90 protein-coding genes and 2 pseudogenes (1 of these 92 running past the window's edge) are annotated in these 115343 nt (G+C 71.9%); 45 read left to right on the top strand and 47 right to left on the bottom strand.

The features are described 5' to 3' along the window. The 3 genes from ACIBCM_RS10355 to lysA form a co-directional block, all read left to right on the top strand. Nucleotides 1-23, top strand: partial view of a LysE family translocator gene (locus ACIBCM_RS10355; RefSeq protein WP_399241572.1) — the end only. 625 nt of this gene lie to the left of the window's left edge; only the last 23 of its 648 coding nucleotides appear in the window; the start codon falls outside the window, past its left edge; its stop codon occupies nucleotides 21-23. A 230-nt stretch (nucleotides 24-253) separates the two neighbouring features. Further along, the gene (locus ACIBCM_RS10350) at nucleotides 254-784 is read left to right on the top strand and encodes an SAV_915 family protein (protein ID WP_399241571.1); all 531 of its coding nucleotides are present in this window, start codon (nucleotides 254-256) and stop codon (nucleotides 782-784) included. A 30-nt stretch (nucleotides 785-814) separates the two neighbouring features. Next, nucleotides 815-2158, top strand: a complete 1344-nt coding sequence (gene lysA, locus ACIBCM_RS10345) for a diaminopimelate decarboxylase (RefSeq protein ID WP_399241569.1) — start codon at nucleotides 815-817, stop codon at nucleotides 2156-2158. A 363-nt stretch (nucleotides 2159-2521) separates the two neighbouring features. On the opposite strand, the gene ACIBCM_RS10340 is transcribed toward lysA, so the two are convergent. From ACIBCM_RS10340 to ACIBCM_RS10295, 10 genes are all read right to left on the bottom strand, one after another. After that, nucleotides 2522-3757 (bottom strand): winged helix DNA-binding domain-containing protein, encoded by a 1236-nt coding sequence (locus ACIBCM_RS10340; RefSeq protein ID WP_399241568.1) that lies wholly within the window; start codon nucleotides 3755-3757, stop codon nucleotides 2522-2524. A 320-nt stretch (nucleotides 3758-4077) separates the two neighbouring features. Next, the gene (locus tag ACIBCM_RS10335; RefSeq protein ID WP_399241567.1) at nucleotides 4078-5118 is read right to left on the bottom strand and encodes an NlpC/P60 family protein; all 1041 of its coding nucleotides are present in this window, start codon (nucleotides 5116-5118) and stop codon (nucleotides 4078-4080) included. A gap of 304 nt (nucleotides 5119-5422) precedes the next feature. Next, the gene (locus tag ACIBCM_RS10330) at nucleotides 5423-5938 is read right to left on the bottom strand and encodes a lytic polysaccharide monooxygenase auxiliary activity family 9 protein (RefSeq protein ID WP_399241566.1); all 516 of its coding nucleotides are present in this window, start codon (nucleotides 5936-5938) and stop codon (nucleotides 5423-5425) included. A gap of 529 nt (nucleotides 5939-6467) precedes the next feature. Continuing rightward, entirely contained in the window at nucleotides 6468-8285 is a 1818-nt protein-coding gene (locus ACIBCM_RS10325) for a protein kinase (protein WP_399241565.1), read from the bottom strand. 440 nt (nucleotides 8286-8725) lie between these two features. Next, a complete protein-coding gene (locus tag ACIBCM_RS10320) occupies nucleotides 8726-9589 on the bottom strand; it encodes a hypothetical protein (RefSeq protein ID WP_399241564.1) in 864 nt (287 codons plus the stop codon). Nucleotides 9590-9594: 5 nt separating this feature from the next. After that, a complete protein-coding gene (locus ACIBCM_RS10315) occupies nucleotides 9595-10047 on the bottom strand; it encodes a hypothetical protein (protein WP_399241562.1) in 453 nt (150 codons plus the stop codon). Further along, the gene (locus tag ACIBCM_RS10310) at nucleotides 10034-11842 is read right to left on the bottom strand and encodes a hypothetical protein (protein ID WP_399241561.1); all 1809 of its coding nucleotides are present in this window, start codon (nucleotides 11840-11842) and stop codon (nucleotides 10034-10036) included. The genes ACIBCM_RS10315 and ACIBCM_RS10310 overlap by 14 nt, the downstream gene beginning before the upstream one ends. Before the next feature lie 550 nt (nucleotides 11843-12392). Then, entirely contained in the window at nucleotides 12393-13865 is a 1473-nt protein-coding gene (locus tag ACIBCM_RS10305) for an FGGY-family carbohydrate kinase (protein ID WP_399241560.1), read from the bottom strand. Between the two features lie 423 nt (nucleotides 13866-14288). Next, nucleotides 14289-15065, bottom strand: a complete 777-nt coding sequence (locus tag ACIBCM_RS10300) for a DeoR/GlpR family DNA-binding transcription regulator (protein ID WP_399241559.1) — start codon at nucleotides 15063-15065, stop codon at nucleotides 14289-14291. A 4-nt stretch (nucleotides 15066-15069) separates the two neighbouring features. Further along, entirely contained in the window at nucleotides 15070-15720 is a 651-nt protein-coding gene (locus tag ACIBCM_RS10295; RefSeq protein ID WP_399241558.1) for a histidine phosphatase family protein, read from the bottom strand. Between the two features lie 139 nt (nucleotides 15721-15859). Between ACIBCM_RS10295 and ACIBCM_RS10290 the strand changes: the two genes are divergently transcribed. The 10 genes and pseudogenes from ACIBCM_RS10290 (at nucleotide 15860) to ACIBCM_RS10245 (ending at nucleotide 29211) form a co-directional block, all read left to right on the top strand. Then, nucleotides 15860-16915, top strand: coding sequence for a 2-hydroxyacid dehydrogenase (locus tag ACIBCM_RS10290; RefSeq protein WP_399241557.1), 1056 nt, complete (start codon nucleotides 15860-15862; stop codon nucleotides 16913-16915). Between the two features lie 48 nt (nucleotides 16916-16963). After that, nucleotides 16964-18457, top strand: coding sequence for an FGGY family carbohydrate kinase (locus ACIBCM_RS10285; RefSeq protein ID WP_399241556.1), 1494 nt, complete (start codon nucleotides 16964-16966; stop codon nucleotides 18455-18457). A gap of 228 nt (nucleotides 18458-18685) precedes the next feature. Next, nucleotides 18686-19765: a substrate-binding domain-containing protein gene (locus ACIBCM_RS10280; protein WP_399241555.1), complete on the top strand. Its 1080-nt coding sequence runs from the start codon at nucleotides 18686-18688 to the stop codon at nucleotides 19763-19765. A 273-nt stretch (nucleotides 19766-20038) separates the two neighbouring features. Then, a pseudogene (locus ACIBCM_RS10275) lies at nucleotides 20039-20830 on the top strand (ATP-binding cassette domain-containing protein); the annotation flags it as partial. A gap of 223 nt (nucleotides 20831-21053) precedes the next feature. Further along, nucleotides 21054-22301 (top strand): sugar ABC transporter permease, encoded by a 1248-nt coding sequence (locus ACIBCM_RS10270; RefSeq protein ID WP_399241553.1) that lies wholly within the window; start codon nucleotides 21054-21056, stop codon nucleotides 22299-22301. A gap of 589 nt (nucleotides 22302-22890) precedes the next feature. Continuing rightward, on the top strand, nucleotides 22891-24081 hold the full coding sequence (locus tag ACIBCM_RS10265) for a hypothetical protein (protein WP_399241552.1): 1191 nt from the start codon (nucleotides 22891-22893) through the stop codon (nucleotides 24079-24081). Between the two features lie 303 nt (nucleotides 24082-24384). Then, nucleotides 24385-25002 (top strand): TetR/AcrR family transcriptional regulator, encoded by a 618-nt coding sequence (locus ACIBCM_RS10260; protein WP_399241551.1) that lies wholly within the window; start codon nucleotides 24385-24387, stop codon nucleotides 25000-25002. Further along, entirely contained in the window at nucleotides 24999-26015 is a 1017-nt protein-coding gene (locus ACIBCM_RS10255) for a crotonase/enoyl-CoA hydratase family protein (RefSeq protein WP_399241550.1), read from the top strand. The genes ACIBCM_RS10260 and ACIBCM_RS10255 overlap by 4 nt, the downstream gene beginning before the upstream one ends. Continuing rightward, the gene (locus ACIBCM_RS10250) at nucleotides 26012-27610 is read left to right on the top strand and encodes a class I adenylate-forming enzyme family protein (protein ID WP_399241549.1); all 1599 of its coding nucleotides are present in this window, start codon (nucleotides 26012-26014) and stop codon (nucleotides 27608-27610) included. The genes ACIBCM_RS10255 and ACIBCM_RS10250 overlap by 4 nt, the downstream gene beginning before the upstream one ends. A 671-nt stretch (nucleotides 27611-28281) precedes the next feature. Continuing rightward, the gene (locus ACIBCM_RS10245; protein ID WP_399241548.1) at nucleotides 28282-29211 is read left to right on the top strand and encodes a serine hydrolase domain-containing protein; all 930 of its coding nucleotides are present in this window, start codon (nucleotides 28282-28284) and stop codon (nucleotides 29209-29211) included. Nucleotides 29212-29373: 162 nt separating this feature from the next. On the opposite strand, the gene bla is transcribed toward ACIBCM_RS10245, so the two are convergent. Next, the gene (bla, locus tag ACIBCM_RS10240) at nucleotides 29374-30330 is read right to left on the bottom strand and encodes a class A beta-lactamase (protein WP_399241547.1); all 957 of its coding nucleotides are present in this window, start codon (nucleotides 30328-30330) and stop codon (nucleotides 29374-29376) included. A gap of 169 nt (nucleotides 30331-30499) precedes the next feature. On the opposite strand from bla, the gene ACIBCM_RS10235 reads away from it, so the two are divergent. Then, entirely contained in the window at nucleotides 30500-31411 is a 912-nt protein-coding gene (locus ACIBCM_RS10235; RefSeq protein ID WP_399241546.1) for a LysR family transcriptional regulator, read from the top strand. Then, on the top strand, nucleotides 31408-32313 hold the full coding sequence (locus ACIBCM_RS10230) for a serine hydrolase (protein WP_399241545.1): 906 nt from the start codon (nucleotides 31408-31410) through the stop codon (nucleotides 32311-32313). The genes ACIBCM_RS10235 and ACIBCM_RS10230 overlap by 4 nt, the downstream gene beginning before the upstream one ends. A gap of 195 nt (nucleotides 32314-32508) precedes the next feature. Here ACIBCM_RS10230 and ACIBCM_RS10225 read toward each other — a convergent pair whose 3' ends face one another. Together ACIBCM_RS10225 and ACIBCM_RS10220 are read right to left on the bottom strand one after the other, a co-directional pair. Continuing rightward, on the bottom strand, nucleotides 32509-33867 hold the full coding sequence (locus tag ACIBCM_RS10225; RefSeq protein ID WP_399241544.1) for a sensor histidine kinase: 1359 nt from the start codon (nucleotides 33865-33867) through the stop codon (nucleotides 32509-32511). Next, a complete protein-coding gene (locus tag ACIBCM_RS10220; protein ID WP_399241543.1) occupies nucleotides 33864-34520 on the bottom strand; it encodes a response regulator transcription factor in 657 nt (218 codons plus the stop codon). The genes ACIBCM_RS10225 and ACIBCM_RS10220 overlap by 4 nt, the downstream gene beginning before the upstream one ends. A gap of 623 nt (nucleotides 34521-35143) precedes the next feature. On the opposite strand from ACIBCM_RS10220, the gene ACIBCM_RS10215 reads away from it, so the two are divergent. Next, nucleotides 35144-35938 carry a DUF3152 domain-containing protein gene (locus tag ACIBCM_RS10215; RefSeq protein WP_399241542.1) on the top strand — a complete coding sequence of 265 codons (795 nt, stop codon included), beginning with the start codon at nucleotides 35144-35146 and terminating at the stop codon, nucleotides 35936-35938. Between the two features lie 409 nt (nucleotides 35939-36347). Here ACIBCM_RS10215 and ACIBCM_RS10210 read toward each other — a convergent pair whose 3' ends face one another. Genes ACIBCM_RS10210 through ACIBCM_RS10195 form a run of 4 tightly spaced genes read right to left on the bottom strand, consistent with a single transcriptional unit; the run spans nucleotide 36348 to nucleotide 39971 of the window. Then, the gene (locus tag ACIBCM_RS10210; RefSeq protein ID WP_399241541.1) at nucleotides 36348-37229 is read right to left on the bottom strand and encodes a type 1 glutamine amidotransferase; all 882 of its coding nucleotides are present in this window, start codon (nucleotides 37227-37229) and stop codon (nucleotides 36348-36350) included. Beyond that, nucleotides 37226-37969, bottom strand: coding sequence for an amino acid ABC transporter ATP-binding protein (locus ACIBCM_RS10205; protein ID WP_399241540.1), 744 nt, complete (start codon nucleotides 37967-37969; stop codon nucleotides 37226-37228). The genes ACIBCM_RS10210 and ACIBCM_RS10205 overlap by 4 nt, the downstream gene beginning before the upstream one ends. Beyond that, complete coding sequence (locus ACIBCM_RS10200; protein ID WP_399241539.1) at nucleotides 37969-39069, bottom strand: amino acid ABC transporter permease; 1101 nt, start codon at nucleotides 39067-39069, stop codon at nucleotides 37969-37971. Before ACIBCM_RS10200 ends, ACIBCM_RS10205 begins: the two co-directional genes overlap by 1 nt. A gap of 8 nt (nucleotides 39070-39077) precedes the next feature. Beyond that, a complete protein-coding gene (locus tag ACIBCM_RS10195; RefSeq protein ID WP_399241538.1) occupies nucleotides 39078-39971 on the bottom strand; it encodes an ABC transporter substrate-binding protein in 894 nt (297 codons plus the stop codon). A gap of 397 nt (nucleotides 39972-40368) precedes the next feature. Between ACIBCM_RS10195 and ACIBCM_RS10190 the strand changes: the two genes are divergently transcribed. Together ACIBCM_RS10190 and ACIBCM_RS10185 are read left to right on the top strand one after the other, a co-directional pair. Then, complete coding sequence (locus ACIBCM_RS10190; protein ID WP_399241537.1) at nucleotides 40369-41355, top strand: LacI family DNA-binding transcriptional regulator; 987 nt, start codon at nucleotides 40369-40371, stop codon at nucleotides 41353-41355. A 735-nt stretch (nucleotides 41356-42090) separates the two neighbouring features. Continuing rightward, nucleotides 42091-43125, top strand: a complete 1035-nt coding sequence (locus ACIBCM_RS10185; RefSeq protein ID WP_399241536.1) for a hypothetical protein — start codon at nucleotides 42091-42093, stop codon at nucleotides 43123-43125. Between the two features lie 90 nt (nucleotides 43126-43215). On the opposite strand, the gene ACIBCM_RS10180 is transcribed toward ACIBCM_RS10185, so the two are convergent. Together ACIBCM_RS10180 and ACIBCM_RS10175 are read right to left on the bottom strand one after the other, a co-directional pair. Further along, on the bottom strand, nucleotides 43216-43881 hold the full coding sequence (locus tag ACIBCM_RS10180; protein WP_399241535.1) for a hypothetical protein: 666 nt from the start codon (nucleotides 43879-43881) through the stop codon (nucleotides 43216-43218). A gap of 753 nt (nucleotides 43882-44634) precedes the next feature. Further along, a complete protein-coding gene (locus tag ACIBCM_RS10175; RefSeq protein WP_399241534.1) occupies nucleotides 44635-46080 on the bottom strand; it encodes a pyridoxal phosphate-dependent aminotransferase in 1446 nt (481 codons plus the stop codon). A gap of 121 nt (nucleotides 46081-46201) precedes the next feature. Here ACIBCM_RS10175 and ACIBCM_RS10170 point away from each other — a divergent pair, with 121 nt between their 5' ends. Continuing rightward, entirely contained in the window at nucleotides 46202-46942 is a 741-nt protein-coding gene (locus tag ACIBCM_RS10170) for a class I SAM-dependent methyltransferase (protein WP_399241533.1), read from the top strand. Between the two features lie 65 nt (nucleotides 46943-47007). Here ACIBCM_RS10170 and ACIBCM_RS10165 read toward each other — a convergent pair whose 3' ends face one another. Beyond that, entirely contained in the window at nucleotides 47008-49356 is a 2349-nt protein-coding gene (locus ACIBCM_RS10165) for a hypothetical protein (RefSeq protein WP_399241532.1), read from the bottom strand. A 121-nt stretch (nucleotides 49357-49477) separates the two neighbouring features. Between ACIBCM_RS10165 and ACIBCM_RS10160 the strand changes: the two genes are divergently transcribed. Then, nucleotides 49478-49819 carry a CU044_2847 family protein gene (locus ACIBCM_RS10160; RefSeq protein WP_399241531.1) on the top strand — a complete coding sequence of 114 codons (342 nt, stop codon included), beginning with the start codon at nucleotides 49478-49480 and terminating at the stop codon, nucleotides 49817-49819. Further along, nucleotides 49803-52301 carry a trypsin-like peptidase domain-containing protein gene (locus ACIBCM_RS10155; protein ID WP_399241530.1) on the top strand — a complete coding sequence of 833 codons (2499 nt, stop codon included), beginning with the start codon at nucleotides 49803-49805 and terminating at the stop codon, nucleotides 52299-52301. The genes ACIBCM_RS10160 and ACIBCM_RS10155 overlap by 17 nt, the downstream gene beginning before the upstream one ends. 54 nt (nucleotides 52302-52355) lie before the next feature. Here the strand turns inward: ACIBCM_RS10155 and ACIBCM_RS10150 are convergent, their stop codons facing one another. From ACIBCM_RS10150 to ACIBCM_RS10130, 5 genes are all read right to left on the bottom strand, one after another. Further along, entirely contained in the window at nucleotides 52356-52730 is a 375-nt protein-coding gene (locus ACIBCM_RS10150) for an RNHCP domain-containing protein (protein ID WP_399241529.1), read from the bottom strand. 190 nt (nucleotides 52731-52920) lie between these two features. Further along, a complete protein-coding gene (locus tag ACIBCM_RS10145; RefSeq protein ID WP_399241528.1) occupies nucleotides 52921-54213 on the bottom strand; it encodes an XdhC family protein in 1293 nt (430 codons plus the stop codon). 211 nt (nucleotides 54214-54424) lie between these two features. After that, a complete protein-coding gene (gene pucD / locus ACIBCM_RS10140) occupies nucleotides 54425-56812 on the bottom strand; it encodes a xanthine dehydrogenase subunit D (protein ID WP_399241527.1) in 2388 nt (795 codons plus the stop codon). Beyond that, on the bottom strand, nucleotides 56812-57588 hold the full coding sequence (locus ACIBCM_RS10135; RefSeq protein WP_399241526.1) for a (2Fe-2S)-binding protein: 777 nt from the start codon (nucleotides 57586-57588) through the stop codon (nucleotides 56812-56814). The genes pucD and ACIBCM_RS10135 overlap by 1 nt, the downstream gene beginning before the upstream one ends. Continuing rightward, nucleotides 57588-58478, bottom strand: coding sequence for an FAD binding domain-containing protein (locus ACIBCM_RS10130; protein WP_399241525.1), 891 nt, complete (start codon nucleotides 58476-58478; stop codon nucleotides 57588-57590). The genes ACIBCM_RS10135 and ACIBCM_RS10130 overlap by 1 nt, the downstream gene beginning before the upstream one ends. A 326-nt stretch (nucleotides 58479-58804) precedes the next feature. Between ACIBCM_RS10130 and ACIBCM_RS10125 the strand changes: the two genes are divergently transcribed. Beyond that, nucleotides 58805-60511 (top strand): PucR family transcriptional regulator, encoded by a 1707-nt coding sequence (locus ACIBCM_RS10125; protein ID WP_399241647.1) that lies wholly within the window; start codon nucleotides 58805-58807, stop codon nucleotides 60509-60511. A 457-nt stretch (nucleotides 60512-60968) separates the two neighbouring features. Here the strand turns inward: ACIBCM_RS10125 and ACIBCM_RS10120 are convergent, their stop codons facing one another. Then, nucleotides 60969-62717, bottom strand: coding sequence for an MFS transporter (locus ACIBCM_RS10120; protein ID WP_399241524.1), 1749 nt, complete (start codon nucleotides 62715-62717; stop codon nucleotides 60969-60971). Nucleotides 62718-62971: 254 nt separating this feature from the next. On the opposite strand from ACIBCM_RS10120, the gene ACIBCM_RS10115 reads away from it, so the two are divergent. From ACIBCM_RS10115 to ACIBCM_RS10105, 3 genes are read left to right on the top strand one after another with little or no spacing between them, the layout of a single operon-like run. Further along, nucleotides 62972-64036 carry an iron ABC transporter substrate-binding protein gene (locus ACIBCM_RS10115; RefSeq protein WP_399241523.1) on the top strand — a complete coding sequence of 355 codons (1065 nt, stop codon included), beginning with the start codon at nucleotides 62972-62974 and terminating at the stop codon, nucleotides 64034-64036. A 35-nt stretch (nucleotides 64037-64071) separates the two neighbouring features. Next, nucleotides 64072-65634, top strand: a complete 1563-nt coding sequence (locus tag ACIBCM_RS10110) for an ABC transporter permease (RefSeq protein WP_399241522.1) — start codon at nucleotides 64072-64074, stop codon at nucleotides 65632-65634. After that, the gene (locus ACIBCM_RS10105; RefSeq protein WP_399241521.1) at nucleotides 65631-66728 is read left to right on the top strand and encodes an ABC transporter ATP-binding protein; all 1098 of its coding nucleotides are present in this window, start codon (nucleotides 65631-65633) and stop codon (nucleotides 66726-66728) included. Before ACIBCM_RS10110 ends, ACIBCM_RS10105 begins: the two co-directional genes overlap by 4 nt. A 601-nt stretch (nucleotides 66729-67329) precedes the next feature. Here the strand turns inward: ACIBCM_RS10105 and ACIBCM_RS10100 are convergent. Continuing rightward, nucleotides 67330-68805: an MFS transporter gene (locus ACIBCM_RS10100; RefSeq protein WP_399241520.1), complete on the bottom strand. Its 1476-nt coding sequence runs from the start codon at nucleotides 68803-68805 to the stop codon at nucleotides 67330-67332. A 114-nt stretch (nucleotides 68806-68919) separates the two neighbouring features. Between ACIBCM_RS10100 and ACIBCM_RS10095 the strand changes: the two genes are divergently transcribed. The 3 genes from ACIBCM_RS10095 to ACIBCM_RS10085 all read left to right on the top strand — a co-directional run bounded on the left by ACIBCM_RS10095 (nucleotide 68920) and on the right by ACIBCM_RS10085 (nucleotide 71961). Further along, nucleotides 68920-69669 carry a TetR/AcrR family transcriptional regulator C-terminal domain-containing protein gene (locus ACIBCM_RS10095; protein WP_399241519.1) on the top strand — a complete coding sequence of 250 codons (750 nt, stop codon included), beginning with the start codon at nucleotides 68920-68922 and terminating at the stop codon, nucleotides 69667-69669. 954 nt (nucleotides 69670-70623) lie between these two features. Beyond that, entirely contained in the window at nucleotides 70624-71415 is a 792-nt protein-coding gene (locus ACIBCM_RS10090; protein ID WP_399241518.1) for a hypothetical protein, read from the top strand. A 27-nt stretch (nucleotides 71416-71442) separates the two neighbouring features. Continuing rightward, entirely contained in the window at nucleotides 71443-71961 is a 519-nt protein-coding gene (locus tag ACIBCM_RS10085) for a dual specificity protein phosphatase family protein (RefSeq protein WP_399241517.1), read from the top strand. A gap of 73 nt (nucleotides 71962-72034) precedes the next feature. Here the strand turns inward: ACIBCM_RS10085 and ACIBCM_RS10080 are convergent, their stop codons facing one another. Beyond that, nucleotides 72035-72910 carry an FCD domain-containing protein gene (locus tag ACIBCM_RS10080; protein ID WP_399241646.1) on the bottom strand — a complete coding sequence of 292 codons (876 nt, stop codon included), beginning with the start codon at nucleotides 72908-72910 and terminating at the stop codon, nucleotides 72035-72037. Nucleotides 72911-73132: 222 nt separating this feature from the next. Here ACIBCM_RS10080 and ACIBCM_RS10075 point away from each other — a divergent pair, with 222 nt between their 5' ends. The 3 genes from ACIBCM_RS10075 to ACIBCM_RS10065 all read left to right on the top strand — a co-directional run bounded on the left by ACIBCM_RS10075 (nucleotide 73133) and on the right by ACIBCM_RS10065 (nucleotide 75960). Then, nucleotides 73133-73978: a (2Fe-2S)-binding protein gene (locus ACIBCM_RS10075; RefSeq protein WP_399241516.1), complete on the top strand. Its 846-nt coding sequence runs from the start codon at nucleotides 73133-73135 to the stop codon at nucleotides 73976-73978. A gap of 237 nt (nucleotides 73979-74215) precedes the next feature. Next, nucleotides 74216-75307, top strand: a complete 1092-nt coding sequence (locus ACIBCM_RS10070; protein ID WP_399241515.1) for a DUF2637 domain-containing protein — start codon at nucleotides 74216-74218, stop codon at nucleotides 75305-75307. Between the two features lie 98 nt (nucleotides 75308-75405). Then, nucleotides 75406-75960: a hypothetical protein gene (locus ACIBCM_RS10065; protein ID WP_399241514.1), complete on the top strand. Its 555-nt coding sequence runs from the start codon at nucleotides 75406-75408 to the stop codon at nucleotides 75958-75960. 261 nt (nucleotides 75961-76221) lie between these two features. Here the strand turns inward: ACIBCM_RS10065 and ACIBCM_RS10060 are convergent, their stop codons facing one another. Then, nucleotides 76222-76569 carry a hypothetical protein gene (locus tag ACIBCM_RS10060; RefSeq protein WP_399241513.1) on the bottom strand — a complete coding sequence of 116 codons (348 nt, stop codon included), beginning with the start codon at nucleotides 76567-76569 and terminating at the stop codon, nucleotides 76222-76224. Nucleotides 76570-76707: 138 nt separating this feature from the next. Next, nucleotides 76708-77907, bottom strand: a complete 1200-nt coding sequence (locus ACIBCM_RS10055; RefSeq protein ID WP_399241512.1) for a toxin C-terminal domain-containing protein — start codon at nucleotides 77905-77907, stop codon at nucleotides 76708-76710. 536 nt (nucleotides 77908-78443) lie between these two features. Between ACIBCM_RS10055 and ACIBCM_RS10050 the strand changes: the two are divergent. Next, nucleotides 78444-78696: pseudogene (locus ACIBCM_RS10050) on the top strand (tyrosine-type recombinase/integrase); the annotation flags it as partial. Between the two features lie 89 nt (nucleotides 78697-78785). Here the strand turns inward: ACIBCM_RS10050 and ACIBCM_RS10045 are convergent. From ACIBCM_RS10045 to ACIBCM_RS10020, 6 genes are all read right to left on the bottom strand, one after another. Continuing rightward, a complete protein-coding gene (locus ACIBCM_RS10045; RefSeq protein WP_399241511.1) occupies nucleotides 78786-79250 on the bottom strand; it encodes a hypothetical protein in 465 nt (154 codons plus the stop codon). Nucleotides 79251-79276: 26 nt separating this feature from the next. Beyond that, entirely contained in the window at nucleotides 79277-81241 is a 1965-nt protein-coding gene (locus ACIBCM_RS10040) for a polymorphic toxin-type HINT domain-containing protein (RefSeq protein ID WP_399241510.1), read from the bottom strand. A 276-nt stretch (nucleotides 81242-81517) separates the two neighbouring features. Then, on the bottom strand, nucleotides 81518-81997 hold the full coding sequence (locus ACIBCM_RS10035; RefSeq protein ID WP_399241645.1) for an ATP-binding protein: 480 nt from the start codon (nucleotides 81995-81997) through the stop codon (nucleotides 81518-81520). A 179-nt stretch (nucleotides 81998-82176) separates the two neighbouring features. Further along, entirely contained in the window at nucleotides 82177-83919 is a 1743-nt protein-coding gene (locus ACIBCM_RS10030; RefSeq protein WP_399241509.1) for a pyruvate dehydrogenase, read from the bottom strand. Between the two features lie 149 nt (nucleotides 83920-84068). After that, a complete protein-coding gene (locus ACIBCM_RS10025; RefSeq protein WP_399241508.1) occupies nucleotides 84069-86390 on the bottom strand; it encodes a protein phosphatase 2C domain-containing protein in 2322 nt (773 codons plus the stop codon). A 147-nt stretch (nucleotides 86391-86537) separates the two neighbouring features. Beyond that, nucleotides 86538-90302 carry a S8 family serine peptidase gene (locus ACIBCM_RS10020; RefSeq protein ID WP_399241507.1) on the bottom strand — a complete coding sequence of 1255 codons (3765 nt, stop codon included), beginning with the start codon at nucleotides 90300-90302 and terminating at the stop codon, nucleotides 86538-86540. Between the two features lie 248 nt (nucleotides 90303-90550). On the opposite strand from ACIBCM_RS10020, the gene ACIBCM_RS10015 reads away from it, so the two are divergent. The 3 genes from ACIBCM_RS10015 to ACIBCM_RS10005 all read left to right on the top strand — a co-directional run bounded on the left by ACIBCM_RS10015 (nucleotide 90551) and on the right by ACIBCM_RS10005 (nucleotide 93198). Beyond that, nucleotides 90551-91552, top strand: coding sequence for a helix-turn-helix domain-containing protein (locus tag ACIBCM_RS10015; protein ID WP_399241506.1), 1002 nt, complete (start codon nucleotides 90551-90553; stop codon nucleotides 91550-91552). A 580-nt stretch (nucleotides 91553-92132) separates the two neighbouring features. Beyond that, nucleotides 92133-92618, top strand: a complete 486-nt coding sequence (locus ACIBCM_RS10010; protein ID WP_399241505.1) for a DUF456 domain-containing protein — start codon at nucleotides 92133-92135, stop codon at nucleotides 92616-92618. Between the two features lie 211 nt (nucleotides 92619-92829). Then, nucleotides 92830-93198: a PPOX class F420-dependent oxidoreductase gene (locus ACIBCM_RS10005; RefSeq protein ID WP_399241504.1), complete on the top strand. Its 369-nt coding sequence runs from the start codon at nucleotides 92830-92832 to the stop codon at nucleotides 93196-93198. Nucleotides 93199-93493: 295 nt separating this feature from the next. On the opposite strand, the gene rsgA is transcribed toward ACIBCM_RS10005, so the two are convergent. From rsgA to ACIBCM_RS09965, 8 genes are all read right to left on the bottom strand, one after another. Next, the gene (gene rsgA / locus ACIBCM_RS10000) at nucleotides 93494-94612 is read right to left on the bottom strand and encodes a ribosome small subunit-dependent GTPase A (RefSeq protein WP_399241503.1); all 1119 of its coding nucleotides are present in this window, start codon (nucleotides 94610-94612) and stop codon (nucleotides 93494-93496) included. A gap of 682 nt (nucleotides 94613-95294) precedes the next feature. Beyond that, nucleotides 95295-96281, bottom strand: coding sequence for a LacI family DNA-binding transcriptional regulator (locus ACIBCM_RS09995; protein ID WP_399241502.1), 987 nt, complete (start codon nucleotides 96279-96281; stop codon nucleotides 95295-95297). Nucleotides 96282-96306: 25 nt separating this feature from the next. After that, nucleotides 96307-97659: an amidohydrolase family protein gene (locus tag ACIBCM_RS09990; protein WP_399241501.1), complete on the bottom strand. Its 1353-nt coding sequence runs from the start codon at nucleotides 97657-97659 to the stop codon at nucleotides 96307-96309. Nucleotides 97660-97668: 9 nt separating this feature from the next. After that, nucleotides 97669-98769 carry an NAD(P)/FAD-dependent oxidoreductase gene (locus ACIBCM_RS09985; RefSeq protein ID WP_399241500.1) on the bottom strand — a complete coding sequence of 367 codons (1101 nt, stop codon included), beginning with the start codon at nucleotides 98767-98769 and terminating at the stop codon, nucleotides 97669-97671. Nucleotides 98770-98837: 68 nt separating this feature from the next. Continuing rightward, on the bottom strand, nucleotides 98838-99983 hold the full coding sequence (locus ACIBCM_RS09980) for an ABC transporter ATP-binding protein (RefSeq protein ID WP_399241499.1): 1146 nt from the start codon (nucleotides 99981-99983) through the stop codon (nucleotides 98838-98840). Next, nucleotides 99980-100786: an ABC transporter permease gene (locus ACIBCM_RS09975; RefSeq protein ID WP_399241498.1), complete on the bottom strand. Its 807-nt coding sequence runs from the start codon at nucleotides 100784-100786 to the stop codon at nucleotides 99980-99982. The genes ACIBCM_RS09980 and ACIBCM_RS09975 overlap by 4 nt, the downstream gene beginning before the upstream one ends. 2 nt (nucleotides 100787-100788) lie before the next feature. Next, nucleotides 100789-101685: an ABC transporter permease gene (locus ACIBCM_RS09970; protein ID WP_399241497.1), complete on the bottom strand. Its 897-nt coding sequence runs from the start codon at nucleotides 101683-101685 to the stop codon at nucleotides 100789-100791. 8 nt (nucleotides 101686-101693) lie between these two features. Further along, a complete protein-coding gene (locus ACIBCM_RS09965; protein WP_399241496.1) occupies nucleotides 101694-102740 on the bottom strand; it encodes a PotD/PotF family extracellular solute-binding protein in 1047 nt (348 codons plus the stop codon). Nucleotides 102741-103751: 1011 nt separating this feature from the next. Between ACIBCM_RS09965 and ACIBCM_RS09960 the strand changes: the two genes are divergently transcribed. After that, nucleotides 103752-104222, top strand: a complete 471-nt coding sequence (locus ACIBCM_RS09960; RefSeq protein ID WP_399241495.1) for an Lrp/AsnC family transcriptional regulator — start codon at nucleotides 103752-103754, stop codon at nucleotides 104220-104222. 79 nt (nucleotides 104223-104301) lie between these two features. Here ACIBCM_RS09960 and ACIBCM_RS09955 read toward each other — a convergent pair whose 3' ends face one another. Continuing rightward, nucleotides 104302-104826 carry an Lrp/AsnC family transcriptional regulator gene (locus ACIBCM_RS09955; RefSeq protein ID WP_399241494.1) on the bottom strand — a complete coding sequence of 175 codons (525 nt, stop codon included), beginning with the start codon at nucleotides 104824-104826 and terminating at the stop codon, nucleotides 104302-104304. A gap of 216 nt (nucleotides 104827-105042) precedes the next feature. On the opposite strand from ACIBCM_RS09955, the gene ACIBCM_RS09950 reads away from it, so the two are divergent. The 7 genes from ACIBCM_RS09950 (at nucleotide 105043) to ACIBCM_RS09920 (ending at nucleotide 111545) form a co-directional block, all read left to right on the top strand. Then, entirely contained in the window at nucleotides 105043-105966 is a 924-nt protein-coding gene (locus ACIBCM_RS09950; protein WP_399241493.1) for an ABC transporter permease, read from the top strand. Further along, nucleotides 105963-106760 (top strand): ABC transporter permease, encoded by a 798-nt coding sequence (locus ACIBCM_RS09945; protein ID WP_399241492.1) that lies wholly within the window; start codon nucleotides 105963-105965, stop codon nucleotides 106758-106760. Before ACIBCM_RS09950 ends, ACIBCM_RS09945 begins: the two co-directional genes overlap by 4 nt. A gap of 128 nt (nucleotides 106761-106888) precedes the next feature. Beyond that, nucleotides 106889-107962, top strand: a complete 1074-nt coding sequence (locus ACIBCM_RS09940; protein ID WP_389267010.1) for a PotD/PotF family extracellular solute-binding protein — start codon at nucleotides 106889-106891, stop codon at nucleotides 107960-107962. After that, on the top strand, nucleotides 107962-109065 hold the full coding sequence (locus ACIBCM_RS09935) for an ABC transporter ATP-binding protein (RefSeq protein WP_399241491.1): 1104 nt from the start codon (nucleotides 107962-107964) through the stop codon (nucleotides 109063-109065). The genes ACIBCM_RS09940 and ACIBCM_RS09935 overlap by 1 nt, the downstream gene beginning before the upstream one ends. A 244-nt stretch (nucleotides 109066-109309) precedes the next feature. Further along, nucleotides 109310-110101: a carbon-nitrogen hydrolase family protein gene (locus tag ACIBCM_RS09930; protein WP_399241490.1), complete on the top strand. Its 792-nt coding sequence runs from the start codon at nucleotides 109310-109312 to the stop codon at nucleotides 110099-110101. A gap of 8 nt (nucleotides 110102-110109) precedes the next feature. Continuing rightward, nucleotides 110110-110775 (top strand): RraA family protein, encoded by a 666-nt coding sequence (locus ACIBCM_RS09925; protein WP_399241489.1) that lies wholly within the window; start codon nucleotides 110110-110112, stop codon nucleotides 110773-110775. Nucleotides 110776-110825: 50 nt separating this feature from the next. Next, nucleotides 110826-111545, top strand: coding sequence for a 3-keto-5-aminohexanoate cleavage protein (locus ACIBCM_RS09920; RefSeq protein ID WP_399241488.1), 720 nt, complete (start codon nucleotides 110826-110828; stop codon nucleotides 111543-111545). A 29-nt stretch (nucleotides 111546-111574) separates the two neighbouring features. On the opposite strand, the gene ACIBCM_RS09915 is transcribed toward ACIBCM_RS09920, so the two are convergent. Both ACIBCM_RS09915 and ACIBCM_RS09910 read right to left on the bottom strand, forming a co-directional pair. Next, nucleotides 111575-111931 (bottom strand): hypothetical protein, encoded by a 357-nt coding sequence (locus ACIBCM_RS09915; protein WP_399241487.1) that lies wholly within the window; start codon nucleotides 111929-111931, stop codon nucleotides 111575-111577. 178 nt (nucleotides 111932-112109) lie between these two features. Further along, nucleotides 112110-112658 (bottom strand): TetR/AcrR family transcriptional regulator, encoded by a 549-nt coding sequence (locus tag ACIBCM_RS09910; protein WP_399241486.1) that lies wholly within the window; start codon nucleotides 112656-112658, stop codon nucleotides 112110-112112. Nucleotides 112659-112873: 215 nt separating this feature from the next. Here ACIBCM_RS09910 and ACIBCM_RS09905 point away from each other — a divergent pair, with 215 nt between their 5' ends. After that, on the top strand, nucleotides 112874-114076 hold the full coding sequence (locus tag ACIBCM_RS09905) for a nitrous oxide reductase family maturation protein NosD (RefSeq protein ID WP_399241485.1): 1203 nt from the start codon (nucleotides 112874-112876) through the stop codon (nucleotides 114074-114076). Then, entirely contained in the window at nucleotides 114077-115135 is a 1059-nt protein-coding gene (locus ACIBCM_RS09900) for a methyltransferase (protein ID WP_399241484.1), read from the top strand. Nucleotides 115136-115343: the final 208 nt, after the last annotated feature.

The raw sequence follows: 115343 nt of genomic DNA, 5'->3' as shown, positions 1-115343 counted from the left end.
CGGCGACCGGCCGCGCGGACTGACCGGGACCGGGACCGGGACCGGGAGCACCGCGCACGGACGCCGGTCCGGGGTACCCCGAAGCCGACCGGAGCCCTCGCACCGGAGCGGGCCGAACGCCGGGAGCACGCTAGGAGGGCGTCAAATACCGGCCCCGGAAGGTCAGCAGTGCGTCATGAACGGGCGTTCGGCCCGCCGTGCGGGCATAGCTTCGATTGCCGGACACAACGCCCGACCACCGGCGGAGGACATCATGGACACACTCACCCGTGAGGACGCGGAGACCGCGGACCCCGACGAACGCCGCCCGGCAGGGCCTCTGTACGTGCCGGTTCGGCTCGGCTCTGCCGGAGGACACCAGCTGCGCTTCATGCGCACACCCCTCGGCGTACGCACCGCCGTCGGATTCACCAGCAGGGAGCGCCTGGCATCGGTCCTCGGCGCGGACCAGCAGTGGATCAGGCTCGCGGCGCCCGCTCTGCGTACGCTCGCCGAACCCCTCGGGGTGACGATGCTGACGGTGAACCCCCAGCTCAGCGCGCCCACCTCGGCCCTCTCCCCCGCCCCGGCCCCGGACACCCTGGTGCATCCGGTGTCCGCGCGGCCCCAGCTCCCCGCCCGGGTGGCCGGGCGGCCGCCCGCGCCTGAGCCCGGCCCGCGACCGGTCCGGCCCTGTGCGCTCCGGAGCGGCTGGGACCCGGACGCCATGGGAGTGCTCCGGGTGACCGGGGCCGCCGCCTTCGTCTGGTCGGCGGTCACCGCGGTGCACGCCTTTCTCGACTGACGCTCACCCGCGATTCATGGAGGTGTACGGATGACGGCTGTACCCGCGGTTCCGGTCCCGGTGTCGATCCCCGAACTCACCGCTCCCTCGGTGTGGCCCGCGTCCGCCGTGCTCGCGCCCGGAGGTGATGTCGCCGTGGGCGGAGTCCCGCTGACGGAGATCGCCGAGCGTTACGGCACCCCGGTCTATGTCCTCGACGAGGAGGAGGTCCGCTCCCGCGCCCGGGCGTGGCGGCGTGCCCTCCCGGACGCGGACATCGTGTACGCGGCCAAGGCGTTCCTGTGCCGGGCCGTCGTGGACTGGATGGAGGAGGAGGGCCTCGGGCTCGACGTCTGCTCGGCGGGCGAACTGGAGCTGGCCGCCTGCCGGGGCTTCCCGGCCGATCGGATCGTGCTGCACGGCAACGCCAAGTCGCCGCGGGATCTGCGGACGGCGCTGCGGTTCGGTGTCGGCAGGATCGTCATCGACTCGGACTGCGAGATCGCCAGGCTCGCCGCGCAGGTGCCGGGGCCGGAGGCCCAGCAGGTGATGGTGCGGGTACTGCCCGGAATCGAGGCGGGCGCCCACGAGAAGATCCGTACCGGAGTGGAGGGGCAGAAGTTCGGCCTCTCCATCGCGGCAGGGGACGCGGAGGACGCCGTGGCCCGGATCCTGGGCCAGCCGCGGCTGGAACTGACCGGGCTGCACTGCCATCTGGGCTCCCAGATCGCGTCCCCGGAACCGTATGCGCACACGGTACGGCGCGTCATCGCGTTCATGGCGAGGATCCGGGACCGCTATGGGATCACCCTGCCGGAACTCGATCTGGGCGGCGGGTTCGCGGTGTCGTATCTGCCCGGCGATCCGGCGCCGGCTCCGGGCGCCTACGGCCGCCGGATCCACGGTGAACTGGTGCGCCGGTGTGCGGAGTTCGACTTCCCGGCCCCCCGGCTCACGGTGGAGCCGGGGCGCTCGATCACGGGCCCGGCCGGGATCGCGCTCTACCGGGTGCTGGCGGTGAAGCGGACGGGCGGACAGGTCTGCGTGGCGGTCGACGGAGGGATGAGCGACAACCCGAGGCCCGCACTGTACGGGGCGCGCTACACCGTCCGGATGGTGGGGCGCTCGTCGTCCGCGCCGATGCGCGCGACGACGGTGGTGGGGCGGCACTGCGAGGCCGGGGATGTGCTCGCCGAGTCGGCGGAGCTGCCGGAGGACGTAGGGCCCGGTGATGTGCTGGCGGTGCCCGCCTCGGGTGCGTACCAGATGTCGATGGCGTCCGGTTACAACATGACGGGACGGCCGCCGGTGGTTGCGGTGGCATCGGGCCGTCCCCGTCTGCTGATGCGCCGCGAGACATTCGACGACCACCGCGCCCGGGATGTGGGCCTGTAGACGGGACGTAACCCGGACCCGGTCCCCGGGCTGCCGGAACCCGGGAGGCGGCCGGTCCGCGCGGACGCTCCCTGCTCCGGACCCGGACGGGTGCCGGTTCGCGATCCGGGCTGCGGGCCCGGCTCGGATCCCCGGCTCCGGGCCAGGCCCGGGCGAACTCCCCGCTGCGGGCCCGGCGCCGATTCCCGGCACCAGGCACCAGGCACCGGCCGGTTCCGGACCCGGGACACATCGACCTCTCGGCCGTACCCGAGTCCAGGGTGGCGCCGGTGACCCCGGGCGCACGCCCCGCGCCGGGCTACGGCCCCGGCGCCGTGCCCGGGCACAGGCGCAGGTCTCGCAGGGCCCGGGCCAGGTACCCGGCTACTCCAGGACCGTGCCGAATCGGATGTCGTACGCGGTGGCCGTGGACAGCGTGGTGAGCGTCAGCTCCGCCTCCGCGGCCACCGCATTGCGCTCCGCCCGGGTGAGGCGCCCAAAGGGCTGCACGGTGAGGGTCGCCGACTCCGCAGACCCCGCGGCCCCCGCAGACGCGTCCGGCTCCGGCTGTGACTCCGGGTCCGACGGGGCCGCCGTCCTCGTGGTGCGCCGTTTGCCGTTCCCCTTTCCCCCGTTCTCGGTCAGCCGCCAGATTCCGGCGAGGAAGCCGTCGAGGAGGAAGACGCAGTACGCCTGGTTGCCCCGCCAGGTGAGGGAGCTGTACTCGGGGTGTGCCACGACTCGGCCGCGGTCCGCGTGGGAGAGCAGCAGATTGTCGAACTCGGGGAGGAAGCGGGGAGGCGCGGGAGTGTTCTCGTCCGGCCGGGGCGCGTCGGGGAGGTCGAAGAGTTCGACGCCCTTGTCGCTGCGGAAGACGGCGAGGCGCGGCCGCAGCCGTTCGAAGACCGCGCGCATCCGGGTCAGCCCGGACCAGGACTGCATGTCCTTGACCGACGCGGGCCCGAAGGCCGCCAGATAGCGCAGCACGGCCGCCTCGGGCGAGGCGGGCTCCACCGGTCCCCGGCCGAACCAGTGCTCGGCGGTGGTGAGCGCCACCTGGCCGCTTCTGCCCCACAGACCCCGCGGGGTGATCTGGACCAGCGGGAGGACACAGCGCGCGGCGACCGACAGCGAGAGCGGGTCGGCGTCCGGCCAGTGCGCCAGCAGCGCCTCCCGGAGCTGCTTCATCGTCCTCGGCTCCTCCTCGACCAGCTCGCGGGTCAGCTCGCGCAGCCGGTCCGGGTCGACCCCGGCCAGTCCGCCCCGGTTCCGGAAGGCCCTCAGCTCACGGTCGGGGGCTCCGGGCTGGAGAAGCGGGCGCAGGGTGAGGCAGTCGTCGGCGGAGTGGGTGTGGATCGTGGAGCGCATGGTGACCAGCCGGGCGACCTCACGGGAGGCCATCAGCGCGGACAACTCCTCGGGACGGAAGCTCTCCAGCCGGGCCGCGAGGGCGTAGTACGGCGGCTTGACGTTCTGGGCCTGGAGGCCGACCAGATGCTCGACGGCCCCTTTCACGGACATCCCGGACCTCGGCACACGGCGCAGCAGAAGCTGGCGGTCGAGGGTGGCGCGGTTGAGGGCGCGGTCGCTCAGTACGGGGTACGTGGTCTTGGTGGCCATGCCCGTACGGTACGGAGGCTTGAGGACCGTTACGGTCCTCAATCACGGCGCGTTGACGCCCATCGGGCATCCGGCGGGGGGCGGCTCGCCGTTCTGGCCGCCGGAAGCCTCACCCGGGCACCGCGCGATGCCCACCCGGCGGGCGGTACCGGGGAGACCGCGTTCGCCGAGGTCCTCCCTGCGCGCGCCGGCGGACCGACCGTACGCGGGCCGGCGGACACGTCGATACCGGCGCCCGGCACGGGCGCCGGTATGGCGACGCGAGATGGAGCGCCCGGAGCGGCCCGCGGTTGCGAGGCGCCCGCACCGGACCGGTCCGGTCAGCTGATGCGCACGCCCCACATGAAGGGCATACCGCTGCGGGCCATCGACTCGTACCGCACCTGGGCGCCGGGCTTGGGGGCGTGCAGGATCTGCCCGTTGCCCGCGTAGAAGCCGACATGGCTCAGGTCGCTGCGCATGATGACGAGGTCACCGGGCTTGAGCGCGCTCATGGAGCTGATCCGGGTGCCCGCGCTCGCCTGTGCCTGGGAGGTCCGCGGGATACCGACTCCGGCCTGGCGGAAGGCCCAGGAGGTCAGTCCGGAGCAGTCGAAGGAGTTCGGCCCGGTGGCGCCCCACACATAGGGCATACCGACCCTGCTCTTGGCGGCGTTGAAGGCGGCCGCGGCACGCTGGGAGGCGCTGGCCTCGTTGCCGAGGTCCGCCCGGGCGCTGGACCGGTTGGCGCGGTCCTCCTCGGCGACCATGGAGGCGCGCTCCTTGGCCGTCATGGTGTTCAGCAGCCTGCGGGCCTCGGCCAGCTTGCCCTGGATCTCCTTCTTCTTCTTGCCCAGTTCGGTGCGGGTGTCCTCAAGGTCCTTGAGCTTGCGCGTCGCCTGGGTGCGCTGCTGCTGGAGCTCGCGCTGCTGCGCCTGGAACTCGTCCAGTTCCTCGGCCTGGCGCGAACTCAGCCGGTCGAGGTCCGATGCCTTCTCCAGATAGGTGTCGGGCTGCGTCGACAGCAACAGCTGGATCGACGGGTCCAGACCGCCCGCACGGTACTGCCCGGCCGCTATCGACCCGAGGCGGTTGCGCATCTCGTTCAGCTCGCCCTGCTTGCGGGCGGCGGCGTCCTGGAGGTCACCGACCTGCTTCTCCAGCCCGTCGGCCTTCTCCTTGGCCCCGTTGTACTTCTCGGTGGCCTGGGTGGCCTCCTCGTACAGCCGGTCGACCTGCGCCTTGACGCCCTTCTTGTTCGGGTCGGGCAGCGGGTCGGCCGAGGCCGACTGGGTCGAGATGGCCACGGCAGCCGCCGCTGTCACGGTGAGCACGCTCGCGTAGCGCGTGTTCGGCTGTTTGGCACGACGGTGGGACGCCACTGAGGCGGGCTCCTTCTTCCTCAGCCGCCTGTCGGGTCAAGGATGCTGACCTCACCCGGACCCGCCCGGACACCGGCGGGAGCGGCGACACCTCCGCCGCCACCCCGGGCGAGCGGCCGACCGTACGAAGGTTCAGTCGCGCATGCTAATCCGTTTAGCTGGTTCGTTCAATACGCGTACGGGTGTGGCGGATGGGGTGACGTTTGCGGCGAACGGGGTGCCGTTCGCCGCAAACCTCGCATTTACCGGGGTGGTACGGGGGCGGGCCGACGGGGCGTACGTACCCGGCCCTTACGCCCCCGGATCAGCGGATATTCACATCCACGCAGGCGTAGAAGGCGTTCGCGGTGTCGGCGATGTTCCACACCGCGAGGACTTTCTGCTTTCCGCTCAGCCCGCCGAAGTTCACCTGGTGCGAGACGGTCGAACCGGGCTGGGCGCCACCGTCGTTGAACTCCGCGATCTTGCGGCCGCCGACGTAGTACTGCCAGGTGCTCGTCGCGTGGCGTGCCGTCAGCCGCCAGCTGAAGCTGGTCGAGCTGCTGACGGGGGTGACGTGCCAGCCCTTGCTGTCGTTGTCCAGCTCCGCGAAGCCGGAGTTGCCCCCGCTACAGCTCCGCAGGCCCTTGGGACCCTCGACGCTCTGCGGTTCGTACTGGATCGCACCACAGGGGACGGTGCGGGCGGCGCACTGCGCCTGGCGGCTCGGGGGTGAGGAGATGTAGCCGTGCGCGTTGGCCGTGCCGGCCGGCAGGCACACCGCGAGGAGCGGGGCGACTCCCGCACCGATGACGATGGCCAGCTTCTTCTTCCCGTGCATGTCAGCTCCTTCACTGCGGAGGTCCGCCGATGGGCGCACGGACCCCGTTGGGGGACAGCGAAGACACGGACGCGAGCACGCCTTGCGGCAACCGGCCGTGGGGGCACCGGCAGTCGGCGAGTTCTCGACGCCCACATCGCTACTTGGTCCAGACCATAGCGCTTGACGGTTCTCGGTCAAGTGGGTCGGAGGCAACCCTTCCGGATATGGCCGAGAACGCAGCGGCGCATGCCCGGGCACGTACGCCGGCGAAGGGAACCCGGTGAGCGCCCGTACTCCGCTCCACCCGGCTCCGGGCTAAGCCGCAGGCAGAGCGGATACGTCGGCCGGGCACGGCGCCGGACCGGCCGGACGGGAGGCCGGGCGCACAGGGCCGCTCCGGCCTTCCGCCACCGCCGTTCCGGCCACTCGGGGCCGTTGGCGGGACGGCCCCGGCCGCGGTCGGGACCTTCGATGTGCCCACCGCCCCCGGAACTCCGGTCGCCGACGGTCTGATTCCGGCCACTGATCCGGACGTTCGGCGGCCCCCTCAGGATTCGGACGGCATCACCCGGGTCACCTTGCCCTTGCGGTCGGCCTCCAGATAGCCGCCGTCGTACTCGTCGGAGAGATAGACGGCGATTCCGGCGGGGTCGTCGAAGATCTCGTTCGGCTGGCGGACCAGCAGATAACGCGAGGTCGGCTTCTTGACGTTGAGGTCCTTCTCGGCCCGTTTCACCAGCGCGGGGACGACATCCCAGTCGAAGGTGTCCAGGCCGACGGGGAGATCGCCGCCCGACAGCGTGCCGCTGCTGGGATCACGGGTGACGCCCCCGTCGACGCGGTAGGTGTAGCTGTCGTACCGCTTCTTGCTGCCCTTGACCATGCCCCACACGGAGGCGTACTCCGGGTACACGGCGAACCGGCCGACCTGGTCGGTGCCCATCTCCGCCTTGAGCGCCTTCACGGCCGTCCGGATGCCGTCGGGTGTCAGCAGGTTCACCGGCTGCTTCTCCCCCGTACCGGTACCGGTGTCCGGATCCGGCCGCGACGGCCCGGAGGAAGTGGTGGGCCCGGCGTCCGGCGCACCCGACCGGGAGGAGCCGGTACCCGGCTGCGCGGACGAGGAGTTGTCGTCCTTGCCGTCCGGACCGGGCAGCAGCGCCCACACCAGCACACCGGTCAGCACCGTGGACAGGATCGAGGTCGAGAAGGCGACCCGGCGGAACATCCGGCGCCGGACCTCGTCCGCCGGGTGCGGCGCGGTGACCGACACCAGCGCGTCCGCGCCGGGGAAGGTAGGGGCGCCCGCGCCCGGCGGCACTCCGCCCGCGGCAAGGGGTGGCCCGAAAGCGCCCCCCGGTGGAACCGTCGCGGCGCCGCCGGGAGGCGTCAGACGGTAGGAGGTCGCGGGTGGCGCACCGGTGGCCTGCGGGCCCGTCGCGACGGGCACCGGACCCACCGCGTTCACCTGCGGACCCACCGGGTTCGCCCGCGGGCCCGCCGCGATCGGCGGCGGCACCGTCGCCCCGTGCGCGGCCTGCGCCAGCATCCGGTCCACGGTCTCCGGATCGGGCCGCGCGGCCGGATCCCTCACCAGCAGGGCGCTCAGCACCCCGGTCATCGCCCCCGCCCGGAGCGGGGGCGGCAGGGGCTCGCTGAGGACGGCGGCGAGCGTGGCGAGGGCCGTACCCCTGCGCAGCGGGTGGTGTCCCTCGACGGCGACGTACAGCATCATCGCCAGTGACCACAGATCGGAGCCGGGGCCGCCGTCGTCCCCGGTGATCCGCTCGGGGGCCATGTAGTCGGGTGTACCGATCATGGATCCGGTCGCGGTCAGGGGCGCCGACTCACGGATGGCGGCGATACCGAAGTCGGTGAGCACGGGGCGGCCGTCCCGCCGCAGCAGGACGTTCGCGGGCTTCACGTCCCGGTGCTGGATACCGACGGCGTGCGCGGCCCGCAGCGCCGCCAGCACCTCCCGGCCGAGCCGGGCGGCCTCGGCGGGCTCCAGCGGCCCCAGGTCCAGCAGGTCCTGGAGCGAACCGCCCGTCACCAGCTCCATCACGAGCCACGGGTAGGTGTCCTCACCGCCGTCCACGACATGGTGGATGGTCACGACATTGGGGTGGTCGACGCGTGCGAGCGCGCGGGCCTCGCGCAGTACCCGGGCGCGCAGAGTGCGCGCGCCCTCGGGGTCGTACTCGGCGAGGGCCGGGTCGGGGGGCCGTACCTCCTTCAGCGCCACGGCCCGGTCCAGAACCAGATCGCGCGCCCGCCACACCGTGCCCATCCCGCCCCCGCCGAGCCGCGCCTCCAGCGCGAACCGCCCGTCGATGACCCGTCTTCCCGTATCCCCGCCGCTCATGGCCGGGAGCTTACGAGATCCGGGTGACAATCCGGCCACCCGGTTCGGCCGCCCCGGCCCGCCCGGCGCTCGAGAACCCGGGTCCCGGGCGGAGCCCCGGAAAACGACCCGCACCGACGGGAGCACCACCCCAGCCCGCCCGGCACTTGAGAACCCGGGCCCGGGGCGGAGCCCCGGGAAGCGACCCGCACCCGTACGCCGGGAAGCCGAACGCACGGCTCAACCCACGTACGCTCAGCAGCACAGGGCACACCGGCAGACTGACGAGATCACACCCGGGCCGCCGCACACAGACAGCCGGACCGGACCAACAACCACCCGTACCAACCGCAGCACGACAAGGCGGCCACCCCAGCCCGCCCGGCACTTGAGAACCCGGGCCCGGGGCGGAGCCCCGGGAAGCGACCCGCACCCACACACCCGGGAACAAGTCGTACGGCTCAGCCGCCCGCCGGCACAAAGTGCTCCAGGGCCGTCGTGAGCACAGTCCTCTGCACACCCTGCTGTTCCTCAGGCGCGCACGCCAGCACGGCGTACTTGGTCCCGTTCGTGGCCGTGAACGCGCGCTCGATGCACTCGCGTACCCCGCCGGCCACCTCGCTCAGATACGCGTAGTGCAGTTCGGCGGCGTCGCCGTCCGGATTCTCGGGGCCACCGATCACCGGGCCCAGACTGATCTCGCGGTAGTCCTCGGTCTGCGCCGCGAGGCCCTCCCCGGCCGCCCGCACCGCCTCCAACGGGGTCATGGAGATCTCGGAGATCACGAATATCTGCAGGAGGCTGCGCTTGTCCGGAGCGGTGTAGAACACCCCGTCCCGGTCCAGGGTGCGTTCCCACTCCTCGGGGGCGGCGATGGTGAAGCCCTCCTCGTCCTCGACGACCCGGAAGCCCGCAGGCAGGGACGCCGAGGGCGTGGCCGTGTCCTCGGCGCCCGGGAACTCCTCCGGGGCGCCGGTACTGCCCGCCGTGTCACCGGAGACATCGGGTTCCTCCGATTCCGAGGGCGTGGGGTCCGTACCGGACGGCGATGCCGGTGCGGCCGACCCCGGCGAGTCGCTCTTCCCGTCGTCCCTCGTGGTGAGCCATACGGCCGTGCCCGCCACCGCGAACACGGCGGTGGCGGCGGCCACGACGACGGGCATACGGCCCAGGGGTAAGCGCGCGGGCGCTCCGGCCGGATGAGCCGTTCCCGGCGCGTGGTCCGGGGGCAGCAGGGGCAGGGGCGGGGGCGCGTACGCCGCCGGACCCTCCCCCTGCTCCCAGCTCTGGGTCTCCGCGTTCCACCGGGCCCTGTCCTGAGCCATCGCCGTCAGCTCCCCAGCAGGGAGGCCACCAGCTCACCGACGGCCAGGCCCGAGCCGAGGGCCGCCACGACCTCGCCGGCCGAGGTCAGGGAGTCCCGGAGCCGTTGCAGCCGGTTGCGGTCGGCCGCGCCGGACGCGGTGATCTCCTCCTCGGTCGCCACCAGTTCGGCGTCCAGGACCTCCATGTCCTCCGTCGCCGTGAAGCGCGCCAGATCCTCCCGCAGCGCCCGGACGGCCTCCAGCAACTCCCGCTGCTGTACGGGTTCGGCCACCGTCTGCGTCACATTCGTGGTGGTCGCGGAGCCGTGGGAACCGAAGTTGACGGCACTCCCGTCCAGGGAACCGATCCGGATGCTCATCCCCTGGGATGCCTGGGGCTGCCCGGGCCCGCGCTCCTGGGAACGCGGCGCCTCCGGCGATCCGCCCTGCCCGCCCGTAGCACCGTCACTTCTTGCCATGACCTGCCCCCTTGGTGGTGTTGCGTGTGGTGTTGCCGCGTGTGGTGATGGAGGTGTTGCGTGTGGTGGCGGAGCTGTGGTCACCGAACCCGAAGGCGCTGTTGTTCGCCGAGTCGATGTAGACACCGCCGCTGACGTTGATGATCCGCTGCTCGAATTCATCGGTCTGCCAGCCCGCTTCATAGAGTGCCCGTTTGACGCCGGCCGTCACCCGGTCCTCGATGCTTTTCAGATAGCGCAGGACGTCCATCTCCTGGAAGAGCGAGCCGTCGGAATCGGCCGCGTACTCCCTGACGGAGAGCGCGGGGCCGTCCGGCAGGGCGTTGCGGTTGCCGCCGGTCAGCCGCTCCCAGCCGCTGACCGCCCAGCGGCCGATCGTCACGATGGACTGGCCCGCGGAGCGGGGGGTGTGGGTGAGCGCCCAGGCGAGCTTGCCGATCGCGCTGTTCTTGGCGTAGCGGTGTGCGGTCCGCTCCGCGTCGCGGAAGCGGCTGTGCACCGGCAGGAGCACATGCGGGGCGACCTCCAGCATCAGCATCCCGCCCTGGGTGTGCACACGGACGAACACGGTGACGACGACCTCCTCGTCCCAGCCGCCTACCCGGATGCGCAGGAAGTGGCGGCGGGCCTCGCCGCCCTCCTCCACGGCTTCCCGGCACTGTTCCGCAAATCCGTCCTGGTCGTACGGAGCGGAGTCACGGGCGGGGATGCCCTCGGCGGGGAGGAAGACGCACTCGTCGATCAGCAGCTCCCGCAACCGGTCCCGGACCGCGTCGGCGGCTTCGGGCGAGCCGTGGGAGGACGGCACCCGAAGGGCTTCGACCAGCGGCCGGATGTGCTCCAGGATGGTGCGGTTGTCGACCGACTCGGGCCTGTGGTCCCTGCGGGGCCGCAGTTCGACGGCGAGTGTCCAGGTCCGGAAGGCGTCTCCGGCGCCGCGGAACGGGTTGGCCGCGTGGTACATCACCAGCGGCGAGTGCTGCTCCCTGCGCACCAGGGCGACCAGCCGCCGCGCCCGGTGGCCGAGCGTCACCTCGGCCGGGTCGGAGGCTGCGTCGGGGAAGTGGGCGCGGGACAGCGGGCCCGCCATCAGCCGGGCGAACTGACCGCGCCGCAGCGCGACCAGAGAGGTGACCAGGAAGAACAGAAAGACCGCCAGCAGGGCCCGGCCGGACTCCGCGGAGCCGCCGGAGGCGGAGAGGGGCTGGAGGAACCCGGCGATGCCGTCCTCGCCCGACGTGGCGGTCTCCGCAGGGTAGTCCCACTCCTCGGCGTACGGGTCGGCGGCGGCTTGCTCCTCGTCGTCGTCGAAGAGCCCGGCGAAACCGGCGGCGAGCATGTACAGCAGCATCGTGCCCAGGGTCAGCCGCAGATACCAGCGCAGCCCGAAGGCGATGGCCCTGATGATCACGGGCGCCCCGCGCAGGCGGACGTGGGCCCAGGAGAAGAGGGAGAGCAGCAGAGAGGGAATCAGCAGATATAAGGACAGTCCGTGGGTGAGCGGAATCGCGAGCACCCACAGCACCAGGGCGCCGAACGCCCATCCGACCTCGTGGCGGCGGGCCAGGAGGGCGTGGGCGAGGACGCGCCCCGCGTCGATGCCGAACGAGGGGGCGGTGAAGCGTTCTTCGTGGACGTACAGCTCGTTGATGACCGCGGTGCGGTAGCGGTCGTCGAGATGGGTCCCGGCGCACAGATACCGGGTGGCCTCGCTGACCGCGGGCCGAACGGGCGGTCTGCCGCGGTGACGATCGGTTTCTCCGGCGGCCTGACCAGGTAAGGGGATCCGGGTCACAGTCTCTCCGTTCCGCGAGGCGAGCGGTGTCGCCGCCTTTGTCGTACGGCCGCGGGCAGGTCGGGCGCTGGGCGGGACCTTCCGCGCGGCTCGGGGGATCGTATGACATGCGCAACGCGCCCGCGCCCGTTTGGACACGCCGACCGGGTTCCCGCGAGCGGGTTCGGGGCGAGTCCCGGTGGGACCGCGCCTTCGGCGGCGCTCCGGTGCCGGGTCCCGGGACCGGCGTACGAGCGGGTCGGGACGGTGGTTGGCCGCGGGGCCACTTCGGTGCCGGGGGACGGAGCCGCAGGGCTCACGGGAGCGGGCCGACGGGCCGGGCCGCAGGGCCCGGGCACGCGCGGCCGGGCCCGGGGCAGCGGCAGGGCCCTGCCCGGCAGGGGAACCCGGCCCGGGCCGGTCACCGGCGTGGAAGGGGGGGCGCCCCGCGGGAAGCACGGCCCGGGGGCGGCCCCGGCGAGGCGCCCGCGGCCCCGCACCGTCGCTCCGGCCGAGGGCCGAGGGCCGAGGGCCGAGGGCCGAGGGGAACGGGGAGCGGGGAGCGGGCCCGTCAGCTCCCGTCGAGCCAGCCCCGGCGCCGGAGTTCGTCGTGGAAGCGCCCGTACGCGTCGTCCATCGCCCGGCGCTGATCGCTGACCGGTTCGACCAGGGTTCCGTCGCCGACCATGGCCCGGGCGCTCGCCGAGAGGTTCTCGTGCAGGGTGCCGGTCGCCGCGAGGACGGCCGCGCCGAACGCGGTCTCCGCCCGCTCGACGACCCGGACCGGGCGGTCCAGGACGGTGGCCCTGATCCCCGTCCACACCGTGCTGCGGCTGCCGCCCCCGGCGGCGTACAGCGGACCGGTGACGGGGATGCCCAGGTGCCGGACCCGGTCGAGGGCCAGGCGTTCGACGAAGGCGACGCCTTCGAGGGTCGCCCGGTGCGCGTCGGCCTCGTCGGCCGGGGTGCCGAGGTCGAAGCCGCGGGCCGCGCCCGAGACGAAGGGGAAGCGCTCGCCCTCCCTGAGCAGCGGATAGCGCACATAGGAGGCGGGGCCCCGGTCCCGCGCGGCGGCGTCGAGCGCGGGCAGTCGCGCGGAGCCGACGGCCGCGAGGGCCTCTCCCCCGGTGTTGGACGCGCCGCCCGGCAGCCACCAGCCCTCCGGATGGCGATGGCTGTAGAGGGCTCCGGCCGGATCGCGTACGAGGTCCTCGGACACGCCTTTGAGGACATACGTCGTGCCGAGCACACCGACGAACTCGCCGGGCGCGACGGCTCCGGTGGCAATCTGGCCCGTACAGCCGTCCGTCATCCCGAGGCGTACGGAGCAGCCGGCGGGCAGCCCCGTCTCGGCCGACGCCCCGGCGCCGACGACACCCGCCTGCGTGCCGGGGGCCGAGACCTCGGGCAGCAGCGCCGTGGGGAGGCCGAGGGCGTCGAAGACCTCCTCGGCCCAGGTGCCGGTACGGGCGTCGTAGCCGGACTTGAGCGCATGGCTCCAGTCGGCTGGGACGGGGTGGCCCGTGAGCATGCGGCCGATGAGGTCCGGGGTGTGCAGGATGTGGTGGAGGCCGGTGCCGTAGGCGCGCCCGCACCAGACCGCGCGGCCGAGCGCCGCGGTCGGGCCGACGGAGAGGCCGAGCGCCTTCCAGCGGGCGGCGCCGAGTTCCTGGGCCTCCGCGTTGAGGGAGGCGGCGCGCCGGTCGTCGTACATCAGGGCGGGGCCGATCGGTTCACCGTCCGCCCCGGCGGGGACGAGGGTGCCCGAGGTGGCGGAGACGGCGACGGCGACCACCTCGCGTCCGCCCAGCGGCAGGGCGGAGGTGGTCCGGCGCAGGACGGACCGCACGGCGGGCCACCACTGCCGGGCGTCCTGTTCGCTGGTGCCTCCGTCGCCGCGCACGGGTGACGGCAGTTCGGCGTGCGCCCCGGCGAGCACCCGGCCCCGCTCGTCGGCACACACCGCCCGGACGGAGGCGGTGGCCACATCGACACCGATCACGGCCGGGCGGTGGGGGGTGGTCCGGGGGGATCCACTGCTCATGGGAGCGGCGTCCTTTCATGTCACCCGTCGGGCACCGGTCGCGCCGGCTGTCCGGGCCGGGACAGGCTTCGCGGGGCCTCGGGGCCGCGGGGCCGTGAGGAAGGAAGAAGGGGAACCGGCGGGCGCGGACACCGCGGAGGCCGGCTCGGACGTCGGGAGGGATCCGGCCGTGACATGGCCTCCAGCCGGACTGTGAACAACCCTGTGAAGTTAACACACCATCCATCAATGCCGTAAGGCCGGGCTTGTACCGCAGCGGACTCGTACCAAAGCGGACTCGTACAGAGGCGGGCTCGCGCAGAAGTGGACTCGTGCACAAGGCGGGAACTCCCACGGCGGCGGTGACCGTGGCGGCCCGGAGGAGACTCGGGCAGCCCGGAGGCGACCCGGCGGTCCGGGCGGAAACCGTGAAGTCCGTCGCGGTCAGCCTCCGGCGGAGGCCACCGTCACCTGTGTCCGCTCCCGCAGCCTGGCGAGCAGATCCGTACCCACACCGTCGTCCACGATGAGATGGTCGAGATCACTGACGGGCCCCACCCGGTGCAACGCGGTACGGGCGAGCTTGGTGTGGTCCATGAGCATGACCTTGCGCGCGGCCGAGGTGAGCATGGCCCGCTTGACCAGGACGACGTCCTGTTCCTGGTGGTACGCCATACGGGAGTCCAGCGCCGAGGTGGAGACCGCCACGAGGTCGACGGAGAGCGCCTCGACGGCCTCGACACAGGGCACTCCGAGGAAGGAGTCATGGGTACGGGAGTACTCGCCGCCGAGGGCGATCAGCCGGACCCCCTCCCGGTCGGTGAAGACGTCCACCACCCGCCGGGCGTTGGTGACCACCGTGAGCGGGGCCATGTCGGCGAGGAGTCCGGCCATCGCCAGGACCGTGGTCGAGTCGTCCAGCATCACCGACATACCGGGCTCGACCAGCTCGGCGGCGGCGCGCGCTATCGCGTTCTTCTCGGCCGTGTTGACTCCGAGCCGGTAGTCGAGGTTCGACTCGAAGACCGTGGACGGCAGGGCTGACGCGCCTCCGCGAAAGCGCCGGAGCACTCCCCGGCGTTCCAGGTCGTCGAGGTCGCGGTGGACGGTCATCAGGCTCACGCCCGTGAGTTGTGCCAGATCCGCGCCGGTCGCCGTGCCGTGCTCCACCACATGGTCGGCGATGAGCCGGCGGCGCGCTTCGGCCGAAGTCTTCGTCATGGGCTCAGTTTCCCGCATGGTGGGCGGCGGGCGCGGGGGCGGGAACGGGGTGCGCGGGAACGTTGAGCGCGCGCAGCGCCGTGTCGTCGCCGGAGATCTCGATCTCGGTGACCGCGCCGTTGTCGAGTCGGGGGAAGATCCGCCGGTAGCGTCCGACGGGCAGGCCGAGCAGTTCGCACAGGGCGATGCGCAGCAGGGTGTTGTGGGCGACGACCAGGACGCGATGCCCCTGGTGGCGCCGGGCCAGGGAGCGCAGCGCCCCGCTCGCCCGGACCGCCGCGGCGGAGGGCGGCTCGGAGCCGGGGAACGCGCCGGCCTCGGCGTCCTCGCGGAAGCGCCGTACGGCATCGGGGTCCTCGCGGTCCATCTCCTCGATGGTGCGGCCCTCGCCCCAGCCGAAGTCCACCTCCCGCAGTTCCTCGACGACCTCCGGCTCCAGTCCGAGGGTCTTCGCCGCCGGACCGGCCGTCAGCCGGGCACGGCTCAGCGGGGAGCAGACGATCGCGTCCACGCCCGAGCCGGCGGCCCAGGAGGCGAGGGCGGCGGCCTGGGCGCGGCCCTTGTCGGTCAGGGCGACGTCCGAGACACCGGCGTACCGGTTCTCCGCGTGCCACTCGGTCTCGCCGTGCCGTACGAGCAGGAGGCGAGCGGTCATGGAGGACCCCCTTTCTCTGTGAAGAACATTGCTCCTTCACGTTCTCGCTGTTAAATTTAACAGACATTCCTCAGCCGAAACCCCTGGAGTACCAGGGGTCCTGGCTCTGTCGGCCTCCCCGCAGAAGGACTCAGTCTTCATGCGCATCCTCGCCGCAGGCGATCACTTCGTCCGTCCCGAACTGCTGCGCGCCGCCCTGGACCGGGAGCTGGCGCACACCGGACGGGAGTCCCCCGACTTCGCCGAACTCACCCTGCCGTGGCCGCATGAGCCCTTCGGTCCCGTCGCCGGGGTACGGGAGGCGAGCGGTACGGAGGACCAGCTCATCGACGCCCTGTCCGGAGCCTCGGTCTGTGTGACGCAGATGGCGCCGTTCACCGAGCGGGTCTTCGCCTCCTCCCCCGAACTCCGTATGGTCGCCGTCTCCCGGGGCGGGCCGGTCAATGTGGACCTGGACGCCGCCACCCGCCACGGGGTGGCGGTGAGTTTCGCCCCCGGGCGCAACGCCCCCGCCGCCGCCGAGTTCGCGGTGGGCCTGATGCTCGCCGCGATGCGGCGTATCAACTCCTCCGACGCGGACCTCAAGCGCGGTGTCTGGCGCGGCGATCTGTACGCGTACGAGGAGGGCGGCATCGAACTCAGCGGTGCCACGGTCGGTCTGATCGGGTACGGGGCCATCGGCCGGATCGTGGCCCGGGTCCTGCTCGCGTTCGGCGCCGAGGTGCTGGTGGCCGACCCCTATACGGATCCGGCCGCGGCGGTCGCCGACGGGGTCCGGCCCGTCGGGGTGGACGACCTGCTGCGCCGGAGCAGCGTGGTGAGCCTGCACGCCCGGCTCACCCCCGAGACCCGTCATCTGCTCGACGCCCGCCGGCTGGCCCTGCTGCCGCACGGCGCGGTGCTCGTCAACTCCGCCCGGGGCGGCCTGCTGGACCACGCCCCGCTGCCGGAGCTGCTCAGGAGCGGCCGGCTCGGCGCGCTCGCGCTCGATGTGTACGACGTGGAGCCGATCCCCGACGACTGGGCGCTGCGGGACGTGCCGAACGTGATCACCACGCCCCATCTGGCTGGCGCTACCAGGGAAACCGCGCACCGGGCCGCGTCGATCACCGCCGCCGAGGTCGGCCGGTTCGTCCGGGGTGAGGCACTCGCCCATCCGGCGAACCCGGACGTCCTGCTGGCCGGACGGCCATGAACGGACCGCGGCCCGGACGGCCCGCGGGGAACAGGGAAGGAACCAGTCGTGGGCACCATCATCGGCGTTGACGTGGGGACATCGGTCACCAAGGCCGTGGCGTTCGACGGGACGGGGGCCGCGCTGGCCTCGGCGTCCCGGCGCTCGCGCCTGGACAGACTGCCCGGCGGACGGGTGGAGCAGGACCTCGACGATGTCGTGGCCAGTGTCGCGGAGGTGGTCCGCGAGATCACCTCGGCGCTCCCGGACACCCCGGACGCGGTGGCGCTCACCGGCCAGGGCGACGGTCTGTGGCTGCGGGACTCCGACGGCCGCTCCGTGCGTCCGGCGATCTCCTGGATGGACGCCCGCGCCTCGGATCTGGTGACGCGCTGGCTGATGGACGGCACGATCCAGAAGGCGTACGCGTACACCGGATCCGGAATGTTCCCCGGCTGCCATGGGCCTCTGCTCGCCTGGTTGCGTGAGCACGAGCCGGAATCGCTGGACCGGGCGGCCGTGGCGGGCTACTGCGTCGACGCCGTCGCCCAGCGGTTCACCGGTGAGGTCTGTCTGGACGCCTCGGACGCCACGCTTCCGTTCCTCGATCCCGTCACCCGTACCTATGCGCCGGAGGCACTCGCCGCGTGCGGGGTCGGTGACCAGGCACGGCTGCTGCCGGCGCCCGCCGCACCCGGCACGGTGCTCGCCCTGGACCGGCTGGGGGCCGGACTGCTGGGCCTGCCCGAGGGGTTGCCGCTGGTGGCGGGCCCGTACGACCTTCCGGCCTGTGCGATCGGCGCCGGAGTACGGGAGCCGGGGGACGGTCTGCTGATCCTCGGGACCACACTGGCCAGTCAGGTGCTGACCGATCGCGTGGAGATCGATCCGCGTGCCGAACCCGCCGGGATGTGGCTGTGCACCCCCGACCCCGGGCAGTGGCTGCGCGCGATGCCCGCCATGGTGGGGACGGCGGCCCTGGAGTGGGTGCTGGGGCTGGTCGGCGCGACCACGGACGAGTTGGACGCCCTGCTGGCCGAGAGCCCGCCGGGGGCGCGGGGGGTCACCGCCTTCCCCTTCCTCTCCGAGGCGGGCGAACGGGCGCCGTTCGTCGAACCGGCCGCGTCCGGGCGGCTGGACGGGCTGTCCCTGGGCACCGGCCGGGCGGACGCGGTCCGGGCGATGTGCGAGGCCATCGGATACGCGGCCCGGCACTGTCTGGACACCGCCGGGCTGAGCGGCACCCTCGCGCTGGGCGGCGGTGGCACCCGCTCGGTGATGTGGGCCCAGCTGATCGCCGACATCCTGGGCCGGCCGGTCCGTATCCCCCTGGAGGAGCAGGTGGGCGCGCTGGGTGTGGCGGCGGTCGCCAGGGCCTCGCTCAACCTCGCGGCTCCCGAGGGGCCGGGGCCTCATCACACGGTCGATCCCCGCCCCGATGTGCATGCCCTCCACGAGGACGGATACGGGCGCTACCGCTCGGAGCTGGCCCGTGCACGCTCCCGGTGGGGCGATGTCACACGCCTCCCCGGGCACCCGGAATCCTCGCACAACGCCAGGTGAGGGAGGCGTTTCCACGCTTCCGCACCTCCGTGTCCGGACCGTATCCGACATGGCCGACGTTAATTCTGACAGAAGTGTTGACAGTACTAACGTGATCGATGTTACGTTTGCCGCGCGGAATCAGGATCGACCGGCTACGGAACGACCTTTCGCATCGCATCTGGTGACAGTCGCTCCACCAGTCGACCGCCCACCCTCGCCCAGGGCGGAACTCCAAGGAGAACCCAAGTGAAGCTCTCTCGCAGAACGCTTGCCGTAGCCGCATCAGCGACGGCCGTACTCGTTTCCGCCACAGCCTGTTCGACGAATGAGTCGTCCAACGGCTCGGGCGGCGGCTCCGCCGAGAACGCGAAGATCGCCTTTCTGATGCCCGATCTCGCGTCGACGCGTTACGAGTTGTACGACGCGCCCCTCTTCAAGGCCAAGATGAAGGAACTCTGCGACGGGTGTTCCGTCCTCTACCAGAACGCCGGCGGTGACGCGTCGAAGCAGCAGCAGCAGGCGAACTCGGCCCTCGCCCAGGGTGCCAAGGTGATCGTGATCGACCCGGTGGACTCCGCCGCCGCGGCGACCACCGTCCGCACGGCGCAGTCGCGCGGTGTCAAGGTCATCGCGTACGACCGCCCGATTCCCGCGGCCAAGGCCGACTACTACGTGTCGTTCGACAACGAGAAGATCGGCAGCATGATCGGCAAGTCGCTGGTGGACCATCTCAAGGCGAGCAAGGCGAAGGGGGGCATCCTCCAGGTCAACGGCTCCCCGACGGACGCGGCGGCCGGTCTGATCAAGAAGGGCATCCACTCCTCCGTCGATTCCAGTGGATTCGATCTCCTGGCCGAATACGACACTCCCGCGTGGGAGCCCAGCAAGGCCCAGGAATGGGTGGGCGGTCAGATCAGAAAATTCCCCGGAGAGATCGCCGGAGTGGTGGCGGCCAATGACGGTACGGGCGGCGGTTCCATCGCGGCGTTCAAGGCCGCCGGCGCCAAGGTGCCGCCGGTGACCGGGAACGACGCGGAACTCGCCGCCGCACAGCGGATCATCAGCGGCGATCAGTACAACACCATCTCGAAGCCCATCAAGACCGTCGCGGAATCGGCGGCCGTGGCGGCATTCGCGTTCGCGGAGGGCAAGAAGCCCAAGGGGAACGCGACCCTCTTCGACACTCCTTCGGAACTCTTCACTCCGACGGTGGTGACGTCGGGGAACATCGCCGAGGTGCTGGTGGGTGACGGAAAGCCCCTCAAGACCGCGGAGGTGTGCACCGCGAAGTACAGGGCCGCCTGCACCACAGTCGGCATCAAGTAGGCGGAGGCGCGGACGGCTCCCCCGCCCTGGAGGAGCCGTCCGGTCACCACGCCGTCATCGTGCCGGGCGCGGCGCCGGGTGAGGGCCCTCCGGCCCGGTCCGGCCCACCCGTGCTCCACGCCGATGGCCGCGGGTCCCCCCGGGCCCGGCCGGCCTCCACCGGCCCTCGCAACAGTCCGCACAAAGTCCGCCCCGCGCCCTCGGCGCTTCCGCCGCCCTCCCCGCCGTACGGCGGGCCGTACGAATCTCCGTCCCCTGCCTCGAAGGTCCCTCATGTCCACTCCGTCCTTCCCGTCACCTCAGCCGGGGCGAGGGGACTCGCTGCTCTCTCTGCGCGGGATCAGCAAGTCCTTCGGCGCGGTCGCCGCGCTCACGGATGTCGCCCTCGACGTCGCCGCCGGCCAGGTCGTCGCCCTGGTGGGTGACAACGGCGCGGGGAAGTCCACCCTGGTCAAGGTTCTGTCCGGGGTACACGCTCCGGACTCCGGGTCCATCAGCTTCGCCTCACGGACCGTCACCGTCCCCTCCCCCGCCGCCGCCCAGCAGCTCGGCATCGCGACCGTGTTCCAGGATCTCGCCCTGTGCGAGAACCTGAATGTGGTGGAGAACCTCTTCCTCGGCCGTGAGCTGCGGGGACTGCGCCTCGACGAGGTGGCCATGGAGGTGCGTTCGCGCGCGCTCCTGGGCGAGTTGTCGGCGAAGATCCCCTCGGTCCGCCTCCCGGTGGCGGCCCTGTCCGGCGGTCAGCGGCAGACGGTCGCCATCGCGCGGTCACTGCTCGGCGACCCGAAGGTGATCATTCTCGACGAGCCCACGGCGGCTCTCGGGGTGGCGCAGACGGCCGAGGTGCTCAATCTGATCGAGCGGCTCCGGGAGCGGGGGCTCGGAGTCATCATGGTCAGCCACAACATGGCCGATGTGAAGGCCGTCGCCGACACCGTGGTCGTGCTCCGCCTCGGCCGCAACAACGGGGTGTTCGACGCGGCCGAGGCGACCGCTTCGGATCTGGTGGCGGCGATCACGGGCGCCACGGACAACGTCGTCAGCCGCCGCGCCGGGCGGAACGGAACGGGCTCCGGGTCCGCGTCCGGGACGGGGGCCGGCTCCGGCTCGGATTCCGGTTCCGGGACTGGCACCGCGTCCGGTCCCGAGGCCGCGCCCGGATCCGGTTCCGCCGCCGGTTCCGGGGCCGAGCCCGGGTCCGCCGTACCGGATCCGCCGGACTCCGGTGGGCCCGCCACGAGCGGGCCGGGCGTCACGACAGCTGTCACCGACAGGGGTACCGATCATGTCTGAACTGGCCACGAAGCCCGATCTCACCAAGAAGGCCCCGCCCGCGCCGGCGGGCCCCGACGGCGGACGGAGCGGCCTGACGGCGATCTCGGACCGGCTGCGCGGGGGTGATCTCGGGATCCTGCCCGTGATCGCCGGGCTCGTCGTGATCTGGACCGTGATGCAGATCCTCAACCCGATCTTCCTCTCCAGCGCCAACCTCACCAATCTGGCGATGGAGAGCGTTCCGGTCGGCATCATCGCCCTGGGCATCGTCTGTGTGCTGCTCGTCGGGCAGATCGATCTGTCGGTCGGCTCGGTCAGCGGACTGAGCGCGGCCGTCCTCGCGGTGCTCTTCGTCGACCGGGGACTGCCCGCCTGGGTCGCCGTCCTCGCGGCCGTGCTGCTGGCCTGTCTGATCGGCTGGTTCTACGCCCAGGTGTACAACCGGCTCGGCGTGCCGAGCTTTGTCATCACCCTCGCCGGGCTGCTCGGCTTCCTCGGCGTCCAGCTGTGGATCCTCGGTTCCAAGGGCTCGATCAACCTCCCCTTCGACTCGGGTCTGGTGACCTTCGCCCAGCTGGACTTCCTCCCGCCATGGCTGGCGTACACCCTGGTCGCACTCGGCGCGGCGGCGCTGTACGCGACGGGGCACACCCGGGCGGCGGAGCGGCGGCGGGCCGGGCTGCCCGCCACCTCGGAGCGGATGCTGGTGGGCCGTAGCCTCGCCCTCCTGGCGGGGCTCGGGATCGCGGTCTGGTACCTCAACCGCGACCGGGGCGTGGGCTGGATGTTCGTGTTCTTCCTCGCGCTGGTGCTCGTCCTGCACTATGTGCTCTCGCGCACGAAGTTCGGCAAGTCGATGTACGCGGTCGGCGGCAATGTCGAGGCCGCCCGGCGCGCGGGTATCAACGTCAAGGCGGTGTTCACCGCCGCGTTCGTCCTGTGCTCCACCCTCGCCGCCGTCGGCGGGATCCTGGCGGCCTCCCGGCTCGCGGCGGCCAACCAGAGCAGCGGTGGCGGGGACGTCAATCTGAACGCCATCGCGGCGGCGGTCATCGGCGGTACGAGTCTGTTCGGCGGCCGGGGCAGCGCGTTCGCGGCGCTGCTCGGTGTGCTGGTCATCCAGTCGATCTCCAGCGGGCTCACCCTGCTGAACCTCGACTCCGCGTACCGCTTCATGGTCACCGGCGGGGTGCTTCTGCTCGCGGTGGCGCTGGACTCGGTGGCACGGCGGTCCAGGGTCGCCCACGGGCGGGCCTGAACCACGATTCCACGGCTCCCGGTGGGGTGTGCGAACCGCACCGGGAGGGCGATGCCGGGGCCGGCCCCCGGAACCGGTCACACGGGGGACCGGTCCCGGGTCCGGCGCCGGCTCTCCCGCGCAACCGCACTGGCGTACGTCAGGCGCCGAACCCCTCACCTCCCGCCTCTCGCTCTGAGGGCCGGCCCCGAAGCCGTACGCCTTCCCGCGACCGTGCCCGCCCCCTCTCCCGGGCGCGCCGAACCCGCCGCCCGGTCACGTAGACCCGCCACTGACACCGGCCACGGACACCCGCCACTGAGACGCGGTCACTGACGCCGGGTCACCGGGCCGACGGGCCATGCCCGTTCATCCGGGGGCGCCGTCGCGCCCGCGACGTATCCCGTTCACCTCGCGCTGAACCCCCGTGCACGCCCTTGTGACGTCGGCCGTGAAATCTCGTACCGCCCCCCCGCTCACGGTCCCACCCGCAACAGCCGTACCCCGTACCCGAACTCGGACCGGCAGCCCAGGAACCACGGCTCAGAACCACGGCTCAGGAACCGCAGCACAGGAACCGCAGAACCGGATCAGGATCTCGGAGGCACCCATGCACAGGCACACACGCGCCCGGCTCAAGGCACTGCTCACGTCCACCGTCGTCGTGGCGGCGGTCCTGGCGGGCGGGGGCACGGCACAGGCCGGCACCCCGTCCGACGACACCTGGGAACCGGCCCGGCACCGGCCGCCCGCGCTGCCGGCGGCCGTCGACGGAGGGGCCTGGCAGTCCGGGCATCTCCAGGGCATGGCCCTGGACCGCCGCAAGGGCCATATGTACTTCTCCTTCACCAACCTCCTGGTGAAGACCGACCTTCAGGGCAAGCCGCTCGGCTCCGTCACCGGATTCACCGGGCACCTCGGGGACCTCGACTTCAACAGAAGTGACGGCCGGGTGTACGGCTCCCTCGAGTACAAGGCCGCGCAGGCCTTCTACATAGCCATCTTCGACGGGGACCGCATCACCCGGATGAACATGGACGCGCAGTCGACCGGGGTGGTCTCCACCGTCCATCTCAGGGAAGTCGTCAAGGACTACACGGCCGATATGAACGGCGACGGCCGCTTCGACGGCAACACCGGCAACACCCCCGACCACCGCTACGGTTGCAGCGGCATCGACGGTGTCGCCTTCGGGCCCTCCTTCGACCGCCGGGGCGGCGACCGGCTCACCGTCGCGTACGGCGTCTACTCCAACACCACCCGCACGGACAACGACCACCAGGTGCTGCTCCAGTACGACGTGCGGTCCTGGAAGAAGTACGAGAAGCCGCTCGTCGAGAGCGCCCCGCACACCAGCGGCCCGGCGTCGCCCGCCGGCAAGTTCTTCGCGTACACCGGCAACACCACCTACGGCGTGCAGAATCTGGAGTACGACGCCCGCAGCGGCAACTGGCTGATGGCCGTGTACAAGGGCAAGAAGACGGCGTTCCCCAACTACTCCCTCTTCGTCGTCGACGGCTCGAAGCGCCCCCGCACGGGTGAGGTCGTCGGACAGAAGGAGAAGGAGTACGGCCGGCTCCTCTCCCTGCTGCCCCAGGGGCTGCACCACGGAGGATCGGGCGTGTACGGGTACGAGTCGGCCGGGCAGTACGGGCTGGTCTCGCTCGACGACGGGCGCCACTACGTCGCCGAGGCGGGCACCGTCCCGTCCGGCGGGGTCACGCTGCAGACCGGCCGCGCGGTGCTGCACCGCTGGACGGGCGGGACCCCGAACCCGTTCGCGCCGCTGCCGTCGGACTGACGGGCCGCCGGGGCCGCGTCCGTGGCTGGGCGTGGTGATCAGGAGCGGGCCCTCCGGCCGGGACCGGGGGGCCCGCTCCTCGTGCGTCGGCCCCGTATGTACGGCCCGGTGCGTGTGCCCCGTACGGATGCACGGCAAGGGTCCCCTCCCGTGCCTGTGCGGATTCCGTCCGGTTCCATCCGCCGTCGGCCCCGGTCGGTCCCCGGCCCGCCTGCGGAATTTCCCTTCGCGAAGACTTCACAGTCAGGGCTGACTGTGACATCGTCGCTTGACAGTCAGCCCTGACTGTCAAGGAGGTGGGCCATGCCACGGGAGGACCAGCGGGAGGCCACGCGCCGCAGGATCGTGGAAGCGGCCGTGGAGTCGCTGATCGAGGCCGGTTACGCGGCCAGCACCACGCTTGAGGTGCAGCGGCGGGCCGGGGTCAGCAGGGGCGCCCTGCTGCACCACTTCCCCTCACGGCACGAGTTGTTCGGCGCGGCCATCACCGAGCTGGTCGCCCGGAACGAGGCCGCGGTGTGGGAACTGCTGGCCGAGACCCCGCCCGGGACGGACCCGCTGTCGCGGGCCCTTCGGGTACTGCGGGCCTCCAACGCCCGGCCCGCGTTCGGCGCGGAACTGGAGCTGTGGGCCGCGGCCCGTTCGGACCGGGAGCTGCGCACCGTGCTGCGGCGGGCCGAGGGCGCGGCCAGACGCGATCTGTACCGGGTCATCGGGGATCTCCTCGGGCCGGAGATCGCCGCGGCCCCCGGCTATCCGCTCGTGGCGGAGCTGACCGTGCAGTTGCTGCGCGGGCTGGCCATCTCGGACGCCCTGTACCGCGACCGGGACGACGAGGCCCTGCTGGAGCAGTGGGCCGCCGTCGCCCGGACGATCCTGGACGCCCCGCCCCCGTACGACCCCTCCGGAGGACCCGCATGACCATCCTGTACGAGACCCGCGACCGCAAGGCGTACATCACGCTGAACCGGCCGGAACGGCTGAACGCCATCACCTTCGAGCTGGCGCGTGATCTGTCGGCGGCGGTCGACCGGGCGAACGACGACCCGGCCGTGCATGTGATCGTGCTCCAGGGCGCGGGCCGGGCGTTCTGCTCGGGCTACGACCTCAAGGACTACGCCGAGGAGGGCGTCGGCACCCAGGACGGGATCTGGGATCCGATCAAGGACTACCGGTCGATGAAGCGCAACACCGACGACTACTTCTCGCTGTGGCGCTCGCTGAAGCCGACCATCGCCAAGGTGCACGGGTACGCGGTCGCGGGCGGCAGTGACATCGCGCTCTCCTGCGATCTGGTGGTGATGGCCGAGGACGCCCGGATCGGGTACATGCCCGCGCGGGTGTGGGGCTGTCCGACCACCGCGATGTGGGTGTACCGCCTGGGCGCCGAGCGGGCCAAGCGGATGCTGCTGACCGGTGACACCATCGACGGCGCGCAGGCCGCCGAGTGGGGGCTGGTGCTGGAGTCCGCGCCGCCCGGCGAGCTGGACGCCCGGGTCGAGGCGCTCGCCGACCGGATGGCGGGGGTACCCGTGAACCAGCTCGCCATGCAGAAGCTCATGATCAACCAGGCGTACGACAACATGGGGCTGCACGGTACGCAGCTCCTGGCGACGCTGTTCGACGGGATCACCCGGCACTCCCCCGAGGGACGCTGGTTCCAGGAGTTCGCCGCCACCCACGGGTTCCACGAGGCGGTGCGGTGGCGGGATTCGGGCCGGTGGATTCCCGAGGGCGGCGGCCCGGCCCCGACCGCCGGCGAACTGCGCGCCGGGGCTCCGGGTGCGGCAGGTACGAGCACGGCCCCGGGCACGGCAGGTCCCGGCGGTGAACATCCCGGCGCGCCCGGCGGCGTGGCCGCTCCGGCCGCCGGTGGCCCGGCCGCGGGTAGCCCGGCCGCCGGATCCGCCGGAGCGAAGGGGGAGAACCGATGACCGCGCTCTCGTACCGGCCCGCCGACACCGGCCGCCCGGTCCTGGAGAACACCTGCGGCGGTGTGCTGCGGGACGCGGCGGCCGCCGCACCGGACACCGTCGCGCTGGCGGAGTTCGTCCCGCCGGGCGAGACGGGACGGCAGTGGACCTACGCCGCTCTGCTGCGGGACGCCGAACGCGCCGCCGCCTGGCTGCTGGAACGTTTCTCCTCGGGTGAGCGCGTGGCCGTATGGTCGCCGAACCTGCCCGAGTGGGTGCTGCTCCAGTACGGGGCGGGCCTGGCCGGCATCGTCCTGGTCACCGCCAATCCGGCTCTGCGCGAGGCGGAGCTGGCGCATCTGCTCCGGCAGTCCGGCGCGGCCGGGGTCGTGTATCTGGAGTCCTTCCGGGGCACGGACATGGCCGCGGTCGTGGACCGCATCGCCCCCGGACTGCCCGCCCTGCGGGAGCGCGTCGGCTTCACCGGGTGGTACGACGGGCTGGGAGACACCCCCCTCCGGCCCCTGCCGGAGGTCGCACCGGGCAGTGCGGCACAGATCCAGTACACCTCCGGAACCACCGGGGCGCCGAAGGGCGCGGTGCTGCACCACCGGGGACTGGTCACCAACGCCGACTTCGTCGCCGCCCGGGTCGGCTTCCCCGAGGGCGGGGTGTGGGTGAGCGCGCTGCCGCTGTTCCACACCGCCGGATGCGGGCTGACGGTCCTGGGCGCGGCGCAGCGGCGCGGCACCCTCGTGCTGCCGCCGTTCTACGAGCCCGGTCTGATCCTCTCCGCGATGCGGCACTGGCGCGCCGACACCTTCGGCGGGGTGCCCGCCATGCTCGGCGGACTGCTGGCCCACCCGGAGTTCGACAGCTACGACCTGTCGGCCTGCGAACGCATCATGTCCGGCGGTGACAGCGTTCCCGCCCCCATGGTCACCGAGGCCGAACGGCGGTTCGGGGCCCGGTTCTCCACGGTGTACGGGCAGACCGAACTGAGCCCGATCGTCGCGCAGACCAGCCCGGACGACACGATCGCCGACAAGACCACCACGACCGGGCAGCCGCTGTGGCAGGCCGAGATGAAGGTGATCGACCCGGCGAGCGGGGACATCGTGCCGGCCGGGGTGCCCGGCGAGATCTGCGCCCGCGGCTACCAGGTGATGCTCGGGTACCACGAGCAGCCCGACGCCACCGCCGCGGCCGTCGACGGTGACGGCTGGCTGCACACGGGCGATCTGGGCACGATGGACGAGCGCGGCTATCTGACCGTCACCGGCCGCCTCAAGGACATGATCATCCGGGGCGGGGAGAACATCTACCCCGCCGAGATCGAGACGGCCCTGCTCCGTCATCCCGCCGTCCGCGCGGCCGTGGTGCTCGGGGTGCCGGACGACGGGTGGGGCGAACAGGTCGCCGCGGTGGTCACCCCCGCGGATCCGGAACGGCCGCCGACGGCGGCCGAACTGCACGAGTATCTGCGCGCGGGCCTGGCTCCCCACAAGACCCCGCGCCACTGGTATCTCGCGGAGGCCGTCCCGGCCAATGCCATGGGCAAGATCCAGAAGTTCCTCCTCCGCGACCGGCTCGCGGATCTGCCGCGCCTGCCCTGAGCCGGTAGCCGGCGAGTGGTCTCCGGCGGGCGCCCGGCCGCCGGGCTCCCGCCGGGGCGCGGGGGTGTAGGGGGGCGCCCCGGCCCGTACGGAGTGCAGAGTTCCGGCACCTCGTACCGAGTCCGGCGCCCGGCAGCGTACGGAGTCCGGCGCCCCGCCCGCGTACAGGGGTCGACGGTGCCGGGCGGGCGGGGTCACCGAGTGCGTGCGATACGCCCGGCGGGGCGCGGGCCACGCCGGGCGCGTGCGGTGCCCCGGTGTGGCACGCGCCGTCGACCGGTCCCGCCCGTCCGGCCGCGAGGCGCGGGCGGGTACGCGGCCGGGCGGCTGTTCGCACAGGTCCCGTCCGCAAGGCACCGGATCGGGCGGGCTACAGGGCCGGTCGCCCCGGGGACCCGGAGATCCCCCTCCCGCCGGATCCCCTGGCTCCGAGGTTCGGTCGCCCGCCGGATCCCGTAGCTCCGGCGTTCCGGAGTTCCTGCGCCCGCCCGGCGCAGGCGGTCGCCGAACCGGTGGATTCCGCCGGGCCCGACGGACGCCGAAGCGGTGGACGACAGGTTCGTCGAGGGGCACCGAACAGGGATGACGGGTTCGTCGTCCCGGCCAAGGTCGCGGTGGAAGGCGCTCCCTACGCTGATTCCACGCTCAGCCGACGACCAAGGACGGTTTCCATGACCGCAGTCGAGCCCGCGCGCTGGAACGGCTTCCTCAGCGCAGTGGCGGCCCAACACGACACGCCGGGCGCGAGCCTGGCCTTCTTCCACGACGGCGCGATGCACGAGTTCGCCACCGGCGTGCTCAACAACGACACCGGCGCGCCCGTCCGCACCGACTCGCTCTTCCAGATCGGCTCGGTCACCAAGGTGTGGACCGCCACCCAGCTCCTGATGCTGGTGGAGGAGGGCAGGTTCACCCTCGACACCCCGTTCGCCGAGATCGTCCCGGACTTCAAGGTCGTCGACCCCGAGCTGACGAAGACGGTCACCTTCCGGCATCTGCTCACCCACACCTCCGGTATCGACGGTGATCTCTTCCTCGACACCGGGCGCGGTGACGACTGTCTGGAGAAGTATGCCGAGGCGTACCGGAAGCTGACCGCGATCCACCCCCTCGGTGCGACCCAGTCGTACTGCAACTCCGGCTTCTCTCTTCTGGGTCCGGCCGTCGAGCGGCTGACCGGCACGTCCTGGGACACGGCCCTGCGTGAGCAGATCATCGAGCCGCTGGGCCTCACCCACACCGTGACCCTCCCGGAGGAAGCCCTCCGCCACAGCGCCGCCATCGGTCATCTGGAGGGCGGCGCCGTCTCCCCGGAGTGGGGCCTGATGCGCTCCGCCGGGCCCGCCGGGCTGATCTGCGCACGGGCGTCCGATGTGGTCCGCTTCGGGCTGGCGCATCTGTCCGACGGGCCGCTGCGGGAGCCGGAGGTCATGTGGGAACCCCATGTGGCGGGAGGTGCGGGCTCCGGGCTGTCGTCCGACATGGCCGGACCTCTCTCTGACGGGCGATGGGCGGAGCGGAGTCCAGGACGGCTCCGAACGGCATCAAGCCACGGAGCCCCGCCACCGTCCCGGGCGGTCGAGATCAAGCCGAGGACGTGAAGCCGGAACGGACATCACTCGGTTCACCTCCGGGCCGCTTGAGCGTGCGTCGCGCCGCCCGCGCGGTGTCACCCGGACCGCCCGCCCCGTCCACGGCCCACGGACCGCCACCCGTACGTCTGTCCCGGCAACCGCCCGCCCGTGCCCGGTGTACGCCTTCCGCTACGACAGTGTCGCGGCCACCACGGACGCCGCTTCCGCGATCAGCTTGTTGTCGTACTCCTCGTCCTCGCCGCTGCGGTTGGTGAGAATCGCCATGACGATGGGGGCGGACCCGGGCGGCCACACCACGGCGATGTCGTTGCGGGCGCCGTAGTTGCTGCCGGTCCCCGTCTTGTCGCCGACCACCCAGCCCTTCGGCATCCCCGCCCTGATGACCTCGTCGCCGGTGGTGTTGGTCCGCAACCACGTCGTGAGCTGGGCGCGTTCGGCCTTGCCGAGGACGTCCCCGAGTACGTACGCGCGCAGATCCCCGGCCAGCGCCCGCGGTGTGCTGGTGTCCCGTGTGTCTCCCGGGGTCCACCGGCTCAGCTCCGGCTCGGTCCGCTCCATCCTGGTGGTGTCGTCACCGAGTTTCTCCAGCGCGGCGTCCAGGGCCTTGGGTCCGCCGAGCTCTTCGAGCAGCAGATTGACGGCCGCGTTGTCGCTGTAGCGGACGGTGGCATCGCACAGCGCGCGCAGGCTCATACCGGTGCCGACGTGCTTCTCCGTCACCGGGGAGTGCGGGACCAGATCCTCCCTGGAGTACTTGATCACCTTGTCCATCCCGCCCAGGGTGTACTTCTCCAGCACGGCGCCGGCGGCCAGCGCCTTGAAGGTGGAGAGGTGGGGAAACCGCTCGCGGTCGTTGTACGCCACTTCGCGCCCGGTGCCGGTGTCGAGGGCGTAGACGCCCAGCCGCGCGTCGAACTTCCGCTCCAGCGCCTTGAACCGGTCGGCGAGCGGCTTCACGGCTCCGGCCGCACCCGGCCCCGCCGACGCCGTGACCGGACGGGTCGCCTCGGCGGTCGGGCCGGGCGAGCGTGCGGACTCGTCCTGCCCACAGGCCGTCAGCGGGACGAGAACGAGCGTGGCGAGCGCCGCACCGAGAACGGCGCGCCTCGCGCGGGTGAGTTGCATGATCCGAACCTCCGGGGCGCCCCGCACCCCGGGGCGCGCAGGGGAGGGAACGGCAGGGCCCCCTCCCGGCGCCGGCGATCAGCGCCGGGACCACCCTCGCTCCCGGGCGGCCATGCGGTCCAATACGCTCACGCGCGGTTCCATGCCGAATTGGCATAGAGTGCGGGCCGTGGATCTTGTAGGAGCGAGTCGCGCGTTCGTCAGCGTCAGCGAGCACGGGGGCTTCACCGTCGGAGCGGCCGCCGCCCGTATGTCCCAGTCGGTGGCCAGCCGCCGGGTCGCGGCCCTGGAGGAACGCTTCGGTGAGCCGTTGTTCGAGCGCACGTCGCGGCGGGCCGTCCTCACCCCCTTCGGCCGGGACATGCTGCCCGCGGCCCGACAGCTCGTCCAGGCTGCCGATGTGCTGCTGCACGAGGCGGAGGCGGTCAAACGCAAGCCGTGGCGGCTCGCGGTGCCCGGCATCTGCTCCACCGCCACCCTCGCCCGGCTGGTCGCCGAGGCACGAGGGCACGGGATCACGCTCGACCTCCGGGTCGCGGCACCCGCGCGGCGCAGGGAGCTCGTCCACGCCCAGCAGGTACGTGCCGCCCTGCTCGCGGTCCCCGCGGACGAGGCGGAGTGGTCCGTACCGCTCGGACTGGCCGGGGCTCACGATCCCGGTGTGCAGCGGGTGTACCTCGAAACGCTGCGGATCGGACGGGCCTCCTCCGGCCCCGCCCGCCGCGTCTGGATCCAGCCGGAGGACGACGTACCGCACATCCGTGACCCGCTGACCCGGCTGCGCGACGCGGTCGGTCTGCGGCCCTCACAGCTGGTCTCCGCGCCCGATCTGACGACCGCCGCGGCGGAAGTCATCAGCACCGGCGATCTGTTGCTGTGCTCCCCGGCCCAGGCCGGGGAACTCGCCCTGGACTGGCGGCCCGTCGGCGGGATCGCGCTCGGCCGCGGGTTCGCCCTCGGCGCCGCCGCAGACGGCAACCCCCGCCATCTCGCGGCTCGACTGGGCGAGGCGATCGCCCGCTGCCTCGGCGCGGGCACCGGGGCCGGTCCCGGTGCCGGTCCCGGGAAAGGGACGGTGTGAGTACCGAGGCCCTGCTGCACGAGCTGCGCGGGGAGCTGAGCGACGGCGGTCTGCGCGGCAGCCTGCTCGTACGGGATCTGCACACGGGAGAGGAACTGGGCATCGAACCGGACACCCAACTGCCCTCCGCCTCCCTGGTCAAGGTCCCCCTCGCGCTCGCGACGGCGGAACGCATCCACAGGGGCGAGCTCGACGGAGCGACGATGCTCGACGTACGGCCCGGGCGGATCACCACACCCGGCCCCACCGGGCTGAGCCGGTTCCGCCACCCCGTCCGGATCGCGATCGAGGACCTGCTCTATCTGAGCACCTGCGTCAGTGACGGAACGGCCGCCGACGTCCTCTTCGACCTCACCCCGCCCGCCGAGGTCGCCGCCGTCCTCCAGCGGCTCGGCGTCCGCGGCATCACCGTCCGGCACCGTATGCGCGAACTGTCCGACACCCCCGTGGAACGGTTCGACGCCGACCAGGCCCATCTCGCGCACGCCCTCGCCATCGACGCCGGCACCAGCGGGCGCGGCCACCGGGTACCGCAGCTCGACACCACCCGTGCCAACACCGGCAGCGCACGCGCCTTCGCCGACCTGCTCCAGGCCCTGTGGACCCCCTCGGCGATCCACCCCGACGTGGCCGGGTGCGTACGAGAGCTCATGGCCCACAATCTGCTCCGGCACCGGCTCACCCCGGACTTCAGCTCCGACGCCACCACCTGGTCCTCCAAGACCGGCACCCTCCTCAACCTCCGCCACGAGGTCGGGGTAGTCGAGCACTCCGACGGCCAGGTGTTCGCCGTCGCCGTCCTGACCGAGTCACTCGTACCGGCCACCAGCCAGCCCGGCGCGGAAGCCCTCATGGCCCAGGTCGCCCGCCGGCTCCGTGACCATCTGCGGCAGCTCGGCTGACGGGGCCGGCGTATCCCCGCCGGCTAGCGCCGTCCCCTGGTCCGGGCGCCCGGCGGCCGGCCTCCGGGACCACGGACACGCGGGGACCGGTGCGAACCTCTGGGACCACACACGCGCAGCCGGATACGAACCTCTGGGACCACGAGCAGGAGACCGGCGCGGATCTCCGGGGCCGCGGGCACGCGGAGCCCGCCCTCAGCCGGAGGTACGGGTTCCGTCCCCCGCCCGGAGCCGTACCGTCGTGTCCGCCCTCTGCGGCTGCCGGTGCGCGCGGACCAGGTTCTCCGCGACCGCGGGGACCGTCGCCATGACCTCCAGACCTCCGCCGGGGCGGGGCACCGCGGTGGCATCGCCGTTGTGGGTACGGGCGACCGCGCGCACGATGGAGAGGCCGAGCCCGCTGCCGCGCGCCGAACCGACCCGGTCGGTGAGACGGCGGAACGGCTCGAAGAGCACGGGAATCTCATGTGCTCCGATGAACGCGCCGGTGTTCGCGACGGTGATCCGGGAGCCCTGTGCGGCACTTCCGGTCTCCACCCGGATCCAGCCGCCCTTGATGTTGTACTTGACGGCGTTGTCGACCAGATTGCGGACGAGCTGCTCCAGCAGTACGGGATCGCCCATCGCCGGCGCGGGACCGAGCACGGCCTCGACGGCGATGCCCCGTGTCTGCGCGGCCGGTGCGGTGTGGGTGACGACGGCCGCCGCGATGTCCGCGAGATCCAGCGGCAGCAGCCCCGTGACGGTGCTCTCCGCCCGCGCCAGGGTCAGCAGCGAGTCGATGAGCCTCTCGTGACGCTCGTTGACGGCGAGAAGGTTCTCCGCGAGCTGTTTGACCTCCGGCGGCGCGCTCCGGCGGGCCACCGCGACCTCCACCAGCGTCCGCCCGACCGCCAGCGGGGTCTTCAGCTCGTGCGCGGCGTTGGCGATGAACCGGTCCTGTCCGGCGAACGCCTCGTCCAGCCGGTCCAGCATGCTGTCGAAGGAGTCGGCGAGCCGTTTGACCTCGCCCGGCGGCTCGTCGAGATCGATGCGCCGGTGCAGCGTACGGCCCGCGATGCGCTCGGCGGTCGAGGTGATCCGGCTGAGCGGACGCAGCAGCCGGCCCGCGACGAGCCAGCCCGTGGTGGTCGCGACGACGCCCACGCACAGTACGGTGAGGCCGCCCTTGGCCATCAGATTGCGCTGCATCGAGTCGAGGATCTGCTCCCGGGACACCGGGTCGATCAGGACGGGTCCGCCGGTCTGCCACGCCGGTGGCTCCTGCTGCACATCGGCGGGGACGCTCTGCCACGGAGCGGGGCTCGACGTCTCGGCGGGGTTCGGCGTCTGCACCGGGTTCGGCGCCTCCTCGGGAAGAGGCGTCTTCATGACCGGCGGCTCGTACGCGGGCTGTGTCGCGGAGGGGAAAGGCAGCTTGAGCGTGTACTCCATGCTGTTGCCGACCAGGATCACGGCACCGCTGAAGATCGCCGCGCCCGCCAGGAAGAACATCAGGCCGAAGACGACCGTGAGCCTGACCCTGAGACTCCCGCCGAGTGCTCGGAGGATCATCGGATACGGTAACCGACGCCGGTCAGCGTCTCTATGACGGGAGCGTCGCCGAGCTTGCGCCGCAAGGAGCGCATCGTGACCCGTACGACGGTGGTGAACGGGTCGACGTTCTGGTCCCACGCCCGCTCCAGCAGGGTCTCCGCGGACACGGGCGCGCCCTCCGCCCGCAGGAGTTCCTCCAGGACCGCGAACTCCTTGCGCGACAGCGCAATGTACTTGCCGTCCCGGGTCGTCTGGCGCAGATGCGGGTCGAGCCGGATGCCGGAGCGCTCCAGCACCGGCGGGACCGCGGGCCGCGAACGGCGGCCGAGGGCGCGGATCCTGGCGACGAGTTCGGCGAAGGCGAACGGCTTGGTCAGATAGTCGTCGGCGCCGAGGCCCAGCCCGGCGACGCGCTCGGCCACGGTGGTGGAGACCGTGAGCATGAGGACGCGGACGTCCGCCCCGGAGGCGACCGTACGCCGGCACACCTCGTCCCCGTGGACCAGCGGGAGATCGCGGTCGAGCACCATGACGTCGTACGTGTGGACCGCGAGGTTCTCCAGGGCCGCCTCGCCGTCGTGGACCACGTCCACCGCGATGCCCTCGTCCCGCAGCCCCTCGGCCATCGCCCCCGCGAGCATCTCCTCGTCCTCGACCACCAGCACGCGCATGCGCCTCACCCGCTCCTCACCCCGATCGAACTGCACCAAGTATCCGGGTCCGATGTGAAGCGGGTGTGAGCGGCTTCGCTCACCGCCGTCCCACGGGCCCTCACGTGCACTGGTACGGCACCGCTCACCCCACGCGCAAAGGCTGGACCCGCATGTCACATCGCCGGCTCACGAACGGCTCGCACCGCCGCGACGGCCGGGACCACCGGCCGGTCCGGGGCCGCCGCCGGAATGACCGGGCCGGGGGTGGCGACGCTGCCCGCCCGCCAGGCGGGGATCGCCCGACCGACTCGGATCGCCCGGTGGGCCGGGGACGCGGGGCGGACTCGGACCGCGGGGCCGGTGGGGGCAGCATGGCGGGCGGGGGCGGCGTGACAGGCGCGGGTGACGTGGCGCGCGAGAACCGCCGGGCTGATACGGGTGGACCGACGAGCCGGGGCCGCCGGACGGAAACGGGCCATGGCTCGGACACGGGCCGCAGGAGGGACGCCGGCCGTCGGACGGGCGGGGCCCGGCGGGCGGGCGCGGGCCGCCGGAGGGAAACGGGCCGTGGCTCGGACACGGGCCGCGGGGCGGGTCGGCGCAAACGACCCTCACGCGGCCGTACGGCATGGCGGGCAGCCGTGGCGCTGCTGTGCGCGGCAGCCGTGTGCTGGGGCGCGCTCGGACTGCTCCCCGACTCCACCGGCGAGTCGGTGGCCACCGGCCGTGACCCCGGGGCGACGTCCGAGCCCCTCACGATCGGCGGCCCGGAGACCGCGGAACATCAGGCCCCGCGGGCGCCACGGCCGGCCCAGGACCCCGACGGGGAGAACTCCGCCGCGCCGGAGACCTCGTACCGCCACACCTACCGCGAAGACGGCCCCGGCACCTACACCTGGGCCCGGGGAACCGGTACCCGGGCGGGCACCGGCGGCCGGCTCATCCGGTACGGGGTGAAACTGGAGGACGGCACCGGCCTGGACGTCGACGACCTCGCCGCCGAGATCGACGGCATCCTGCGCCACCCGCGCGGCTGGACCCGTGGAGGTACGGCCTCGTTCCAGCGGGTGAGCTCACCGCCGTACGACATGCTGGTGCAGGTCGTCTCCCCCGGGACGACCGACCGGCTGTGCGGCGCCTGGGGGCTCGACACCCAGGGGCAGGTCAACTGCGCCAAGGCACCGGACCTCGTGGTGAACGTCCGGCGCTGGGTCGACCTCAGCGAGCAGTACCGGGGGCGCGCCGCCGACTACCACGCGCTGATCATCAATCACGAGGCGGGACACATACTCGGCCACGGTCACCGCGGCTGCCCCGGCCCGGGCCGGCCCGCGCCCGCGATGATGCAGCAGATCAAGGGGTTGAAGGGCTGTACGGCCAACCCCTGGGTGTACGACGACGACGGACGTCTGATCGACGGCCCCCCGGTGCCCTGACACACCGGCTCCCTCACGCCACGAGCCCCACCGGTAACCGGCCGACCGCCACCGGTGGGGCGAGAGAGGGGCGCGGGGCGGGGCGGACGGAGCACTGCTCGCGGAGGAGAGCACCGTTCATGGGGGCACTGCTCACAAGGGAGAGCAGTGCTCACGCGGGCAGTGCTCACATGCGAGAGCGGTGCTCTCGGGGGAGAGCACCGCTCGACGAAGCACTGATCGTAAACGAGAGCACTGCTCACGCAACTGAGCACTGCTCAGGCACACACCGCTCACAAACCGGAGCACTGCTCACACAACAGAGCACCGCCCACATCCCCAGGTCACCGGGGCATGGAAGCGAAGCCCCAGCCCCACTGAAGGCGCGCGCCGCCGGGTACGCCCCTTGCCGAACGGCCCGTCCGCCCGCTCAGGCGTGCGCGTGGACCACAGCCGCCCAGGCGCGGGCCGTGCGGGACCAGATCTCGCGGAGCGCGGGTTCGTTCTCGCGGACCGAGGCGACCGCCCCCAAGGGGTCGGCCCCCGCTCCGGCGACCGAGGGGCCGTCGGACGCCGCCCACTCGGCGACGGCGTCACCGAGGACCTCGGGGTGGAACTGGACGCCCCAGGCGCGTTCACCGATCCGGAACGCCTGGTGGAGGCAGTCGTCACCGGTCAGCAACGGGACCGCTCCCGGCGGGAGTTCGCCGATCTCGTCCCAGTGCCACTGAGCGGCGGGCGCGCCGTCCGGCACCTCCCCGAACACCGGGTCCCCGTCGGCGGCGGGCAGCCTGCGTACGGGTACCGCGCCCACCTCCGGCCCCCGCTTCCGGACCACGACGGAGCCGCCGAGCGCGGAGGCCATGATCTGGCCGCCGAGACAGATGCCGAGGAGCGGGACGCCGGAGCCGACGGCCTCGCGCACCAGGGTCCGTACGGCCGGGAGCCAGGGCGCGGCCTCATCGTCCTCGCAGTTGGGCGCGCCGCCCAGGACGAGCAGCCCGGCGTACCCGGCGAGCGAACCGGGGAGTTCCTCACCCGCCCAGGGATGGACGATCCGCTGCTCCAGGCCGCACTCCACGAGCTGTTCGCCGACCAGTCCGGGTCCGGTCCCGTCCTCGTGCTGAACCACCAGCACCCGCGGCGCACCTCCGGCTTCCCGCACGTCCGCCGCTTCCCGCGCCTCCGCCCCTTCCCGTACGTCCGGACCTGTCCGTACATCTGTCCCTTCCCGTACGTCCGGACCTGTCCGTACTTCCGGATCCATCCGTACGTCCGCGGGCCGCCGCTCGTTGTCCGCCTGTGCCGTCACAGTCGCCCCGCCTCCACGATCTGCTGGAGGAACGCCTTGGTGCGGTCCTCACGGGGGTCGCCGAAGATCTGCTCCGGCGGGCCCTCCTCCAGAACTGTTCCCTGATGCAGGAAGCACACCTTGTGGGCCACCTCACGCGCGAAGCCCATCTCATGGGTGGCCAGCAGCATGGTCATGCCGTCCTCGGCCAGATCCCGCACGATGGAGAGGACCTCCGCCACCAGCTCGGGGTCGAGCGCGGAGGTGATCTCGTCGAGCAGCAGCAGCCGGGGGCGCATGGCGAGCGCCCGCACGATGGCGACACGCTGCTGCTGGCCGCCGGAGAGCCGGTCGGGCAGAGCCGTGGCCTTGTCGGCGAGACCGATCCGCTTCAGCAGTTCCATGGCCTCGGCCTCGGCCTGCTCCTTGCCGCTGCGGCCGAGGACCGTGGGCGCGAGGGTGATGTTGCGGAGCACGTCCATGTGCGGGAAGAGGTTGAAGTGCTGGAAGACGATGCCGACGTCCCGGCGCAGCCGGTCCACGTCCACACCGCGCCCCGAGATGGGGTCGCCGTCCAGGAGGATGCGTCCGCTGTCGATCTCCTCCAGAGCGTTGACACAGCGCAGGAGGGTCGACTTCCCGCAGCCGGAGGCACCGATCAGTGTGACGACCTGGTGCTGTTGCACCGTCAGATCGAGTCCGCGCAGTACTTCATGGCGGCCGTAGGACTTGCGTATGCCCTTGATGTCCAGGAATGCCATCAGCTGTCCTTCCCTGCGCCGCTGCGGGCGAGAAGCCGGTCGGCGAACCGGGTCTGCGGGATGGTGATCACGACGAAGAGCGCGGCCACCACGGTCACCGAGGAGAGGTTGAATTCATTGGAGGCGTAGATCTTGGCCTGGTTGAAGGCGTCGATGGTGCCGATGACGGTCACCAGCGCGGTGTCCTTCTGGAGGCCGATGAAGTCGTTGAGCAGCGGGGGTGTGACCCGGCGTACGGCCTGCGGCACGACGACATGGCGCAGGGTGCGCCCGTGGGACAGGCCGAGGGAGCGTGCGGCCGCGGTCTGGCTCCAGTGGATGGAGTCGATGCCGGACCGGTACACCTCGGCGACGTAGGCGCCGTAGGTGAGGGTGAGCGCGAGGATCGCGGCCCAGGTCGGGGTGAGCGAGCTGAGCCCGGGGATCTGGGCCAGCGGCAGACCGAAGCCGATCAGATAGATGATGACGATGCTCGGCACCGCGCGGAAGATGTCGATATAGGCGGTGGCGAGCCAGCGCAGGGGCCGTCCGGCGCGCCCGGGGGCGAGCTTGGCGACGGCGAGGCCGAGTCCCCAGACGAGGACGAGGATCTCGGCGGCCACCGCGATGAAGACGTTGGTGCCGAAGGCCTGGGTGACGTTCCAGAAGCTGGAGGAGATGGCGGCCGGGCTGAAGAAGGTCGACTGCACGGCGTGGTCGTTGGCCAGCAGGAAGACCGTGAGCAGGGTGAGGGCGACGACGGCGAGCGAGCCGCCGATCGCGACCCATGCCGCTTCCCGGGCGTCGGCGGCCTCCGCGCGGGCCTCGGCGATCTGTCCCGGGCGCTGGGCGGCGGCACGGGCGCGGCCGGTACGGCGAAGTGCCTCGGACGAGGGCTTCAGCACGGCGAACGAGGCCAGTCCGCCGAGGACGGCGACCGCGCGCAGGACCCAGGACCAGGCGCCCTGGTCCGGGGCGGCCTGCCACAGGGTGGCGGCGGTCCAGGCGGCGAACACGCAGCTCAGGGCGGCGACCACGAGGGATGCCGGGGCGAGGACCGCGGGCAGCGGCAGGCGCGCGGGCGCGGCCGGGGCGGCGGTCTTGAGGGTGACGGTGCTCATGGCGGGCCTCACAGGCTCCAGACCGGGACGGCGGCCGGGTCGCCGCCGAGCGCCTCGCCGAGGTACTCCTCGGAGAGCGCGTCGAGGGCGCCCTCGGACGTGAGGTCGGCGAGCACGCCGTTCACCACGGCGGTGTTGGCGCTGTCCTTGGGCAGCAGCGCGCCGTACGACTCACCGGTCTCGTACTGTCCGACGACGGCGACCGCTCCGCCGGAGCCCTTGGCCTGGCCGAGGACGATGGCGGTGTCGGTGAGTACGGCGTCGATCCGGCCGCCCTGGAGCGCGGCGAGCATCTCCGCGTCACCGGGGAAGACCTGGGCGGCCTTGGCGGGCTTGAGGGTTTCCTGGACGAACTTGGCGCCGGAGGTGGCCTGCTTGACGCCGAGGCGCAGTCCGCGGATGTTCTCGGCGGTGACCTTGCCGGGCTTGGCGAGGACGCCGATGTTGGAGGCGAAGTAGGGGCTGGTGAAGTCGACGGCCTTCTTGCGCTCCTCGGTGATGGAGATCTCGGCCATGGCCAGGTCGTAGCCGCTGCCCTTGCCCGCGACCATCGCGTCGAAGGAGACATTGCGGATGCGGAGCTTCTCCAGCCCGGCCCGGTGGGCGATGTTGGCGGCGAGGCAGTACTCGAACCCGCTCTTGATGTCGGCGACGGTGTTGCCGTTCCACCAGCCGCGCGAGGGCAGGTCGCCGGCGACGGTGAGGGTGCCGGACTCGACGGTCTTCAGCTTGACGGAGCCCTTGGTGCCGGTGACCTCGCAGTCGCCGTAGGCGCCGCCCTTGGCGGAGGTGACGGCGGCGCTGGAGGAGCCGCCGGGGCTGTTCTCGCCGCAGGCGCTGAGGGAGAGGGCGGCGAGCACCGCCAGAGCTGGGGCGAGGATGTGGGCAGGGCGGCGGCGCACGTGTGGCTCCCGGACGTTCGGAGGGTGACCGCCCCGGCAGGTGCAGCATCAGCCAAAACCTTTTGGGCGGAAGGGATGGGCGCTATGCTCAACCAAAAGGTTTTGGCAGTCAAGGGTTCTCCGCAGAATGCTGCCGATACGGTCGACCCCGGGACCCGCCCCCAGGAGTCGGTACGGCCCTGTGCCGCCGCCAGGAGACCACCAGAGGAGAGACGTGATGCCCGGACCGGCCGGACCGCACGCCGACGCCGCTTCCCCCGACACTCCTGCCGCCGAGGGGGCTCCCCCGGCCCGGGGGCGGCGCTCCCCGGCCGCATCCGCGGGCGCCCGTGCCGCGGAGGGGGCGCCGCCCCCCGCAACCGAGGGGCCCCGCCCCGCCCCGGAACCGGCCCGCAGCGTGGGGATCAAGGACGTGGCCCGGGCCGCCGGCCTGTCCATCACCACCGTCTCGCACGCCCTCAACGGCAAGGGAAAGGTCAGCGCCCGGACCCGTGAGCGCGTACGGCTGCTCGCGGACGAGCTGGGCTACCGCCCCAACCCCGCCGCACAGGTCCTCCTCACCGGCCGCACCGGTGTCGTCGGGCTGGCCGCGGGCCATCAGAGCGCCGAGGCGTGGGAGCGCACCTACCGCCCCTACTACGCCTCCCTCACCGCGGGCGCCATGGTCGAGGCGGTCGACCGCGACTACGCCCTGGTCGTCGTCCCCTCCCGGCCGGGTACGGATCTGTGGACCAGGATCCCGATGGACGGACTGATCGTCGTCGACCCGGTCGCGGGCGATCCCGTGATCACCGAGGCCCTGCACCGCGGACTCTCCGTCGTCACGGACGGCCGCCCGCTCGATCCGGGGCACGGGAGCATCCCGTACGTCCACAGCGACATGCTGTCCGGCGTCCCGCTGGCCCTGGACCATCTGCACGAGTCCGGGGGCCGCCGGACCGCACTGCTCACCGGCCCCCAGCTCGACTCCTACACCCTCGACAGCGAACGGGCGTACACCCGTTGGTGCGAGGACCGCGGACTGCCCGCCACCGTCGAGCGGGTACGGGACGGCGAGCCCGCGCACGACGCGGCGCGCCGGCTGCTCGCCTCACCCGACCGGCCGGACGCGGTCCACGCGCTCAACGAGACGTACGGGGAGGCTCTGCGGGCCGCCGCCCGCGAACTCGGTCTCGCCATCCCCGGCGATCTCCGGATCACCGCCATGGGCGACCGCGAGCCCGGCATCCGTCCCGCCCTCACCCTGCTCTCGCTCGCGCCCCGCCGGATCGGTGCCCTGTGCGCGGGGATGCTGATCGACGTCCTCAACGGCGGGACACCGAAGCCGCTTTCGGTGCCGTGCACGCTGATCCCGGGGGACTCGACGCGGCCGGCGGCCGGATGACGGGTCTCCGGATGCGTCGGAGTGGCCGGTCGCCGGCTGCGGCCGGGTGACGGGTCGCCGGATGCCTCCCGCCGCCTCCGACACCGTGCCGACGCGGTTCTGGCACCGTGCCGACGCTGGTCCGGGGCCGTTCCGACGACGGGGCCACCGGGTTCGGCATGCCGCTGACACCGGGGCGCACCGACACCGGGGCGCCAGGGGGCCGTTAAGGCCGTACAAGTTCTGAGCGGAAGCGGACCGCCGGGGCCGGGGCGCGTACTACATTCCTGTTATCGGACACCGGAACAACCGGACCCCCGGACGTCAGTGGCATGACACGGGTCCGGCCGGATCCCCGCCGAACACCGGGCGGGCGCGGCCGTACGGCCGTGGTCCCGACCGCCGTACGGGACCGACCAACCCGGGCGGCGGCCGGGGAGCGGGTCCGCCCACGGCTTGTGGCCGATCGCCGACGGGTCGGGTACTCACCGGTCGCCGGTTCCCCGGCAGATGTCGGACCCTCGCCACTTCCCTGACTGATCCGCCGCGGCATCGCGAGGACCCCGGTGTCGTTGGCCCCCGGCGACAGATGATGACCCCCGCGCGCCCCTGTACGGCTGTCGGGCGGGACGGCCCGCCCCCGGTCCGCGCGTGCCGGGAACCGGCAGCGGTCCGCGCGTCGTCGTAGGGGCGCGAGGCGGGTGGCAGGGGCGCGAGCCGATGCCGCCGCGACGGCATCGGCGTAGGGGGCACCGCATGGGTACGGGAACGGCACGGATCGACGGGAACAGCCTGCTGTTGGGCGACGGGGTACGCGTCCGCTTCATCCGTACCCTGAGGCTGCCCGAGACGGGTACGCATCCGTTGCCTCCGGGGCTGGGCGAGTTCCCCCTGCGGCGTGTGGAGGACTACGCGGCCACGGTGCCGCCCGCCATGGGGAAACGCGGAGGCGTCGTGCTCCCCATGTATCTGCGCGAGGCCATGTGGCTGAGCTTCGCCGGCAGCGGCGAGCCGGCCGCGCTCCAGGTCGGCGTCGGCAAGGTGTGTGCCGTCTCCGGAGAGCCCTGGGGTGACGGCCCCTCAAGCCGTCCGCAGAACTATGTCGTCCTGCCCCGGCAGCCCTGGCTCGACGGCATCAACTCCGGCAAGGGGACGGTCCGCCAGTTCGTCGCCGTCCCGCTGGGGCTCGGGGCGACCGTCGAGGGCCAGATCACCGGTGAGGAGACCTGGGGCGGTGTCCAGCTGCGGTCCTTCCCCCTGGAGCCCGGAGCGCTCGCGGCGTGGCGCGAGGAGGAGCGCCGTAGGGCCGAGCGGATGCGGTCGGCGGCACCGGCTGCCTCCGCCGGTTTCGGGGCGGCCTGCGCGCCCATGGCGCCTCCCGGGAGTGCGGGCCCGGCCCCCTCGCCCGCGATGGGGCTCGGCGCGGGCGGCACCATGCGCCAGGAGGTCTACCAGGACACCCGGGCGCCCGCCGACTGGGCGGACGTGCCCTCGGCGCGGGTGTTCGTGCATCTGGTGACGCCCCCGCAGTGGCGCGCGATCACCGGTGAGGAACCGCCCCCGTCGCCCGTCGACCGCGCCGCCTACACCCAGGCGGGGCTGCCCTGGTACGAGTACGGCGACGACGACGCCACGGACCTCTCGCCCGCCCCGGCGCTGACCGACGTCAAGCCGGTGGGGCAGTGGATCGGCGACGACGACGCCCCCTGGACGGCGCCCGGCCCGCACCAGATCCAGCCGCTGGGTGACGCACCGGCGCCCGGGAAACCGGTGGTCGACGGCGACTGGTGAGCGCGGAGAGCGCTCACGCCGAGCCGTCGCCCGCCGGTCACGCGCCCGGTTCACCCGACTCGGGCAACCGCCACCAGGTGGACCCGCGTCTCAGACGGCGTGTTCGGCCGCCGGGCGCTCCGCGACTCCCAGCCGGGTCGCCCACTCCAGTGCGGTGGGGACGCACGACTCCCCAGGCAGCGGGCTCTGTTCGGACGCCGAGTCCATCAGGTCCTTGAAGGCGGAGGCGTTCACCGTGCCCCGGGCGACCCGTTGGACGAAGCGCCGGGCCGCCTCCGGGTCCCGGTAGCCGGCGTCGGCGAAGCTGTCGGAGAGGGACTTGTCGTCGAAGATGCCCGCGTAGCCGTCACAGGAGGCGGCCAGTCCGTCGTCGTCGACGAAGGCCGGATAGGGGGCACGGTTCCACCGGTCCTCCTCCCACCAGTACAGATAGCCCAGTTCATAGCCGTCGTTGAGTTCCCTGAGCCGGTCCAGGGGCAGCCACTGCGGAGCGTTCACCAGCAGGTCCACCGGTTTGTCGCCCCGGTAGGTGGTGTCGCTGCAGTCGACGTCCTGGCCGTAGAAGATCGCTTTTCCGTCGGGGCGCAGGGAGAGTGTCCAGCCGCCGTTGGAATGGGAACAGGACAGTTCACGATCACCCAGCCGGAATACGGGCCGCGCGGTTCTGGTGACAGCGATCAGTACGAGTACGACGGCACGCTGCCACATGCGCTCGGGCCTGCCCAGCTGCGCTGGAACGGCCGGCTCGTTGGTCATCTCTGTCCCTGCTGTCAACGCTGTGTGTTGCTGACCGAACATTCAGTGCTACCGAACCATACGACCGGACAGAGCGGTGGCGCCAACGGTTCGCGGGGCGCTTCGTACGGTGTCGGCACAGGCGCGGGTGATGACCTCGGGCGCGTGACCGCCGACCCCTTCCACGGTGTTGTCGTCGGTCGCCGTGGGTACGGCGGAATTTCTTCCGTCGGCGTCTTCCCGGACGCCTTCCCTTCTCTGATTTTCCCCGCCGAACGGTTCTCCCCGCGTTCGGAATCGGGTTGTGTCACTGTCCTGGATAAACATGCGCAGCACCATAGGGGATTGTCCGCCGTAAAGAGACGTGAGAAGAGCTGTGCGTGATCGTGGGGGTGATCGGGCCTCAGCGGGCCGTGCGCACCAGCGGGGACGGCCTGCTGCCGGCGACCGGAGCCGGGGCGGGGAGCGGCCGTACGGGGTGGGCCTGACAAGGGGCCGCGGGGTGCGGCGCCGGGGGGCTCGTCGGGGTGGGAGGGACCTCAGTCGGGCTCATGGGGTGCAAGGTAGCGCCCGCGCTCGACCCGGTGTTCGCATTTGCTCATCGTTTACCCACTGCTCATCTCCTGTCTGGCCTGAATTCACGGGATCCGAAAGGCGGGTGACGGTCGGTCCGCCGACCTCTACCGCACCGTGCCGAAACGTGCGGACGGCCGGTAATTGGGGACCGTGTTCCGGTTTCCGGGGAGAGGTTTCCCGGTATGCGGAGCATACGTTCTACGATCCGGAGACCAGCCGGTCGACGGCCGCCGTGCCCGAGGTGTATCCGGGAACCATCGCCTCCGTACGCGCGGACGGCTGCGCGCGGGACGCGGCGGATCCGGGTGCGAAACCGCCCTCCGGTCCGGGCTCCCGGCCCGGCAGGAGTCCGCCCTCCCGGCCCGGTGCGAGTCCGGACTCCCGTTCCGGCGCGGGCATCGGTACGCCCCCCGGCCGGGTCCCCGCGTCCCGCCCGGCGCCGGCCCCCTCCCCGGGCCGGGGCGTCGGCACCTGGGACAGCATCGGGGCCATCGGCTGCGGCGGCGGTTCCGGCATCCGGACACTGCGCCCGTACAGGACCTGCTCCATGCCCGAGATCAGCCGCACCACGTCCTCCTGCGGCCGGACCACCAGCCGCAGAAAGCGGCTCGAACTGCCCACCTTGTTGCCGCACTCGCGCACCAGGACCCCGTGCTCGGCGAGCAGCCGGTCGCGCAGAACCGATCCGTCGACGCCCTCCGGGAGGCGGACGTACAGAAAGTTGCCCTGCGAGGGGTAGACGGTGAGTCCCGGCAGCTGGGAAAGGCGCCACATCATCTCCTGACGGTCCCGGCGCGCCTGCTGGAGGCTCCGGGCGTACTCCTGGCGGTGCTCCCTCAGCATGAACACCACGGTCTCGGCGAGGGAATTGAGATTCCACTTCGGCAGGGCCGCCCGTACCTTCCCGGCGAGGGCGGGGTTGGACACGAGATAGCCGAAACGCACTCCGTGCAGGCCGAAGCTCTTTCCCAGGCTGCGCAGGACGATCACATTCGTCCGCAGCACGGCCTCGTCGGCGACGCTCGGTTCCCGCTCCGCGTCCGCGAACTCCAGGAACGACTCGTCCACGACGATCAGATCCAGATCCCGCAGTTCGTCGAAGAGCTCGACAAGTCTCTGCCGGGACAGAAAGCCACCGTCGGGGTTGTTGGGGTTGCAGATCACGGCCGCGCGCGAGCCCCGGCTCCGGATGAAGCGGACGAAGGAGGCCGGGTCCAGCGAGAAGCCGTGCGCCTCGGGCAGCAGCAGCATGTCGACCCGTTTCCCGGTCTCCATCGGCTGGTCCGTCCAGCGTCCGAACGTCGGCACGGGAACGGCCAGGGACTCGTCCACCAGCAGGTGATCGATCCAGGTGATCAGTTCGGTCGAGCCGTTGCCCATGGCGACGGTCTGCGGATTGAGCCCGAGCGCCTGGCACAGCTCGGCGGTGACGGTGTCCGTGTCACTGGGGTAGTACGTGAGGATCTCCCGCAGCCGCCCGCTGAGTTCGTCGAACATCGCGGGTGTCGGGAAGTACGGATTGCACGGAATACAGAAGTCCGTGATCTCCCCCGGTGCTCCGCCGCCGGCGCGGTTCAGCATCGAGTACGAGGGGCTGTGCGCCGTGGACGCGCGGAAAAGAGCGGTGACGTTACCGCCTGCCATCTGTTCTGCCTCCCTGCTGCCCGGGGTCGGCCCTCACGGTGCGCAGGGACCCTCCCGGAATACGGATGCCGGTGAGGCGTTGTTCAACGGGCGGTGCGGACGTGGCGGTAGTGTGAAGGTGATGTTCACCTCATCAGGCCCCACATTCCGCGAGCTGACCGTGCAGGCGCTCTCGTCCGTCCAGCACGGATACGACCTGCTGGCGCCCAAGTTCGACGAGACCCCCTTCCGTACTCCGGACCGGATCCTCGACCCGTTCGTACGGGCCGTCGCCCCGCTGGGCCCCTTCCGGTCCGGGCTCGACGTCTGCTGCGGCACCGGCGCGGGCATCGGCGCGCTCCGGCGGCTGTGCGAGGAGCGGGTGACGGGTGTCGACTTCAGCGCGGGCATGCTCGCCGAGGCGCGTGCGACGGCCGAGTCCTTTCCCGGTGCTCCCCTGTCCCCCCGGGTGTCCTGGGTACGGGCCGACGCCCGCGCACTGCCCTTCGCCCCGGTCTTCGATCTCGCGGTGAGCTTCGGCGCGTTCGGGCACTTCCTGCCGAGTGAGCGCCCGGAGCTGTTCGCCCAGGTGTACCGCAGTCTGCGCCCCGGCGGCATGTTCGTCTTCCCGCTGCCCGCCCCCGCGCGGGTGGGCTCGCGGCTCTACTGGGCGCTGTGGGGCTTCGACGCGGTGATGCGCGTACGGAATCTGCTGTGGCGCCCGGCGTTCGTCATGTACTACCGCACGTTCCCGCTCTCCGAGGTCCGCGACGAGCTGACGCGGACCGGGTTCTCGGTGGAGCTGCTGCCCGTGGAGGAGCTGGGCCGGCTGCCCGGCGGAAGCCCCCGGTGCCGGCTGGTGGTGGCCCGCCGGCCGCTGTGATCAGAGGTCTCCCGGGCCGGTCCGTATCACCGGGGCGCCTTCGGCGGAGGGTATGGGCGGCCCCGTCAGTACGGGCCCCTGGGACGGAGCCGGCTGAGCAGCAGCGCGCGTTCCGTGGCGAACACCCGGTCCGCCCGGTAGTCGTCGTGGCCCAGGATCGGGGCGTACAGCGGATGCTCGGCCGTACGGCCGAACGCGAGCGGATCACGCAGGGGGACACCGTCCACCGGGGCTTCGCCGAGGTCGCCGGTCGGTCCGCCGAGGTCGCCGACGGGTCCGCCGATGGGGTCCGTGTGCCGCCACAGATTCCGCCAGCCGGACAGCCCGTCGTTCAGTGTCCGCAGCTGATCGGGGCCGAAGCAGGCGGGGAACCAGCGGCCGTGGATCCGCGCCAGCGGTGAACCGGAGGTGAGCAGGGAGACCCGGCGGCGGTACCGCGGCTCCAGCTGGAAGGCCGCCGCCGCGGCGAGCACCGAGCCGTGCCCGTGCCCGGAGAGCAGCAGCCGTCCCCCGGTGGCGCGCATCCAGGACATCATCCGCCACTGGAGGTCGGGTACCGCCCGCTCCGCCTCGCACGGCGGCCCGAAGGGGTGGGCCGCGCGCGGCCAGAACGTGCTCATGTCCCACAGGACCCCGACGGAACGGCGTGCGGCGGGCCAGGTGTACGCGGCCCAGCCCGCCGTCACCAGCAGCGCGGCCAGCGGGGCCCCGAGCCAGACGCCGACCTGGGTGAGAGTCTCGGTCCCCGGCCGGGCGGGGACCGGATCGAAGACGGCGAACGTGATCAGCAGCAGATGCACCAGGGCGGCCCCGCCCATCAGGCCCAGGACCAGGGGAGCGGTCCCGGTCAGCGCGGCCGAGCCACGGGCCGCCGTGATCTCCTCGCTCCGCAGCCGGTCCGCCGCCTCGCCCCGGTAGTCGCGCTCCACCTCGAAGTGCAGCCGGCGGGCCGTTCTCCGGCGCAGGGCGTTGATCGCCAGGGCGAGCGGCAGGGCGACGTACACAAGCAGCAACGGGCCGAGGGCGGCGATGTGCTGGAAGACCGGGACGCCCTCGATGTCCTCGACGCCCGCGGCCGTACGACCGCCCAGCAGGTTCGCCGTGGCGACGGCCGGCACCGCGGAGAGCACGGTGGCCAGCCAGCAGGCGAGCAGCGCGACGACGGGCCCGCCGCAGCCGAGGAGGACGCCCCGGCCGGACCCGCGGGAGGAGCGGGCCGGACGGCACAGGAACAGCCCGGCCACCAGGGCGACTTCGACGACCGGCACGGCGGACGACAGAGGCCGGACGCCGGGCAGGTGCCCTCCGGCGGGGATGTCCGTCCCGGGCACCGTCCAGGAGAGCGCGACCGCCGTCAGGAAGAGCACGATGGCGGCGGTCGGGAGCCATCTGGCCCTCGTCAGGCTCCGTTCGTCCAGCCGGGTGCCCCGGCCCGCTCTCGCGATCTCCAGGACCGTGAGCAGGGTGATGAACCCGGCCAGACCCGCGACGCCGGCCCCGGCGACTCCGACTGCCCCGCTCCCGCCCGCCGGGGAGACTCCGGAGCCCAGGAGGACCGCGAGGAAGGGCACGGTGAGTGTGACGAGGGCCAGCGTGAAGTGTCCGGCCACCAGCCTCAGCACCTGTCGGCGCCCGTACCACATTCCCGGTGCCGCGAGCGGCACACCGCTGTCGTTGGATCCGCCGGCCGGGGCGGGCGCCGGGCGCACCGCCTCGGTACGGAACCAGGTGCGCCGCCCGACCCTGGTCAGAAGAGCGATGAGCAGCAGCCCCGGGAAGACACCCACGGCCAGGGCCGGCCCCGTCATCACGAACCCGTCGTCCGCCGGGTCAAGCCGGCGGATCCATGGATGCTCCCGTGAGCAGTCCGCGCTCGTCAGCGCGCACTGCCACACCGTCAGATCCATGAAGACGGTGACGACGGCGGTGAACAGCTGCACGGTGAGGGCCGCCGCCAGCAGCCTGGTCAGGACACCGTGGGCCCGGGTTCTGCGGGGGTGCGGGCCGCCGGGCGCCCCGGGCCCCATCCAGGCGGCCAGGTTCACCAGCAGAAACGGCAGCACCAGCAGCCACAGTGCGCGGACGGGCCCGTCACCGGCCCGCGCCCCCGCGGAGTAGACCTCGGTGACCGGTCGGCCGCCCTGGTAGTCCTCGGGGTGCTGCTCGGCGTCCGCGTCGGCGGGGCGCCGGTGCAGCCGGGCCCTGCGGTCCCCCGAGATCTGGACGGCGGCGGGGTCGCCGAGCAGTTCCTGAGGGGACGCCCCCCGGGTGCCCTCGACGACGAGTTCGAGGGTCAGCGGCTCGATCGCGCCGGGGCGGACCGCGCCCCACTCGGACGCGTCGGCGGACCCGTTCCCGGGCGTGCCGCCCCGGGCGGGCACCGGCGGGCCACCACCGCCCTCCCATTCACTCACAGTCCCCCCTCGGACACACGACGAGCCGCTACTCTGCCGCACATCCACGGCAGACGGGTAGGGGGAACTGATGGCCGGTGAAGAGGTTCTGACGATGGTTCAACTTCCGGACGGTACACGGATGATGGTGCAGGCGGTCGGGGTGGGCCCGGCGCCCGCGGCCCCGTCCGGGGACTGGCAGGCGGAGGAGATGGACGAGGAGGTCGGCCTTCTCTCCTTCGACCTCGACCAGGTCACCTCGGCGCTCGGCACCTTCGCCGAAGGAGTCACCTCGGCGCTGCGCAGGGCGCAGCCGGACCGGCTCACCGTGGAGTTCGGCTGCCAGGTCGGGGTGGAGACCAGCGGGCTGATCGCCCTGATCACCAAGGGCTCCGTGGACGCCAATCTCACCGTCACCATGGAGTGGGACCGGTCGGTGGCCGACCCCCGGCAGCCGGACGAGCCCCGTGGCACCACCGGCTGAGCCCGCGGGCGCCCCGGCGGAGGACACCGGGGCCTGGGAGCGGCTCAAGGCGGCGCTGAGGACGGCGACCGTCGCCCTGGAGAGTTCCCGGCCGGGCGCCCGGGACACCGGTACCGGGTTCTTCGTCGGCCCCGGGCTGGTACTGACCTGTGCCCATGTCGCCCTGCCCGGCGGTCTCGCGCCCTCGGCCGTCCGGGGCAGGTGGCGCAGGGGCACCACGGGCATCCCGCTCGTCTTCTCCGTCGACGACATGGAGGTCAGACCGTTCGACGGCGGGCGCGGCCCCGATCTGGCACTGCTGCGGGTGAGCGAGGGCGATCTCGGGGACCAGCCGTGCGCGGCCCTGTCCCGGGGGCTGGCCCGCCCGCCCGAGGGGCAGCGGCTGCACGCGTACGGCCACCCGGGCCACGACTACTCGGGCGGCGACGCCTTCGGACTGCGGGTCGTCGGCGGCTCCTGGCACAAGAACGGCGCCGAACTGCTGAAGGTCGGCGGCTCGGAACTGTGGCGGGGCGCCAGCGGTTCACCGGTGATCGACCCGGGCTCCGGCTGTGTCATCGGGGTCGTACGCGCCAAACAGCGAGGGACCGATCCCACGGCTGACCACGAGGCCCGGCTGGTGCCCGCCCCGGTGGTGTGGGACACCTTCCCCGCGCTGGCGGAGGAGCAGCGGCTGGGGTGGGAGCCGCTGGAACGGTGGCTCGCGCTGCTCTCCGACGAGCAGTTGCGGCAGGGCAACTGGCGGACGCCCGGCCCCCGGCTCAAGGGCTATCTGACCGTCCTGCACGAGGCCACCGCCCGGCACAGCTATGTGGATGTCCTGCACACCGTCCTGTCCGGGCGCTCCGGTGGCGCGCGCCGTCCGCTCCCGGCCGGTGACATCCGGGTGCCGGTACGGGCCAGACCGGGGCACGGCCCGGAGGCCGGGGACCCGGAGGCCGGGGGTCCGCAGGTCGAGGGCCCGGAGGCCGGGTCCCCGGAGCGAGCCGGTCCCCGGCGTACCGGCGAGACGGGTGGCCCCTGCCGTCCCGTGGACTCCACGGCGCTGCTGGCGGGCGCGCATGTCGTGGGCGAGGCGGGCACCGGCAAGTCGACGCTGCTGCGCACGGTCGCCCGCGACTGGGCGCGTCAGTGGCTGAACGGCACGGTCGGCGACTACGTACCCGTCTACGCGGCGGCGCCCGTGATGGCCCGCGGTATCGGCAACGACCCCTGGGATCCGCTGGGCTGGCTCGCGCGCGCCGTGAGCCGTGATCTGAGCGCCGCCGCCGGGCGGTGCGCCGGGACCGTACGGCTCGGCACACCGGTGCTGCCGCTGCCGGACGTGTTCAGGAACCCGCCCTTCCCGGCCCGCAAATGGCTGCTGCTGGTGGACGGGGTGGACGAGGTCGGCAGCCCCGAGCAGCGCCGCCAGATCCAGAACGCGCTGGTCGCCTTCGCCAACTCCCCCCATTTCACCGTGGTTCTCACCAGCCGGGACCCGCTGTGGTTCCACGGCATCGAGGGGGCGGGGCTGGAGAGCCTGCGGCTGTGCCGGCTGAGCGAGGAGGGGCGCGCGGATCTGGCGGAGAAGTGCCTCGCGGCGTTCGGAACCGGCTCCCGGGGCGGGGGCCGGGCGGCCGAGGGGTTCCTCCGGGAGCTGGAGCGCTTCGGTCTCGCGGAGCTGGCGATGCGTCCGATGTTCTGTGTGGTTCTGTGCGCGGTCTACGCCGACAGCGGATCGAGCGGCCTGGAGGGCGGCCGTTTCCGGCTGTTCGAGCGGCTGACGGGGATTCTCCTCGACGGCGCGGCCGAGGGGACGAACCCGTTGCCCGCCTCCCGTGAGGAGCTGCGCGCCCTGCTCGCCGCGCACGCGGCCGAGCTGCGTGAGCCCCGGTTCGGACTGCGGCCGACCCTGAACGAGCTGATCGGCGCGATGCCGTCGCGGCGGCTCGCCGGGCCCGGTGACGATCCCTGGGTGCCGTCCGTCCGCGCGTATCTGCACAGCACCGGGCTCATCTCCCCCGACGCGCCCGACGACCAGCCCTTCAGCCATGAACTGCTCGTGGACTACTTCGCCGCGCGCGCGTGGGCGCGGCACACGGCGGCGGACGCCCGGGCGGTCCGGCAGGTCGCCGAGGACTGTATGAAGCGGGAGAGGGAGTCGTACGCGCTCTTCCGTGCCGCGCACCTGCTGACGGTGGCTCCCGGGGTGATCGCCGACGAGCTGGGGTCCTGGTCCGGGCGGCGGCGCAACCAGGCGGCCGTGATGATCGCCAAGCTGGCGGCGGAGGCGGCCCCGGTGCCGCCGGAGCTGCTGACGGCGACGGCGGCGGCCCTGCGGCGCTTCTCGCGCCGGGCCGGGCCCGCGAAGACCCCACCGCGGCGCTCCCCCGAGCTGCCGGACTCCCCGGGGTGGCCCGCGTGGGCGGCGGCGGTGCTCCCCGTCGTGGAATCGGCGGCCGGGGCGGGCAGGGCGTCCGGGGATCGCCGGAAAGGCTGATCCCGGTGCCCGCCCGGGAGGGCGGGCACCGGGACGCGGTGCCGGCGGCGCCGCTCAGAGCGCGGCGAGGCGCTCCAGCGGGAACGGCGGCTGGGCCAGGGGGCGTACCGCCAGCCTGGTCAGCGGCAGGGCGTTGTCGTCGCCCGCCGTACGGTTGGCGTGGATCACCCCGCAGCCGGTGCAGCGGTGGACGAGCACCCATTCGCCGTCGCCGCGTACGGAGATGGCGAGCGGTTCCATCCGGGCTCCGCAGTCGGCGGCCCGGTCGCCCGGGGTGTCGTCGAGATGACGGCTCCACAGACAGTTGGGGCAGTGGTTGCGGTGTCCGGTGCCCGCGGCGGTCATCGGAACATCGAGACCGCAGTGGAGGCAGCGGAAGGTGGTGGCGCGGGCTTCGGTGCGGGCGCGCCGGGATCTGTTGCGTGACATCGGTGACACGACTCCTGTGTGATGCGCGGTGGTGAGGTCGGCTCTCGACTCGACTCCGGCTCGCACGAGGGAGTTCATCACGCGGACGCGGATGTCCTTCCCCGATGGCGAGAACGGTTCCGCGCGGCCCAGCTCATACAAGCACCACTCTCCACATACAGGCAGTCATACAGATGTCCGGTCGACCCGCTCATGAGACCGCGCGGACCACGGGCCCCGCAACCGGTTTTCCCCGGCCCGGCCCGGGGCCATGCTCGCCGGAGCCCGGGGGCGGGGAGGGGCCGGTGCGCGGGCCGGAGCCTTCGGCGCGGGCGCCGGGGTCCGCGGTCTCGTGGTGGATCGGGGTGCGGGCGCCCGTCAGGGGCACCCCGCTGCCGCCGCGCCGGACGGCGACGATCTCCGCCGCGATCGACAGGGCCGTCTCCTCGGGCGTACGGGCGCCGAGGTCGAGGCCGATGGGGCTGTGGAGCCCCGCCAGTTCGCGTTCGGTGACCCCGGCCTCCCGCAGCCGCCGCACACGGTCCTCGTGCGTACGGCGGGAGCCCATCGCGCCGACGTAGGCGACGGGGAGCCGCAGCGCCAGTTCGAGGAGGGGTACATCGAACTTGGCGTCATGGGTGAGGACGCACAGGACCGTACGGGAGTCGACTCCCGTGGACCGCAGATAGCGGTGCGGCCAGTCGACGACGACCTCGTCCGCCCCGGGGAAGCGGTCCCTGGTGGCGAAGACGGGCCGGGCGTCGCAGACGGTGACATGGTGGCCGAGGAACTTCCCCGCCCCGACCAGCGCGGAGGCGAAGTCGACGGCACCGAAGACGATCATGCGCGGGGGCGGGACGCTGGACTCGACCAGCAGGGTCAGCGCGCCCCCGCACCGGCCGCCGTCCACGCCGGTCACGACCGTCCCCGTCCGCCCCGCGTCCAGCAGCGCCGCCGCCTCGCCCGCCGCCGCCCGGTCGAGCGCGGCCCGCCCGCCGAGCGTCCCCTCGTACGCGCCCCCGGGGCGGACGAACAGGGCGCGGCCCAGCAGTTCGCCGGGCCCCTCCACGACCCTGACCAGCGCGGCGCTCTCCCCCCGTGCGGCGGCGGACAGCGCCCGGGCCACGACCTCCCGCTGCTCCGTCACCGGCGCCCGTCCGCCGGCCTTCTCACCGGCGGAGCCCGGGGGCGGCGCCGGGACCGGGGTCACCAGGATGTCGATCACTCCCCCGCAGGTCAGGCCCACGGCGAACGCGTCCCCGTCGTCGTATCCGAAGCGCTCCCGTACGGTCCGGCCGTCCCGGAGCGCCTGGCGGCACAGTTCGTACACCGCGCCCTCCACACACCCTCCGGAGACCGAGCCGATCGCCGCCCCCTCACCGTCCACGGCCAGCGCGGCGCCCGGCTGCCGGGGCGCGCTGCCGCCGACGGCCACCACGGTGGCGACGGCGAACGGCTTCCCCTGCCCGGCCCACAGGTTCAGCCCCTCGGCGATGTCCAGCATGTGGCTCTCCTTCACGGTGTACGGGACCCGGGACCCGGGACCCGGGACCCGGGACCCGGGACGGGGGGAGCAATCCCCGGCGACTCGGGCCATGGGCGGCTCCTCCACGCTCCGGGCCGGCCCCCGACCGGGCGCGGAGCCCGCCGCCTTGCGCCGGGTACACCGTCCGGTGCCGGGGGTGAGCCGCGCCGATCGGCGGTTCATCGTCGGTTCAGGCCGTGCCGGTCAGATGCTCCGGCCGTACGGGCGTACGGTTCAGCTCCAGTCCCGTCGCGGCGCGGATCGCCGCGAGGACGGCGGGGGTCGACGACAGGGTGGGCGCCTCGCCGACCCCGCGCAGCCCGTACGGCGCGTGGTCGTCGGCGAGTTCGAGCACATCGACGGGGATGGCCGGGGTGTCGAGGATCGTGGGGATCAGATAGTCCGTGAAGGACGGGTTGCGTACCTTCGCGGTCCCGGGGTCGACGAGGATCTCCTCCATCACGGCGATGCCCAGCCCCTGGGTGGTGCCGCCCTGGATCTGGCCGATGACGGACAGCGGGTTGAGGGCCTTGCCGACGTCCTGGGCGCAGGCCAGTTCGACGACCTTCACCAGTCCCAGTTCGGTGTCGACCTCCACGACCGCGCGATGGGCGGCGAAGGAGTACTGCACATGGCCGTCGCCCTGCCCGGTGACGCGGTCGAAGGGCTCGGTGGGCCGGTGCCGCCACTCCCGCTCGATGTCGACCGCCTCCTCGCCCAGCACCTCGGCGAGATCGGCCAGGACCTCACCTCCGCCGGTGACCACCTTGCCGCCTTCGAGCAGCAGTTCGGCGGTGGCCCACGCGGGGTGGTACGGGCCGAACCGGCGGCGGCCCAGCTCCAGGACCTTCTCGCGTACCGCCTGGCAGGTGTTCCTGATCGCGCCGCCGGTGACATACGTCTGCCGGGACGCGGAGGTGGAGCCCGCCGAGCCCACCCGGGTGTCGGCGGGCAGGATGGTGACCTGGGCGACCCCCAGTTCGGTGCGGGCGATCTGTGCGTGGACGGTGACTCCGCCCTGGCCGACCTCGGCCATCGCCGTGTGCACGGTCGCGACGGGCACCCCGCCGATGACCTCCATGCGCACCCGGGCCGTCGAGTAGTCGTCGAAGCCCTCGGAGAAGCCCACGTTCTTGATGCCGACCGCGTAGCCGACGCCCCGTACGACGCCTTCGCCGTGGGTGGTGTTGGAGAGTCCGCCCGGCAGGGCGCGTACATCGGCGGCGCCGCCCGCGCTCTCCCACTGGCGCTCGGGCGGCAGCGGGCGGGCCTTGACCCGGCGGAGCAGTTCGGCGACGGGCGCCGGGGAGTCCACCCGCTGGCCCGTCGGCATGATCGTGCCCTGTTCCATGGCGTTGAGCTGCCGGAACTCCACCGGATCCATCCCGAGGGCGGCGGCGAGCCGGTCCATCTGGGCCTCGTAGGCGAAGCACGCCTGGACCGCGCCGAAGCCGCGCATCGCGCCGCAGGGCGGGTTGTTGGTGTAGAGGGCGATCGCCTCGATGTCGACGTCGTCGACGGCGTACGGCCCCACCCCCAGCGAGGAGGCGTTGCCGACGACCGCCGGGGAGGCGGAGGCGTAGGCGCCGCCGTCCAGCACGATCCGGCACCGCACATGGGTGAGACGGCCGTCCCGGGTGGCGCCGTGCTCATAGGTGAGCCTGGCGGGGTGGCGGTGGACATGGCCGAAGAAGGACTCGAACCGGTTGTAGACCATCTTGACGGGCCTGCCGGTGCGCAGGGCGAGCAGACAGGCGTGGATCTGCATCGACAGGTCCTCGCGCCCGCCGAAGGCGCCGCCGACACCGGAGAGGGTCATCCGCACCCGGTCCTCGGGCAGTCCGAGCACGGGCGCGATCTGGCGGAGGTCGGAGTGCAGCCACTGGGTGGCCACATACAGGTCCACCCCGCCGTCGTCGGAGGGGACGGCGAGCCCGGACTCGGGGCCGAGGAACGCCTGGTCCTGCATGCCGAAGACGTACTCGCCCCGGATGATCACATCGGCGCGCTCCGCCGCCTTCGCCGCGTCGCCCCGGACGATCGGCTGACGGTGCAGGATGTTCGGGTGCGGCACCTGGCCGCTGTGGTGGTCGTCGCGGTCCTCGTGGACCAGGACCGCGCCGGGCGCGGTGGCGGACTCCTCGTCGGTGATCAGGGGCAGTTCGGCGTACTCGACGCGGATCCTCGCCGCCGCGCGGCGCGCGGTCTCGGGGTGGTCGGCGGCCACGAGGGCGACCGGCTCGCCGTGGTGGCGGACCTTGCCGTGGGCGAGGACGGGCGTGTCCCGGATCTCCAGCCCGTAGTGCTTCACGGCGGCGGGCAGATCGTCGTACGTCAGCACGGCGCGCACGCCCGGGGTCGCGAGCGCGCCGGTGATATCGAGGGACCGGATCTCGGCGTGGGCGACGGTGGAGCGGAGCGTATGGCCCCACAGCATGTCCTCGTGCCACATGTCGGAGGAGTACGCGAACTCCCCGGTCACCTTCAGGGTGCCGTCGGGGCGGAGCGTGGACTCGCCGATGCCGCCCCGGGTCCGGGAGCCCTGGGTGAGGCCGGCGGGGGTGCCCGTGGTGGCCATCAGAACGCCCCCTCCCGGCGCGCGGACGCCAGCCGGACGGCGTCGAGGATCGTCCCGTAGCCGGTGCAGCGGCAGAGGTTCCCGGAGAGCGCCTCCCGGATGTCGGCGTCGGAGGGCCGGGCGTTGCGTTCCAGCAGGTCGTCGGCGGCGACCACGAGGCCGGGGGTGCAGAAACCGCACTGGACGGCTCCCGCGTCGATGAACGCCTGCTGGACGGGCGAGAGCGCCGGCGGCCCGGCGTCCTCTCCGGCGGGGATGCCCCCGAGGTCCGGGGCGGCTGGGTGCGGGGCGCCGAGCTCCGGGGCGGCGGGGTCCCGGGCGCCGGAATCGGCCGTACGGGAGTGGCCGGGGCCGTCCGGGGGTGAGCCGTCACGCGTGGGCGAGCCCCCGCCCGTACCGGAAGGCGAGGTGCCGGAGCCCGGCGCCGTACCGGACCCCGAAGGGGTGCCCGTGCCGTCGGCGGTCCACCGGCGGGCCTCCTGGAGCGAGGTGCCGCCGGAGGGCGCGCCGCGTCCCCGGTCGCGCTGACGGGCGTAGTCGGCGAGGCCCTCGACCGTCACGATCTCGCGGCCCTCCGCCTGGCCCGCGGCGACCAGACAGGAGCAGACCGGGACCCCGTCGAGGCGGACCGTGCAGGAGCCGCACTCGCCCTGTTCGCAGGCGTTCTTGGAGCCCGGGAGGCCCATGCGCTCGCGCAGCACGTACAGCAGGCTCTCGCCCTCCCACACATCGTCGGCCTCCTGCCGGCGGCCGTTGACCGTGAACGTCACTCGCATCAGGCGGCTCCCTCGGTGGCGCGGGCGGTGCCGCGGTAGGACTCCCAGGTCCAGGTCAGGGTGCGGCGGGCCATGACGCCGACCGCGTGGCGGCGGTAGGCCACCGTGCCCCGGACGTCGTCGATGGGGGCGCAGGCGGCCGCCGCCAGCACGGCGAACTGCCGGGCCACGGACGGTGTGATGATCTTCCGGCTCTCCCAGAAGCCGCCCTCGTCGAGGGCGGCGCCGAGGAACTCCTCGGCCGCCGACGCCCTGATCGGGGTCGGCGCCGCGGACCCGATGCCCGTCCGTACCGTACGGGTCCGGGGGTGCAGGGCGAGCCCGAAGGCGCACACGGCGATCACCATGGCGTTGCGCGTACCCACTTTGGAGTACTGCTGAGGGCCGTCGGCCCGGTCGATGTGCACGGCCCTGATCAGTTCGTCGGGGGCGAGCGCGTTGCGCTTCACCCCCGTGTAGAACGCGTCGATGGGGATACGGCGGGTGCCGCGCACCGAGGCCACCTCCACCTCGGCGCCCGCGGCGAGCAGCGCGGGGTGGGCGTCCCCGGCCGGGGACGCGGTGCCGAGATTGCCGCCGACGCCTCCTCGGTTGCGGATCTGGGGGGACGCCACGGTGTGGGAGGCGAGGGCGAGGCCCGGCAGTTCGGCCCGCAGATTCTCCATCACGGCGGTATACGGGACCGAGGCCCCCAGCCGGACGGTCCGGGCGCCGACCTCCCACTCCCCCAGTTCGCCGATGCGGTTCAGGTCCATGAGGTACTCGGGCCTGCGGTGGTCGAAGTTGATCTCGACCATCACATCGGTGCCTCCCGCGATGGGCACCGCGGTGGGGTGCTCGGCCTTGGCGGCGAGCGCCTCGTCCCAGCTGGCGGGGCGGAGGAAGTCCATGAACGGCTCTTTCTCTTCTCACTCATTCGGGGAGGGGCGCCGCATCGGAGGCCGTACGGCGGGCGGGTGCGGTTCCGGGACGGCCGGCCCCGGCCGGCGGTCCGGGCGCCGCGTCCACGCCTGTTCATGTGCTGTTCACGCTCGGTGGGCCCAGTACACAAGGAGCGCTCCGGGCGGTGCAGTCACCGAAACCATGAAGGAGTTGGCTGGTCTCCTTTCCTGTCTTGTAGATTCGGACGAAAAGCGGGCAACGGCAACACCACCGTTCCCCCATGGAAACCGTGGCCCCGGCCACCGGCAACAACGAGACAGATCGGCGGCGACGGATGCGGCTGCGCGCACTGCTGGACAACGACGCGCTGGGGTTGCGGCTGCTCGGCGGCGAGGCGGAGCTGGACCGCGGGGTGCGCGGGGTGATGACCACCGATCTGCGGGATCCCAGCCGCTATCTCTCGGGGGGCGAACTGGTGCTGACGGGGCTCGCCTGGCGGCGCTCGCCCGAGGACTCGGAGGCGTTCGTCAGAATTCTCGCGGGCGCGCAGGTCGCGGGACTGGCCGCGGGCGAGGCGGAACTGGGCAGTGTCCCGGAGGATCTGGTGGCGGCGTGTTCCCGCCATCGGCTGCCGCTGTTCGCCGTCCATGAGTCCGTTGCTTTCGCAACGATCACCGAGTTTGTCGTACGCCGGGTGTCGGGCGAGCGCGCGGGCGACCTGGCGGCCGTGGTGGACCGGCACAGGCGGCTGATGACCCCGGGTCCGGCGGGCGGCGGGCCCGAGGCCGTGCTCGATCTCCTCGGCTCCGACCTGGATCTGCGCGCCTGGGTGCTCTCCCCCACCGGCCGCCGGATCGCGGGTCCGGGGGAAGTACTGCCCGCGTCCGTGAGCACCGCTCTCGCGGGAGAGCACCTGTCCGCCACGCGCACCGGACGGCCGGGGCCGCACCGGGCGACCGTGGAGGGAACCGTCTACTCCCTCTTCCCGATCCGCAACACCGGCCACGGGGGCGCCCCCTCCCGCGATGTGCGCGAGAGCGTGCTGTCCGACTGGCTGCTCGCGGTCGAGGCCGACGCGGGCGACTGGCCCCGGGCCCGGCTCGACCTCCTCCAGGGCGTCACCCAGTTGATCGCCGTGGAACGCGACCGGCGCGATGCCGCCCGCACCGTCCGCAGAAGGCTCGCGCAGGAGGTCCTGGAGCTGGTCCAGACGGCGGCCGCGCCCGCGGAGATCGCCGCGCGGCTGCGGCTGGCCGCACCGGTCCTGCTGCCGGGCGCCGGCAACGCGCCGCACTGGCAGGTCGTGGTCGCCCGGGTCGACTGGGGGCAGGACGGCCCGCCGGCCGAGGCCGGGCCGGTGGCCCGGTCGCTGCTGGAGGAGATCCTCGTCGACCGGCCCCCGGGGCCCGGGGCCCGCTCGGGGGAACGGCCGCCCGGTGCCGACGCGTCCGACCGGATCGCCGTCGCCCATACGGGTGAGGAGGCGGTCGCCCTCGTACCGCTGCCCGCCCTTCCGCCGACCGGGGACACCCCCGCCTCGGAGGAGGGCCTGCACGCGGACGAGCTGCTCGACGCCGTACGCGGCCCGCTGTCGGCCGGCCTCGCGGACGACGGGCGCCTCACCCTCGGTGTCAGCGCGGCGGTCAGCTCGGCGGAGGGGCTCCGCGGGGCGCTGGAGGAGGCCCGGCACGCGCGCCGGGTGGCGGCGGCCCGCCCGGGCCGGGTCTGTGCGGCGGGCCACCACGAACTGGCGTCCCATGTCCTGCTGCTGCCGTTCGTGCCCGACGACGTCCGGCGCGCCTTCACCGCACGGCTCCTCGATCCCCTGCGGGAGTACGACCGCCGTCACCGCGCCGAGCTGATCCCGACACTGGAGGCGTTCCTCGCGAGCGACGGCTCCTGGACGCGGTGCGCCGCCCGGCTGCATCTGCATGTGAACACCCTGCGGTACCGGGTGGGCAGGATCGAGCAGCTCACGGGCCGCGATCTGTCCCGCCTGGAGGACAAGCTCGACTTCTTCCTGGCACTGCGGATGAGCTGACGCGTTTCCCGCGCGGGCGGGGGTCGGTCGTCGGCCGGCCCGGCGGGCGCGGGCCAACCGGACACGAGGTGCAGGGCGGACCGGGTCCGTACTGCCGAAGGCTCAGCCGCTGGTTCCCGCGCCCCGGGGTCAACTGCCCGTCGGCACCGCGCCCCGGGGTGAGCCGCCGGTCCATCCCGCACCCGGGGCTCGGCCACCGGTCCGCACCGCGCGGCTCCCGGGCGGGTCGCCCGGCTGGTACGGAGGCCGCCGTCCGCTTGCGCCGGCCCGGTCGCAACCCGTCGGGCCACGGTCCCGCGCCGTCGGCAGAGGCCGCCCGAACCCCGGGCCCGACCGGCCCGATCCACCGTTCCCCGGCGGCGGTGACCCGGATACGCCATCGGGCACGCCGTCCCCCCGGCGGGCGCGGCCACCGGACACGACGGGCGGGGCGGACCGGGTCCGTACCGCCGGAGGCTCAGCCGCCGTCCGGCCGGGCCTCGCCCCGCGCGCCCGCCTCCGTGGCCCCGGCAGGCCGGGCGGACCCACCCGTCCCCATGGATCCGGCGGACCCACCCGCTTCCGTAGCCCCGGTGGACTCACCCTTCCCCATCGGCCCGGCAGCACCGGCGGACCCGCCCGTTTCCGCGCTCGCATCGGTCTCCACCGGCTCCGTCGCCCCCGAGGGCCCGCCGGGCTCGGCCGACTCGGCAGGGCCGTTCGCCGGAAGGTGCCGCAGTCGCAGTGCGACCACCACCGCCGTGGCCGCCACGACCGCGCTCGCGATGGCCGCCGTCGCTCCCAGCCCCTGGCCGAACGCGTCGCGGGAGGCGTCGATCAGCGGCCCGGCCAGTTGGTCGGGCAGGGCTTCCGCGCTCTCGCGGGCCCCGGCGAGGGTGCTCCCGGCGGTGTCGGCGGCCTCGGCCGGGAGCCCCGGGGGCAGCCCGTCCTCGATCCCGGACCGGTAGACCGCCGTACCGAAACTGCCGAGCACGGCGACGCCCAGCGCGACGCCCAGTTCGCCGCTGCTCTCGGACAGGGCCGAGGCCGCTCCGGCCCGCTGTTCGGGCGCCGCGCTGATCACGAGGTCGGTACAGAGCGCGATCACCGGGCTGATCCCGAGGGCCACCAGGACATATCCGGTCTGGAGCAGGGCCAGATCGTCTCCGCCGACCCGGGTGAGGAGCCCGAAGCCCACGACGGCGAGCACCAGGCTGCCGGCGATGACGGCCGCCGGCCGCGCCCGGCGGACCAGGGCGGGGGCGACGAGCGAGCCGACGACGGTGGCCGCCGAGGCGGGCACCATCCACAGACCGGCCTCCATCGGGGAGAGGCCGAGCGCCTCCTGGAGGTACAGGGCGATGAACACCTGGGTGCCGCCGATCGCGAACAGCGCCAGCAGATAGGTGCCCAGGGAGGTGTTGATCACCCGGTCGCGCAGCAGACCGAGGTCGAGGAGGGGATCGGGGCGGGACTGGCGGCGGACGAAGAGCGCGCCGAGGGCGATCCCGGCCAGGGCGAAGAGCGCGGCCGTGAGGCCGGGACCGTGTGCCGCGACCTGCTTGACGGCGTACACCACGCCGAGCACCGAGGCCAGGGAGAGCGCCGCGCTGACGAGGTCGATCCGCCCGCCGTCGGGATCGCGGTACTCCGGCAGCAGGACGGGTCCCAGCGCGAGGAGCAGCAGCATGACGGGCACGCCCAGCAGGAACACCGACCCCCACCAGAAGAACTCCAGCAGCGCGCCGCCGAACAGCGGCCCGATCGTCGCTCCGACGGAGAAGCTGGTCATCACGACCGCGACGGCGAAGCGGCGCTGTCCGGAGTCCTGGAACATCACCCGTACCAGGGAGAGCGTGGAGGGCATCAGGGTCGCGCCGGCCAGTCCGAGCAGCGCCCGCGCCGCGATGAGCGTCTGCGCGCTGTCGGCGTACGCGGCGAGGACGGAGGCGACGCCGAAGAGCACCGCGCCGATCAGCAGCAGGCGCCTGCGGCCGAAGCGGTCCCCGGCCACGCCCAGCGGCACCAGCGCCCCCGCGATCAGAAAGCCGTAGATGTCCATGATCCACAGCAACTCGGCCGAGGTGGGGGCGAGATCGGCGCTCAGCCGGGGCACCGCCAGATAGAGGACGGTCATGTCCATGGAAATCAGCAGAGTGGGCAGCGCGAGAACGCCGAGCCCGATCCACTCCCGGCGCCCGGCCCGCGAAGACTCCATGGTCATCATGCGTTCTTTCCGTTCATCAGAAGGCGAGCGGGCAATAGGGCGGGACTTTACGCCCCGGACCACCAGGTGCGCACGGAATTTTCAACTCCGGAAGCGTTATGAGTCGATAACGACTTGAGCACGGCGTTGACCACTGCTTGACCCGAAATTGACAGTTAGGCAAGGCTCACCATATTTATGAGGACGTCCGTCATTTGTTCCCGCCCGCGGCCGGCTCCCCGTCCGGCCCGGTGCGGGTTGTTCAGGAGGCACTCATGCGACGTCCGCTCGTCCGCCGCGGCACCGCACTCGCCATATCCGCGCTGCTCCTTCCCGTACTCGCCGGCTGCGGCGGTTCGGACGACAAGAAGAGCGACAGCGACCCCAAGGCCAAGAGCACCGCACAGAGCACGGACGAGTTGGTCATCTACTCCGGGCGCAACGAGGAACTGATCTCCCCGATCATCGAGAAGCTGGAGAAGGCGACCGGCACCGAGGTCCAGGTCCGCTACGGCGACAGCGCCGAACTCGCCGCCCAGATCCTGGAGGAGGGCGACCGGACCAAGGCGGGCCTGTTCTTCTCGCAGGACGCCGGCGCCCTCGGCGCGCTCTCGCAGGCGGGCATGCTCGGGAAGATCCCGCAGAAGTCCCTGGACAAGGTCGACGCCGCCTTCCGCGGCGGCCAGGACGACTGGGTCGGCGTCTCCGGCCGCTCGCGTGTCATCGCGTACAACTCCAAGCAGGTCGACAAGGCCCCCGACAGCGTCAAGGACCTGACGAAGCCCGAGTGGAAGGGCAAGATCGGCTACGCGCCCACCAACGCCTCCTTCCAGGCGTTCGTCACCGGTATGCGCGTCCTGGAGGGCGACGAGGCCACCCTGAAGTGGCTCAAGGACCTCAAGGCCAACGGCGCCAAGGCGTACGCCAAGAACGGCGCCGTCCTGGACGCGGTGGACAAGGGCGAGGTCTCCCTCGGTCTGATCAACCACTACTACTGGTACGAGAAGGCCGCCGAGGTCGGCGCGGACAAGCTCACGGCGAAGATCCACTTCCTGCCGGGCGGCGACCCGGGCGCGCTGATCAACGTCGCGGGCGTCGGCGTCCTCAAGGAGGGCGGCCAGAGCGCCGCGGCCGAGAAGGCCGTCGACTATCTGCTCTCCGCCGAGGCCCAGACGTACTTCGCCGAGGAGACGAAGGAGTACCCGCTCGCGGCCGGAGTCACCTCCTCCGTGAAGGACCTCCCGCCGCTGGCCTCCCTCAAGGCCCCGAAGATCGACCTCGGGAAGCTGGAGTCCCTCCAGAAGACCCTGGAGATGCTCAAGGAAGCGGGCATGGTCTGACCGGTCCCGAGAGGACCGGGAGACACACCTTCCGTATGAGCATGAAGAGTTCACCCACCGTGCGCCGCCCGGCCGCCGCGTCCCCCGCGGCGGCCGGGCGGCGCCGTCCGCCGTTGGTCCTGCTGCTCCCCGCCACGGCGGCGGCGCTGATCGCGCTGCTGCCGCTCGGCTATCTCGGCGTACGCGCCCTGGAACGCGGCTGGGGCTTCGCCTGGGACATCGTCGCCGAGCCGCGCACGGGGGAACTGCTCGGCCGCAGCCTCTCACTGGCCGCGATCGTCGTCGCCGCATCCCTCGTGATCGGGATCTCCCTGGCCTGGCTGACCGTCCGCACCACGCTGCCCGGCCGCCGGGTCTGGGCGGTGCTGGCGACCCTGCCGCTGGCCGTGCCGAGCTATGTGGCCGCCTTCACCTGGATCTCGGCCGCTCCCTCGCTGGCGGGGCTGCCCGGCGCGGCGATCACCCTCACCTTCGCCTGTTTCCCGTACGTCTTCCTGCCGGTCGCGGCGACCCTGCGCGGAATCGATCCCGCGCAGGAGGAGGCGGCCCGCTCCCTGGGCAGCGGACCGCTGCGCACCTTCCTGCGGATCACCCTGCCGCAGCTGCGGCCCGCCGCGGCGGGCGGCGCGATCCTCGTCGCGCTGTACGTCCTCTCCGACTTCGGGTCGGTGTCGATCATGCGGTACGACACCTTCACCCGCGCCGTCCACTCCTCGTACCAGGCCAGCTTCGACCGGACCCCGGCCGCGGTGCTCGGCTGTGTGCTGGTCGCGATGACGGTGATCCTGGTGATGGCGGAGAACCGCACCCGGGGCCGCGCGGGACACTCCCGTACCGGCCGGGGCAGCGCGCGCCCGCCCGTGCGGCTCCGGCTCGGCCGGTGGACCGTGCCCGCGCTAGCCTGGTGCGGCGCGGTCGCCGCGGCGGCCGTCGCCTTCCCCCTCGCGACCCTCGGATACTGGCTCACCGTCGGCAACTCCGGCTGGGACCCCGAGCGGCTGTGGTCCGCCACCGTCGCCACGGTCACCGTCGCCGCCGCCGGGGCGGCCGTCACCACCCTGCTCGCCCTGCCGGTCGGGGTGCTGTCCGCGCGCTACCGGGGACGTCTCGCGGGACTGCTCGAACAGTCCGTGTACGCCGGTCACGCCGTGCCCGGGATCACCGTCGGACTGGCCCTGGTGTTCTTCTCCGTCCGCTACGCCTACCCGCTGTACCAGGAGCTGCCGCTCCTCATCGCCGCGTACGTCGTGCTGTTCCTGCCGGTCGCGGTGGCCTCGGCCCGCGCGGCCGTCCTCCAGGCGCCGCCGGTCCTGGAGGACGTGGCCCGATCCCTCGGCCGCTCCCCGCTGCGGGTCATGCGCGAGATCACCGTGCCGCTCGCGGCGCCCGGGATCGGCGCGGGCGCAGCCCTCACCTTCGTCGTCATCATGAAGGAGCTGCCAGCGACGCTGCTGCTGCGGCCGACCGGCACCGACACCCTCGCGACACGGCTGTGGACCGAGACCGGCGCGGGCGCCTTCGCCGGTGCCGCGCCCTACGCGGCGGCCATCGTCCTGATCGCCGCGATCCCCTCCTATCTTCTCGGAAGGCGCTCATGACCGCCACGGCCGGACTGCGCGTGAAGGCGCTGACCTCCTCGTACGGGCACGGTGTCCGGGTCCTCGACGACCTCGCCCTCGATGTGCCCGAGGGTGAACTCGCGGCCGTCCTCGGACCGTCGGGCTGCGGCAAGACCACCCTGCTGCGGGTCGTCGCGGGCTTTCTTGCGCCGGACTCGGGCGAGGTCGCCGTCGGCGGACGCACGGTGAGCGGACCCGGCGTCCATGTGCCGCCCGAGCGCCGGGGCGTCGGCATCGTCGCGCAGGAGGGAGCGCTCTTCCCGCATCTGAGCGTGGCCCGGAACGTGGCCTTCGGTCTCACCGGCTCGGCGCGGGCCGAACGGCGGTCCCGTACGGCCGAGATGCTGGAACTCGTCGGGCTCGGCGACTACGGCGACCGGATGCCGCACGAGCTGTCGGGCGGTCAGCAGCAGCGGGTGGCCCTCGCCCGCGCGCTGGCGCCCCGGCCCGCGCTGGTCCTCCTCGACGAGCCGTTCAACGCCCTCGACAGCGGTCTGCGGGCGGGGCTGAGGGCGGATATCCGGGGTGCGCTGCGCGCCGCCGGGGCGACCGCGCTCCTGGTCACCCACGACCAGGAGGAGGCCCTGTCGTCCGCCGACCGGGTCGCCGTCATCCGGGACGGGAGGGTCGTCCAGTCCGGTACGCCCCAGGAGCTGTACGCGCGTCCCGCGGACCCCTGGGTGGCCTCCTTCGTGGGCGAGGCGGTGCTTCTGCCGGGAACGGCGGACGGCGGCCGGGCGGTGACCGCGCTGGGCGCGGTGGCGCTCGCGGCCGGCGCGGGCCCGGCGGCGGGCGCGGGCACCCGGGGCACGGTCGTCCTGCGCCCCGAGCAGCTGCGCCTCTCCCCCGCCGGTACCGGCGCCGAGACCGGTGGCCCGGGCGCCGGCCCTTCGCGCGGCCGGGTGACGGAGGTCCGCTTCCACGGCCACGACGCGCTGGTCACGGTGGATGTGACGGGCGTGGGCACGGTGACGGTACGGGCCCCTGGGGGCACCGGTGCGGCCCCGGGCGACGAAACGACGGTCCACGTCACGGGCGAGGCGACCTTCCACCCGGAGGGTGCCTCGGCCTGAGCGCGGTGGGGCGGGAGGGCCCGAGGGACGGAGCCCGGCGGCGACACCGCGTCCGGCCGCGGATTCCCCACCGGAGGCCGCCTCGGTCCGGCACGGGCACGCACCGCGAGCGCCGAGGCGCAGCCCTCGCGGAGCGCGGTCCCGCGCACGGGCTCAGGCCGTCCGCTGCGGCGATGGGCCCGGGCTCCGGAGGGCCCGGGGTGACAGACCCGACTCCGGAGCCATGAGAGCGGACCGGGACCGCCCAGCACCCAGCCGGGGGTTGCCAACGAGTGGTCGCCCGAGCCCGGTGCGGAGATGGCCCCGTCCGAGCCCGGTCGGACGCGAGGGCCCGGGGTGACGGGACTCGGCCCGGAGCCACGGCACCGGACCGGCACCGGCACCAGCCCGGCCGCTGGCTCCCAGCCCATAGTCACCTCGGCCCAGCCCGAACGGGGCCCGGCCTGAGCGCGGGCAGCCCGGAGAGCCCGGGGTGACGGGCCCGCCCGGTGCGGCCCCGAGCCCGGCGAGCGCGGGCCGACCGGGGCTGCCCGGCCGGGCCGACGCCTACGCCCGGGACCCCACCGCCCCGAACGGACCGGGCCCGGATCCACGGCCCCGGCTACCGCAGCGGCACCGGCTCCTTCTCCGGCTCGGGGGCACGCCCCCGGTCCCGGGTCGCCGTCAGCAGGGCGGCGGCGCACGCGGCGGCGAGCAGGACGGCGAAGGCCACGGTCAGCGCGGTGGTGTAGCCGTGCACGGACGCGGCCCACGGGGAGGCGGCGGCGGCACGGCTCGCCGACCAGGACGCGGCGGAGCTCGCCGCGACGGAGTTGAACAGCGCGGTCCCGAGCGCGGCACCGAGCTGCATCGACGCGTTGTAGGCCGCGGACGCCGTTCCGATGTCATGGCCGCGCGTCCCCGCCGTCGCCAGTCCGGCGGTCGCGGCCATGACACAGCCGAGACCGAGCCCGGTCAGCAGGAGCGCGGGCGTCAGCCGGGACACCAGCACGTCCGTGTCGCCCGGGGTCAGCCGCGTGACCACGAACACCCCGGCCGCGGCGGCGAGCAGCCCGGGCACGACCAGCGCGACGGGCGGTACGCGCCCGAGCAGCCGACCGGCGAGGAACAGGGATCCGGCGACGGCCGCCAGGGCGTTGATGATCAGTGTGAGGCCCGCCTCGACGGGTGAGTACCCCAGCACGGTCTGGGTGTAGTAGCTCATGAAGAGGTAGAAGCCGAACATCGCCACGAACATCAGCGTGATGGCGACGAACGCCCCGGCCCGCATCCGGTCCAGGAGTACGCGCATGGGCAGCAGCGGATGCGAGGCCCGGACCTCGGCGGTCACGAACGCGGCCAGCAGCAGTCCGCCGGCCGCCAGCAGGCCCAGTACGGCCGGTGAACCCCAGCCGCGCGGTTCGGCCTCACTGAACGCGTAGACCACGACCGCGAAACCCGCCGCGCTGAGCAGTGCGCCCGGGACGTCGAGCCGTCCCCCGCCGCGCACCGGCCGGTCCCCGGGCACGAGTGTCGCCCCGAGCACGGCCGCCAGCGCGAGCGGGACATTGACGTAGAGGCACCAGCGCCAGCTCGCGTACTCGGTCAGCAGACCGCCCGCGATCAGGCCGACGGCCGATCCGGCGGCACCGACCGCGGCGAACACCCCGAACGCCCGGCCGCGTTCGCGCGGGTCGGTGAAGGTGATCGTCAGCAGCGACAGCCCCGCGGGCGCGAGCAGGGCGGCGAACACCCCCTGGAGGGCACGGGCCCCGAACAGCATCCCCGGGTTCACGGCCGCTCCGCCCAGCGCGGACGCCACGGCGAACCCGGCCAGTCCGACGGTGAAGGCGCGGCGGTGGCCGAGGGCGCCGCTGACCCGGCCGCCGATCAGCAGCAGCCCGCCGAAGGCCAGCAGATAGGCGGTGATCACCCAGTGCCGTCCCGCGTCGGACATGCCGAGCGCCCCCTGGGCGGACGGCAGGGCGATATTGACGATCGTCCCGTCCAGGACCACGAGCAGCTGGGCCGCGCTCACCGCGAGCAGGGTCCAGCGCCGATGCCCCCGACGGGCCCGGTCCTGCGTGTTGTTCTCCATCACTCCCCCATGTCTCGAACAATGTATGGGATTCCCTAACGTCGTTAGGGACGGCGAACACGGTACTACGCTGGCGGGACCGGTCACGGTGACCGGAAGGTCGAACGAGGTGCGATGAGCGGCGCGGAAAAGCAGCGTGACCAGCACGGACGTAAGGAAGTACGGAGTGTCTGGCTACGGCCCCGGCGCACCTCCCGCGGGGAGCCGCCGCTCACGCTCGGGCGTATCGTCGAGGCCGCCGTCGCCCTCCTCGACGAGGACGGGATCGAGCGGCTCACCATGCGGCGGCTCGCCGACCGGCTCGCCGTTGTCGCTCCCTCGCTCTATTGGCATGTCGACACGAAGGACGATGTGATCGACCTCGCCGTCGACGCGATCTTCGGTGAGGCGCCCCCCGGCGCGGGGCACGCGTCCCACTGGCGCGACGACGTCACCGCGGTGCTGTCCGCCTGGCGCTCCGCGCTGCTGCGGCACCCCTGGGCCGCCGCCGTGCCCGCGCGGCGGCGCCCGGCCATCGGACCGAACTTCCTCTCCTGGATGGAGATCCTCCAGGCGACCCTGGTCCGCGCCGGATTCACCGGAAGCGACCTCTCGGCGGCGACCTGGGCGCTCTACAACCATGTGATGGGGTCCGCGTCGACGCAGACCGCCCTGTACATCAGCGACGAGGAACGCCGCCTCGGCCAGGAGCAGTTGGGGGCCGCCGGGGACCGCTATCCGACGCTGGCCGCCCACGGGTATCTCTACGACGACGACTGGGACGGCGCCTTCACCACGGGCCTGGAGTATCTGCTCGACGGCCTGGAGGCCCGGCTCGACCGCCCTGGGGGACGGCCGGGGGCCGTCGAGGGCGACCAGGCGTGACCGGGCGCGGCCCACCTGACCGGAGCCGTTCGGCCCCGCGCCGCCACTCGACCGCGCTCCACCGCGAGGTCGATCCCACCTGCCCGCCGCCCGGGCCGCGGGTCCGTCGGCGAACGCCGGACGGGCTGGATGGATCACCCCCGCCCGCATCCCCGGACCGGCCCGGAACCTCGGACCACTCAACCCCGCTCCACCACAAGGCCCATCACACCAGCCCGCCACCCGGGCCACGGGTCCGTCCTCAAACGCCGGAGGGGCTGGATGGATCAACCCCGCCCGCAGACACCATCCGCCGAGGCCGGAGGGGCTGAGCGGCTCACCCCGCCCCCATCGCCGAACGGACCGGATGGTCCACCCCGCCCCCACCCGTGGGAACGACCGGCACGACCACGAGCCCCGCCGGCGAGAGAGGCGCGGGAGTCCGGAAAGCGCCCCGACGAGCGGACCCCTCCGTACCCCCGCCGTGATCACCGGCAGAGGTTCGAACCGGCCAATTCCCGCAGGCCCGGGAACTGGGGGCCGACCGAAAAGGGGTGCCCGGGAACGTCCGGCGGCCCCCGAGGGCGGACCGGCGGAAACCGGCCCGTGAGGCCGCAACCGGCGGTACGCGAGGGCGGCGGACCGGACCCCCGTGACCCGCCCACCTCGACAACACCCAGGCCGGGGCGCCGGAGCCCGCCCGCGGGCCTGCTCGGGATCCCCGTGATCACCCGTCAGAGGGATGGCGGAATGCGGTCTGCTGACGCCCGTCGGGCGCCCCGCGTACGCCCCGCTCACGGCCGGACCCCGATGATCTCGCCCCATGGCGGGTCCGATCACGATCCGGCCGCCGGAGAAAACTTTGTGAATTCATTCACCTGACCCCCTTGGCCAGGCGCACCCATCCGTGCTGAGATTCCCCATACTCAACAGCTCAAGGACGTGCTCGGGGAGGGCATAGTGGCGCATACCGCCATGTCTGGTTACGGAACCACAGCAGGTGACGATCCACTCCAGACCGCGGTATGGCGCCTGCGCTCACGCGGCTGCTGGACCGATGCGGCGGCCCTGCTGGCTCCGTACGCGACGGATCCCGCCGCGGCTCTGGAGCGGGTCGGCCTGTTCGTGGAGAGGTGTCTGTTCACCGCCGAGGGCTGGGCGGAGGCCGAGGACGCGCTCCGGACCGCCGAGGCCGTCGCCCGGGACGACGAGGAGCGCGGGGGCGCGGCCTGCGAACGCGGCAGGCTCGCGTACGCGGCGACGATCCTCGGGGTGCGCGACCGTGCCGACGAGGCGCGCTCGGCGCTCGGCCGGGCGGCGGCCCTGCTGGAGCCCACCTCGCCCCGGCGCCCGCTGCTGGACTTCCGCCGGGGCCTGCTGGCCGAGCACATCGCCGACTCACCGCAGGCCGCCCGGGCCGCCTACCGCCGCGCGCACGACGGCGCCGCCGCGCAGGGCGACGATCTCCTGCTCTCCTTCACCTGGCACCATCAGGCCGGACTCGCCCTGAGGGAAGGAGAGTTGGCGGAGGCGCGGCACGGCTTCTCCGAGGCTCTGCGCATCCGTGTGGAACTGGGGTACTTGATCGGCGCCGCTCCGGCGCTGGCCGCGCTCGCCGACTGCGAGCCGGAGCCGGAGGCCGGCCGGCTGCGGGCCGAGGCGGGCAGGCTCTTCCGGCTGCTGGGCGGGGTACCCGTCTGGCTCGCGGGCCGGCTCGCGAGCACGGTCCCAGCGCAGCCCGCGAAGCCGTCGGAGCCCGCGGCCTGACCCGACAGTGAGGGGGGTGAACGGCGGGTGAGAACACGCCGCAAGGAGGGGGAGGTCCCGGATCCGCGTTCGCGCTGGGACGAGATCACCGGCCGGCTGTGGATGGGCGGTCACGTCTGGATCGACGGCGACGAGCGCCGCCGGCCCGTGGTGGTGAACCACGAGTTCGATCTGGTCGTCAGCCTGTTCACCCGTCAGGGCCACGGCCCGCCGGCGGGCGTCGAGCACCGGATCCTGCCCATCCCCGACGACCCGCTGACCGCGCGGGAGATCGACCGGGTGCGCGAGCTGGCGGTGGTGACCGCGGACGCGTTACGCGGCGGTCGCAGCGTCCTGGTGCGCTGCCACGCCGGGTACAACCGGTCGGGTCTGGTGGTCGCGCAGACCCTGATCGAGATGGGGCTCGACGCCGGGGACGCGATCGACCGGGTCCGGCAGCGGCGCTCCCCGTGGGCGCTGCACAACGAGATCTTCGAGCAGTACCTGATGACCGGTCTGCATGTGGCGGCACTGCTGACCGATCTGGAGCCGCCCACGATGCTGTGAGCCGGTCGCCGCGGCGGGACACTCAGCCACGGCGGAGCCCGGCGGCCATGGCGGAGCCCCCGGCCACGGCGGGTCAGGCGTCCGCGGAGCCGGTGAAGTGCTCGCGGACCAGGGCGCGTACGACCGTCAGATCGTGCGCGACGAGCGCGTCCAGCAGCGCCTGGTGCTCGGCCGCGTCGGCCACCAGCTCCGCGCGCCGGGTGACGGGGGCGCCCGTCAGGGGCCACTGGGAGCGCCGGTGGAGGTCGTCGGCGATCGCGACCAGTTGTTCGTTGCCCGACAGGGAGAGCATCGCGCGGTGGAAGGCGCGGTCCGACTCCGCGTAGGTGGCCCGGTCGCCGATCGCCGCCGCGGCGGCCGTCGCCTCCGCGAGGGGACGCAGCTCGGCCCAGCGGCAGGCGGGGACGGTACGGGCCAGGCGCAGCACGACCGGGATCTCGATCAGGGCGCGGACCTCGGCGAGTTCGGCGAGTTCACGCGGTGATCGCACGGTGACCCGGAAGCCCCGGTTGGGGACCACCTCGACCGCTCCCTCGGCCGTCAGCCGCTGCATGGCCTCCCGTACGGGGGTCGCCGAGACACCGAACCGTACGGCGAGGGCCGGCGCGGAGTAGACCTCGCCGGGCACCAGTTCGCCGTCGACGAGCGCCGTACGCAGGGCCTGGAGGACCTGGCCGCGGACCGAGTGCCGCTGGACCGCGCGTGCGACGGGCGCCTGTGCCGGCAGGGTCACCTCCGCGGGGGCGGGCGGCTCGCTGTGGGTGTGCTCGCCCCGGGCCTGCTCGCCTCGCGGCCGGGAGGGCCGTACGGACTCGCCGCGCCCCTGTTCCGGCACACGCGGCTCCGCGGCGGGCGCGCGGCGCTCGCCACGGTCCTGCCCGGGAAGGCCCCCGGGGTGCGGCGCGGCGCCGTACGGCCGGGACGGACGGGAGCGGGCGGAGTACGGCACCGGAGAGGCGGGGGGCCGGGCGGAGGTGTACGGAGGCACGGACGCTGCCGTGTCGCGCGCTGGGGCCTGCTCCACTGGATCCTCCTCGGCCGGTAGCGGGCCCGGCCGGTACGGCCCCGGGCCCAGGGTGCACGATAGGCGGACCGGACCGCAGTTCAAACACCGATCCCTTCGGGTAAGGTAAGCCTTACCTGAAGACGATCGTGATTCGGTGGTCCCGGAATGACCCTGCCCGCTGTGCTGCCCCCCGCGTCCTCGGCCGTCGAGGACGCGTACGCGCGCCTCGCCGAGGTCTACTCCGGGCTGCGGATCGACGAGCTGAAGCCCGGCGAGCCGGCCCCGGCGGGAGACGGCTGGGTGGGCGCAGACGAACTGGCGGCGGGCGGCCCGGCGCTGGACGGCTATCTCGCCTGGGACGAGGCGCAGATCCTGCGGGACTACGGACAGCCGGCCCGCCCCGATGTGGTCGCCGCCTTCGGCCTCCACCGCTACGCCTGGCCGGCCTGCCTGCTGATCACCCTCCCCTGGTTTCTGCGCCGCCGCGTCCCCCATGTACCCCCGGCCCATACCGCCTACCACCGCACGCTCGGACGGATGGCGGTCCGCGTCACCCACTTCGCCTGCCTGCCGGGCGATCCGGCGGCCCGGCTGCCCGGTGCCCGTGTCGTACGGGACGAGGACGCGCTGCGCCACGAGGTGCGCAGCGCCGTCGCGGAGCATCTCGGTCCCCTGCTGGACGGCTTCGGCCCGCGGATGCGGCGCGGAAGGCGGGCACTATGGGGCATGGTGACGGACGAAGTCGTCGAAAGTCTCTGGTACATCGGCGGACAGCTCGGCGAGGAGCGGCGGGCGATGGCGGAGCTGGAGCTGCTGCTGCCGGGCACCGCCAAGCCGTACGTCGGCACCCCCGGCTTCCGGGTGCTCACCGGGCCCTCGGGCGAGCAACTGCCCACCCGGGACAGGGCGAGTTGCTGCATGTTCTATACACTGCGGCCGGAAGAGACCTGTGTCACGTGCCCCCGTACGTGCGACAGCGACCGTGTGACACGACTGATTCAGGGCGTCTGATCCACCGGCGCCGGGACCGATGTCATACTCCCGGATGTCACGCCCCCCTTCCGGGTGATATAAATCGTACGCAACTCCCTCTGCCCGTACGGCAGTTCGAGTAAAACGCACCTATCCGTATGCCGTATGGCCCCATTGGCGTTCTCTTGCCACAAAACCGCCTGGGATCGCCGGGACTTCGGTCACTATGGCGGCCGAAACGCCCTACCGCGATGCAGATGTAAGGGACGCCATTACATGAGAGACATATCGCTTACCTGGCTGCTTCCCGGCGGCGTGATGCTCGTGGGAGTCCTGGTCGCGATCGCTGTGCTCCAGCGCGCCAAGAAGGCCCCTGTCAAGGCTGAGCCCGAGGATTCCTGGGAGCGCAGCGAGGAGCGCCGCAGGCGCAAGGAGGCCCTGTACGGCACCGCCTCCTACGTACTCCTCTTCTGCTGCGCCGCCGTTGCCGCCGCTCTCTCCTTCCACGGACTGGTCGGCTTCGGCCGGCAGAATCTGAACCTCTCCGGGGGCTGGGAGTACCTGGTCCCGTTCGGTCTCGACGGTGCCGCCATGTTCTGTTCGGTGCTCGCCGTCCGTGAGGCCAGCCACGGTGACGCCGCCCTCGGCTCCCGCCTTCTGGTGTGGACGTTCGCGGGCGCGGCGGCCTGGTTCAACTGGGTCCACGCGCCCCGGGGCCTCGGCCACGCGGGCGCCCCGCAGTTCTTCGCGGGCATGTCGCTGTCGGCCGCGGTCCTCTTCGACCGCGCGCTCAAGCAGACCCGCCGCGCCGCCCTGCGCGAGCAGGGGCTCGTACCGCGTCCGCTCCCCCAGATCCGTGTCGTACGGTGGCTGAGGGCGCCCCGGGAGACCTTCAACGCCTGGTCGCTGATGCTCCTGGAGGGCGTCCGCACCCTGGACGAGGCGGTCGAGGAGGTCCGCGAGGACCAGGCGGCGAAGAAGCAGAACCGCATCCGCTCCCGCGACCAGGCCAAGCTGGACCGGGCCCGTATAAGGGCTCTCAACCGCCAGCACCGCGCCTGGGGCCGGGGCCGTGTGATGCGCGAGCCGGACCTCCCCGCGCTCGCCTCCTCGTCGGCCTCCGGTTCGGGTACGGGCTCCTCCGGGGGTTCCGCGGGGGCCCTGACGGAGGGCTCGAAACCCGTAGCGGAGCCTGCCATAGAGCCTGGAACGCTGCCGCTTCGATCCACGCCCTCCCGCCAGGCCGCGGACTCGGCGTCCGCTGAGCCCCGCATGGTCGACCTCACCGCCGAGGACGACACGATGACGCTGCCGCGGCTCGACTCGCTGGAACGCAAACTCAAGGATCTGGAGCAGCAGTTCGGCTGACCCCAGCCGCTGTTCTCACAACACAGGGCCGGTCCGGATTTCCGGACCGGTCCTGTGTTGTTGGCCCGTCCAGGACGGCTCTGACACCGGGGGAGATCGTGAACCGACCGCTGTTGTTCCTCGACGTGGACGGGCCGCTCAACCCTTATGCCGCACCGGAGAGGCGCCCCGACGGCTACACCTCATTGAGAATGCCCCAGGAGGACAGCGGAACTCCGGACGAAGGCAGATCACTCTCGCTCCGGTGGCGCCCTTCGCGGGTCTGGCTCAACCCAGAGCACGGACGGTCCCTGCTCCAGCTCGGTTACGAGCTGTGCTGGGCCACCACGTGGATGGCCGACGCCAACCGCCGGCTCGCTCCGGTACTCAACCTTCCCGAACTCCCCTTCGTCGATTTCGGCGACGCATTGTTCCGGGACCGCCCCGACGGGGTCCACTGGAAGACCGGCCCCCTGGTGGACTACGCCAACGGCCGTTCCTTCGCCTGGGTGGACGACGAACAGAGCGATCTGGACCAGGCATATGTGACTGCCCACCACTGCGGCCATGCGCTTCTGCACCACGTGAACCCGCGGATCGGTCTGCGCGACGCCGACTTCCGCGAACTCGCCGACTTCGCCCGGACCCTGGCCCCTCCAGGAGCCAGCGGCTAAGCGAGCCGACAGTCCATCAGACAGGTTGACGGTTGGTTCCGCGATCGGTACGGAACAACGCTAGACCGCTGCCGACACGGTCAGAACACTGGCTGCGGCAACAAGCCCGAAGGGTCCGCTGACCTGGACGAGGTAGGTCAGGAAGCAAGGGGTGCTTCTTCAGGAGTTCCTCCCCAGCGTCCGGCCAGGGGGCGTCGCCGGACGACAGCAGAGCCACGATCGGGAAGTCGACAAAGCGTCCCGTACGGCGTGCCACCTGAGCTACTGGCCCCCGATGGACTCGCCGAACCGCCGCACCTCAGAGATGGTCGTCGACCACTCAGAAATTTGGTTCCCGTCCTCGTCAACCAAACTTCGAGCCTCCACATATCGCCAAGGCTCTTGCGGATTAAACTCTTCTTCGAGGCCATCCAGGAAGATGATCGAATTTTGCACGTGGACAGAATCCCCTTCCCGGTAAATGGGCCAGCAGAAGATGAAGTTAGCGGTCTCCGGGGCTGTGATCGAAGAGATGAGGCACGAGGTTGAATTCTTGCTCGCCTCAAGTTTCCTCAAGGCTTTCTCCCAGCTTCGAGAGTAGTCAGCCACCGTCCATAAGCTCAGGTCCATCGGGAATGATTCTGAGAAATCCCCGACCGTGACCCTGCCGGCGCCCTCGGAAGGCGACGAGACGCCACCCTCCGAGGCAGGATCACCGATCACTTCGATCGCGAATCGGCTATTCCTTGAGATAGCTGCTACCCCGCCTCACCCCTCACCAGGGCTCTCCCATGCTGCTCTGACTACGCCATCTGCATCCGGCACCACGGCGCACCACCCAGCCAAGACCGCATCCGCCAGCATGAACGAAAATCCCCTGCCAGCTACTTCGGCGAGACTATCGGCCCCTCCTGGGTGGGCACGGTAAATGAGTTGGCCAGGCGTGAGCGGGGCTTCGAACGCAGTGAAATCTTCGCCCAATAGCCCGGCATCGAGCCGCAGGTCCGGGTTTGCGACGACGCAGAGGAGCGAGCGAGACCGTACAACCTGTGCCACCTCCGTCATATTTTCCGCAGTCACCCGGAACCATCGGCAGCCGTAAGCGCCGTGCGCCCAGCGCTCACACAAGAGCACTAGCCCATCGGCCGCCGCTCGAACCGAGCCCCAAAACTCGTCATCCACGACGCCATCGACAAGTCTTGGTTTCTCCTCCGGGTCCGGTTCCGATGTGCGCCACTCAAGAGACAGGTTGTCGCCAGCGAGTCCGGTAAGCAAATTGGCTACCGCTGGATCCATTGAGATATGGATGGCCCCATCCCATCCCGACTCGACGCGAAGCCGCCCCGGCGTGATCAGCCGGCAGTACGGCCCGAACCCAGCCGCCATCCGCTCAGCGAGATCTATCGCCTCCGCCGGGCTGGCCTGCATCCCGTTGCGGAGCCTCCAGTACCTGTCAGGGAGCGGTTCGCTGACCAGTAGCTCACTGACCTCAAGACGGTCAGCTCCGCATTCCTCGATCACCACGCTGAGCAACCTCCACAAATCCGCCGCGTAGGCACTCCAGCCCGGCGCCTCTGCCAGGGAGGCGCGGACATCCTGGTCGCTCGGGCTGACGACTAGCTCGGCTGTCATTTGGCTACCTAGCCACTTGAGACCCAACACCTCTCCTGTCGGGGATACATCCAGCCCGTACGTTCCATCCCGAGCCGAATCCTTCGTCGACTGGAAAGGGTTACGGAAGCTGGCACCCTTGAATACAGCCTGCTTGTTATGCCCGGTCCGATCGTAGGTGATATATCGAGGTTGACCACCTCCAGCCTTCTTGTTCTCCCAAATTGGGGCCCCGCCTGCAGACTTCATTTTAGTCTTCGTGTACCCCAAGAAATTCGCAACATCGTCGGACTGTGCACGCGTGAGCGAGTTGCAGTTGCTGTTGTGAACGAGGACCGGCGTCTGACCAGCGAGCACATAGTACGTGTGCGTGCTGAAGTGCTGTCATCTGCGTTGTCGCAGGTCAGCGCAATTCGGCCAGTCCGTGGGTGTACGTGGAAGTGCCCTGTTGTGCGCCCCTGTTGCCGTCGGCGTTGCCGTCAGACGGCTACGCGCGAGGGCGGTGGAGTGGGCTTTGGCCGGTGTCCTGTTCGGGTTGGGGTCGGGCATGGCCAGGGGGCCGTACGCTGGCCGGCAACTCGGGCAGGCTTTGGGCCTGACCGCAATGTGAACGAGTGGCCCCCTGGCCTTGCCCGACGCGGGCCCCAGCCCGAACAGGTGGGTAAAGCCCACGGAGCCGACCGACCCCGCCCGCGAGCTACGCACCGACCAACGCCCTGCCGCTGCCCTCGCCGTCAGCCTGGCGCTCGTCGTGCGGGTGCGTCCGTCTTTGCGCTTCCGGTCGTCCGCTGCGCTGTTTCTGCGCGGCCCGGTCGCTGGCCGGCCCGCGGTGGCGGAGCCGAGAGCGGGCCGCGTGGGCGGCCCTGTCAAGGCGACCCGCGCCAGCGGGTCGCCTTGACAGGGCCGCACTCCGACGCATCCGCTTCCACGACCTACGGCACTCGACCGCGACCCTGCTCCTGGAACAGGGCGTCGACCTCGTCGTCATCAAGGAGCTGTTGGGCCACGCCCACATCGGCGTCACAGCCGGCGTCTACGCTCACGTACGACTCCGACTCCAGCGTGACGCTATCGACCTTGAGCCATGCTCTCGGCGGCCAGGACGGCGACCCTGACGACCCGCCTGTTGCAGCCGTCGTCCGCTGACGTTGCCGTCAAGCAGCACGGAGGCCCCACCGGAGAACTCCGGCGGGGCCTTCATAATTCACCCTCACTTCTCCAGGGGCTGAGATCTCCTATTCCGGAGAAAATCCACGAATCACTGGATTATCCGCCAGTCCAGGAATGAAGCCGGTCAGATTAAAATGCGCCGCTCGCAGAAATTCAACGAATGAACCCACGAGCTCTTCGCGATCGACAGGGACTCGCCAGTCATGCTTCGATGACGTAATCACGACGCGATCCCCCTCGCGCCGAAGTCGAATGACTTCATCGTTCTCTGTGAAACCGATCGCCGAATCTTCTCCCGAAGAAAGTCGATTCAACGAATGACGAAGAGACAAGGCCAGATCCACAAGGGTCAGGTAACCCTGCCCAGATATGACCTCAACCCCATCGACCACCAACTCTACGCGTACCCCGAAGTACTTGTAGCAAAGGTCAATCTCACTGATGGCTGCCGGGCTGACGTGGCACGCCTTGTCCCAGGTGTCGCGCCAAGGCGACCCAGAACCCGGGGGCTCAAAAGAGAAGTGAATCACGGATTCCTCAGCTTTTCGCTACTCGCCTAGAACGGGAACGCCGTCACGACTTTACCGTCGTTAACGATGACACGAATGCTTGTCAACTCTCCACCGCCATTCGCCGGACCAGCCCTGCCGACAGGAACACCGAAGTCCCATTCATATATCTGTCCGGCGCGGGGCCTACCGGTCTCAGGGTCCGGCGTGTTCGGCCTAGGCGTCCCTCGATTGATAGTCTCCGCTATTCGCCCGCGAACATGCTTGGCCTTGCCCGTGAGGATTCCAGCCTTATCGTCGACCTTCGCACCGCCAGGCCGGTGCCGATCCACGATGTGCTGCCAGTCCCCATTTTCCAGCGCTGCGGTTCCACACAGGCCATTCGAATTATGAACGAGGACCGGCGTCGCCCCCGCCAGCACATAGTACGTGTGGATGTCTGCGACGGTGAGGTTGTGGACGGTTGCGTTCTGGGGCCAGCGCTTGACTGCGGTGATCTGGATGTGGGTTCCGGAGCTGGTGCGGAGCCACTGACCTGGTTGGAGGTCTGTGGCGTCGATCCACTTGCGGAGTTCGGGTACCCAGAAGGGGTGGTTGTCGGTGGCGGTGACGGAGGCGACCTTCGGGGTCTTTTCTTTTTTGAGTGTGATCTTGACCAGGTTCTTGTTGCCCTGGCTGAGGATGGTGTCTGTTACTTCCTTGACGGTGGTCTTGCCGGTCTGGGGGTTGGTGGCGAGGACCTTGTCGCCGATTTCGATTTCTTCAATCGGCTTGGTCTTCCCGTCGGCCATGACCACGAGTGTTCCGGGGATGAAGCTACTGCATTTACCCTTGGGTTTCGCTTTAGCGGCTATTACTCTCTTGGATATGATGGCGATCACTGCGCTGAAGGCGAGCTTTCCGGAACCCTCGGCAGTCCTGCCATTTGAGAAGTCTCCGTATATCTCGGAGGCTTCGGCGTATGCTCCTTTTGCCATGTCGGGGACTGCCGTGAGGGGGTTGTACATCTTTTGGACTCCAGCGAGGGCTTCCTCGCATTTGCCTTCGAGTGTGATGCAGCTTCTGATGTCTTTGAACGGCTGAACCGTGGAGTCCATCATCCCCGATCCGAAGTCCACAGCCTTTTTCACGAACGCGTCGGTAGCCTTACCCATCCAGCTCTTGCCCCCTCTTTGCTTGGTGACACTGGAGTCACCGGTTGCTTCGGGGCCGTCGTAGCAGTTGGAGGTGCAGTTGTCCCGTTCCCTTTCGGGGTGGTAGGTAGAGTCCTTGGTGGGGACACCATTTCTGCAACGGTCAAGTGCACCGGAGTGGCATTCGGGGACGCCGAGTCCGCTGGGGTCGGGGTTGATCAGGGGGTTCTGGGCGCCGTAGCTGTAGCCGTTCAGGGTTTGGGGGATGTCGACCTGAAGGAGGGGGTCGACGCTGATGAAACGGGCGATGTTGGGGTCGTATTCGCGGGCGCCGAGGTGGGTGAGGCCGGTGTCGGTGTCCTTGATGCCGCCGACGAAGCTCCTGTCGCCTTTCCAGGTGGTGGGCTGGGGGCCGCGAGGGGCGCCGAAGATGTTGGTTTTGCGGCGGGTGACGGTCTGGGCGGCGTCGGCGGTGATCTGGGTGGTGGCGGTGTTGTGGTGGTCGGTGAGGAGGAAGGTCAGCGTGCCGCCTGTTCGCATGGCGGTGTTCTTGCCGCCTGCGCTGTAGTAGCGGGTGCCGGTGGTCAGGTCGGCGTTGTCTGTGTGGAGTTCGTTGCCGCCGGGGAGGTAGAGGGTGGTGCCGGTGGAGTCTTTGCGGATGAGGCGCTGACCTTCGGTGTCGTAGCGGTATTCGGATGTTTTGGTGCCCTGGGTGACGGTTTCGAGGTGGCCTTGGTCGTCCCAGGTGAGGTGAACCGCCCCGGGCACTGGTCCTACCCCGGGTTCAGATTCCTCAAGCAGTACTAAGGGCTGTCCCGCAATCTCCGGCGGGCGCACGACGACAGCTACGGCACCTCGCTTCGTTGTCGAAACGCCCAAATACGCCCAGTATGTGGGCGCTCCTCCGCCTTGCGATGCACCGCATCTGACGCCGCGCGCTGATCCACCGCCGACTACGGGACAGCCCTTAGCCGGCGGCACCGGACCGCCCCGACACACCGATGCCGTTCCCGGCAGCCGCCGGGAACGGCATCGGTGACAGGAACCCCCGCACCGGGAAGCGGATCACCCGGACCCGGCGTTCCCCGGCTGCCGGCCGCCGAAGGCGCGGCGACGGTCGAAGGCGCGGCGGGCGTCCGGCCCGCCGCGCACCCCCTACGCGGCCCTGTTGTTGAGTTCGAACCAGACCACCTTGCCCGCGCTCTGCGTCCGTACGCCCCAGGAGTCGGCCAGACTCTGGACCAGTGCCAGTCCCCGGCCGTGGGTGTCGAGGGTCTCCTCCGGGGGGTCGTCGTCGGTGGCGGGAGAGCCGGGAAGGCCCTCCATGAAGTCCCGGACCTCCACGCGCAGCGTCGTGGACGCCACCGTCGCCGTGACCACCGCGCCGTGATCCGTGTGGATCAGCGCGTTGGTGACCAGTTCACTCGCCAGCAGTTCGGCCACGTCGGCCGTGTCCCGGCCGGCCCAGTGGCCCAGTAGTTCCCGGAGTCCGTGCCGCACCTCCGGCACGGACTTCAGATCGCCGCACCCCATGCTCCGGTGCAGCCGCTCCCTTCCGCGGGCCTGTCCAGGCTGTCCCCCATGCCGGCCGTGTCCGTCTGCGGCGGACCCGGCCCCTCCCTGACGCCCTGTCATCATCCCCACCCGTTAACGTCGGACCCTTCGTCACGACTCTCCGTGTCGCATACTTCCACGGAGAGCCCTGCCCTTATCCGGGGCACACCACGCATGACGAAATGGTCAAGCCGCTCCGGGACGGGATTTTTCCCGCAGAGGGCGGATGTGGTCTACGCCAATTGTCGGAGATGGGCGTCTCAGGGCCGGGGAACGTTCCGGAGATTGGAACGGGCCATCTGCACCATCCGGCCGACCCCGCCGTCCAGCACCATCTTGCTGGCGGAGAGCGCGAATCCGGTGACCATCTCCGCGCTGATCTTCGGCGGGATGGAGAGGGCGTTCGGGTCGGTCACCACATCGACGAGCGCCGGACCCTTGTGCTTGAGGGCCTCCTTCAGCGCGCCCTCCAGCTGCCGGGGCTTCTCGACCCGTACGCCGTACGCGCCGGACGCCCGGGCGATCGCGGCGAAGTCGGGGTTCTTGTTGGTCGTTCCGTACGAGGGCAGCCCCGCGACCAGCATCTCCAGTTCGACCATGCCCAGCGAGGAGTTGTTGAAGAGCACCACCTTCACCGGCAGGTCGTACTGGACGAGGGTGAGGAAGTCGCCCATCAGCATCGAGAACCCGCCGTCGCCGGACATCGAGATGACCTGGCGCTCCCGGTCGACGAACTGCGCCCCGATCGCCTGCGGCAGGGCGTTGGCCATCGATCCGTGGCTGAAGGACCCGATGATCCGCCGGCGGCCGTTGGGCGAGAGATAGCGCGCGGCCCAGACATTGCACATCCCGGTGTCGACGGTGAACACCGCGTCCTCGTCGGCGAGTTCGTCGAGCACCGACGCCACATACTCGGGGTGGATCGGAACATGCTTCTCCACCTTGCGGGTGTACGCCTTGACGACCCCCTCCAGCGCGTCGGCGTGCTTCTTCAGCATCTTGTCGAGGAACCTGCGGTCGCTCTTCGCCCGGACCCGCGGGATCAGACAGCGCAGGGTCTCACGGACATCGCCCCAGACGGCGAGATCCAGTTTGGAGCGGCGGCCCAGGTTCTCGGGGCGGATGTCGACCTGGGCGATCCGCACATCGTCGGGCAGGAAGGCGTTGTACGGGAAGTCCGTCCCGAGCATGATCAGCAGATCGCACTCGTGGGTGGCCTCGTAAGCGGCGCCGTAACCGAGCAGACCGCTCATGCCGACGTCGTACGGGTTGTCGTACTGGATCCACTCCTTGCCCCGCAGGGCGTGTCCCACCGGGGACTTCACCAGCTCGGCGAACTCCATCACCTCGGCGTGCGCGCCCGCCGTGCCGCTGCCGCAGAAGAGGGTGACCCGGTCGGCCTCGTCGATCATCCGGACCAGCTTGTCGATCTCCCCGTCCCCCGGGCGTACGGTCGGCCGCGAGGTCACCATCGCGTGTTCGACGGCCTTCTCGGGGGCCTGCTGGGCGGCGATGTCGCCCGGCAGCGAGACGACGCTGACACCGCTGCGGCCGATGGCGTTCTGGACCGCCGTCTGGAGCAGCCGGGGCATCTGCTTCGGATTGGAGATCAGCTCGCTGTAGTGGGAGCACTCACGGAACAGCTGGTCCGGGTGGGTCTCCTGGAAGTATCCGAGACCGATCTCGCTGGAGGGGATGTGGGAGGCGAGGGCCAGTACGGGGGCCATGGAGCGGTGGGCGTCATAGAGCCCGTTGATGAGATGGAGATTGCCCGGGCCGCAGGATCCCGCGCAGGCCGCGAGTTTTCCGGTGATCTGCGCCTCGGCGCCGGCCGCGAAGGCGGCGGTCTCCTCGTGCCTGACCTGGATCCAGTCGATGGCGGAGTTGCGGCGGATCGCGTCGACGACGGGGTTGAGACTGTCACCGACGACTCCGTAGAGCCGCTGGACACCGGCGCGGACGAGAATGTCGACGAACTGCTCCGCCACGTTCTGCTTGGCCATGGGATGCGCACCCTTTCTCGGCATGGACGTATGAACGTCCATCAATTCACGGTGAGCGCGATTTCGCCTCCCAGTTACGTCCAGCGGCCCGCCCCGGCAGCGTCCGCGGGGCGGGCCGCCGGGGCCCGGGTGTGCTCACGGGCCGGGGGTCATGCCTCCCAGACGGCGACGGCCGTACGATCGTCCGCGTACCCCTTGACCCGCAGGGTGGCGTCGGCGAGGAACGCGGCGAGGCCCGGCGGCTCACTCCCGGCCCAGCGCCCGGCCAGTTCCGCCGCGAGGTCCGGCTCACCGCGCATCGGCTCGGCGAGTCCGGGGCCGCAGAGCAGGAGCGTGTCCCCGGGGCGGGCCACGGACGCCCGGAACCGGAAGGCCTCCGCGGGCGCCGGCACCGGTGCTTCCACATAGAGGGACGGCGGAGTCGCGATCCCGAGGTCCATGGTCAGCCGGTCGCCGTCCGGGGTCTCCGAGGGGACGTCCGCCCGTGACGAGCCGTATCCGACGACCGGTTCGCCCGCGACCGAGTCGGGCTTGGGTACCTCCGGCTCGATGTCCTGCCAGCCTCCGTCCCTGAGCCGGAACAGCCCGCCGGGGCCGACGCCGAAGAAGACCCGGGTACGGCACCGGGGGTCGGCGGAGAGCAGCAGACAGCGCAGCCCCGCGGTGTACTCCTCCGGCGCCACCCCCAGATCGGCGGCGGCGGCCCGCAGTTTCCCGAAACTGCGGTCGGTCAGACGGTGCAGCCCGGACTTGAGTTCGCCGCGCCGCCCGGCCCTGATGTCCTCGGCGAGCCTGACATGGCTCCGCCCGACGGCCCCGCCGATCCACCGGCAGACGTCGGCGGCGGCGAGATGGGCCCCCTCGGTCCCCCGTGCCCCGCTCGCCACGGCCACCAGCACCAGCGCGCCGGTTCCGGCCCCGAACCGGGCGGTCAGCAGCGCGTCCCGGCGGGGCTCGCCGCGGTAGCGTGCGGAGTCCCCGCGCGTCGATGCGGCTCGGAGGGTGTACGCCCCGTACCGGGCCCCGTCGAGCACCGTGTCCGCGACCACCTCATCCAGGCGGGCCGCGTCCGCGACGGGAAGGGCGGTGGGCTCGGCGTCATAGGTGGGCGGCCCGGCCCCGATGTACTCCGGATGCCGGTCGGCTGCCCGTGGTGCGCCCGCAGAAGCGGGCGGCTCCGAAGGCACCGCGGACCGGACGGCCGGCGGCACGGCGGGGCGCCCGGGCGGCTGCGCCGGGGGCGTGGCGGGTGACGGCGCCGGGGGGCGCGCGGGCGGGGGCGCGACCGAGGGCTGCGGGGGCGCCTGCGCGGGGCGCTGGACGGGGGGTGGGGCCGGGCGCTCCGGTGGTTCGGGCGTGAGCGGCGGGGGCGCCTGTGCGGGAGGCCTCACCGGCGGCGCGGCCGGACGCTCGGGCGGTACGGCCCCGGTGGGCGCTTCCCAGGGGGCCCGGGGGCGCGGGGCCGCGGGCGGGGGACCGGGCGGTACGGAGGGTGGGACCGCACCGGCGGGGGCCCAGGCGCCCGGCGCGGACGGCTTGGCGGGCCGGTCGGACCCGGCCACCGTGTCCCGGACCGGTGGCGTGCCCCGCTCGGCCGACGCATCGGACGGCCCCGGTGTACCCGGCTCACGCGGACCACCTGACGCGCCTGTTTCACGCGGACCACCCGGCGCACCCGATACTTCTGAAGCACCCGGCACCCTCGGTTCGCCCGACGCACGCAGCTCGCCCGGCCTACCCGGCCCAGCAGACTGACGCGGGTCATCCGGTTGACGCGGGTCACCCGAGGCACGGGCCTCACCGCGTCCGGCCGGGTTGTCGTCCTCCGTCCCCGGCGCGGTGGTGGTTACCGGCGGTCCCGCGGTCATGGCCGTGCCCTGACCGCCCGATCCAGCGGTCCCGCCGACTCCACCAGATCCGCCGGAGCCAGCCGTTCCGGCGGACGGCTCCGGCGATGGCGGAACGGTCAACTCCGGGAGAGTCGGCTCGGGAACGCCCGACGCCGAGGTCCCGGCTTCACCAGATGCACCGGAGGCCCCGGACCCACCGGACTCCCCCGACGTACCGGACCCACCCGGCTCACCGGCACCGCGGCCCGGACCGGATGCACCGCCCGAACCGGCGGCACGGTCCGGGTCAGGAACGCGGCCCGGACCAGGAGCGCGGTCCGCGCCAACGGGTCCGCCCCCGCCGACCGGTCCGCCCCCGCCGACCAGCGCCTCGGGGACGTCCAGGGTGTCCGCCGGGTCCGCCTCCCACCAGGCCCGGGACCGGGGGACACCGCCGCCCGAAGACCCCTCGGTCCCGGCCCCGGGCCCGGGCTCGGTGACCGTGTCCGACACGGACTCGAAGTGGTCGTCGAGCGTGTCGCCCCCTCGTGGCGCCGGACCCGTGTCCGGCTCGGACTCGTCGTACAGCCGGTTCCACCAGTCGTCCTCGGCGGCGGCGGGCGTCTCCCCCTGCTGACTCATGCCCTTATTGTCCACCGCGAGAGCCCCCGGAAAACGGGGCAGGCCGAAAACCTGTCGGCGGGCACCACCCGAACAGCGGTCCGCCGGGCGTCCGACCCCCCGTGGGCCGGGCGCACGGCGGACCTGTCATGGGGTCAGCTCCAAAGGTCAGCGCACGGCGTACGCGTCGGCCACGAGCTGGGTCACGGAATTGCCGTTGGCGTCCGTGAGTTCGGTCCGCAGGGTGACGGGCCTGCCCGCCGCGCCCGCGTGGTCGACGGTCGCGGTCCAGTTTCCGCCCTTGCGGGAGGTGGGCGCGGCCGTCCAGGTGTCACCACCGTCGTAGGAGTACGACAGCTTCGCCGAGGTCAGCGCGGCGGGGCGGTAGCCCGCATGGCCGGTGGCGGTCAGGGTGATGCGCTGGCCGTCGGCCGCGGGGAGTGTTTTCAGGCCGTCCTCGGGAAGGCCGTAACCGGGGAAGAGCAGCGGAATCCCCTGGGAGTAGACGCTCTCGTCCAGCGCGGAGCGGAACTTCCAGGACGTCTCGACCTGGGTGGAGCGCTTCCATACGGTGGAGGGTATTCCGATCTTGGTGGTGGACAGGGTGAGTTCGTACGCCGCCTCCCCCGCGGGGACCTCGAAGGCGCCGAAGGGGTACGGGCTCTCCCCGACCTCCTCGCCGTCACGGGTCAGCCTCAGACTGCCGAGGTCACCGAACGACCCCGCGAGGCCGGAGTGTTCGCTGTCGCCCCAGAACGCCGGGGCGGCCCCGATCAGATTGCCCTGCCGTTCGGCGGCGAGTTCCGGTTTCCCGGTGGAGTCGCGCGGGGTGGCAGGGGCGGGGACTCCGCCGTACCAGCTCTCCGCGCGCCGCTGGCCCGGCCTGTAGGTGCGCGGCGGGTCGACCATGCTCTCGCCCCACGGGAAGCTGGAGGAGACGAGATGGTCCCAGGAGGTGTCGCCCGTCGAGTACAACTCCGTGCGGGTGCCGGGGACACCGACCAGATTCATGCCGGAGATCAGGGCCTGCGCGCCGTCGGGACGGTAGGCGAGAACGCTGTCGGTGTAGTCGGAGCGCACGCCCATCGCGTGGTACGTGGACTCGTTGCGGCCGAGCGCGCCGTCGCGGACGCGGTAGACGCGGCCGGAGGTGACCGGGCCGTCCTCGGGGAAGGCCAGGTTGTAGACGTACGGGCTCCGCGCGGTGGCCCGCCAGCGGAGGGTCACCGGACCGGCCCCCAGCCGCTCCCGCAGGGACGCCGCCTCGGCGGCCTCGATGACCAGCACCGGGTGGGGCGCCGCGCCATGGCCGGTGGAGGGCAGCCAGCGCCCGGCGGACGGGCGGTGCACGATGACGGCCTTCGCGCCCGCGGCCTTGGCGTTCTGGGCCAGGACGTAGGCGCTGCCGCCGTCGTCGGGGAACGAGACGAGGGCGAACTTCCCTCCGACGCCGGCCGCCCGCAGTTCCTCCGGTGTGCCGGCGCCCGCGTCGACGACCTCGGCCCGGCCGGTGCCGTCGAGGTTGACCGATCCGGCGTTCGCGGCGATCGGGTGGAGGGCGGGGCCGCCCACGACCGAGAGCTCGTCGACGAGGGGGGCGTAGACGCGCCAGTAGCTGGCGAACTCGAAGTCGCCGTCACGGGCGCGGCCCCGTACGTCGGCGTAGTAGCCGGTGATGAGCCGGTTGCCGGTGAGGCTGCCTTCGTGCAGCCACTCGTCCCAGGTGCGGGAGAAGCCGAGGGTGGCGCCGCGGGCTTCGCCGGGGCGGTCGGTGCGCACGCTCAGCCGGTGGGCCTCGCGCGCATCGAGGACGATCGTGGTGTCCTTCGTCAGCTCGATCTCGGGGCGGGCGAGATAGCCGACCGTCAGATCGGGAGAGCTGACGAAGGAGGAGAGGAAGTACGAGCCGGGGCGCAGCCGGTAGGTCTGTTCGGCCGCGCCCTTGTTGAGGCGGCGCTCGCCACTGGCGTCGTCGGTGCCGATGACGTCGAGCGAGGAGAACCCGGCGGCGGGCTGTCCGGCGCGGTCGACGAGCTTGACGCGCAGGGTGACGGTCTCGGGCTGGACGTACAGCGCGAAGGGCGTGGAGACGCTGACGCCGGACGCCGTGGCGATGACCCGGCCGGTGATGTCGCCGTACTGGGCGCGTTCGATCCGTACGGACGGGTCGAGGGTGAGCGGGACCTTGACGGTGGCCCCGGCGGGGACGGTGACGGACCGTGAGCCGAGCCGGGCGAGGGGCGCACGGACGCGGGAGCCGTCGTTGCCGGTGACGGAGCGGACGGCGAGGTCCAGCCGTAGTGGCCGGTCGCCGGTGTTGGTGTACGGGAGGGAGACGGTGGTGCGGTCGCTACTGTGCTGGGGCCAGTCGAAGGTCCCGCCCTGGACGGCGGGGGCGCCGGTGACGGTGGTGGCGACGGCGGCCCCGACGTCGAGCCGTCCGGCGCCGGTCTCGCGTACGTCCCCGGGGGCGGACGCCCGGTCCGACGGCTCGGCCGAGGAGACGAGGGCGGCCTTCAGCTGCTGGGCCGTCCAGTCGGGGTGGCGCTGGCGCAGTACGGCGGCCGCGCCCGCGACATGCGGGGTGGCCATCGACGTACCGGACATGGACTGGTAGGCGTACACCCCGCGGCCGCCCGCCGCGGCGGCCGAGATGCCGACGCCGGGCGCGGCGATCTCGGGCTTGAGGGTATGGGTGACGCGGGTGGGGCCGCGGCTGGAGAAGCCCGCGGTGGTGTCGTCGCGGTCGACGGCTCCGACGGTGAGCACGGCGGGCACACAGCCGGGTGAGGAGACGGAGTTCAGTACGGGACCGCTGTTGCCCGCGGCGACGACGAACAGCGTGCCCTCGCTGCGGGCGAGTTCGGCGGTGGCGGTGCTCATCGGGTCGGTGCAGTCGGTCGGTTCCGAGCTGCCGAGGCTCATGGAGACGATGTCGGCCTTGTTGTCGACGGCCCACTGCATCCCGGCGATGATCCAGGAGGTGGCGCCGGAGCCCCAGTCGTCGAGGACCTTGGCGTTGAGGAGGTCCGCGCCGGGGGCCACGCCCTTGTTCCTGCCGCCGCCGGCCGCGCCGGAGCCGCCCACCGTGGACATGGTGTGGGTGCCGTGGCCCTGAACATCGCCGTCGGTGTCGGAGTCGGTGAAGTTCCGGGAGGCGGTGATCCGGCCCTTGAGGTCGGGGTGTCCGGCGTCCGCGCCGGTGTCGAGCACGGCGACCCTGGTGCCCCTGCCGTCGTATCCGGCGGCCCAGGCGGCGTTCGCGCGGACCTGGCGCGTGGAGCGGTCGAGGGTGGCCTCGACCTTGCGGTCCAGCCAGAGCTTGGTCATCCGGGAGCCGGCGCGTGTACGGGCGAGGTCGGCCCAGAAGGTGGCCGCCTGCTTCTTGTCGGCCCGCAGCGCGACCCCGTCGACGGCCTTGAGGACCTGGCCGCGCCGTGCGCCGCGCGGGGCGGCGGGCACGGAACCGGACACATCGGTGCCGTAGACGGCGATCAGCGGCAGGGTGGGTGAGCGCTCGTCGTCGTAGCCCTGGCGGATCAGCCCGGTGACATTGAACAGTTCCTCGTCGACCGTGCCGGCGGCGAGCGCGGAGGCGGCGCCTTCGGGGTAGACGTACAGGTCACGGCCCGATCGGCGGGTCTGGACGAGGGGGGTCGTACCGTCGGCGCGCGGCAGCAGGGTGGCCGTCGGGGCGCCGGCCGGGTCGCGGCGGACGAGTACGCGGTCTCCCGTGACGAGGGTGACCGTGGACGGCCGTTCCCCCTTCCGCGCGGCCGGTTCGCCGCCGACGAGCGGTCTCTTGGCGGTCGTGCCGGCCGTATCGGTCGTTCCGTCACCGTCGTACGGGCTCGCCGCCGACGGGGCGATCACGCTGACCGCCAGGGCCGCGGCCAGCGCCGCTCCCAGGGCCGTACGCGTCATCGGGCGCATCGCTCTCCCATCTGATTCCGGCACGACATGCGTACGCAAGGCGGACAAAGCACATGAGCGCACACCAAATTCACCGACGCCGGAGGCTGTTGGTGCTGGGGTGGCGCAACAGTGCCAGAGCTGCACGGGGTACAGGGGATGATGAGCGAGGCGGGAACATGCCGTGGCCGCTTTCCGCCACGGCGGTCCCCCGGGGGTCATGACGTCGCGTGTCCGGTCCGGCGAGGTCCGGTGCTGGGAGGGGTCTGGTGCTCGGAGCGATAGGTCTCGACGAGAGGCAGGAGTCGGCGTACCGCGCGCTGGTCGCGCTGGGGGCGGCCGAGGTCACCGATCTGGCGCACCGGCTGGCGCTGCCGGAGCCGGACACGGAGCGGACGCTGCGGCGGCTGGAGCAGCAGGGGCTCGCCGCGCAGTCCTCGGCACGGCTGGGCCGCTGGGTCGCGGCGCCGCCGGGGGTCGCGCTGGGGGCGCTGCTCACCCAGCAGCGCCACGAGCTGGAACAGGCGGAGCTGGCGGCGGCCCTGCTCGCGGAGGAGTACCGCGCCGAGGCCGCCGAGCCCGCCGTGCACGATCTGGTGGAGGTGGTGACGGGCGGCCGGGCCGTGACGCACCGCTTCGCCCAGCTCCAGCTGGGGGCGACGGAGGAGGTCTGCGCCCTGGTCACCGGGCGGCCGGTCGTGATCACCGGCCAGGACAACACGGCGGAGGAGAACGCGGCACGGCGCGGTGTGCTGTATCGCGTGGTGATCGAACGCGAGGTCCTGTCCGCGCCCGGCGGCATCGGCGAGCTGACGGCGGCGCTCGGCCGCGACGAGCGGATACGGGTCGTGGACCGCGTCCCCACCAAACTGGTCGTCGCCGACCGCGCCCTCGCGATGGTCCCCCTCACGGTCCACGGCTCCGACCCCTCGGCTCTCGTCGTCCACGGCAGCGGGCTCCTGGAGTCCCTCATGGGCCTCTTCGAGGCGGTCTGGCGCGACGCCCTCCCCCTCCGCCTCGGCCCGCCCGCCTCCGACGGCTCCCCGCCCCCCGTCGAAGAACTCCCGCCCCGCCCCGACGCCACCGACCTGGAGATCCTCTCCCTCCTCCTCGCCGGCATGACCGATGCCCGCGTCGCCAAACAACTCGACCTCGGCCTCCGCACGGTCCAGCGCCGCGTCAAGGGCCTCATGGAACTGACCGGCGTCACCACCCGCCTCCAACTGGGCTGGCACGCGTACGCCCGCGGCTGGGTCTCCCGGGAGCCGTAGCCGCCCCTGCACTGTCGGGGAAACCAAACCAGGCCCGGAGCCACGTCCAGCCCCCTCTCGGCGCTTGAGGCGCGGAGCCACGTCCAGCCTGGCTGGCGTTCGACGCATGGAGCCACGTCCAGCCCTCTCGGCACTTGAGGCACGGAGCCACGTCCAGCCTCGCCGGCAATTGAGGCGCAGGGCCCCGGGCCCAACACCCCCGGCACACGGCGGGACGCCAGCACACCCACCCCGGCAGGGAGCACCCGCACCGACCAGCCGCCCACCACGACACCACCGGAAACAGCGGCACCAACCCCAACCGCCAGCGAACAGGACACGGAACCAGAATCAGCCCCGCCGGCGATTGAGGCGCAGGGCCCCGGGCCCAACACCCCCGGCACACGGCGGGACGCCAGCACACCCACCCCGGCAGGGAGCACCCGCACCGACCAGCCGCCCACCACGACACCACCGGGAACAGCGCCGAAGTCAGCCCCGCCGGCGATTGAGGCGCAGGGCCCCGGGCCCGCTGCCCGGAAACACACCACCGCGGAGGCCCCGACAAGCGCCACGCCCGCCCATCCGGCACCCTTGGCAGATGGGCGGCGTCTGGCAGCTTCTCCTGGTCGGCCTGGTCATCGCGCTGGGAGTCGTCGGCGTGATCATCCCCGGCGTTCCGGGCCGGTGGCTCGTCTGGGCAGCCATGCTCTGGTGGTCCCTCCATGAGCAGACCGTCCTTGCCTGGGTACTGCTCGTCGCCTCCACGGCCCTGCTCCTGGTCGTCCAGGTGATCCTCTGGCTGATGCCGACACGCCGCATACGCGACTCCGGAGCCACCGGCGGGATGGCCGCCGTCGCGGGCGCGGGCGCGATCGTGGGCTTCTTCGTGGTGCCGGTACTCGGCGCGATACCGGGGTTCATCGGAGGTATCTACGGTTACGAACGGCACCGGCTCGGCGGCCACGGCCAGGCGGTCGCCTCGACCCGCACGGTGATGCGGGCGGCCGGGACGAGCGTTCTGGTGGAGCTGTTCGCCTGTCTGCTGATCGCGGGGGCCTGGCTGGGCGCGGTCCTCTGGGGCTGACCTCTGGGGCTGACCTCTGGAGCTGAGGCACACCGGATCTCCAGGGCTCCCCCGGACGCCGTCCTGACGCTGCGCGCGAGCCGTTCCCGGGCACCCCGGGGAGGAACGACCGACCAGCGGGCCGCGAGACCCACGCGGGGCAGGACGACGCCGAGGTCCCCGGTCCATGGTCCGATGCGGAATCCCGGCGGCGCGTGTGAGGCTTTCGTCCATGACCTCTTTCAGCGAAGCCGAGCGTTCGTATCTCTCCTCCCAGCGGCTGGGACGGCTGGCGACCGTCGACCCGAAGGGCCAGCCGCAGGCGAACCCGGTCGGCTTCTTCCCCCAGGAGGACGGGACGATCCTGATCGGGGGCCACGATCTGGCGCGGACGAAGAAGTGGCGCAACCTCCAGGCGAATCCGAAGGTGGGGCTCGTCATCGACGACATCGTGAGCCTCAGGCCGTGGAAGGTGCGCGGGGTGGACATCCGTGGTGAGGTGGAACTCCTCACGGGTCCCCACGACTTGGGTCCGTACTTCAGCGAGGAGCTGATCCGGATTCATCCGAAGAAGATCCACAGCTGGGGCCTGGACGAGTGACTTCGGCCCGCACGGTCGCCCCCGGAACCTGAACCGGCCACGGGGCCGCCCCTCGCCGTATCCCCGGCTCCCGCCGGGCGGACGCGCGGCTCCACTGAGCCGCCCGAGGTACACACACCGCCCGTGAAGACCCGGCAGACCCGGCAGACCAAGCGAACCCGGCAGCCGCCGGCAACCGGGCAACCCGAGCAGACCGTACGGCCCGCGCCGGTCACTCACCGGCACGCGCCGCACGGCAGACAACCGGCAGCACGCACTGCGGCGCGGAGGCCCCGGGCCCCCGCGCCGCGGACGGTCATCGCAGCCGGCCTCGCTTGGCCTCCTGCGCCGCCTTGCCCACGGCGGCCCGGTGACGGGACTCGCGGCGCAGTTCGGCGCGCGCCCTCGCGTCCGTCTTGGCGACGGCGTACTGGTTCTCGCGCAGGAGCTTGCGGTAACTCGTCAGCCGGCGCTCCGGGAGGGACCCCTCCGCCACGGCCGCGAGAACCGCGCAGCCGGGCTCACTGATGTGGGCGCAGTCCTGGAAACGGCACTGTCCGGCGAGGTCCTCGATCTCCGAGAACGCCTGCCCGACCCCGGTTCCGGCGTCCCAGAGCCCGACGCCCCGCAGCCCGGGGGTGTCGATGAGCACCCCGCCGCCGGGCAGCGCGAGGAGGTTACGGGTCGTGGTGGTGTGCCGGCCCTTGCCGTCGACGTCCCTCGTGACCTGCACATCCATCACCTCCTCACCGAGAAGGGCGTTGGCGAGCGTGGACTTCCCCGCTCCCGACACACCGAGCAGCACGCTGGTACCGCCGGAGACGATCGCAGCGAGTACTTCCGTACCCTCACCGGTCATCGAACTGACCGGCAACACCTGTACGCCGGGGGCCACGGTCTCCACGTCCTCGACGAGATAGGAGAGCCCGGTGACGTCGGGCACCAGGTCGGCCTTGGTGAGGACGACCAGGGGCAGCGCCCCGCTCTCCCATGCGAGCGCGAGGAACCGCTCCACACGGCCGAGGTCCAGTTCGACCGCGAGGGAGACGGCGATGATCGCGTGGTCGACGTTCGCGGCGAGGATCTGGCCCTCCGAACGCCTGGACGAGGTGGAGCGCACGAAGGCGGTACGGCGCGGCAGCAGCGACCGTACATAGCGGGGGTCACCGTCCGCATCGACGGCGGCCCAGTCGCCGGTGCACACGACCTTCATCGGATCGCGGGGCACCACGAACTCGGTGTCGGCCCGGACGGCTCCGGCCGGGGTGATGAGATCGCACTGCCCCCGGTCGACCCGCGTCACCCGGCCGGGGACCAGGCCCTGCTCGGCGTACGGGGCGAACGCGGCCGCCCAGCCGTCGTCCCAGCCGTAGGGCTGAAGCGGATGCGAGGACGACGAGGACGAACCGCGGAACGGAGAAGAGGAGGAAGACAAGGGGTGAACCCTTCACGAGGGTGGCCCCGGCATCGCGCGCTCAGGCGCGGAAAAGCATGGAGAGTGAGATCAGCCGGCGGCCACAGAGGTGGGCGTGATGGACTTCGGGATGCGGGCAGCACCCATCGCAATGACAGCCATCGGTCAACACCTCCATGCTCTGCTCGGCCACGGCCGACGACGTATGCCGCCGACACAACACGGCGAACTCTAACCGCGGACAGCCGTGGCGGGCCACCCCTTTTCCGGACGGTCGCCCAGGGCACTCGGCGCGGCGGCCCGTTCACGGCGGCATCCGCCCGTCTCCCGCGGGGATGTGCGGCGGGTCGGGCCCGCGTACGGGGACACCGCCCGCACCCGTGCGCCGCTCTCCGGAGCCCGGGCCGAGCGGTCCACGGCCGCTCATTCGCCCCGGCTCCCGTGGGCCGCGCTCCGTCCACTCCCGGGGGACGGGGTACCGGCCACGCGCCCCGGAGCGGTCGGCGGACCCGGTTGCCGGGCCTGGGCACGGCAACCGGGCGACTGCTGCCGACGGCCGGGCGGATGCGGCAGGAGGGGTACGAGGCAGGGCCGTACGCGCCCTCCGCTACCGCCCCGGGCGCACCTCGGGGGCAGCACAGCGCTCGTGACGCGGACGGCGTTCGCGACGACGGCGGACCTCATCAGGAATCCCCGCCGCCGTTTACCCGCTCTCGCCGCAGGACGTACGGGCGACGAGCTTCGGCTCGAACCTGAGCTGGACCGGCCGCTGGGGGTTCTCCACGACGATCTCGGCAGCGCGCCGGCCCATCCGGTACGACGGCTGCGCGACCACCGTGATACCGAGGGCCGGTCCCCAGGAGAAGTCGTCCATCGTCAGGAACCCGATGTCGTCGGGAATCGCGAGCCCGCGGGCGGACAACGCCGAGTGGACGGCGACCGTACGGAGTCCGGTGAGGCAGACGATCGCGTCCAGGGAGGCATGGCGTTCCAGCAGTTCGTCCACGGCCTCCCGGGTCTCCTCGTTGACGGCCACCGCCGCGACCGCGTCCTCGGGCAGCGGCACGCCCGCCTCCGCGAGCCCCTGCCGCAGTCCCTCGGTGCGTCCGAGCTGGGACGGCCGTGTTCCGGAGGTGATCACCCCGATCGACCGCCGGCCGCACGAGAGCAGATGCCCGGCCATCATCCGGCCCGCCGCGATGTTGTCCAGGCTGACGGAGTGCAGGCCGGGCGGCGGGTCGGGCACCGACCGGGCCACGATGACGCACGGGGTTCCCCCGGCGGCCATCCTGCGTGTCCGGTCGTCGGTGGACTCGCTGGCGGTGACGATCAGGCCGCGTACCCGCTGCTCGTCCATGGACTGGACCTGTGCGAGTTCGCTGTCGGGGCGCTGGAAGGTGTTGGCGAACATGACGAGGCTGCCGTTGGCGGCGGCCACCTCGTCGATCCCGCGCATCAGGTCGAGGTAGAACGGGCTGCTGAGATCTCCCATGACCACCCCGACGGTGCTGGAACGCCCGGCGAAGATGCTCTTGGTGAGCGCGTTCGGCGAGTAGTCCAGCCGGGTCACCGCGTCCCAGACCCTGGTGGCGGTCGCCTCCCTGACGGCGCCTCCGTTGAGCACCCGTGAGACCGTCGCCACCGATACCCCCGCCGCCGCCGCGACATCGCCGATGGTTGTTCGCTTCACCGTCTGTCCCTTCCCTGCGCTCCGGTCAGGCGGCGATTCGTCGGCCGTCGCGGACAACGATCTCACCGCCGATGATGACAGTGCCGACCCTCGGCAGCTCCGCCGGGTCGGTCAGCACCAGGTCGGCGATCGCGCCCGGTGTGACGCGGCCCCGCCGTGGTGCCACTCCGGGGATGGCGTCGGCGACGTTGGCGGTGGCCATGGCGACCGCCGCCGGCAGGCGCACCACGCCGGCCTTGGTGGCGCGGTCGATCGCCAGCAGGATCGGGTCGTGGTGACCGCCCGCGTAGTCGGTCGAGATCGTGTCGACGAGCCCGGCCGCGAACATGGCGTACAGCAGCTCCGGACCGGTGGTGAGCCGCCTCGCTCCGAAGGTGTCGAGGGTCGAGACGTCCACGGTCGCCCCCAGTTCCTTGAGCCGTTCGGCGTGCTCCAGGGCCTCGCGCAGCTCGAAGCTCGAATGGTTGGAGTGCCCGGCGATGAGCCGTACGCCGGTCGTGGCGATCGCGGCGACCTGCGTCATGGACGCGGCGGCGTTGTGCACCAGCACCGGGACGCCGGCCTGCCGGGCGTACTCCGCGGCTTCGCCCAGTCCCTCCAAGGCTATGTCGAACGCGGGCAGAACGATGCCGGAGACGATGTCGCGGATCTCCTCGACCGACAGCTTTCCGGCCAGCCCCGCCGCCACCAGCGCCTCCTCGACCGTGTCCCGGTCGAAGGACGACGCCGAGATATGGCGGCCCAGCACGGAGATCTTCAGCGCGTCCGCCTGCCGGGGTGTGATGGTCACCCCGGTACGTCCCGCCACCTCGGCGGGGATATACATATAGCTCGCCCCGCCGCCGCCGAGGGTGTGCCCGGCGCCGATCTCCCCGAGGGCGACGGCGCCCGCGCCGACCGCCCGGCGCGCGGTGAACGCGCGGTTCTCGTCGGTGAGCCCCCCGCCGTCGGCGATGGTCGCCGCGCGCAGGCAGGCCGGGGTGTTGCAGGAGGCGAGTCTCACGGTGACCGGGTGGTCCTCGTCGGTCCTCGCGACGGCATCGGCGGTGACGAAGCCGTCCACGCAGAGCACGGTGGTCGTGCCCTCCAGCAGATGCCGGTCGAGGTTGGCGAGCACCCGCTCGGGCGGGAGCCCTTCGTGGCCGCTGGGGAAGAGCGGGCCGTACGCGGTGCCGTGGGTGTGGTTGTTGATCAGACCGGGCAGGGCGAGGGCGCCCGTGGCCTCGACGATTTCATCCACCGTGCCATAGGTTTCCGCGGGCCTGGTGGGCACGATCTCGGCGATCGCGTCTCCCTCGACCACGATGTCGACCCCGTACCGGACGTCGGCGCCGGTGCCGTCGACGAGATCGCAGCCGTGCAGGACAGTCGTACGCACGAGGTCTCCTCAGAATCGCTCGAAGCGGAAGGCGGCCAGTTCCCCGGCGCGGTCCTCGCCCAGCACCTCGGCCGCGACAAGAGCGCCGGCGTGCACGCTGAGCGTGGCGCCGCTGTGGGAGACGGCGAAGTGGAAGTTCGGCAGTGCGGGCGCCCGGCCCAGGACCGGCAGCCCGTCACCGGGGATCGGCCGCTCGCCCACCCGGACGCTCTCCACGCCCCCCGCGCTCAGTCCGGGGTAGAGCGCGCGTCCGGCCTCCATCAGCTTGTCGACCGCGGCCTGCTCCACACTCGTCTCCCCGGTGTCGGAGACCCGTACCGCGCCGTCGATGTCATGAGTGTGCAGAAGCAGCCGTCCGGCGCCGTCGGGCCGCAGATGGACATGAGGGGCATGGATGACGCGGGACAGGGAGACCGCGACCGGTGAGGTGTGGACGAGCGCGCCGCGGGTGTTGCGCATGGGCAGCTCCAGCCCGGCGAGGGCCGCGATACGGTCGGCGGCCGGGCCGGCGCAGTTGACCACCGCGTCGGCGGGCAGCCGTCGTCCCGAGGCGAGCCGGACCGAGGTCACCAGGCCGTCGGACACGCCGATCCCCGTGACCGCGTCGTGCCAGATCCGCTCCACGTCCGCCGTGGACAGCAGATGGGCTATCAGCCGGGTGGGTTCGATCCAGCCTTCGGCCGGGAAGTAGGCGATCTCGTCGGCGGGCAGTCCGGCGGGGTTCATATCGGGTTCGAGGCGCAGTACCTGTGCGCGGGTGAGCCATCGTGCCTCGTATCCGTAGCCGAGCACCGTGGCGACCTTCCGGCGCAGCCGTTCACGTTCACCGTCGCCACCGCCCCATTCCAGATTGCCGCCCTCGTGGTACCAGTCGCCGCCGGGCACATCGCGCGCCAGCTTCCGGTGGGCTTCCATGGAGGCGACGCTGATATCGTGGTACGCCCGCGGCTGCTTGCCGCAGGAGTTGGTCCACGAGAAGGTCGCCCCCGAAGTGCCGCCCCCGGGCGCGCCCGTGTCGACCACCGTGACGCGGGCGCCGCGCCGTGCCAGTTCGGCGCTCACCGCGGCGCCGTACACACCGGCACCGACGACAACGACTTGCTCGACCATGGGGATTCCTCTTCTCTCGGGTTCTCTCGGGTTCTTCGGCTGGGGTCTTCAGGGGACTCGACGGGGCTTCAGCGGCCTGCGGGCAGCGCGTGTGCGGTGCCGGGGGGAACGGAGACGGCGATCTCGTCGCCGGGTGTGGGGAGTCCGATCGCGCCCGGATCGGGCACGGAGACCCTCAGGCGCCCGGAGCCGGCGGTCTCCAGGACGACGGTGGCGAGGCTGCCTTCGTTGACGATCTCGACCACCCGGCCGGTGATCGGTGTCGCGGCGCCCTCGCCGTGTCCGTCTCCGGCGGCACCCAGACGGAGGGCTTCCGGTCTGAGCAGGACCTGGACCGCCTCGCCCTCCGCGACCGTTCCAGCGTGGCGTGCGCGCAGGGTGTCCGATGTGGACAGCCGGACGGTGCATCCGTCCGGTCCGGCTTCGGTGCAGATGCCGGGGACCAGGTTGGACTGGCCGATGAATCCGGCCACGAACGCGTTCACCGGTTCCCGGTAGATCGTCTCGGGGGTGTCGAGCTGTTCGACCCGGCCGGCCCGCATCACCGCGATCCGGTCGCTCATCACCAGCGCCTCGGTCTGATCATGCGTCACGAAGATGGAGGTGGTGCCCAGTTCGCGCTGGAGGTGCTTGATCTCCAGTCGGAGCTGCTCGCGCAGCTTGAGGTCCAGATTGGACAGCGGCTCGTCGAAGAGCAGCACCTTCGGCTCCACCACGATGGCCCTGGCGAGGGCGACGCGCTGCTGCTGCCCGCCGGAGAGCTGTCCGGGCATCCGGTCCTCGTACCCGGCGAGGCCGACACGGTCGAGCGCGCCCGCCACGCGCACCTGGATATCGGCCTTCGGGCGCTTGCGCATCCTCAGCCCGTAACCGACATTCTGACCAACAGTCAGATGCGGGAACAGCGCGTACTGCTGGAAGACCATCGCGGTGTCGCGCCGGTCCGGCGGGAGCCGGTGGACGTCCTGGCCGTCGAGCAGGATCCGTCCGCCGTCCGGGGTCAGAAAGCCCGCGACCATGTTGAGCGTCGTCGTCTTCCCGCAGCCCGACGGTCCGAGCAGGGTCAGGAACTCACCGGGGCGGACATCGAGATCGAGGTCCTCCACGGCCACAGACGAACCGAACTGCTTGCGGATGCCGCGCAGGGTCACGGCGTAGCCGCTGGTACCCGCCCGTGCGGCCGGCTCCTCGGCGGTGTCTGTTCGTGCGGTCACTTGGTACCTCCGTGGATGAACTCGGTCAGGCGGACGAACCGGGACGCCGCACCCGCGATGACACAGATGCCGACGACGCTGGTCACGGCGACACAGGCCAGGGTCGGCGAGTACTGGAACTCCATGTACTGAAGGAGCCGGATGGGCAGGGTGGTCGAGTCCCGCGAGGTGAGGAACAGCGAGAGTTCGACGTTGTTGAACGACACGATGAAGGCGAACAGCGCCCCCGCGAACATCCCCGAGCGCATCAGCGGCAGTGTGACGGTGGTGAACGTGCGCCACGGCGAGGCGCCGAGATCACGGGCGGCGCGCTCCCACAGCGGATTGACACCGAGCAGACTGACGCCGACCGTACGCAGCACGAACGGGATGCCGATCAGCGCGTGGGTCACCACCAGCAGCACCGGGCCGATCACCCCGCGTGCGTTGAGCATCGAGATCAGCTGGACCACGGAGAGGCTGATCACGATCTCGGGCAGCAGCAAGGGGGTGGCGAGGAAGCCCTCCAGTGCGGCGCGGCCCCGGACCGGGCCCCGGGAGAGGGCGTACGCCGCTGCCGTGCCCACCACCAGTGCGCACACCGCGGAACCCAGCGCGATCTCGGCGGACAGGGCCATGGGCAGCAGCCATTCGCGGGTCAGCGCGGACTCCCACCACTTCAGCGACAGCCCGCTCGGCGGGAAGGCGGGGTAGGCGTCCGGCTGGACGGAGGTCCACACCACGACGGCCATCGGCACCGCCACAAAGGCGAGCACGAGTACGAGCAGCAGGGTGCGCAGCAGCAGCCACGGACTCGGACGCATCGTCACATTCCCTTCCGTGACCGGCGGCCGGCCATCAGCAGGGCGGACACCGTGACGGCGCCCACCACCAGGATGACCACCGAGACCGCCGCCGCCTGCCCCCATTCGAGGCTGACCACCATGCGGTCGCGGACCAGGGTGGCGAGGGTCTGCACCCGGCCGCCGCCGAGCACGGCCGCGGCCGCGTACGCACCGAGACTGATCGCGAACGTCAGCATGAAACCGGCGACGAGGCCGGGGCGGATCAGCGGCAGTGTGATCCGCCAAAACGTGCGGACCGGCCCGGCGCCGAGGTCGCGGGAGGCTCGTTCGAGGACGGGATCGACGCTCCCCACGCTCGACATCGCGGTGAACACGGCGAACGGCAGGAGTACATGGACGAGTCCGGCGATCACCGCGAACTTCGACCCGATGAACGGGACCGGCGACTCGGTCAGCCCCGTCCAGAGCAGGACCTTGTTCACCAGGCCGTCGCCCTGGAGGAGCACGAGCCAGCCGTAGGTGCGGACCACGACGCTCGACACCAGGGGTGACACGACGATGAGCAGGACGAGCGTGCGCCACCGCGATCCGGACCGGACGATGAAGTGCGCGACCAGGAGTCCGGCGGCCGAGCACACCGCCCCCACCACGACCGACATCCAGACGGTCTCCCACAGGACCGCCCTGAAGTAGCCGTCGCGGAACAGATCGCCGTAGTTGGCGGTGGTGAGCGGGCCGGTGACCTCGGCGCCGTCGTAGGTCAGCACGCTGCTGGCGAGCAGGATCGCGGTCGGTACGGCGAAGACCGCCAGCACCCACACCGTCGCGGGCAGACTGAGCCACGGCAGCCGGGACCGTTTGCGCGCCGGCTTCCGCGGGGGTGACTGCCGTGGCGCCTGTGGGGGTGATTCGGCCACAGCCGCCGTCACCGTACGGCCTCCGCCCATCGCTGGCCCCAGGCCGTACGGTTCCGTGTGACGGTTTCCGGGTCGGCGATCTTGATCTTGTCGAGCTTTTCGGCCGTGGTGATGTGCTTGGCGGCGAATTCCGCGGGGAAATCGAGGCCGGTCACCGCGGGCCCGACGTTGTAGGCGAGCGCCCAGCGCCGCTGCACCTCACCGGAAAGCCAGTAGTCGATGAATTTATAGGCAGCGTCCTTGTTCGCCGCACGGGCCGGAATACCGAGAGATCCGAGGGAGGCGTACGAACTCTCGCTCGGTACCGTGTAGTCGTAGTCGGTGGTTTTGGCGTAGATCGCGGCGCGCCCGTCCAGATAGGGGAAGAGCGTCGCCGTTCCCTTCTCCATATAGGGCACCGCCCCGGCCGACGCCTGCGGAGTGGCGAGGGCGTATCGGGCCAGTTCCTTGATACGGGCGAAGCCGGGTTCGGTATCGCCGATCCCCCCGCCGTCCAGTTCGGCGGCGCTGAGCATCGCGTACACCCCGAGGATGTTGGCGGGGTTGAAGATGAGGGTGCCCGAGCGGTACTTCGGGTCCCACATCGCCTTCCAGCTCGTGGGCGGCTCGGGGAAGAGCGACCGGTGGTACATCAGCACGACCTGCTGGACGTCCTGGATCACCCCGACGCCATAGGTCTTGTCCCGCAGTTTCCGCGGGACGCGGGCCAGATTCGGCACCTTTTCCGTGGTCACCGGAGCGAGCAGACGGTCCCGGCTGCCCTGGTACAGCTCAAGGCTGGTCATGACGGCGAGATCGAAACCGGGGTCTCCATTGGCGGCCCTGATGGCCGCGTACTGTTCCGACGCCGACCCGGCGGCCGTGTACTTGATCTTGATTCCGGTCTTCTCCGTGAAAGGCTCGGCGATCTCCTTCTCGAAAATGTCCTGATACTCGGCGCCGTATCCCTCGATGACAAGCTCATCGGCCGCACCACCGCCCGTACTCGTCGACGAACAGGCGGCCAGCGTCGCGGTGAGTCCGAGCGCGAGCGCCAGGCAGACGAATTTCTTCATGGCAGCCACACCTCCAGGATGTAACTAGTTACATGAACTGGTTGCAAACTCAAGCACGCGACCGTGCGGCCAGTCAATGGCTTGTTCTCACCTCAATGCCGGAGGCGGGTCCGGCGGCGTCACCCGATCGGCCCCGGCGGGTACCGCCCACCGACGATCCCTCGGGCGGGAAATGGCCCGGCGGGGCCGGTCACCGCAGACAACGGGACCTGCACCCGTCCATACGGAACCAGGCCCCGGCCACCCGGCCCGGCAGGGTGAAGACCGGCCGGAACAGCCCGCCAACCCGCCACCCCGGGGCCGCACACTTTCGTCTGGCGTTGCGTCTGATGCCCGGCACGGCGAGGAGCCCTCAGCCGACGGCCCCGAGGTCCCCCGGCCGGTGTGCGGGCCGGCCTGAAGGACCCGTGCGGATGCTGTGGGGAGCACCTCCGGTCCGCCGCGCCGAACGCGCGGCGCACCGCGGTCGGCCCCGGCGGGCCCCGCGTGCAGCCAACCGGTCGCTGGATTATGGAGATCAGGCGAAAGCGGCGTCCATGGGCTGAACACGACGACAACGCCGCTGGTGGGATCGTGTTCGCACGCACAGCGCGGCCCCTGCGGAACTTGGGTTCTAACGGTCCTCGCAACTCCCACAGATCGCGGGTGTTGCGAGGACCGTTAGAACCCAAGCGGCGCTTGCCGGGGCCTGCGGCGCCGGCCTCCCCGGCCTTCGCACCCACCGGGCACCGCTCTCCGCCGGCGCCCCGGTGCGGGGGCGCGCGGGGGCCGCTCCCCGGGGTGGGGAGCACGCGGTGGTCCGGATACGGGAGGGCGCGGCTCGTACGACCCCTCGCACGGGAAGCACTCCGCGGCCCCCGGGCCTCACAGCGGCCGCGCCGCCCCCTGACCGCCCCGGCCCCTCGTCGCCACCCGTGATCAGACCGGCGCAGACGAGGCCCCGGGCCCCGGGCCGTAAGGGAACAGGGGTGGGGTAATCGGGATATTTGGCTGGTATGTCAAGGTTGGGGGGTGCTCGACGACATAGACCGCAAGATCATGCGGACGCTGACCCGCGACGGCCGGACGCCCTACACCGTGCTCGCCCGTGAGCTGGGGGTTTCCGAGGCGACGGTGCGGCAGCGGGTGGGGCGGTTGCAGGAGAGCGGGGTGCTGCGGATCGTGGCGCTGTGCGATCCGCTGGCGCTGGGGCACCAGTCCGTGCGGCTGATGATCCGGGTGCGGGATCTGACCCCCCGGGCGGTGGCCAAGACGCTCTCCGGGATGCCGATGATCAACCATGTGGCGCTCTGCGCGGGCAGTCAGGACATCTTTCTGGAGGGGACCTGCCGGGACCAGGCGCAGCTGGTGCAGTTGCTGGACGACATCCGGATGCTGCCGGGGGTGTCCCGGGTGCAGGTGCTTCTGCTGCTGGAGCTTTTCAAGGACTACTCGTGGAGCGGTCTGGCCAGCGCCGTGGGGCAGGGCGTCGCCCAGGAGTGACCCCCGGAAGCGGGCCAAAAGGGAACAGATAGGGGCAATCAGGTGCGGGTGGAGCCCCCGTCACAGCACCCCCGCCCCCTCACGTCGGAATGATCCGCTCCCCCGGCCGTACCGGCACCTCGCGGAAGCCCGCCCACAGATACGAGTCCTTGATGACCTCCAGGACGGTCAGCGCCTCCGCGTGTGCGACACCGTTGACGCGACGTACGCGCTCGGTGAGGAGTTCCGCGAGGTGCTCCAGATCACGGCAGCGTACGTCCACGATCAGGTCGTAGGGGCCGACGCACGACGCCACGTACCGCACCTCCGGCATCCGGGACAGCTCGCGGGCGACCAGGGCCACGGGGATGTGGTGGACGCGGACCGCGAGGTGGACCTCCATCTCGCCCATGCGGACCGCGTCGGTCATGCCGACGACCTGGAGGACGCCCTTGCGCTGGAGCCGCTGGTAGCGGGCGCGTACGGATGCCTCGGAGAGGCCCACGGTACGGCCGATCTCGGCGAAGGAGCGGCGTCCGTCGACCCGTAGCTGGTCAATGATCTGCCGGTCCAGGTCGTCGATCACCAGGGCCTCCGAGCGGTAGATGCTGTCGACACCCATCATCCCGCAGCTGTCAAGGTCCGCCGTTCCGACGGCAGACCTCTGCGAGATGCGTGGAAATACGGAGCTGTTTCCACGGTATTCGTTCCAGGTTTATCTTTTCGGCCAGTGGCTTGATCCCACACGCTGTTCTCCACCGAACCCCCCGCCCCCCGGACAAGGAGATCAGCGCATGCAGACCACCCCTCCACCCGACCGGTCGTCCCGGCGGACGGCGACGTGACGGTCACCGCCACCACCGGGAGGACGCCGGCGTCCGCGCGGCCCGGTCAGGGGCCCGCCAAGGAGACGCGCGTCCGGCGTGCCGCCGTGACGACGGCGCTGCTCGCGCCCGCCGGAATCACGGTGATCGGCCTGGTGCTCGTACCGCTGCTGCTGGTGGTACGGAACAGCTTCGCGTCCGCCGACGCCTACGGCGGAATCCAGGGCGGCTACACGCTGGCGAACTACCAGGACCTGCTGGACCCGATCTACCTCAAGGTCTTCGGCTACAGCCTCGGCATGGCGGCCCTGAACACACTCGTGTGCCTGGTCCTCGGCTATGTGGTCTCGTACTACCTCGCCGGACGGCCCCCGCAGCGCCAGATGCTGCTGCTCCTGCTGATCATCGTGCCGTTCTGGACGGACTTCCTGGTCCGGACGTTCGCGTGGATCAATCTGCTGAGCCCCGGCGGACCGGTCAACAGCCTGACCGACGCCATCGGTCTCACGGACGGGAACACCCAGTGGATCCCGAGCCAGGGAGCGTCGTTCATCGGCCTGGTGTACGCCTTCCTGCCGACCGCGATCTTCCCGATCTACGCCTCACTGCGAGGGGTGGACAACTCGCTCGGCGAGGCCGCCCGGGACCTGGGCTGCGGCTGGTGGCGGGTGCACACCCGGGTACTGCTGCCCATCGCCCGGCCCGGCATGCTCGCGGCCGCGCTGCTCACCTTCATCCCGACCCTCGGCGTGTTCGTCATCCCCGTCCTGCTCGGCGGCGGACGCGACCAGCTGGTCGGCAATCTCATCGTGACCCTCTACACCGAGTTCCGTAACCAGCCGATGGGAGCGGCGGCCTCCGTGGTCCTGCTGCTGCTGATGGTGGCCTCGATGGCGGTGTTCGGACTGGCCGCCCGGCGGCTGAGGAGGAAGTCGGCATGAAGAACGCCCTCGACACCCTGACCGCCTGGCTGGCCCGCGGTGTCATCGCCTTCCTGTACATCCCGATCGTCGTCGTGGTCGTCCTGTCGTTCAACGACTCCGAGGTCACCTACAAGTGGGCCGGATTCAGCACCCGCTGGTACGGGACGCTGGCCGACAACACCGAGCTGCTCTCCGCGCTGGGGGTCAGCGCGCAGGTCGCCCTGATCTCGGCGACCCTCGCCACCGCCTGCGGACTGCTGGCCGCGATGGGCATGTCCCGGCTGCGGTCGAAGTGGAAGGCGGTGTTCTCCGGCGGTCTGTTCCTGCCGCTGATCATCCCGGAGATCGTGCTGGGCGTGGCCCTGCTGTCGGTCTTCGGCGCGATGCACGCGGATCTGGGTCTGACCACCCTCGTCCTGGGCCATCTGGTGGTGACCCTGCCCTACGCGGCGCTGATCGTCCTCGGCGCGTACAACGCGCTGGACTCCTCGCTGGAGGAGGCCGCCACCGACCTCGGGTGCAACGCCTGGCAGGCGTTCCGGCGGGTGACCCTGCCGCTGCTGCGGCAGCCCCTGCTGGCGGCCTGGCTGCTCTGCTTCACCATCTCCTTCGGCAACATCGTGATGTCGACGTTCACCAACGGCATCGGCAGCACCACGCTCCCGCTGCGCGTCTACTCGATGCTCAAGGGCGGTCTGACGCCCGAGATCAACGCGCTGGGCACGCTGCTCGTGCTGTTCACCCTGCTGATCATCCTCGGTGTGGGGCTGCGGCAGATGCGCCGCGTCCTGCTCGGCGGAGACCGCTCCTGACGCGCCCCCGCCGGCCCTCGCCCCCTCAGTGTTTCTCAGCTCTTCTCAGCGTTTCTCAGTTCTTTCGGCTTTCCTCCGCGTTCTCACGGATTCCCTCCGCTGTCCTCCGTACGAAAGGCATCGCCCTCATGCGTGCAAGAAGCGTCTCCCGAACCGTCCTCGCCGTCTCCATCGCCACCGTCACCGCCCTGGTCGCCACCGGATGCGGTGGCTCGGACTCCGCGAGCGGGGGCGGCGGCAAGGAGCTGAACATCTACGCCTGGGCCGGGGAGATCCCGGACAGCGTGGTGAAGAAGTTCGAGAAGGAGACCGGGATCAAGGTCACCCTCGACACCTTCGACAGCAACGAGACGATGACCTCCAAGCTCAGCTCGGGGTCGGCGGGGTACGACCTGGTCGAGCCGAGCCAGTACAGCGTCCAGCAGCTCATCGGCCAGGAGCTGATCCAGCCGCTGGACCACTCCCGGATCAAGGGCCTGGACAACCTGGCCGCGAAGTTCCGCAACCCGTCGTACGACAAGGGCAACAAGTACAGCGTTCCGTGGATCTGGGGCACCACCGGGTTCGCGTACAACGACAAGTGCATCCCGTCCGCGACCAGCTGGAAGACGCTCTTCGACGAGAAGTACAAGGGCAAGGTCTACATGCTGGACAACATGCTGGCCGCCTACATCGCGGGCCTCCAGGTCACCGGCTCCCGCGCCACCAGCACCGACGAGGGCGAGATCAAGGCCGCCACCGAGGCGCTCCAGAAGCAGAAGAAGATGCTGGCGGGCTACAACTCCACCAACTACCCGCAGCTGCTCTCGACCGGCCAGGCGTGCGCGGCGGAGGCGTGGAGCGGTACGGCGATGGCCAAGGTCGTCGCGGCCAACCCGAACGTGCACTACGTCATCCCCGAGGAGGGCGGCTCCATCTGGACGGACGGGCTCTCCATCCCCAAGGGCGCGAAGAACACGGACTCGGCGTACGAGTTCATCAACTTCCTGCTGCGTCCCGAGGTCGCCGCCATGGCGACGGACGACGGCGGCAGCGCCAGCACCAACGCCAAGGCCCGTGAGTTCATCAAGGACAAGAAGGCGCTGGAGAACCCGGCGGTGTACGCCTCCGACGACGCCATCAAGAACGCCGACTTCCTGCTCGACCCGGGCACCGCGATGAAGTACTTCCAGCAGGGCTGGACCAAGGTGAAGGCGTCCTGATGACCGCGACCATCGAAGCGCCGGCCGCCACCGGGACCCCGGCTGTGCGGCTGACGGGAGTCGGCAAGGCGTTCGGCCGTACGCACGCCGTCCAGGGCGTCACGCTGGACATCCGGCGGAACGAGTTCTTCTCGATCCTCGGCCCGTCCGGCTGCGGCAAGACGACCCTGATGCGGATGATCACCGGCTTCGAGGTGCCCACGGAGGGCACCGTGGAGCTGGGCGGCGTCCCCGCGACCGGAGTGCCGCCGCACAAGCGGGACCTGAACATGCTCTTCCAGAGCTATGCGCTCTTCCCGCATCTCAATGTGCGCGACAACGTGGCCTTCGAACTGAAGGTGCGCAAGTCCCGTCCCAAGGCGGAGATCGAGAGCGCCGTGCGTGACGCGCTCGCGCTCGTACGGCTGGAGGGGTACGGGGACCGGTCCATCGCCCAGCTCTCCGGCGGGCAGCGCCAGCGCGTCGCCATCGCGCGGGCGCTGATCGGCGGGCCCTCGCTGCTGCTGCTCGACGAGCCGCTGGGCGCGCTCGACCAGAAGCTGCGGGCCGAGATGCAGCTGGAGCTGAAGAAGATCCAGCGCGAGGTCGGGGTCACCTTCGTGACGGTCACACACGACCAGGAGGAGGCGCTGACCATGTCCGACCGTATCGCGATCATGGACGGCGGCCGGGTGCTCCAGGTCGACAGCCCGGAGGCGATCTACGAGCGTCCGGCGACCCGGTTCGTCGCCGACTTCATCGGCACCTCCAACTTCCTCACCGGCCCGCTCGACGGCGGCCGGATCGGAGTGGAGGGACTGGGGAGCGTGGCGGTGCCCGGGGGACACGGTCTGGCCGACGGATCCGTGGTGCATCTCGCCCTGCGCCCGGAGAACGTCCGGCTGGCGCGTACGGCCGAGGAGCTGAAGGACCGCGCGGCCGTCCTCGGCGGCACGCTCCAGCAGATCGTGTACCTGGGCAACGCCACCCGCTATCACCTCATCCTCGCCGACGGGTCCGGCTTCGTCGCCGAGTCCCGGGGCGCGGACCGCAGCGGGCTGAACGTCGGCGACCCGGTGTACGCCGGGTGGGACCCCGCCCGTTCACGGGTCCTGCCCGAATGACGGCGCCCAGGTCCCGGCCCGAGCCGCCGGCGGCCCCGCCCGTACGGGTACGGGCCACCGGCCCCGGTCCGTACGGAGCACCCCCGGCCGCCGCGGGCCAAGCACCCCCGGCCGCCGCGGGCCAGGCGCCTCCGGGCCCGCGCGGGCCCAGGGGGCGGCGCCCCCGGCAGGCCCGCCCGCCCGGCCGGGCGGGCCGCTCCCGAATCCCGTACCCCTCGTCCCCCTCCAGCAAGGAGACCCGGCCGTGAAGGTCGCCTCAGCCCAATTCGCCCCGACCGCCGACGCCGCGGCCAATCTCGTGGTCATCGAGGAGATGACCCGGGAGGCAGCCGAGGCGGGCGCCGAACTCATCGTCTTCCCCGAGGAGTCGATGATCCCCTCCGACATCACCGACACCCCCCTGCGTGAACTGGCCGAGACCCACTGGCAGCCGTTCCTGGAGGGCATCGCGCGGATCGCCTCCACCCACGGCGTCGCGGTCATCGCGGCGGGCTACGAGGACAGCGGCACGGCCCTGCCGTACAACACCATCGCCGCCGTCGACGCGAGCGGTGAAGTCCTCGGCCTGTACCGCAAGATGCATCTGTACGACGCCTTCAACTACAAGGAGTCGCGCCGCGTCCAGCGCGGTGACACCGGGCCGGTCGTGGTCCGGATCGGCGACTTCAACGTCGGCCTGGTCAACTGCTACGACGTGCGCTTCCCGGAGTTCACCCGGTCCCTCATCGAGATGGGCGCCGATCTGCTGTCGGTGTCGGCCGCCTGGGTCAAGGGCCCTCTCAAGGAGGACCACTGGACGACGCTGCTGCGTACCCGGGCGATCGAGAACACCTGCTGGGTGGTGGCCTCCTCGCTCACCACACCCGACTGCATCGGGATGAGCATGGCCGTCGACCCGCTGGGCGTCGTCCGCGCGGCGCTCGGTGAGGAGGAGCGGGCGATGCTCGTCGTCGACGCCGACAAGGACCGGATCGACCGGGCCCGCACGATCCTGCCCGTGCTCCGCAACCGCCGCATCATCATCGGACCGAGGTAACCCGCACCATGCCGCTCGACATTCGTGAACTGCCCGCCCCGCTGGACGCGGAACTCGCCGAGAAGCTGCGGACGGTGGACTTCCCGACCCTCGGCCACTATCTGGAGGAGGGCTTCTGCGATCCGCTGCTCCAGCGGATGGCGGGGACGGCCAAACTGGTGGGCCGTGCCGTGACGGTCCGTATCACCGCCACGGACTCCACCATGCTCCACCACGCCGCGGGCATCGTCGGCCCCGGTGACGTGGTCGTCGTCGACTGCGGCGGCGACCGCCGCCACGCGCCCCTCGGCGAGGTCGTCGTCAACGCGCTGGCCTCGCGCGGAGCCGCGGGCGCGGTGGTGGACGGACTGTGTACCGACATCGACGCGCTGCGGGAGGTGGGGCTGCCGGTGTTCGCCTACGGGCGTACGCCGCTGACCACCAAGCTGCACGGGATCGCGGACGGCTCCCTGTGCGCCCCGGTCTCCTGCGGCGGTGTGCCCGTGAGCGCGGGCGACCTGGTGCTCGGTGACGCCAACGGGCTGATCATCGCTCCCGCGGAGCGGCTCGCCGCCGTCATCGACGAGGCGCTCGCCGATGACGCGAAGGAGCCCGCGCTGGTGGCGGAGCTGTGGGACGGCAAGCCCCTGGGCTCACTGACCGGCGCCACCGAATCGCTCCGGCAGCTCCGCTGAAGCCGGTACCGCTCGGTGCCGAACCCCCGTAACACCCCGAAAGGACCATCGTGTTTCTGAAAGCCGCCGTCAACGGCGGGCGCTCCCAGGCCGAGCACCCCACTGTCCCGGTCACCGCCGGGGAGATCGCCGCCGACACCCTCGCGGTGACCTCCGCCGGAGCGGACGTCGTCCACTTCCATGTCCGTACCCCGGACGGCGGGCAGACCATCCGCCCCGACGCCCTCGCCGAGGTGCTGTCGGCGATCCGCGCCGTCGCGCCGGACGCGGTCGTCGGTACGACCACGGGCCTGTGGACCTGCTCCGGTCCCGAGGAGCGTTACGCCCTGGTCAAGTCCTGGGAGGTGCTCCCCGACTTCGCGTCCGTCGCCTTCAGCGAGGAGGGCGCGGCCGAGACCGCGCAGCTGATCGTGGAGCGCGGGATGGTGCTGGAGAGCGCGGTGTGGACGATGGACGACGTCCCGGCGCTGCTGGCCTCGCCGACCCTGCACGAGAACGTCCGTATCCTCATCGAGCCGGTGGAGGAGGACCCCGGGGAGGCGGTGGCCGCGGCGCGCGCCATGGCCGCGCGTATCCGTGAGGCGGGGGTGACCTGCCCGATCCTGTACCACGGTGACGGTCCGACGGTCTGGCCGCTGGTGCGTGCCGCGATCGAGGACGGCCACGAGACCCGGATCGGCTTCGAGGACGGTACGGACCTCCCGGACGGCTCGGACGCGTCCGACAACGCCGCCCTGGTGAGGGCGGCCCGCGCGCTGGCCGCCGGCTGAGGCGGCCGTCGTCCCGCGCGTGAGGGTGTTCAGTTCACCGGGCAGGAGCGCTCGATGAGCGCCACCGTCGCGCGCGGGTCACCGACCTGGACGACGAGCCGGGTGTAGCGCTCGCCGGTCAGCTCGATGACGACGGCCTTGGCCGGGTCGCGGACGTCCCAGAAGACCTTTCCGTCGTCGGTGCGGTAGGTGCCGGCGACGATGAGGCCGGGGAAGTGGGTGCCGGGGGCGCGCAGCCCCTTCGGCTCCTTGACGATCCCCGGATCGACGGTCGCGCCGCGGACATGGGCGAGCGGGACGGTGAGCCGGCTCTTGAGGGCCCAGAGCTTGCCGAGCCCCTCGATCCCGACGATCAGGTTGTCACCGTCGATGCTGATCTGCGCCATGGCGGGTTTCCTTCCTTGGGTGCCTGATTGCCCGGGGGCCCGCGGATGCGCGGTGCGGGCTCCTGGGGGCTTTGTTGTCGTACGGGGCGCCTTCGCGCGCCTTCGGTCGTACGCGCATGCCGTCGATGTGGCTCCAGGCCACATTCGGGGCGTTCCCGGGGGCCCTCGCGCGGGTGGTTCAGGGCCGGTCGAGTAGGTGGGCCAGGGCCGCGCCCGCCGCGTCGAGCGCCGTGGCGCCCGTACCGGAGCGGGCGCGCAGCCGGAGACCGAGGATCGCCGCGGTGAGCGCCGTGGCCAGCGCGTCCCCCCCGGCGGAGCTGTCCGCCCGGACGGGTGTGGCGGCGGCCCGGTCCAGTGCGGCGAAGCCCTCGGTCACCAGGGAGGCGACCTCGGCGTCCTCGGGCGCGCGTTCGGCCGCGGCCAGCAGCAGAAGGTCGAGCCCCGCGCCGGCGTCCGGTGCGGTGAGGCTCTCCCGCAGTGCGTCGAGAGGACCCTCACCGGCGGCGACCCGCTCGGCCAGCGGGGCGATGTCGTGCTCCAGGGACCAGCGCAGTGCCGCGAGATAGAGCCCCCGTTTGCTGCCGAACGTCTTGTACAGGCTGTTGCGGTGCACCCCGAGGTGGGCGACCAGATCGTCGATGGAGGTGCCGTCGTAGGTCCGGGAGGCGAACAACTCCGCCGCCGCCCGGATCACATCGGCTTCGTCGAAGCTCCGTGGGCGGGCCATGACCTCACCCTACGCAGTTCAGGAACGTTCAGTCAAGAACAACCGTTCCTTAATGACGGGGCCGGTTCCACCGGCAGGCGCTGGACCCGCCGACCATCCCGACCCGCACCGCCCGGCGCCTACGCGGGCCCGAAATGAACCCGGTCGCAGCACACCGTGTATCCATCTGCTCACTCCGTGTGGCAGCACGTCAGGAACGCCCATAGCTTCGGCCCATGATGAAACGCCACAGAAACCACAGACCCCCGAACCGGCACGGACGGGCGCTCGGCTGCCTCGCCGGTGTCGCGGTCGTCATGGTCACGGGGCTCGGCGCCGCCGCCCCCACCCAGGCGGCAACCCCCGAAAAGCCCGCCCCCGTCCAGGCCGCTCCCGGATCTCCTTCGGCCCCGGGCGCCTCCGGGGCCCGCGAGGACCGGGCGCCGGGCGCCACGCATGACAGGCTCTCCGTCCACCCCGGTCAGTCCATCCAGAAGGCCGTCGACGCCGCCCGGCCGGGTGACACCGTCGTCGTCCACCCCGGCACCTATCGCGAGAGCATCCACATCACCACCTCGGACGTGACCCTGCGGGGCACGGGCCCCTCCACCGTGCTGATGCCGCCGGCCGCCACCGACAAGCGTGCCGCCCACGCCTGTGCGACGGCCGGTCACGGCGTATGTGTGACGGGTACGGAGGACGCGCAGGTACGGGGGGTCTCGGTGCGCTCCCTGAAACTGACGGGCTTCGCCGCCGCCGGACTGTGGGCGTCCCGGACCGACCGGCTCTCCGTCCGGCAGGTGACGGCCGAGAAGAACGGCACCTGGGGACTCGCCCAGGAGAAGTCGACCCGTGCCCAGATCCGGGACAACATCGCGCGCGACAACCGGGACGCCGGTGTCTTCCTCGCCAACACCGTCGGCGAGGAGGGCGGGGCCACCGACACCGCCGGTACGCGTGTCTCGGACAACGATCTGACGGGCAACCGGGTCGGCATCAACATCAAGCGGGTCCGCAACCTCACGGCCCATGACAACGACATCTCCGGGAACTGCGCCGGGATCTTCGTCGTCAGCGACGAGTCGAAGCCCGCGGCCGGGGCGATGACCATCCGCGGCAACACGATCCGCGAGAACAACAAGCTCTGCCCCGCCTCCCCCAGACTCCCCGCCATCCAGGGCTCCGGCATCGTGCTCACCGGCTCGGACGCCACCGTCATCCGGGGCAACCGGGTCCTCGGCAATGTGGGCACCGCGCCCATGTCCGGCGGCATCGTCCTGTTCGAGAGCTTCGTCGGCGCGACCAACGAGAACAACGTCATCGAGGACAACGAGGTCACCGGCAACGGCAAGGCCGATCTGGTCCACCGCGGCCCCGGCGGCGGCAACTCGTTCGCCCGTAATGTCTGTGAGTCCTCCGAGCCGTCAGGGATGTGCTGAATGACCACACTGAGCACCAGACCCACCCAGACCATGACCGTGGACACCGCGCCGCCCCCGGCAATGCGGCTGCGGGAACTGGTCTTCGGCGCCGCGTGCGCCGCCGCCGTACGGGCCGCCGCCCGGCTGGGTGTCGCCGACGCGCTCGGTGACACACCCGCCGGTGTCGAGAAGCTCGCCGCCGCCGTGACCGCCGAGCCCCAGCCGCTGCGCCGGCTGCTGCGCACACTGTCCTGCTACGGCATCTTCAAGGAGCGCCCGGACGGCACGTTCGCCCACACCGAGATGTCCCGGATGCTGCGGGAGGACGACCCGGCGAGCCTGCGCTACATCGCCCTGTGGTGCACCGAGCCGTGGACCTGGGCGGCCTGGCCGCATCTCGACGACGCGGTGCGCTCCGGGGACAACGTGTTCCAGGAGCTGTACGGCAAGGGTTTCTTCGAGTACCTGCACCAGGACGCGCACGAGTCGGCGCAGGTGTTCAACCGGGCCATGACCACCTCCAGCAGGCAGTCGGCGGAGGATGTGGCCGATCTGCTGGATCTGGGGGGTGTCTCGTCGGTCGCCGACATCGGCGGCGGCCAGGGCCATGTGCTGGCGAGCCTGCTGGAGAAGCACCCGACGGTACGGGGCACCCTGCTCGATCTGCCGGACGTGGTGGCGAAGGCGGACCCCCGGCTGCGGGACGGCGGACCGCTGGCGGGCCGGGTGGACATCGTTCCCGGCGACTGCCGCCGGGAGATCCCGGTCTCGGCGGATCTCTACATCGTCAAGAACATCCTGGAGTGGGACGACCACAGCACGCTCAGCACCCTGCGGAACATCGTCGCCGCCGCCCGCCCCGGCGCGCGGGTGGTCGTGATCGAGAACCTCGTCGACGACACCCCGTCGATGAAGTTCACCACCGCGATGGATCTGCTGCTCCTGCTGAACGTGGGCGGTGCGAAACACACCCGCGACAGCATGGTGGAGCGGATGGCGACGGCGGGGCTACCCGTCGGGGAGATCCGCCCGGTCAACGCCTATCTCCACGCCTTCGAGTCCGTCGTGCCGCAGTGAGCCCGGGCGGGCCGCCCGGCGCCCCACGGGCCGGGATACGCAAGCGGCGCCCCGGAGTCCCAGGACGGGACTCCGGGGCGTCCGCGCGTCCGCCCGGTCGTGGGGCCGGGCGGGGGCCCGCGGGCCCCCGCGCGGGGGGGCGGGCCGCCCCCGGTGTTACATAACGGGCCACCCCCCCCTCCGGGGGCGCCCCCAGGGGGGGGGGGGA

The sequence above is a fragment of the Streptomyces sp. NPDC051018 genome (assembly GCF_044456085.1).
Taxonomy (GTDB): Bacteria; Actinomycetota; Actinomycetes; order Streptomycetales; family Streptomycetaceae; genus Streptomyces.
Note: the sequence above shows the minus strand (reverse complement) of the source record. Positions and strands in the feature narration are given on the sequence as shown.

Bases quoted from the DNA above. Each gene is read 5' to 3' on its own strand.
- ACIBCM_RS10170 (WP_399241533.1), top strand. From the start codon at position 46,202: ATGTTCACCTCATCAGGCCCCACATTCCGCGAGCTGACCGTGCAGGCG.
- pucD (WP_399241527.1), bottom strand. From the start codon at position 56,812: ATGGCCACCACGGGCACCCCCGCCGGCCTCACCCAGGGCTCCCGGACC.
- ACIBCM_RS10010 (WP_399241505.1), top strand. From the start codon at position 92,133: ATGGGCGGCGTCTGGCAGCTTCTCCTGGTCGGCCTGGTCATCGCGCTG.
- ACIBCM_RS09905 (WP_399241485.1), top strand. From the start codon at position 112,874: ATGATGAAACGCCACAGAAACCACAGACCCCCGAACCGGCACGGACGG.
- ACIBCM_RS10350 (WP_399241571.1), top strand. From the start codon at position 254: ATGGACACACTCACCCGTGAGGACGCGGAGACCGCGGACCCCGACGAA.
- ACIBCM_RS10300 (WP_399241559.1), bottom strand. From the start codon at position 15,065: ATGACGAAGACTTCGGCCGAAGCGCGCCGCCGGCTCATCGCCGACCAT.
- ACIBCM_RS10025 (WP_399241508.1), bottom strand. From the start codon at position 86,390: ATGAGTCAGCAGGGGGAGACGCCCGCCGCCGCCGAGGACGACTGGTGG.
- ACIBCM_RS10290 (WP_399241557.1), top strand. From the start codon at position 15,860: ATGCGCATCCTCGCCGCAGGCGATCACTTCGTCCGTCCCGAACTGCTG.
- ACIBCM_RS10265 (WP_399241552.1), top strand. From the start codon at position 22,891: ATGCACAGGCACACACGCGCCCGGCTCAAGGCACTGCTCACGTCCACC.
- ACIBCM_RS10030 (WP_399241509.1), bottom strand. From the start codon at position 83,919: ATGGCCAAGCAGAACGTGGCGGAGCAGTTCGTCGACATTCTCGTCCGC.
- ACIBCM_RS09965 (WP_399241496.1), bottom strand. From the start codon at position 102,740: ATGAAGAAATTCGTCTGCCTGGCGCTCGCGCTCGGACTCACCGCGACG.
- ACIBCM_RS10145 (WP_399241528.1), bottom strand. From the start codon at position 54,213: ATGCTGGACATCGCCGAGGGGCTGAACCTGTGGGCCGGGCAGGGGAAG.
- bla (WP_399241547.1), bottom strand. From the start codon at position 30,330: ATGCAACTCACCCGCGCGAGGCGCGCCGTTCTCGGTGCGGCGCTCGCC.
- ACIBCM_RS10270 (WP_399241553.1), top strand. From the start codon at position 21,054: ATGTCTGAACTGGCCACGAAGCCCGATCTCACCAAGAAGGCCCCGCCC.
- ACIBCM_RS10100 (WP_399241520.1), bottom strand. From the start codon at position 68,805: ATGGAGAACAACACGCAGGACCGGGCCCGTCGGGGGCATCGGCGCTGG.
- ACIBCM_RS09955 (WP_399241494.1), bottom strand. From the start codon at position 104,826: ATGATGGGTGTCGACAGCATCTACCGCTCGGAGGCCCTGGTGATCGAC.
- ACIBCM_RS10125 (WP_399241647.1), top strand. From the start codon at position 58,805: ATGCGGCTGCGCGCACTGCTGGACAACGACGCGCTGGGGTTGCGGCTG.
- ACIBCM_RS09975 (WP_399241498.1), bottom strand. From the start codon at position 100,786: ATGCGTCCGAGTCCGTGGCTGCTGCTGCGCACCCTGCTGCTCGTACTC.
- ACIBCM_RS10325 (WP_399241565.1), bottom strand. From the start codon at position 8,285: ATGAGCGGCGGGGATACGGGAAGACGGGTCATCGACGGGCGGTTCGCG.
- ACIBCM_RS10075 (WP_399241516.1), top strand. From the start codon at position 73,133: ATGACCCTGCCCGCTGTGCTGCCCCCCGCGTCCTCGGCCGTCGAGGAC.
- ACIBCM_RS10255 (WP_399241550.1), top strand. From the start codon at position 24,999: ATGACCATCCTGTACGAGACCCGCGACCGCAAGGCGTACATCACGCTG.
- ACIBCM_RS10020 (WP_399241507.1), bottom strand. From the start codon at position 90,302: ATGCGCCCGATGACGCGTACGGCCCTGGGAGCGGCGCTGGCCGCGGCC.
- ACIBCM_RS09915 (WP_399241487.1), bottom strand. From the start codon at position 111,931: ATGGCGCAGATCAGCATCGACGGTGACAACCTGATCGTCGGGATCGAG.
- ACIBCM_RS10225 (WP_399241544.1), bottom strand. From the start codon at position 33,867: ATGATCCTCCGAGCACTCGGCGGGAGTCTCAGGGTCAGGCTCACGGTC.
- ACIBCM_RS10130 (WP_399241525.1), bottom strand. From the start codon at position 58,478: ATGGACTTCCTCCGCCCCGCCAGCTGGGACGAGGCGCTCGCCGCCAAG.
- ACIBCM_RS10175 (WP_399241534.1), bottom strand. From the start codon at position 46,080: ATGGCAGGCGGTAACGTCACCGCTCTTTTCCGCGCGTCCACGGCGCAC.
- ACIBCM_RS10115 (WP_399241523.1), top strand. From the start codon at position 62,972: ATGCGACGTCCGCTCGTCCGCCGCGGCACCGCACTCGCCATATCCGCG.
- ACIBCM_RS10185 (WP_399241536.1), top strand. From the start codon at position 42,091: ATGGGTACGGGAACGGCACGGATCGACGGGAACAGCCTGCTGTTGGGC.
- ACIBCM_RS10295 (WP_399241558.1), bottom strand. From the start codon at position 15,720: ATGACCGCTCGCCTCCTGCTCGTACGGCACGGCGAGACCGAGTGGCAC.
- ACIBCM_RS10005 (WP_399241504.1), top strand. From the start codon at position 92,830: ATGACCTCTTTCAGCGAAGCCGAGCGTTCGTATCTCTCCTCCCAGCGG.
- ACIBCM_RS10180 (WP_399241535.1), bottom strand. From the start codon at position 43,881: ATGACCAACGAGCCGGCCGTTCCAGCGCAGCTGGGCAGGCCCGAGCGC.
- ACIBCM_RS10330 (WP_399241566.1), bottom strand. From the start codon at position 5,938: ATGCACGGGAAGAAGAAGCTGGCCATCGTCATCGGTGCGGGAGTCGCC.
- lysA (WP_399241569.1), top strand. From the start codon at position 815: ATGACGGCTGTACCCGCGGTTCCGGTCCCGGTGTCGATCCCCGAACTC.
- ACIBCM_RS09940 (WP_389267010.1), top strand. From the start codon at position 106,889: ATGCGTGCAAGAAGCGTCTCCCGAACCGTCCTCGCCGTCTCCATCGCC.
- ACIBCM_RS10200 (WP_399241539.1), bottom strand. From the start codon at position 39,069: ATGAGCACCGTCACCCTCAAGACCGCCGCCCCGGCCGCGCCCGCGCGC.
- ACIBCM_RS10160 (WP_399241531.1), top strand. From the start codon at position 49,478: ATGATGGTGCAGGCGGTCGGGGTGGGCCCGGCGCCCGCGGCCCCGTCC.
- ACIBCM_RS10260 (WP_399241551.1), top strand. From the start codon at position 24,385: ATGCCACGGGAGGACCAGCGGGAGGCCACGCGCCGCAGGATCGTGGAA.
- ACIBCM_RS09910 (WP_399241486.1), bottom strand. From the start codon at position 112,658: ATGGCCCGCCCACGGAGCTTCGACGAAGCCGATGTGATCCGGGCGGCG.
- ACIBCM_RS10320 (WP_399241564.1), bottom strand. From the start codon at position 9,589: ATGGCTCAGGACAGGGCCCGGTGGAACGCGGAGACCCAGAGCTGGGAG.
- ACIBCM_RS10250 (WP_399241549.1), top strand. From the start codon at position 26,012: ATGACCGCGCTCTCGTACCGGCCCGCCGACACCGGCCGCCCGGTCCTG.
- ACIBCM_RS09945 (WP_399241492.1), top strand. From the start codon at position 105,963: ATGAAGAACGCCCTCGACACCCTGACCGCCTGGCTGGCCCGCGGTGTC.
- ACIBCM_RS10105 (WP_399241521.1), top strand. From the start codon at position 65,631: ATGACCGCCACGGCCGGACTGCGCGTGAAGGCGCTGACCTCCTCGTAC.
- ACIBCM_RS10245 (WP_399241548.1), top strand. From the start codon at position 28,282: ATGACCGCAGTCGAGCCCGCGCGCTGGAACGGCTTCCTCAGCGCAGTG.
- ACIBCM_RS10305 (WP_399241560.1), bottom strand. From the start codon at position 13,865: ATGAGCAGTGGATCCCCCCGGACCACCCCCCACCGCCCGGCCGTGATC.
- ACIBCM_RS10110 (WP_399241522.1), top strand. From the start codon at position 64,072: ATGAGCATGAAGAGTTCACCCACCGTGCGCCGCCCGGCCGCCGCGTCC.
- ACIBCM_RS10135 (WP_399241526.1), bottom strand. From the start codon at position 57,588: ATGCGAGTGACGTTCACGGTCAACGGCCGCCGGCAGGAGGCCGACGAT.
- ACIBCM_RS09985 (WP_399241500.1), bottom strand. From the start codon at position 98,769: ATGGTCGAGCAAGTCGTTGTCGTCGGTGCCGGTGTGTACGGCGCCGCG.
- ACIBCM_RS10035 (WP_399241645.1), bottom strand. From the start codon at position 81,997: ATGACAGGGCGTCAGGGAGGGGCCGGGTCCGCCGCAGACGGACACGGC.
- ACIBCM_RS10070 (WP_399241515.1), top strand. From the start codon at position 74,216: ATGAGAGACATATCGCTTACCTGGCTGCTTCCCGGCGGCGTGATGCTC.
- ACIBCM_RS10120 (WP_399241524.1), bottom strand. From the start codon at position 62,717: ATGATGACCATGGAGTCTTCGCGGGCCGGGCGCCGGGAGTGGATCGGG.
- ACIBCM_RS09900 (WP_399241484.1), top strand. From the start codon at position 114,077: ATGACCACACTGAGCACCAGACCCACCCAGACCATGACCGTGGACACC.
- ACIBCM_RS10220 (WP_399241543.1), bottom strand. From the start codon at position 34,520: ATGCGCGTGCTGGTGGTCGAGGACGAGGAGATGCTCGCGGGGGCGATG.
- ACIBCM_RS10060 (WP_399241513.1), bottom strand. From the start codon at position 76,569: ATGGACCTGAGCTTATGGACGGTGGCTGACTACTCTCGAAGCTGGGAG.
- ACIBCM_RS09935 (WP_399241491.1), top strand. From the start codon at position 107,962: ATGACCGCGACCATCGAAGCGCCGGCCGCCACCGGGACCCCGGCTGTG.
- ACIBCM_RS10090 (WP_399241518.1), top strand. From the start codon at position 70,624: ATGTCTGGTTACGGAACCACAGCAGGTGACGATCCACTCCAGACCGCG.
- ACIBCM_RS10340 (WP_399241568.1), bottom strand. From the start codon at position 3,757: ATGGCCACCAAGACCACGTACCCCGTACTGAGCGACCGCGCCCTCAAC.
- ACIBCM_RS10150 (WP_399241529.1), bottom strand. From the start codon at position 52,730: ATGTCACGCAACAGATCCCGGCGCGCCCGCACCGAAGCCCGCGCCACC.
- ACIBCM_RS10095 (WP_399241519.1), top strand. From the start codon at position 68,920: ATGAGCGGCGCGGAAAAGCAGCGTGACCAGCACGGACGTAAGGAAGTA.
- ACIBCM_RS10205 (WP_399241540.1), bottom strand. From the start codon at position 37,969: ATGGCATTCCTGGACATCAAGGGCATACGCAAGTCCTACGGCCGCCAT.
- ACIBCM_RS09925 (WP_399241489.1), top strand. From the start codon at position 110,110: ATGCCGCTCGACATTCGTGAACTGCCCGCCCCGCTGGACGCGGAACTC.
- ACIBCM_RS10315 (WP_399241562.1), bottom strand. From the start codon at position 10,047: ATGGCAAGAAGTGACGGTGCTACGGGCGGGCAGGGCGGATCGCCGGAG.